This is a genomic window from Pseudomonas sp. EYE_354 (genome assembly GCF_023148575.1).
In the GTDB taxonomy this organism is placed as follows: Bacteria; Pseudomonadota; Gammaproteobacteria; order Pseudomonadales; family Pseudomonadaceae; genus Aquipseudomonas.
On record NZ_JAHXNQ010000004.1, the window covers coordinates 287,796 to 386,867 of the forward strand.

Genomic DNA, 99,072 nt, shown 5'->3' on the forward strand with positions numbered 1-99,072 from the left:
TCAGCCAGGAAGCGCGCCTGAAGACGTGTCTGACGCGCTTGCAGGACACTGCCGAGCACCTCAACGACCAGGCCGCACAGTCCAACACCCTGGCGCACAACAGCTCCAGCGGCCTGGAACGCCAGCGTGTCGAAACCGAGCAGGTGGCCACGGCGGTCAACCAGATGGCGGCGACGACTCAGGAAGTCGCCAGCCATGTGCAACGCACCGCCGATGCAACCCAGGAGGCCAATCGCTTGACCGGTCGCGGCCGCGATATCGCCGGCGAAACCCGCGAGGCGATTCAGCGGCTGTCGGTGGCGGTTGGCGAGACAGGCGTGACCGTCACCCAATTGGCCAAGGACAGCGACGAGATCGGCGGCGTAGTCGACGTAATCAAAGGCATTGCCGACCAGACCAACCTGCTGGCGCTGAACGCCGCCATTGAAGCGGCCCGTGCCGGTGAAATGGGCCGTGGCTTTGCGGTGGTGGCGGACGAGGTTCGCCAGTTGGCGCAGCGCACCGCCGAATCGACCGGGCAGATCCACGCCTTGATCGCCAAGCTGCAGCAAACCGCCGCCGCCGCCGTGCAAACCATGGACGCCGGGCATCGCCAGGCCGAAGAAGGTGTGGCGCGGGTGATGGAAGCGGATCAGGCGCTGGTCGGCATCAGCGAAGCGGTGGCGCACATCACCGACATGACCTCCCAGATCGCCGCCGCGACCGAAGAACAAAGCTCGGTGGCCGAAGAGATCAGCCGCAACATCAGCACCATTGCGCTGTTGGCCGATCAGACATCGGAGCAGGCCCTGAACTCGGCGCAGTTGAGTGAAGAGCTGACGCATACCGCCAATACCCAGTACTCGCTGGTGGAGCGGTTTAACCGCTAAAGCGCTTTGGCGATCAAGCCCGCGCCTGCATTCGACCCCATCCTTAGGGATGTTCACGGTCGAACGCGGGCGCGGGCTTGCTCGCGACGAGGCCTTAACAGGCGCCGAGAAACTTCGCCACTGCCACCGCCGCAGCCTCCAGATGCTGCTCATGCGTGAACCCGGACGCCTTCAACGGCTTCAAGTCATGATCCCCCGCCACCAGCCACATCACCTCGATGCTCGGCGACAATCCATAGCCTTGCACCGCCGCCCGGTTGCCTAGCGCATCGCGCTCGCCCTGTACGATCAACGTCGGCGTCTTCAGCCCGGCCAAATGCTCGACCCGTGGTTTTTCCGGTTTGCCCACCGCATAGAACGGATAGCCCAGGCAAACCAGCCCATCAGCCTCCAGCTCATCCGCTAACAGGCTGGCCATGCGCCCGCCCATGGACTTGCCACCGATGGCCAGTTTTCCAGCGACATGGCGTCGCACCTCGGCATACACCTCACGCCAGGCATCGAGCAGTTTCGGCGCGGGATTTGGCGGACGTTTACCGCCATCCAGCCGGCGCTGGGCCATGTAGGGAAACTCGAAGCGCAACACGTTCACGCCATGCCCGGCAAGGCGTACAGCCATGTCGTTCATGAAAGATGAGTCCATCGGCGCACCGGCGCCGTGGGCCAGGATCAACGTCGGCGCTGCGCTCGCAGGCGTGCCCGAGGCGACCTCCCACAACCAGCCATGTTGCCGTACACACTGCGCCCATTGATCCCCGTCAATACTGGCCTTGTGCTCTTTGCCCATGCTTGCCTCGCTATTTAGTCTGCCTATAACTCCAGCCCAAGTGCCGCACTTGCTTGGGTTGAACCGTGGATGGGGAACCATGAACACAACTTTAAGTACCGCCTATAACTACAAGGTGGTCCGCCAATTCGCCATTATGACGGTGGTGTGGGGCATCGTCGGCATGGGGCTCGGGGTTTTTCTCGCCGCCCAATTGGTTTGGCCCGCGCTCAACTTCGATTTGCCCTGGACCAGCTTCGGCCGCTTGCGCCCGCTGCACACCAACGCGGTGATCTTCGCCTTTGGCGGCTGTGCGTTGTTCGCCAGCTCGTTCTACTCGGTGCAGCGCACCTGCCAGACCCAATTGTTCGCGCCGAAAATCGCCGCGTTCTGCTTCTGGGGCTGGCAGTTGGTGATTCTGCTGGCGGCGATCACCTTGCCGCTGGGCTACACCAGCTCCAAGGAATACGCCGAGCTGGAATGGCCGATCGACATCCTGATCACCATTGTCTGGGTGGCCTACGCCATCGTGTTCTTCGGCACGGTGATGAAGCGCAACACCAAGCACATCTACGTCGGCAACTGGTTCTTCGGTGCGTTCATCATCACCGTGGCCATCCTGCATATCGTCAATAACCTGGAAATCCCGGTCAGCCTGACCAAGTCCTACTCGCTGTACGGCGGTGCGACGGATGCCATGGTGCAATGGTGGTATGGGCACAACGCGGTAGGCTTTTTCCTCACGGCGGGCTTTCTGGGGATGATGTACTACTTCGTACCCAAGCAGGCTGAGCGTCCGGTGTATTCCTATCGCTTGTCCATCGTGCACTTCTGGGCGCTGATCACCCTGTACATCTGGGCCGGTCCCCACCACTTGCACTACACCGCGCTGCCGGATTGGGCACAGTCGCTGGGCATGGTGATGTCGCTGGTCCTGCTGGCGCCAAGCTGGGGCGGCATGATCAACGGCATGATGACCCTGTCGGGCGCCTGGCATAAGTTGCGCAGCGACCCGATCCTGCGCTTTTTGGTGGTGTCCCTGGCGTTCTACGGTATGTCGACCTTTGAAGGTCCGATGATGGCGATCAAGACCGTCAACGCCCTCTCCCACTACACCGACTGGACCATCGGCCACGTACACGCCGGGGCTTTGGGTTGGGTGGCGATGATTTCCATCGGCGCGCTGTACCACATGATCCCGAAAATCTTCGGTCGCGAGCAGATGTACAGCCTCGGCCTGATCAACGCGCACTTCTGGCTGGCCACCATCGGCACCGTGCTCTACATCGCCTCGATGTGGGTCAACGGCATTGCCCAGGGCCTGATGTGGCGCGCGATCAACGAAGACGGCACCTTGACCTACTCCTTCGTCGAAACCCTGGTGGCCAGCCACCCTGGCTTCATCGTGCGGCTGGTGGGCGGTGCGGTGTTCCTCAGCGGCATGTTCCTGATGGCTTACAACACGTGGCGCACCGTGCGTTCGGCACAGCCTGTCGAAGCCGCCACCGCCACGCAGATGGCCTGAGGAGTCAGTGATGAAACACGAAACGATTGAAAAGAACGTCGGCATCCTGATGCTGCTGATGGTACTTGCCGTGAGTATCGGCGGCCTGACCCAGATCGTCCCGCTGTTCTTCCAGGACGTCACCAACAAGCCGGTCGAAGGCATGAAGCCCTACACCGCGCTGCAACTGGAAGGCCGCGACATCTACATCCGCGAAGGGTGCGTGCAGTGCCACTCGCAGATGGTCCGTCCGTTCCGCGCCGAAACCGAGCGTTACGGCCACTACTCGGTCGCCGGTGAAAGCGTGTGGGACCACCCGTTCCTGTGGGGCTCCAAGCGTACCGGTCCGGACCTGGCCCGCGTCGGCGCGCGCTACTCGGACGACTGGCACCGCGCGCACTTGTACAACCCGCGCAACGTGGTGCCGGAGTCGAAAATGCCGGCCTACCCCTGGTTGGTCACCGCCGCCGTCGACAGCAGCCACACCGAGAACAAGCTGAAGGTGATGCGCACCCTGGGTGTGCCCTACACCGACGACGACATCAGTGGCGCCGTTGCCAGCCTCAAAGGCAAGACCGAGATGGACGCGCTGGTCTCGTACCTGCAAGTGCTCGGCACTGCCATCAAGAGCAAGAGGTGAGCCATGGGATTTGAATTCGATGCGGGCACCATCCGCGGCCTTGGCACGCTGGTCGTCGCCATCGCCTTTATCGGCCTGTCGCTGTGGGTGTTCAACAACCGCCGCAATGCGGAATTCGAGCAGGCACGCCTGCTGCCGTTTGCCGATGAACCTTCTCCATCCGACGCTCAAGAAGAGCCTGCAATAAGGAGCACTCGGCCATGACCCTATTTTGGAGTACATGGATCTGCGTACTGACCCTCGGCAGCCTGATCGGCCTGACCTGGCTGTTGATCGGCACCCGCAAGGGCGAGACCAAAGGCAGCGTCGACCAGACCATGGGTCACGCTTTCGACGGTATCGAGGAGTACGACAACCCGCTGCCCCAGTGGTGGTTCATGCTGTTCGCCGGCACCCTGGTGTTTGCCGTCGGCTACCTGATCCTCTACCCGGGCCTGGGCAACTGGAAAGGCGTGTTGCCGGGCTATGAGAACGGCTGGACCTCGGCCAAGGAGTGGGACAAGGAAATGGCCCGCGCCGACACCAAGTTCGGGCCGATCTTCGCCAAATTCTCGGCCATGCCGGTGGAAGAAGTCGCCAAAGACCCACAAGCGCTGAAAATGGGTGGCCGTCTGTTCGCCTCCAACTGCGCGGTGTGCCATGGCTCGGATGCCAAGGGCGCGTACGGCTTCCCCAACCTGGCGGACAACATCTGGCGCTGGGGCGGTTCTGCCGACGCGATCAAAACCACCATCATGAACGGTCGCCACGCGGCAATGCCGGCCTGGGGTGAGATGTTGGGTGACGACGGTGTAAGAAACGTTGCCGCTTATGTGCGTCACGACCTGGCCAAGCTGCCACTGCCGGCCGACAGCACCGCCGACCTGGCCGCTGGCCAAGCCGCTTTCAACACCACTTGCGTGGCGTGCCACGGCCCACAAGGCCAGGGGATGGAAGCCATGGGCGCGCCGAACCTGACGCTGCCCGGCGGTTACATCTACGGCACCAGCCTCGCGCAGTTGCAGCAGACCATCCGCCACGGCCGCCAGGGCCAGATGCCTGCGCAGGATGTGCTGCAAGGCAACGACAAAGTGCACCTGCTGGCGGCTTACGTGTATAGCCTGTCCCATCAATAGCGGCAGGTGAGCTGGAAGTTTTAAGCGTCAAGCTGCAAGAGAAGAGCGCCCAACTTGGATCTTGCAGCCGTTTTTCTTGCGGCTTGCAACGTGCCGCTGATGACTGCCGCCCCGCGGCAGTTCGTCACACCCCTCCAAAGCACAACTTTCCCCCCCTGCCATTCGGGTCTACGCTTGCTGCACAGCGGACCGGTTATGACGCACGCAACGGCTGTCGTTGCGACGCCATAAAATTCCTGTCCACTCGATCAGCTTTCGATTTCGGATTTTGTCCTTACACCAAACATGGAAAGGGCGCAGAATCTGGCGTGGAACGCATTGATCCAGGTCAGCCATTGCGTTGCAATGGCCCCTCGCTTTCTACATACTTGCGGCCGATTTTTACCTATAAAAAAACCTAAACCGTGGAACCTTAGAATGAGCACAGCAATCAGTCCGACTGCTTATAACTATAAGGTAGTCCGCCAGTTCGCCATCATGACGGTGGTCTGGGGGATCCTTGGCATGGGGCTCGGGGTGTTCATCGCCTCGCAACTGGTTTGGCCGGAATTGAATTTCGACCTGCCCTGGACGACCTTCGGCCGTCTGCGCCCGCTGCACACCAACCTTGTGATCTTCGCCTTCGGCGGATGCGCACTGTTTGCCACCTCCTACTATGTCGTGCAACGCACCTGTCAGACGCGACTGATCTCCGACGGCCTCGCCGCCTTTACCTTCTGGGGTTGGCAAGCGGTCATCGTCGGCGCCATCGTCAGCCTGCCGCTGGGCTACACCACCACCAAGGAATACGCCGAACTGGAATGGCCGATCGCCATTTTGCTGGCGATCGTCTGGGTGACCTACGGTGCGGTGTTCTTTGGCACCATCGTCAAGCGCAAGACCAAGCACATCTATGTGGGCAACTGGTTCTACGGGGCTTTTATCGTAGTTACGGCGATGCTGCACATCGTCAACCACGCCTCTCTGCCGGTCAGCCTGTTCAAGTCGTACTCGGCCTACTCCGGCGCGACGGACGCGATGATTCAGTGGTGGTACGGGCATAACGCCGTAGGGTTTTTCCTGACCACCGGTTTCCTGGGGATGATGTACTACTTCGTGCCCAAACAGGCCGAACGTCCTATTTACTCGTATCGCCTGTCCATCGTGCACTTTTGGGCACTGATCACCCTGTACATCTGGGCCGGTCCTCACCACTTGCACTACACCGCATTGCCCGACTGGGCCCAGTCCCTGGGCATGGCGATGTCGATCATCCTGCTGGCGCCGAGTTGGGGGGGCATGATCAACGGCATGATGACCCTGTCGGGCGCCTGGCATAAGTTGCGCACCGACCCGATCCTGCGCTTCCTCGTGGTGTCCCTGGCGTTCTACGGCATGTCGACCTTCGAAGGGCCGATGATGGCGATCAAGACCGTCAACTCGCTGTCCCACTACACCGACTGGACCATCGGCCACGTACACGCCGGTGCGCTGGGTTGGGTGGCGATGATCTCCATCGGCGCCCTGTACCACATGATCCCCAAGCTGTTCGGCCGTGCGCAGATGCACAGCGTCGGGCTGATCAACACGCACTTCTGGCTGGCGACCATCGGTACCGTGCTCTACATCGCGTCGATGTGGGTCAACGGCATCACCCAAGGCCTGATGTGGCGTGCGATCAACAATGACGGCACCCTCACCTACTCCTTCGTAGAAGCGCTGCAGGCCAGCCACCCGGGCTACATCGTTCGCGCCCTGGGCGGTGCGTTCTTTGCCACCGGCATGCTGTTCATGGCCTACAACGTCTGGCGCACCGTGCGTGCCTCGGACCCAGCGCAGGCTGAAGCCGCCGCTCAGATCGCCGTTGTGGGAGCTCACTGATGAAGCATGAAGTAGTCGAGAAGAACATCGGCCTGCTGGCCTTCTTCATGGTCATCGCCGTGAGTATCGGCGGCCTGACCCAGATCGTTCCGCTGTTTTTCCAGGACGTCACCAACAAGCCGGTCGAAGGCATGAAACCGCGCACCGCTCTGGAACTGGAAGGCCGCGACGTCTACATCGCCAACGGTTGTGTCGGCTGCCATTCGCAGATGATCCGTCCGTTCCGCGCCGAAACCGAACGCTACGGCCACTACTCGGTCGCCGGTGAAAGCGTGTGGGACCACCCGTTCCTGTGGGGTTCCAAGCGTACCGGGCCGGACCTGGCCCGTGTGGGCGGTCGTTACTCCGATGACTGGCAGCGTGCGCATTTGTACAACCCGCGCAACGTGGTGCCCGAATCGAAAATGCCGGCGTACCCGTTCCTCGTGGAAAACAAGCTCGACGGCAAGGACACCGCGAAGAAGATGGAAGTCTTGCGCACCCTGGGCGTGCCCTACACCGACGAAGACATCGCCGGTGCAGCCGCAGCCGTGAAGGGCAAGACCGAAATGGACGCATTGGTGGCCTACCTGCAAGGCCTTGGCACCATCATCAAAAGCAAACGGTGATTCTTCATGGATATCGGGATGATTCGTGGCCTGGGCACCGTTGTGGTGATGGTGGCCTTTATCGGTCTGGCGTTGTGGGTGTTCAGCCCCAAGCGCAAGTCGGAGTTTGAAGACGCGACCTTGCTGCCCTTTGCGGATGATCCCGAAGCCATCAAGCACGTCGAGCGAGCTTCTAGGAGTAACAAAGAATGACTACGTTCTGGAGTCTGTACGTCACAGTCCTCAGCCTGGGCACCATCTTCGCCCTGACCTGGCTGCTGCTGTCGACCCGCAAGGGCCAGCGCGCCGAACAAACCGACGAAACCGTCGGCCACTCGTTCGACGGCATCGAGGAGTACGACAACCCACTGCCGAAGTGGTGGTTCATGCTGTTCGTTGGCACCATCGTGTTTGCCCTCGGTTACCTGGTGCTCTACCCCGGCCTGGGCAACTGGAAAGGCCTGCTGCCGGGCTACAACTACCTCGACACTGAAAAACAAACGCCCTTCGCCAATGGCCAGACCGGCTGGACCGGCGTCCACGAGTGGGAAAAGGAAATGGCCAGGTCGGACGCCAAGTTCGGGCCGATCTTCGCCAAATTCGCGTCGATGCCCATTGAAGAGGTGGCCAAGGACCCGCAAGCCTTGAAGATGGGCGGCCGCCTTTTCGCCTCCAACTGCTCGGTGTGCCACGGTTCCGACGCCAAGGGTGCCTACGGTTTCCCCAACCTGACCGACGCCGACTGGCGCTGGGGTGGCGAGGCGAACACCATCAAGGAAACCATCATGAAAGGCCGCCATGCGGTGATGCCGGGCTGGGCCGAAGTGATCGGCGAGCAAGGCGTGGCCGACGTGGCCGGCTTCGTGGTGACCAACCTTGACGGGCGCAAACTGCCGGAGGGCGCCAAGGCTGACGTGGCCAACGGCGCGAAACTCTTCGCCGCCAACTGCGTGGCCTGCCACGGTCCGGCCGGTAAAGGCACCCCAGCCATGGGCGCGCCCGACCTGACCCACCCAGGTGCATTCATCTACGGCTCGAGCTTCGCCCAATTGCAACAGACCATCCGTTATGGCCGCCAGGGCCAGATGCCCGCGCAGGAACAACTGCAAGGCAACGACAAAGTGCACTTGTTGGCGGCGTACGTGTACAGCTTGTCCCATGGGGATAAGAAGGCTGAAGAGCAGTAAAAGCGCTCAGACAACAGAGCCCCGCGCAGCGAAAGCTGGCGGGGCTTTTTGTTCAGTGACTTCAGTTCCAGTGGCGTTCCACTGATAAATCCATGGGACGAATGACCGGCTTACCCGCAAAAACCGTCCATACTTCCCAAGTCAATTGATCCAGATCACGTACACCATCAATTCATTTCCCCCAACGCGACCAAAGGTCGCACCCTTGGCGTACCATCGGGGGCGTATCATTAAGCCACTGCAAGACCCTTAATTTGACCCCGGCCGGCACGTACTGGCCGAGGCAAATCTCCACCGCCGTGGGATGCAATGATGAGAGACCAGATACCGGTACATGACGTTACCCCGCCTGCCAAAACCGACACTAAAACGGTCGATCTCTACGCAGCGCGCGAGAAGATCTACACCCGCGCGTTCACCGGTCTGTTCCGCAACCTGCGCATGCTCGGCGGTGCCGGGCTGTTCCTGCTCTACTTCGGCACGGTGTGGCTGAACTGGGGTGGCCACCAGGCCGTATGGTGGAACCTGCCGGAGCGTAAGTTCTTCATTTTCGGCGCGACCTTCTGGCCCCAGGACTTCATCCTGCTGTCGGGCATCCTGATCGTGGCGGCGTTTGGCCTGTTCTTTATCACGGTCTACGCCGGGCGCGTGTGGTGCGGCTATACCTGCCCGCAAAGCGTGTGGACGTGGATCTTCATGTGGTGCGAAAAAGTCACCGAAGGCGACCGCAACCAGCGCATCAAGCTGGACAAGGCACCGATGGGCGCCAATAAATTCCTGCGTAAATTCAGCAAGCACAGCCTTTGGCTATTGATCGGTTTTGCCACCGGCATGACCTTCGTCGGCTACTTCTCGCCGATCCGCGAACTGGTGTTCGACTTCTTCACCGGCCAGGCCGATGGCTGGTCGTATTTCTGGGTGGGGTTCTTCACCCTCGCCACCTACGGCAACGCCGGCTGGCTGCGTGAACAGGTGTGCATCTACATGTGCCCCTACGCGCGCTTCCAGAGCGTGATGTTCGACAAGGACACGCTGATCGTCTCCTACGACCCGCGCCGCGGCGAACTGCGCGGCCCTCGCAAAAAAGGCGTCGACTACAAGGCCCAGGGCCTGGGGGACTGCATTGATTGCACGATGTGCGTCCAAGTGTGCCCCACCGGGATCGACATCCGCGACGGCCTGCAGATCGAGTGCATCGGTTGCGCCGCGTGCATCGATGCCTGCGACAACATCATGGACAAGATGGACTACCCGCGCGGCCTGATCAGCTACACCACCGAACACAACCTGTCGGGGCAGAAAACCCACAAGTTGCGCCCTCGCCTGATCGGCTACGCCCTGGTGTTGCTGGCGATGATGAGCCTGTTGGCCGCCGCGTTCTTCATGCGCTCGCTGGTGGGTTTCGACGTGAGCAAGGACCGCGTGCTCTACCGCGAAAACGCCGAAGGCCGCATCGAAAACGTCTACAGCCTCAAGATCATGAACAAAGATCAGCGCGACCACACCTACGTGCTCGACGCCGCCGGTCTGCCGGACCTCAAGTTGCAAGGTCGACGCGAGATCAAAGTGGCCGCCGGCGAGATCGTGAGCATGCCGGTAGAGCTGTCGAGTGCGCCGGAACAACTGCCGTCAAGCACCAACGAGGTGACGTTCATCCTCAAGGATGCCGACGACACCAGCGTCCACATTGAAGCCAAGAGCCGATTCATCGGCCCCCAAGTTCGTTAAACAGGGAACACGAGAATGCCCGCAACCACTGCCGCAAGCCCTTGGTACAAGCACCTCTGGCCCTGGATCATCATTGGGATCCTGGCCTGCTCGGTGACCTTGACCTTGTCCATGGTGACCATCGCGGTGAACAACCCGGACAACCTGGTCAACGACAACTACTACGAGGCCGGCAAAGGCATCAACCGCTCCCTGGACCGCGAACGCCTGGCCCAGACCCTGCAACTGCGTGCCAAGCTGCACCTGGATGAGTTGACCGGCGAAGTCGAGCTCAACCTCAGCGGCTACAGCAACCCGAACACCCTGGAGCTGAACCTGATTTCCCCGACCCAGCCAGAGAAGGATCGCAAGATCAACCTGGCGCGCAGCGACAGCGAGCCGGGCCGCTATATTGGCCAGGTCACCGACAAGGTCCAGGGTCGTCGCTTCGTCGAACTGCTGGGCGTGGAAGGCGACAAGACCTGGCGCCTGTTCGAGGAAGAAGAGGTCAGCCACGACAAAGACCTGTTGCTGGGTGACGAGCCGTTGCAGGGCGCCGAAGACCTGAAGAAGTAAACATGCTGCGCTTCGCGCATCACGGGCAAGCCCGCGCCCCCATGGACAGCATGATCCCTGGGGGTGCCGGGCGCGCCCGCGATGAGGCCCTACCAGCCCCTATAGACTCCACGCCATGACCACCCCGCTTCCCTGCTACCACTGCGCCCTGCCCGTGCCGCCCGGCAGCCGGTTCACCGCCGACATCCTCGGCGAACGCCGTGAACTCTGCTGCCCCGGCTGCCAGGCGGTGGCCGAGGCGATTGTCGCCGGCGGCCTGGAAAGCTACTACAAGCATCGCAGCGAAGCCTCGGCCAACCCCGAGGGACTGCCGGTGCAGTTGGTGGACGAGTTGGCGCTGTATGACCGCGCCGACGTGCAAAAACCATTCGTGCGCCACCAGGGCGAACTGGCCGAAGCCACCTTGCTGATGGAAGGCATCAGTTGCGCGGCCTGTGGCTGGCTGATCGAGAAACACCTGCGAGGCCTGCCTGCAGTGGCCGAGGCCCGGTTGAACCTGTCCAACCATCGCTTGCACGTGCGCTGGGCCGACGGGCAATTGCCGTTGAGCCAAGTGCTCGGCGAGCTGCGCCATATCGGTTACGCCGCCCACCCCTATCAAGCCGACCGCGCCGCCGAACAACTGGCCAGTGAAAACCGTCTGGCCCTGCGCCAGCTCGGGGTGGCCGGGCTGCTGTGGTTCCAGGCGATGATGGCAACCATGGCCACCTGGCCCGAATTCAATATCGACCTGAGCCCGGAACTGCACGTGATCCTGCGCTGGGTCGCGATGTTTCTGACAACCCCCATCGTGTTCTACAGCTGCGCGCCATTCTTCAAAGGCGCCATGCGCGACCTGCGCACGCGCCACCTGACCATGGACGTCTCGGTGTCCCTGGCCATCGGCGGGGCGTACCTGGCCGGGATCTGGACGGCGGTTACCGGCGTGGGCGAACTCTATTTCGATGCCGTGGGCATGTTTGCGCTGTTCCTGCTGGCCGGTCGCTACCTGGAGCGACGTGCCCGCGAACGCACCGCCGCCGCCACGGCACAACTGGTCAACCTGCTGCCGGCCTCGTGTCTGCGCTTGCAGGCCGATGGCCAGAGCGAGCGCATCCTGTTGAGCGAACTGGCGCTGGGCGACCGTGTGCTGGTGCATCCGGGCGCGGTGCTGCCGGCCGACGGTGTGATCCTGGACGGCCAGTCCAGCATCGACGAATCGCTGCTCACCGGAGAATATCTGCCGCAACCCCGTCAAGCCGGGGATGCCGTGACCGCCGGCACCCTGAATGTAGAAGGCGCGCTGACCGTCGAAGTGCGCGCCCTGGGCCACGAAACGCGCCTCTCGGCCATCGTGCGCCTGTTGGAACGGGCCCAGGCCGAGAAGCCGCGCCTGGCCCAGATCGCCGACCGCGCGGCGCAGTGGTTCTTGTTGTCCTCGCTGATCGCGGCAGCGCTGATCGGCCTGCTGTGGTGGGAGCTGGATGCATCCCGCGCGTTCTGGATTGTGCTGGCCATGCTGGTCGCGACCTGCCCTTGCGCCTTGTCCCTGGCCACGCCCACCGCCCTCACCGCCGCCACCGGCACCCTGCACAAACTCGGCCTGTTGTTGACCCGTGGGCATGTGCTGGAAGGCCTGAACCAGATCGACACGGTGATTTTCGACAAGACCGGCACCCTCACCGAAGGCCGCCTGGCACTGCGGGCGATTCGGCCCCTGGGCGAGCTGAGCAGCGACAACTGCCTGAGCCTCGCCGCCGCGCTGGAAAACCGCTCCGAACACCCAATTGCACGCGCCTTTGGCCGTGCGCCGCTGGCCGCCGATGAGGTGCTCAGCGCCCCCGGCCTCGGCCTGGAAGGTCGGGTCGGCGAGCGCCTGCTGCGCATCGGCCAGCCGGCGTTTGTGTGTGAGCTCAGCGGCTGCGCGGTTCCCGCCTCGCCGCATGACGCCGGGCAATGGCTGCTGCTGGGCGACCGCGACGGCGCCCTCGCCTGGTTCGTACTGGACGACCGCCTGCGCAGCGACGCCCCCGCCCTGCTCGCCGCGTGCAAGGCGCGCGGTTGGCGCACGCTGCTGCTGTCGGGGGACAGCTCGCCGATGGTCGCCAGCGTCGCCGCTGAACTGGGTATTGATGAGGCCCATGGCGGCCTGCGCCCCGATGACAAGTTGCAAGTGCTGCAACAACTGCACAAGCAAGGCCGCAAGGTGCTGATGCTCGGTGATGGCGTGAACGATGTGCCGGTGCTTGCTGCCGCCGATATCAGCGTGGCCATGGGCTCGGCCACCGACCTGGCCAAGACCAGCGCCGATGCGGTGCTGCTGTCCAACCGCCTGGACGCCCTGGTGCAGGCCTTCAGCCTGGCCCGACGCACCCGACGGGTGATTATTGAAAACCTGCTGTGGGCGGGTCTATACAATGGCCTGATGCTGCCGTTTGCCGCCCTCGGCTGGATCACCCCCATCTGGGCGGCGGTCGGCATGTCCATCAGTTCGTTGACCGTGGTGCTCAACGCCCTGCGCCTGACTCGCCTGCCGAGTGCGCCGGCCGCCAGCGCCCCTTCAATCACCCGTCCGCTGCCGGCGTGAGCCGCCCGGACATGGAGTGCAGATGCCAGCTTTATACGTGATGATTCCGGCGGCGCTGCTGATCGTGGCGATCGCCATTTATGTCTTCTTCTGGGCCGTGGACAGCGGCCAGTACGACGACCTCGACGGTCCGGCTCACAGCGTGCTGTTCGACGATCAGGACCCAAACCACCTGGCTGCGATCGACGAAGCCAACGGCCCCGAGCAACCGCCTAAAGATCCGCCCCATGCTTGAATTGGCGCCGCTGCTGGTCTCTGCGCTGATCCTCGGCCTGCTCGGCGGCGGCCATTGCCTGGGCATGTGCGGCGGGCTGATGGGCGCGCTGACCCTGGCCATTCCCAAAGAACAGCGCAGTCGCAGGTTTCGCCTGCTGCTGGCGTACAACCTGGGGCGCATCCTCAGCTACGCCACGGCCGGGCTGTTGCTCGGCCTGGCCGGTTGGGCGGTGGCCAACAGTCCGGCGGCGATGTTCATGCGGGTGCTCGCGGGTGCACTGCTGATCTGCATGGGCCTGTACCTGGCAGGCTGGTGGAGCGGGCTGACCCGCATCGAAAGCCTCGGGCGCGGCCTGTGGCGGCATATCCAACCGGTTGCCAACCGTTTGCTGCCGGTGTCCAGCCTGCCGCGCGCCTTGCTGCTGGGCGCGCTGTGGGGCTGGTTGCCGTGCGGGTTGGTCTACAGCACGCTGCTGTGGGCCGCGAGCCAGGGCAATGCGCTGGACAGTGCGCTGCTGATGCTGGCGTTCGGCCTGGGCACCTGGCCAGTGCTCCTGGCGACCGGCCTGGCCGCCGAGCGCGTCACCGCGTTACTGCGCAAGCGCAGCGTGCGCATGGCTGGTGGTTTGCTGGTGATTATTTTCGGTATCTGGACCTTGCCCGGCCCGCATCAGCACTGGCTAATGGGCCACTAAACCGCCATGTGGCATAGCGCCGCTCCTCGTTGATGCAAATCAAGGTGCCTGCCCCGCCCAGCCCCTAGACTCGGCCCACTAGCCAATCCGGGGGACGCCCGCATGCTCGACGCCATTCGTTGGGACACCGATCTGATTCATCGCTACGACCTGGCGGGACCGCGCTATACGTCCTACCCCACCGCCGTACAATTCGACAGCCAGGTCGGCACCTTTGACCTGCTTCACGCCCTGCGCGAAAGCCGCAAGGCGGCGCGGCCGCTGTCGCTGTATGTGCACGTGCCATTCTGCGCGAACATTTGCTACTACTGCGCCTGCAACAAGGTCATCACCAAGGACCGTGGCCGCGCCCACGCCTACCTGCAACGCCTGGAGCAGGAGATCCAATTGGTGGCCTGTCACCTGGACCCCAAACAGCCGGTGCAACAGCTGCATTTCGGCGGCGGCACGCCCACCTTTCTCAGCCACGACGAACTGCGCCAAGTCATGGCCTGCCTGCGCCAACACTTCAATTTGCTCGACGATGATTCCGGCGACTACGGCATCGAGATCGACCCGCGCGAAGCCGACTGGGCCACCATGGGTCTGCTGCGCGAACTGGGTTTCAACCGCGTGAGCGTGGGCCTGCAAGACCTCGACCCCGAGGTCCAACGGGCGGTCAACCGCCTGCAAAGCCTGGACGAAACCCGTGCGGTGATCGATGCGGCGCGCACTCTGCAGTTTCGCTCGATCAACATCGACCTGATCTACGGCCTGCCAAAGCAGACACCGATCAACTTCGCGCGCACCGTGGAAGAAGTGATCAAGCTGCAGCCGGATCGCCTGTCGGTGTTCAACTACGCGCACCTGCCGGAACGCTTCATGCCCCAGCGGCGTATCCACACCGACGAACTGCCGGCGCCGGCCGAAAAACTGCTGATGCTGCAAACCACCATCGAGCAACTGACCCAGGCCGGCTATCGCTATATCGGCATGGACCACTTCGCCCTGCCCGATGACGAGTTGGCCATCGCCCAGGAAGAAGGCACCCTGCAACGCAATTTCCAGGGCTACACCACCCATGGCCATTGCGACCTGATCGGCCTCGGCGTGTCGGCGATCAGCCAGATCGGCGACCTGTATTGCCAGAACAGCAGCGACCTCAATGGCTACCAGAACACCTTGGCCGGCGCGCAACTGGCGACCAGCCGTGGCCTGGTCTGCACCACGGATGATCGGTTGCGGCGCGAAGTGATCCAGCAGTTGATCTGCAATTTCAGCCTGACGTTCGAGGCTGTCGAAAGGGTCTACAACATTGATTTTCGCGGATACTTCGACGACATCTGGCCGCAACTTGAGGCGATGGCCACCGACGGCCTGATCGATCTCGACGCCCAGGGCATTCGGGTACTGCCGGCCGGGCGGCTGCTGGTGCGGTCGGTCTGCATGGTGTTCGATGCTTACCTGGAGCACCAGAACCGCCAGCGGTTTTCCCGGGTGATCTAGTTACATCGACAACGAAGCAGCCTTGAGCGCGGCATCGGCGCTCATGGTTTTCATGGCCTTGGCCAGGGAGGTCTGGGCGGTCAATAAACCGGCCTGCAAGGAACTGATGGCCCCTTGCACATTGGCGATCCTGGCCTGGGCCTGCTCCGGGGTCAGGCTCTTGTCCGCCGCGATGGCCTGCAGTTCAGCCATTTTCTCGGCGATCTGCTGCTTCAACTGACGGATCATTTTCAGCACCTGTTTAACGTTATCGTCCAGGCCGCTGTCATCGATATCGGCATTGGCGCTCTTGGGCGCAGCGGCGGCCTTGAATGCCGCAGCGGAGATCGTCACGGTCACCCCTTCAACCACCTTGGTCTCGCTGGAGGGCGTGCTTTTTTCGTCGCTTTCGGCAGCGGGCTTCGCGTCAGGCACTGTGGGTACGCGGACGGCGGGGTTATAGGCAGCGATAACAGACATGATCCGAGCTCCAGCTCATAGGGAGACACAGGTGTATCGGCGCCGATACAAAAAGCTTTATACCGTTGCTGCTTTTTTGTACAGGCTGGCTCACTGCCCTTCAGTGCGGTACCCTTACGTCTTATGTGTGTTTTCCCACAAGGATTTAAGAAATGTCCGAGCCAGTCAAACTGCGCGCTCACAGTCAGGCTCACTGCAAGGATTGCAGCCTGGCCCCCCTCTGCTTACCACTTTCATTGAATCTGGAAGACATGGATGCGCTGGACGAAATCGTAAAACGCGGTCGCCCGCTGAAAAAAGGCGAGTTCCTGTTTCGCCAGGGTGACAAGTTCGATTCCGTCTATGCAGTGCGTTCGGGCGCATTGAAGACTTTCAGCCTGAGCGACGGCGGCGAGGAGCAAATCACCGGTTTCCACCTGCCCAGCGAGCTGGTCGGGCTGTCGGGCATGGACACTGAGATCCACCCGGTGTCGGCCCAGGCGCTGGAGACCACCTCGGTATGCGAAATCCCTTTCGAGCGCCTCGACGAACTGGCTCTGCAACTGCCGCAACTGCGCCGTCAGTTGATGCGCGTGATGAGCCGCGAAATCCGCGATGACCAGCAAATGATGTTGCTGCTGTCGAAGAAGACCGCCGACGAGCGCATCGCCACGTTCCTGGTCAACCTGTCGGCGCGGTTCCGTGCCCGTGGCTTCTCGGCCAACCAGTTCCGATTGAGCATGTCGCGCAATGAAATCGGTAACTACCTGGGCCTGGCGGTGGAAACCGTGTCCCGCGTGTTCACCCGTTTCCAGCAAAACGAACTGCTGGCCGCCGAAGGCAAAGAAGTGCACATCCTCGATCCGATCCAGCTGTGCGCGCTGGCCGGCGGCTCTCTGGAAGGCTGATGCGGGCAGCTGCGGCCGCGCCAATCGGCGAGGCCGCAGGTATACTTCGAGTCCGTTTTCCTCCCAGGACTCTTCGACGATGACTTTCGATTCGTTCGACATCAAATCCCTGATCCGCCCCGTCATCGACTTCCCCAAGCCTGGGGTTATTTTCCGTGACATCACGCCACTGTTCCAATCGCCAAAGGCCCTGCGCCTGGTGGCCGACACCTTTGCCCAGCGCTATGTCGAAGCCGATTTCAGTCACATCGGTGCCATGGATGCGCGCGGCTTTCTGATCGGCTCGATCATCGCCTACCAACTGAACAAACCACTGATCCTGTTCCGCAAGCAGGGCAAGCTGCCCGCTGACGTGTTGGCCGAGGGTTATCAGACCGAATACGGCGAAGCCTTCCTGGAAGTGCACGCCGACAGCCTGTGCGAAGGCGACTCGGTGCTGATGTTCGATGACCTGATCGCCACCGGTGGAACCTTGATCGCGGCGGCGAACCTGGTGAGGCGCATGGGCGCTGAGATCTTCGAAGCGGCGGCGATTATTGACTTGCCGGAACTGGGCGGCTCGCAGCGCTTGGAAGACATGGGGATTCCCACGTTCTGCCTGACACAATTTGCCCTGACTGAAAGGTAGTGGTTACCTGGGCCTGCCCCCTCACAACCCCATCTGCTTGGCGATGATTTCGTTCATCACCTCACGCGTGCCCCCGCCAATCGACAGGATGCGGCTGTCGCGATACAGCCGCTCCACCAGGCTGCCACGCATATAGCCTTGGCCGCCGAGGATCTGCACCGCATCGTAGGTGACGCGGTCGGCGGTGTCGCTGGCGAGGTTCTTGGCCATGGAAATCTCCTTGATCACGCTCTTGCCGGCCGCCATCTTGGCCGCCTGGCGGTAGGTGAACTCTCTGGAGACTTCCACTGCGGTGGCCATTTCGGCCAAGCGGTGCTTGAGCACCTGCAACTTGCCGATGGGTTTGCCGAAGGCTTCGCGCTGGGTGGCCCAGGCGAGGCTCTCCTCCAAGGCCATCTGCGCTGTCATATTGGCCATGAGGGCCAGGGCCAGGCGTTCGCTCTGGAAGTTGCCCATGATGCAGGCAAAGCCCATGTTCTCGGCGCCAATCAGGTTGCCGACGGGCACCTGACAATCATCAAAGAATAATTGGGCCGTGTCCGACGCCCACCAGCCCATTTTTTTAAGAGGCTGGCCCACAGTAAAACCAGGGGTGTCTTTTTCGATGAGCAGCAGGCTGATGCCACCAAAACCGGGGCCTCCAGTGCGCACGGCCACAGTGTAGAAATCGGCACGAATGCCGCTGGTGATAAAGGTTTTGCTGCCGCTGACCCGGTAACAGTCACCGTCCCGCACGGCGCGGGTTTTAAGATTGGCCACATCTGAGCCGCCGCCTGGCTCGGTGATGGCCAGGGCGCTGATTTTCTCACCCGAGAGCACCAGCGGCACCACCCGTTCGCGCACCTCGGGCCGGGCCCACTTGACCACCGGCGGCAGGCCGATATCCAGCGAACCGAGCCCCGCCACCACGCCTCCGGAGCCGCAGCGCATCAACGCTTCGCTGGCCGCTACCTTGGCAAACAGATCCCCTTCATGGCTGCCGCCCAGGGCTTCGGGGTAACCGATCCCCAGGATCCCCGCCGCGCCCGCTTTGCGGTATAGCTCCCGAGGAAAGCACTCGGCCTCCTCCCAGGCGTCGATGCCGGGCAGCATCTCGCGCTCGACAAAACGGCGCACGCTGTCGCGGACCAATTGGTGGCTGGGGTCGAAGTAGTCCAGATAGGCAGACATCGGCAAACTCCACGCAGAGGTGGAGCGAAATTACCAAGCGCTTGCTTGGTTATCAACACAGTTCTCACTTACCACGCAAAACCATGCCGGGAAAGGCATGTGCCCTCCCCCCAATTTACCCAGCAGTGCCTGCTAGAGGGCGATCGGCTTGCGACCGGCGAAGGAGTGCGCCAGCGTGCCCCCGTCCACCAGCTCCAGCTCGCCACCGAGCGGCACGCCATGAGCGATACGCGACGTGACCAGGCCTTTATTGCTCAGCAGTTGGGCGATGTAATGGGCCGTGGCTTCGCCTTCCACCGTCGGGTTGGTGGCCAGGATCACTTCGGTGAAGGTGCCCTGTTCTTCAATGCGCGCCACCAGTTGCGGAATACCGATAGCCTCGGGGCCCAGACCGTCGAGGGGTGACAGGTGGCCCTTGAGCACAAAGTAGCGCCCGCGATAGCCGGTCTGTTCCACGGCGTAGACGTCCATCGGCCCTTCCACCACGCACAGCAACGTGTCATCGCGGCGCGGGTCGGCACATTGCGGGCAGAGTTCTTCTTCGGTGAGGGTGCGGCACTGGCGGCAATGGCCAACACCTTCCATGGCCTGGCTCAGGGCCTGGGCCAACCGGGTGCCGCCGCTGCGATCACGCTCGAGCAGTTGCAGGGCCATGCGCTGGGCGGTTTTCTGGCCAACGCCCGGCAAGGTGCGCAGGGCGTCGATCAGTTGGCGAATCAGTGGGCTGAAGCTCATGGGGCAATGGTCCGACAAAACAACGAGACGCGGTTTATACCCGCGCCCCGGATTAGCGTCAAATCCTCAATCCTGCGCGACGCGCACCACCAACTTGCCGAAGTTGCGCCCTTCGAGCAAACCGATAAAGGCTTCAGGTGCGTGGTCCAGGCCCTCCACCACGTCTTCGCGGAACTTGATCTTGCCGTCGCGCACCAGCGGTGCCATGGCGCTGAGGAACTCGGGCTGACGGTCGCCGTAGTCGTCGAACACAATAAAGCCCTGGATGCGCACACGCTTGGTCAGCAAGGTGCGTTGCAGCGCCGGCAGGCGGTCGGGACCACTGGGTGTCTCATGGGCGTTGTAGCCGGCGATCAGACCGCACAGGGGGACCCGGGCCTTGGGGTTGAGCAGCGGCATCACGGCGTCGAACACCTTGCCACCGACGTTTTCGAAGTAGATGTCCACGCCATTGAAGCAGGCCTGCGCCAGTTCATCGGCGAACTCGGCGATCTTGTGGTCGATACAGGCATCGAAGCCCAGCTCATCCACCACGTAGCGGCACTTGTCGGCGCCGCCAGCGATGCCGACCACCCGCAAGCCTTTGAGCTTGGCCACTTGCCCCACCACCGAGCCCACCGCGCCGGATGCGGCGGCAACCACCAGGGTTTCGCCGGCCTTGGGCTGGCCAATGTCCATCAGACCCATGTAGGCGGTCATGCCAGGCATGCCCAGCACGCCCAGCGCCATGGAGGGACTGGCCAGGCCCTTGGGCACGGGAATCAGGTTGCGTCCGTCGGAAATGCTGTGGCTCTGCCAACCGGTGGCACCGACCACCAGATCACCCACTTGGAATTTGGGATTACGCGATTGCTCGATGCGGCTGACAGCGCCACCGGTCATCACCTCGTCGATTTCAACCGGCGCAGCGTAGGACGGCGCGTCACTCATACGTCCACGCATGTAGGGGTCGAGGGACAGGTAAAGTGTCTTGAGCAGCACCTGGCCGTCCGCCAACTCCGGCAGGCTGACACGTTCGAGGCGGAAGTTTTCCGGGGTGGGCGCGCCGTGGGGGCGCGAGACCAGCACGATACGTTGATTAAGCGTCAGTTCTTGAGGCATCAGGGGGCTCCTTGATCGAATCCATCGGTACAGGGTGCAGACCATAGTAGCTCCCCCAGGGTTCGATCGGATTGGCACAAACAAAAATGCCAGGCGCGATGCCTGGCATGTGTGTACCGCTCAAAAGGGCCGATCAGAACGGCAGCTTCATGCCCGGCGGCAGTTGCATGCCAGCGGTCACGCCGGACATTTTGTCCTGGCTGTTGGCTTCGATCTTGCGCACGGCGTCGTTGACGGCCGCGGCGAACAGCGCCTCAAGCATTTCCAGGTCATCTTCACCCACGCCTGGCAGCACGCTTGGGTCGATGCTCACGCGCTTGATGTCGTGACGACCGGTCATCACCACGCTGACCATATCGCCACCGGCTTTACCGGTGACTTCGGCGTTGGCCAGTTCTTCCTGCATCTTGGCCATTTTTTCCTGCATCTGCTGCGCCTGCTTCATCAGGCCGGCCATGCCACCTTTCATCATGGGAATCACCTCAAAAGTACGTGGATCAATAAGTAGCCCGGTGTCATGACGCTTGGGGCACCGGGGCTTCGACAGGTTCAATAGTATCGTGACGGACGACCGCACCGAACTGTTGCATCAGTTGCTGGATGAGCGGATCGCCATGGATCGACTCTTCTGCCTCGCGCTGACGGTTGAGGCGCCGACGGGTCGCGGCCTGGGCCGGGGTTTCCTGCTCGGGTTTGATCAGTTCGATGGCGATGGTCAGCGTGCGCCCATGGTACTGATTGAGCGCATCGTTGAGACGGCGTTGCTGGGTCGCGTTGAACAAGGCGCTGTGGGCCGGGTCCAGGTGCAACAGCCAGTGATCACCCTCGACGGAGATAAGTGTGCAGTTGGCGGCAATGCTGCCGGTCATGCCGGAAATCGGCAGCTTCGGAAACAACTCCAGCCATTGCAACGCCAGGCCGGTAGCCGGGGCTGCCGCGGGTTCAGGCTCGGGCTCGGGCGCAGGTTCGGCGGTGTGTTCGCTGGCCAAATCGTCCAGGTAGCTGTAGGCCGAATCCATGTCCGGCTCGATGTAGTCTTCGTCCAGCGGCGGCTCGTCGTCGAGGTCGATGCCCGGTGTCGCGGCATCTACCTGGGCCACGGAGGGCTCGGGCACCAGCGCGGAGACCCACTCCGGCGCGGCCGGCACAGCACTGTCCGGGGTCGGCGCAGGCATGGGCGTCAGCTCGGGCTGCTCGCCGATGGTTTCGAGCACGGGCTCAACCGCAGGCTGTTGCTCGATTTCAGGCGCTGGCTCAACCTCGGCCTCTACCGGGTCGTTCCACGGCAGGTCTACGACGGGCGCAGGCGCAGGCGCTGGCTCGGGCTCGATCACCGGCTGCGGCTGCGGCTCGACAGGCTTCACCGCGACCGGCGCAGGCTCAGCCGCAACCGGCACAGCAACCACTGGCGCGACCACTGCCGCGCCAGCCACTGGTTTGGCGGAATCAACTGTGGCCTGGCTGATCCCCACTGGCTTTAGCGGCTGCCTCGGGGCGTCTGCCGAGTCGGCGGGCCGGAAGGCCAGCATCCGCAGCAGGACCATCTCGAAGCCACCCCGCGGGTCCGGCGCCAGGGGCAGGTCACGCCGGCCGATCAGGCCCATCTGGTAATAGAACTGCACATCTTCGGCCGGCAATGCCTGGGCCAACGCGAGCACGCGGTCGCGGTCGCCGTGGCCGTTGTCGACCCCCTCAGGCAGCGCCTGAGCGATGGCGACGCGGTGCAACACGTTGAGGATTTCCGAGAGCACGCCGTTCCAGTCCGGGCCTTGCTCCGACAGGTGGCGCACGGCTTCGAGCAACGCCTTGGCGTCGCCTTCGATCAACGCGTGCAGCACGTCGAACACCTGGCCGTGGTCGAGGGTGCCGAGCATGGCACGCACGTCGGCGGCCATGACCTTGCCTTCACCAAAGGCGATGGCCTGGTCGGTGAGGCTCATGGCATCGCGCATCGAACCATCGGCGGCGCGGCCGAGCAGCCACAGGGCGTCGTCTTCGAACGGTACGTTCTCGACGCCCAGCACATGGGTCAAATGCTCCACCACCCGCTCGGGGGTCATGTTTTTCAAGGAAAACTGCAGGCACCGCGACAGGATCGTTGCAGGAAGTTTCTGCGGGTCGGTGGTTGCCAGGATGAATTTGACGTAGGGCGGCGGCTCTTCGAGGGTTTTCAACAAGGCGTTGAAGGAATGGCTGGAGAGCATGTGCACTTCGTCGATCAGGTAGACCTTGAAGCGGCCGCGGCTGGGCGCGTACTGCACGTTGTCGAGCAGCTCGCGGGTGTCTTCGACCTTGGTGCGGCTCGCGGCGTCGATTTCGATCAGGTCGACAAAACGCCCTTCGTCGATCTCCCGGCACACCGAACAGGTGCCGCAGGGCGTCGACGTGATACCGGTTTCGCAGTTCAGGCATTTGGCGATGATGCGCGCAATGGTGGTCTTGCCCACCCCGCGGGTACCGGTGAACAGGTAGGCGTGGTGCAGCCGTTGGCTGTCCAAGGCATTGATCAGAGCCTTGAGCACATGGGTCTGGCCGACCATTTCGCGGAACGAGCGCGGACGCCATTTACGTGCAAGAACCTGATAACTCATCGAAAACCGTCGCAACTGGGAAGCGGGAGCCGGTAATGCTAGCGGAGCAAGGGGGAAATTGCATCCGGCATGCTCGTCTAATCTGACTAAGCTCTCCTCACTGGCCCCACGAAGGCCTGAACCCGGAGAGAATATGCGCGTAGTCCTGGGCGCTTTATGGATGATGACCACGGCTTGCCAGGCGGCGCCCGCGCCCCTGCGTTTCTCGGTGGCCGACAGTTGGGCGATGCCCATGGTGCAATTGGACAAGGGCCGCCCCACCCAAGGCATTCTGTATGACCTGATGTCGAGCCTCGCCACACAAGTGGGCTACCCCGCCGAATTCCACGTGCTGGCCCGCGCACGTCTGACCGGTGCCATGGCCCATGGCGACATTGACGTGCGCTGCTATGTCGCCCCCTCGTGGGTCGACAACCTCTCCGGGGATTACGCCTGGAGCGTGCCGTTGATGGTGCAGCGCAACGTGCTGGTGAGCACTGATAACAGGCCGGTGCAGGTGCTCAAACTGACACCGCAGTCAATCGGCACGGTGCTCAGCTACCGTTACGCGGTCCTCGACCCGCTCTTCGCCAGCGGCCAGCTCACCCGCGACGACGCGCGCAGCGAAGAACAGGTGCTGCACAAATTAGTGGCGGGGCGTTACACCTACGCGGCGAGCAACGAATGGATCGTCGACCGCTTCAACCAGCACCTCCCCGTCAGGCATCGGCTGCACAAAGTCGCGGTGATCGAAGAACAGGAACTCGGCTGCATCGTACGCAATGACCCGAACGTACCAACGCAACAGATTCTGCGCACGTTAGTGCGCATGAAAATGTCCGGTGAAATCGACGACATCATCAAGCTCTATACCGGTGAAGAGGCGGTGCCGCTGCGCACGCCTGCCAAGAATTGACAGAGGCGCCTGCATGGATGCCATTGCTCATCACTTGCCGGGGTAAATTAGGGCTACACCTTCCTCGCACAGTCCCCTGACGACCAATGCTTGCGCCCCTCCAGGCTGATGGCCGCCACGCTCGCCAACACAATCACGCCACCGAGCACCACCTGCAGGGCGATGTGCTCGCCCAGCAGTGTCGCGGCCAGCAGCATCGCCACCGGCGGGATCAGGTACATCGCCACCGTCGCGCGGCTGACCTCGATATGCTTGAGCACATAGCCCCAGGCCAGGTACGCCAGGGCGCTGGGGAAAATCCCCAACAACAGCACCGCCAGGTTATCGGGCAGCGGCGCCTGTACGACGGCTGCAGGCAGGCCCGGCAGGTTGACGCACAGCATCAAGGTGCCGGCCCACACCATGTAGCACGCCAGGGTCAGCGGGCTGTAGCGATGGGCGTAGTGCTTCTGAACGGCGAAATACACGCTCCACGACAACGCCGCCAGCAGAATCAACAGGCCGCGGGGGTCCATCTCCCCGAAGCCCGCGTCGCCCCAGACCACCACCAGCACGCCAAACAAGCCCAATAGTACACAGCCCCAACGCCAGGCACTGACCCGCTCCTTCAAGCAGAAAAACGCGATCAGCACACTGAACAACGGCGCCGATTGCGCCAGAACGCTGGACGCCGCCGCCGTCACCCATTGCTGCCCGATATTGAGGCTGATGTGGTGCAGGAACACCCCGAAAAAACCCAGCACCAGCAACCAGGGCACCTCCGGCCAGCGCGGTCGCTCAATCCCCACCACCAGCGCCACGCCGCCCATGAACACGGAGGCAATCAGAAACCGCAGCAACGCCAGCTGGCCGGGGCTGTAGCTGTGCAAGCCGATGTGCACGCCAATCGGCGAGTAAGCCCAACAGAGGATGACGCCAGCGAGGACTAGCGTAAGCTTCACGGGGGACGGGGTATTCATTGATGGCATCCAGACACTGAGAAGGAATGCGCTCAGTCTTGGCCCCGGCAAGCAGCAGGACAATTAAGCGTTTCTGACTTCTGAAATCAGCGGAACTGAGCAATGGAACTGGCGCAACTGAAAATGGTGCGAGCCGTGGCGCAAACCGGCAGCGTGGCCCAGGCCGCACTGCAGTTGCACTGCGTGCCGTCCAACATCACCACGCGCATCAAGCAGCTGGAAAGCGAGCTGGGCACGCCGCTGTTCATTCGCGCCGGCCGTGGGCTGGCCATCAGCGCTGCGGGGGAGATCTTCCTGGAGTACTGCGAGCGCATCCTCGCGCTGGTCGACGAATCCAAACGCGCAGTGGACGCCAATGCCATTCCCCGTGGCACCCTGCGCATCGGTGCGGTGGAGTCCAGTGCCAGCGGCCGGTTGCCGCCGTTACTGGCGCAGTACCATCGGCGCTATCCCGATGTCAGCCTGGAGCTGGTCACCGGTGCCTGGAGCGAGTTGCTCGACGACCTGCAACATCATCGCCTGGACGTGGCGCTGGTGGCCGCCGGTAACCGGCGCGCCAAGCTCGAACACAGCGTGGTCTACCGTGAACGCCTGGTGTTGATCGCCAGCGCGTCCAGCGCACCGATACACAGCGCAGCGGACCTGGCGGGCCGCACCTTGCTGGTGTGGCCAACCGGCTGCCCTTACCGGGCGGCGCTGGAAAATTGGCTCAAACCCCACGACTTCAAACCCACCATTGCCAGTTATGCCAGTTGGGGCACCATCATCGGTTGCGTAAGCGCGGGGATTGGCGTGGCCTTGGCGCCGGAGGGCATCCTGGCGCGCTATGAGCAGGCCAATCAGTTGGCGTCATACCGGTTTGACGAACTGCAACCGGTGGACAACCTGCTGTTCTGGCACACCGACACCCAACGCCATCTGGCGCGGGATGCGTTTGCTCAGTTATTGCGTGAGACGTTCGGCTAATGCTTAACAACTGAAGCCGTTCAACCATAAAAAGTCTGACGAGCGCACACAAAAACGCCGCCGCGTGCCTGGCACGCGGCGGCGTTTTTGTGTGCGCGGCTGTGCTCAGTGTTGCGCAGCGGGCGCAGCCAGACGGGCGTATTGATCCTGGCTGATCCAGCCGGTGAACGAACGATCCTCGGCGTTGATGAATTCCACCTGGGCCCAGCCATCCTTGAAGGCCAGCACACCGACCACATCATGCTTGACAATGTAGGGGCGCTTGGCCGCCTTGGCCCCTAGGGTTTTCTGCAGGTAGGCCTTGTCGGCAGACACCGTCACCAGGCCGATCCACGGCTTGCCGGCGGTCTGGGTCAAGTCCAGACCAGTAGCGATCTCCGGCATCAGCACATTCATGCAGCCAGGGTGCTGGCGCCCCTCCTCCACGGTCAGGGTCACACCATCGGACGACGGCGCCACGCTGCCGGGGTAGGCGTCATCCAGCCAGGTGGTGAGCGCCTCAGGCTTGCCTTGCAGGTAGAACGCGCAACTGCGGGTGACGCCCTCGCCCATGGACTCCGAATAGAAGCCTTCAACTTGATGATCCGGCGTCACGGCCAGCATCAACCCTTCGTACTTGCCCGAATGCAACGCAGCCGAACCGGCTAACGCAGGACCCACCGCGCACAACGACAACACGCCCATCACTAGAAAACGGATCATCCTATTTTTTCCCTTCAAGTTTTTCGTAGGCTTTTTGCATCAGGACGTCGTAGTTGCCGTAGTCCTCGCCGTTATAGTTACGCGCCATGCCGGTAAAGTCTTTGGCCTTCATGGCTTTCATCAAGGCCGGGCTTTTACTGCAAAAACCCAGGAACGCCTTGAGTTGGTTGCCGGCGTTAACTTTTAACGCCGCCGAAAACTCAAACACAGTCTTGTAGCCACACGACGCAAAGTTGAAACCCATGATTTGGAACATGCCCCACGACGCCGACATCAGGGCCGCTTCCTGGTCGAGGGCAAACGCCGTGGCCATGGTTTCCCAGGCCTTGGTCTGATCCTTGTTGTTAGCCTGCCACTGCGGACCGGCTTTTTTCTTGTAGGGGTACGACAACAGCGGGTGCGCCTGATCGTAGATGTGTTTGGTGTACTTGCGAAACAAGTGCCCTTCAAACGCGATCACGGGCAGCTTGGCCGGCCCGAAACCGGAGCGACCGCCGGATTCCACGGTGGCGAAGGCCTTGATGATATTCACCGAAATACCGCCGCCCAACTGCGTGGCAGCGTTCTGGAAATCGGTTTCGCTAAGGGTCATGCCACCGTCGCACGTGGCCTGGAGCATCAATTGCCGGTTACGCCGCTCAGCTTCCACCATCGCGCGCATGCGGTCCAGGTAGACATTGACCGTGGCCTGCACCGCATCGCCCTGGTTATTGCCGAAGACGTTGAGAAAGGTCGGGATACGCAGGGTCGGGAAGGCCTTTACCGGCACTTTCACCGCTTCTTCGATCAGGCTGTTGAAGGTCCGACCGGTCGGGTCGATCACCCCGTCAGGGTGCGCGTACTTGAGATGGCGAAACTGGTACTGGCTGATGCACTGCACCAATTGGCCATCACACTTGCCGTTTTCGGCCAGCGGAAAACCCATCTTGGGAATGATCAAATTAAATAAATACTGGATGCACTGCACATCGGCGGGCAAGTTGCGGGCCTTACCCGGCGCGCCTACTGAAGCACTGATAAGACGGGGTAACCCTTGCAGGCTTTTCATCACAGACATCCTTGTTAGTTAAAGAAGTGATGGCACTTCAATATCAACCTGACACACTTGTCATACTCTGAAACAAGTGGCCGGCGGAAACTAACAAGGCGGTTTCAAGTTGTCCAGACGCAGCGTCTAAAGCTGTGAAATAACCCTCACCGGTGGCTCCGCGAAAACAGCTTTTTGATTTAATCGAAGTATTGAGTCACGCGTCGGGCTACTGTCACCGACGCAAAAACCGCCCAACCGCCCACTTTCAAGGATTGAAATGAAAGCCACCCTGCTGATGCTGTCCCTCCTGGCCGCACTCTGCGGCTGCACATCGCCCCCTCTCGACATCGCGACCTACCAGGCGCGGCCGTCCATTGCCGAAACCAAAAGCGTGGTGTTCGACGGCAAGACGTTCATGCTGAAATTCCACAAAGAAGGCCTATGGGAGTTTGTCCCTGCCCAGGAAAGCATTGATGCCTGGAATGAATTGGTGGACTTCACCGTGGTCTCCCGCGACTTGAACCGCTTCACGCCCCTCGACCTCGCCAAGCGCGCGATCGCGTTGCATCAGCAGGAAAACCCGAACATGCCGGCGATCCTGCTGACGGACAATAAAACCGGGATCGATTATTCGATGCATTTTTATCCCGACTCACTGCGCAAAGACGGGCAATTCTCCGAAATCAGCTATTTCAAGTACTACAGGGACAGCGTCACCGGACAGACCATCATCTTTCACTACGCGAGGAATATTCCGAAGCCGAGCAACCCGTCTGAAAGCGCTATCGCCATAGGCCGCGAAATCGTGCCGCAGATAGAGGCATTCCCGCTGTACCGCCCGTAACGCCGTTAAGCGCGCAGCGGCAATCGACTCGCAGGCAGGGGTTGCCGGCAAAGCGTGTATAGAAATTTGGGTTGGGGGGTGTATCAGGAAGAGCGTTATGGAGGCAACCCCACCAGCCACACCCCGGCACACAATGTTCCCGCTGTGGCTGCTGCCTTCCGGCTCTGACCAGGTTCACGGGTAATCGTTGCGGGGGGACCGATGGGGTCACCATAACGACGCCTGCCTCTCGGCAAGCGGGGCCATTGTACCGATCTGATCGGAAGTTACAACCGTTGGTTCCGGATTAAAAAAATCAAGGGGCTCAAGCACTTGTGCCCCTACAGAATCACGGCCTCGTCCGCCCTGCCGCCCTCGTCCTGGATGACCAGGTGAATAAAGTGCAGCTTGGCAATCACCGCCGGTGGCAGCACGAAGGGGTAGAAATCCGGCTGCCCCATGCTGCGCGACAGTTCGTTGAGCATGCCGGCCAGTTCGATCCAGGCGTTGACGAACGACAGGAACGCCGGGCCGCCGGGGTGTTCCGGGTCGTACAGCGTGCTGAGGGGGAACGGCTGGTAATCCAGGTCCATGTCACGGGCGCTCATGCCAAAGCCCAGGGCGGTGTCGACGGCGTCCATCATGTGCAGGTAATGCGCCCATGTCTCGGCCCAGTCTTCCCAGGGGTGCATGGTGGCGTAGGCACTGACGCAGGTCTGCTGCCAGTCCGGGCGCGGTCCGTTCTGGTAGTGCTGGTCGAGGGCCTCGGCGTAACTGGCGCGTTCGTCGCCGAACAGGTCGCGAAACCGCTGCTGCCACTGGGTATTGGCAATCAGGCGGTCCCAGTAGTAGTGACCGACTTCATGGCGGAAGTGGCCAAGCAACGTGCGGTAGGGTTCACGCATCTGCACACGGACTTTTTCGCGGTGTGCATCGTCGGCTTCCTTGATGTCCAGGGTGATCAGGCCATTGGCGTGGCCGGTCATGGGCGCGTTGCCTTCGAGGTCGATACCGACGAAATCGAACGCCAGGCCGTTGTCTTCGTCGACGCTCTTGGGCACCACGCGCAGGCCCAAGCTGATCAACTGCGCCACCAGGCGACGCTTGGCGGTTTCAACCTTGCACCAGCGCTCGTGGTTTTCCGGGACCGACAGGTCGGGAATCGTACGGTTAAGACTACAGGCCACACACAAGGCTGCGGTGCTATGGGCCGGGATCAGCCAGTTGCAGGCGGCCGGGGTATCGAGGTTGGCGCAGCGGCGGAACGCGCCGGCGTCGAGGTTACCGTCTTGCAGCCAGGTGCCTTCGACAGGACCGGGTTGCAGGGATGACAGGCGACTTTGCTGCGGCTGATAGCCAAGCAGCGCCTGGCAGGCCAGGCACTGGCTGTTGCCAAAGAACAATGACTGGCCGCAGCGGCATTGCCAGACCTTGCTGTTGCGCGAAGTGTCAGCCATGAACGGTGCGGCGATGCGCGAACTGAGTTGCTCGAAGTAGCGGAACATGGCGATCTCTCCCTGGGTGACTGAGACTAGATCATTTGGCGCTCGAGATCGTTCCACTTTACTTGTGGAGGGGGGGCTGCTTCGCAGCCCAGCGCAGGCAAGCCTGCTCACCACAACAAGCCTGCTTACCAAAGCAGGCCTGCTCACCACGGGTGCTGCGTCAGACCGAAATATTGTGCCTGGCCAGGAAGGCGACGAAAGCGTCTTCGTCGAGCACCTTGAGTCCTAGTTCGTTGGCCTTGGCCAACTTGGAACCGGCACCCGGGCCTGCCACCACGCAATGGGTTTTCGCCGAGACCGAACCCGCCACCTTGGCGCCAAGGCTTTCGAGTTTGTCCTTGGCCACATCGCGGCTCATCAGCTCAAGGGAGCCGGTCAGCACCCAGGTATGCCCCGCTTCCGGCAGGCCTTCGACCACTTTTTTCTCGCTCTGCCAGTGCATGCCGAAGTCCTTGAGCTGCTGCTCAATGGCCAGGGCGTGTGCGGCATTGTCCGGGTTGTCGAAGAACTCACGCACGGCCTTGGCCTGCTTCTCGGGCAGGGCCTGGCGCATGTCGAGCCAGTCGGCCTTGATCACGCCTTCCAGGCTGCCGAACTTGTCCGCCAGTTTTTGCGCAGCACCCGGTCCAACGCTGGGTACGTGAAGCTTGTCGAGCAGGCCGCCAAGGGTGGTGCTGGCCGCGAATTCCGCGCTCAGATCGCCCTGATCCTGTAATTGCAGGCCGCATTCGTTCGGCGACAACAGCGCGCCAATCACCTGCTGGTTATGGCTGTCTTCGAAGAAGCTGTGGATCTCGTGAGCCACTTCCAGGCCCACGTCGGGCAAATACGTGAGCACTTCCGGCAAGGCCTTCTGCACCCGCTCCAGGGACGCCAGGGAGCGTGCCAGCACCTTGGCGGTCTCCTCGCCCACGTCCGGAATGCCCAGGGCGTAGATAAAGCGCGCGAGGGTCGGAGTCTTGCTGTTTTCGATGGCGGCGATCAGTTTCTTGCTGGAGATGTCGGCGAAACCTTCCAGGTCGATGATCTGCTCGTACTTGAGCTTGTAAAGGTCGGCCGGCGAGCCAATGAGTTTTTCATCCACCAATTGTTCGATGGTCTTGTCGCCCAGGCCGTCGATATCCATGGCCCGGCGCGACACAAAATGAATAATCGCCTGCTTGAGCTGCGCACCACAGGCCAGACGGCCGACGCAGCGGTACACCGCACCTTCGCTGACGGTCTCCTTGCCCTTGCTGCGTTTGACCAGTTGCGTGCGCTCCACATGGGAGCCGCATACCGGGCAGGTCTGCGGAATCTGCACCGCGCGGGCGTCCGCCGGGCGCCGCTCGCTGACCACGGACACAACTTGCGGGATCACATCCCCGGCACGGCGGATGATCACGGTGTCACCGATCATCAGGCCCAGGCGCGCCACTTCGTCCATGTTGTGCAAGGTGGCGTTGGACACGGTCACACCCGCAACCTTCACCGGCTTCAAGCGCGCCACCGGGGTGACCGCGCCGGTGCGGCCGACCTGGAATTCCACGTCGAGCAGTTCGGTGAGTTCTTCCATCGCCGGGAATTTATGCGCGATGGCCCAGCGTGGCTCGCGCGCGCGGAAACCCAGCTCACGTTGGGCGGCGATGCTGTTGACCTTGAACACCACACCGTCGATTTCATAAGGCAGACTGTTACGCCGCTCGCCGATGTCGCGGTAGTAGTCCAGGCACGCTTGAATGCCCTTGGCCAGCTTCAGCTCGTGGCTGATGGGCATGCCCCACTTTTGCAACTGCTGCAGGTTGCCGATATGGGTGTCGCTGATATCAGCGGTCACCTGGCCGATGCCATAGCAGCAGAACTCCAGCGGACGACTGGCGGTAATCTTCGAGTCGAGCTGGCGCAGGCTGCCGGCGGCGGCGTTGCGCGGGTTGGCGAACGTCTTGCCGCCCACTTCCAGTTGCGAGGCGTTCAGACGGTCGAAACCGGCCTTAGACATGAACACTTCACCGCGCACTTCCAGGGTCGCCGGCCAGCCGGTGCCGTGCAGCTTCAACGGGATATTGCGCACGGTGCGCACATTGACGCTGATGTCCTCGCCCGTGGTGCCGTCCCCCCGCGTGGCGCCGCGCACCAGTTCGCCATCGGTGTAGAGCAGGCTGACCGCCAGGCCGTCCAGCTTGGGTTCGCAGCTGTATTCCACCGCCGCGCCGCCGCCAAACAGATCGCCCACGGGCAGGTCGAGGCCCTCGGTGACCCGGCGATCAAACTCGAGCATGGTGGTTTCATCGAAGGCGTTGCCCAGGCTGAGCATCGGGATCTCATGCTTGACCTGAGTGAACGCGGACAACGCCGCACTGCCGACCCGCTGCGTCGGTGAATCACGCGTCACCAGTTCCGGATGCTCGGTTTCCAGGGCCTTGAGCTCGTGGAACAAACGGTCGTACTCGGCGTCCGGAATGCTCGGCTCATCGAGGACGTGATAACGGTAGTTGTGCTGATCCAGTTCAGCGCGCAGTTCGAGGATGCGGGTGTGGGCGGCGGTCATGGGGGTTCTCTCATAAAGCAAAAGAGCAGCCGAAGCTGCTCAAATGATGGTGCGCTTATTCTAATGACAACGCTTGAGGCCAAACCTCAGCGTTTCTGTGTCAGGGCGCGACGCTCGAACTCGACGATGCGCTGACGGTAGTGCTCGATGGTCTGGGCGGTCAGGACGCTGCGTTGGTCATCCTTGAGTTCGCCGTTAAGTTCCTGGGACAGTTTGCGCGCCGCGGCCACCATCACGTCGAACGCTTGTTTCGGGTGGCGCGGGCCTGGCAGGCCAAGGAAGAAACTGACCGCCGGGGTGCTGAACAGGTCGATATCGTCCAGATCGAACGTACCCGGCTTGACCGCATTGGCCATGGAGAACAGCACTTCGCCATTACCCGCCATGCTTTCGTGACGGTGGAAGATGTCCATCTCGCCAAATCGCAGGCCGCTTTCCAGAATGTTCTGCAACAGGGCCGGGCCTTTGAAACCGGCGGCGTCGCGGCAGATCACGCTGATCACCAACACCTCTTCGGCGGCCGGCTGATCGTTGACCGACTGGCGTGCCGCGGTGGACGTCTTGCCGACGTTTTCATCGGGGAAATCATCATCGCGGCTGCTGAAGCTCGGGCCTTCATCGACGTCGAGGTTCAGGTCGCCCTGATGCGGCTCGGCGGCGCCAGTGTTGCCACGCTTGCCACGCTTGGAAGACGGTTCACGCGCTTCCCGCAACGGCGCGCTCATGGACGGCAGGTCGTGCTCATCCAGTTGCGGTTCTTTGTGGGTATCCAGCACACGGGGCGGCCCCAGCAGCTCGGCGCTGCCGTCGTCGTCGGGCAGATTGGACAGGTTGCGGTCCAGACGGAATTTGAGCTTGCCCTTGCCACCGCGCATGCGGCGCCAGCCATCAAAAAGAATACCGGCAATGACAATAATGCCGATGACGATCAGCCACTCGCGCAGACCGATTTCCATGTAATCCCGTGCCTCTATAAAAAATGCTGAAAAATAAGGGGTTTAGCACCGTGCAAACCGCTTTAAAACGTGGCGCCAACTCTATGTTCTGAATGGCGTTTTGCCCACGCATACGAAAAATTGAGATTAAATTAGCACAGTTGGCGGAAAGTGTGTCGGATTGGTCGCTTTCGACACACTGGGCCAGCTGCAAGCTGCAAGCTGCTAGGCGTCCACCATCTTCATCGCCTCTTCGACATCCACCGCCACCAACCGCGAACAGCCCGGCTCATGCATCGTCACCCCCATCAGTTGATCGGCCATTTCCATGGCGATCTTGTTGTGGGTGATATAGATGAACTGCACCGTCTGGGACATCTCTTTGACCAGCCGTGCGTAGCGTCCAACGTTAGCGTCATCCAACGGGGCATCAACTTCGTCGAGCATGCAGAACGGCGCCGGGTTCAACTTGAAGATGGCAAATACCAGGGCCAGTGCGGTCAGGGCTTTTTCGCCGCCGGACAACAAATGGATGGTGCTGTTCTTCTTGCCCGGAGGCCGCGCCATGATCGTTACCCCTGTATCGAGTAGATCTTCGCCTGTCAGTTCCAAGTAAGCGCTGCCGCCGCCGAAAACTTTGGGGAATAAGGCCTGTAAACCGCCATTAATCTGATCAAAGGTATCTTTGAAGCGGTTGCGCGTTTCCTTGTCGATCTTGCGGATCACGTTTTCCAGGGTGTCCAGGGCTTCGACCAGGTCGGCGTCCTGGGCATCCAGATAACGTTTACGCTCCGATTGTTGCTGGTATTCGTCGATGGCGGCGAGGTTGATCGCCCCCAGGCGCTGAATACGCGCCGCAATGCGTTCGAGTTCTTCCTCGGCGTCTTTCTCGTTGGCCTGGGCGGTCAAGGTGTTGAGCACGCCGTGCAGGTCATAGCCGTCTTCGAGCAGTTGATCCTGCAGGGTTTTGCGGCGCACAGTCAGGGCCTGCCATTCCATGCGCTGTTGTTCGAGTTGGCCACGAATCAACTGGGACTGTTGCTCGGCCTGGGTCCGACGTTTTTCTGCATCACGCAGTTCGCGGTCGGCGTCTTCCAGGGCGATCTGCGCGGTCTTGAGTTCTTCGTCGACGGTCATGCGCTTGTCGAGCAGTTCTTCGAGCTTGAGGCGCAACTCTTCCAGCGGCGCTTCGCCCTCCTCCAGGTTCAGGCTCAGTTGCTCACGTTTTTCGGTCAGCCGTTCGGACTGCATCTCCAGGCGCTCAAGGGCCTGGCGCGTGGAGTCGTGCTGGGCGCGCAGGGAGCCCAGGCGCACGGCCAACTGGTGGGCGTGATCCTTGTGCTGACGGGCTTCCTGGCGCACGCGATCGAGACGTTCGCGCAGGCTGTCGCGCTGCGCCAGCAGCAATTCGCGCTGCTCGGTGTCCAGGGCCATGCTGTCGAGGGCTTCCTGCAGGTGCAGGCGCGCTTCGCCAATCTGTTCGTGCTCCAGGGCGCGTTGCTCGCCCATCTCGGCCACCTCTTCGTCGAGGCGGGTGCGGCGCAGGGTCAGTTGCTCGGCCTTGGCCTTGCTCGCCGACAGTTGAGCCTTTAACTCGCCCTGCTGGCGCGCTTCGTCCTGCAGCAGACGGCGCAGGTGTTCGCGGCCGGTCTCTTGCTGGCGCTGGGTGGCGCGCAGGGTTTGCAGTTCGGTTTCCAGGTTTTGCAGGGTGGCTTCGCGCTCTTCGCGTTCGGCGCTCAGGCTGACGATTTCCTGGCCGCGGGCCAATACGCCGCTTTCCGCTTCACTGGCGCGACGCACACGCAGAAAGTGCCGGCCGACCCAATAACCGTCGCGGCTGATCAGGCTTTCGCCGGCGCCCAGTTGACCGCGTTGGGCCAGGGCCTGTTCCAGCGAGTCCACCGGCTTGACCTGGCCCAGCCATGGCGACAGATCAATCGCCGCCTCGACCTTATCCAACAGGCTGCCCGGCACCCGCGTGCCGTCGGCCGCCGGGCTGAGCAAACGCAAATCGCCCTGGGCAAAACCGGCCAGGTCGAAACCGCCAAAATCATCCACAAGCACCGCTTGCAGGTCGGCACCGAGTACGGTTTCCACCGCCAGCTCCCAACCGGCGTCGACCTTCAAACCCTCAGCCAGGCGCGGGCGCTCGGCCAAGTGCTGGTCACGCAGCCATTCGGCGGTGCCGGTGCCAGGGTCCAAAGCGGCTTGCTGCAACGCCTCAAGGGACGCCAGCCGACCGTTAAGCCGCTGCAGATCGCCCTGGGCCTGCTGCTGCGCCTGGGTCGCCTGTTGCAACTGCTGACGCAATTGCTCGAGGCGCTCCACTTGCTGTTCTTCACTGGCTTCGAGTTCTTCCAGGGTCATTTCGCTTTCGGCCAGTTGCTCGCTCAGCGCCATGATCGCGGCGTCTTCCGGGTCGGCGGCGAGCAATACGCGCTCTTCCTGCAAACGACGCTGGCGCTCGGCCAGGCGCTCCATGCTGGTTTCCAGTTGCTGAATGCGCGACTGCTGCACCTCAGCCTGGCGACGCGGTTCGGCCGATTGCAGGTTGAAAGCGTCCCACTGCTCCTGCCAGCCGTGCATGGTGGTTTCGGCTTCTTCCAGGGCGGCGGCGGATTCTTCGGCGGCGGCGCTGGTGATTTCCTGTTCGGGGATGAGCATGTCCAGCTCTTCGCCGAGGGTCAGCAGCAAGGTGCGGTCGTGGCCCAGGTGGGATTCGGTCTCCAGGCGCGCGCGTTCGGCTTCCTTGAGATCGTCCTGCAACTGGCGCAGACGCTGCTGGCCGTGCTGGATGCTTTGCTCCACGCGGGCAATGTCGCCGCCCACCGAATAGAACCGGCCCTGCACCAGATTGAAGCGCTCGGACAGGTCGTGGTGCCCGTCCCGCAGGCGTTCGATGCTGGCGTCGGCGTTGCGTTGTTCGGCCACCAGGGCTTCGAAGCTGATCTCCTGGGTGCCGATGATCGCTTCGCGCTGGCCCACCTGATCGTTCAAGGCCTGCCAGCGCAGGGCCGACAATTGCGCTTTGAGCTGGCGTTCCTCGCCCTTGTATTCCTGGTACTTCTCGGCCGCCTGGGCCTGGCGATGCAGGCGCTCCAACTGGCGCTCCAGCTCTTCGCGCAGATCGGTCAGGCGGGCGAGGTTTTCGTGGGTGCGGCGGATCCGGTTTTCGGTCTCGCGGCGGCGTTCCTTGTACTTGGAGATGCCGGCCGCTTCTTCGATGAAGTTACGCAGGTCTTCGGGCTTGGCTTCGATCAGTTTGGAGATCATGCCCTGCTCGATGATCGAATAGCTGCGCGGCCCCAGGCCGGTGCCGAGGAAGATATCGGTGATGTCGCGGCGACGGCATTTGGTGCCGTTGAGGAAGTAGCTGTTCTGGCTGTCGCGCGTGACTTTACGGCGAATGGAGATTTCCGCGTAGGCCGCGTATTCGCCGATCAGGGTGCCATCGGAGTTATCGAACACCAGCTCGATACTGGCCTGACTCACCGGTTTGCGACTGGTGGAGCCGTTGAAGATGACATCGGTCATCGACTCGCCACGCAGGTTTTTTGCCGAGCTCTCGCCCATCACCCAGCGGACGGCGTCGATGATGTTCGACTTGCCGCAACCATTGGGCCCGACCACCGCCGCCATGTTACTGGGGAAGTTCACCGTGGTCGGGTCGACGAAGGATTTGAACCCCGCCAGTTTGATGCACTTGAGCCGCACGCTTAGGCGTCCCCCAACGCTGCGATGACCAGCGAACTGCTGCGCTGGCAATAGGCCGACAGCACCTTACGGATCTGCACCAGGTCACGGGCCAGCACGGCGGCGAGCAGTTGCTCGAACAACACCAGGTACTCGCTCATGGACGCCTTGCGCTGATCCAGGGCCAGGTAATAGGCGCGGTTCATTGCCGGCTGCAGATTCTCGACGGTTTCCTGCAGGTAGGGATTGTTGGCGAAGGGGTACGCGGCGCGCATCACGTTGAAGCTTTCTTCGACAAAGGCGCGGATGTCGCCGCGCTCGTAGCTGCCTTGAAGACGTTGCTGGATTTGCAGGAACGGCGCCATGTCGGCGTGAGCCTGCCAGCCTTCGGCGACTGCATTGCCGAGCAGGATGTACATCTCGCCCATCAACGTGCACAGGCTCTGCACCTTGTGTGCCGTGAGCTCGGTGACGTGGGCGCCACGGCGCGGCAGGATCGCAATGAGGTGACGGCGCTCGAGGATCAGCAGGGCTTCGCGCACGGAGCCACGGCTGACGTTGAGCGCCAACGTGACTTTCTGTTCCTGGATGCGTTCCCCAGGCTTGAGATCGCCGCGAATGATGCGTTCGGCGAGGTGGTGAGCGATTTGCTCGGCGAGACTGTCCGGCGCCTTGAACGTCATGTTTTCCCTTCAAAATCTGCTATCGGTACAAGCGCGGCAGTGTAGCGCATTGGCCCGCTGATGGCGCTACGCCCACAGCGGCGAATTTGGCATGAAATAAGCAACCGTGAACAGCCAAACGCCGCCAAAAACGCCGGTTTCAGAAGACTGGACCATAATTGAACGTGTTGTGATCGCATTTTCTTGACCCTTAAGTCAAAAAATAATTGACCGAAAAGTCAGAGATGACTAGATTCGGCGCAAAGCGGTTAACAACAATAATGAGTCTGCGAGGCCTTCCGTGATCCAGTTTTTACTTAACCAGGAACTCCGTAGCGAGCACGCCCTGGACCCCAACCTGACTGTGCTCAATTATTTGCGCGAGCATCTGGGCAAATCCGGTACCAAGGAAGGCTGCGCCAGCGGCGATTGCGGTGCGTGCACCGTGGTGGTCGGCGAGCTGCATACTGACGATCAAGGCGCCGAGCAGATCCGTTATCGCAGCCTCAACTCGTGCCTGACCTTTGTGTCATCCCTGCACGGCAAGCAACTGATCAGCGTCGAAGACCTCAAGCACCAGGGCCAATTGCACAGCGTGCAGCAAGCCATGGTGGAGTGCCATGGTTCACAATGCGGCTTCTGCACCCCAGGCTTCGTGATGTCGTTGTTCGCCCTGCAAAAGAACAGCACCGCCCCCGACAACGGGAAAGCCCATGAAGCCCTGGCCGGTAACCTGTGCCGCTGCACCGGTTACCGCCCGATCCTCGCCGCCGCCGAACAGGCCTGCTGCAATAAACCGGTGGATCAGTTCGACAGCCAACAGGCGCAAACCATCGCCCGCCTCAAAGCCATCGCTCCCACGCAAACCGGCGAACTCAACAGTGGCGACAAGCGTTGCCTGGTGCCGCTCACCGTAGCCGACCTGGCCGACCTCTATGACGCCTACCCGCAAGCCCGACTGCTGGCCGGCGGCACCGACCTGGCGCTGGAAGTCACGCAGTTCCATCGCACCCTGCCGGTGATGATCTACGTCGGCAATATTGCCGAGATGAAACGTATCGAACGCTTCGACGACCGCCTGGAGATCGGCGCCGCCACGGCCCTCTCCGACTGCTACGAAGCACTGCATCACGAATACCCGGACTTCGGTGAATTGCTGCACCGGTTTGCCTCGCTGCAGATCCGCAACCAGGGCACCCTGGGCGGCAATATCGGCAACGCCTCGCCCATCGGTGATTCGCCGCCGCTGCTGATCGCCCTGGGCGCGCAGATCGTGCTATGCAAGGGCCAGACCCGCCGCACATTGGCGCTGGAGGACTACTTCATCGACTACCGCGTGACCGCGCGCCAGGACAGTGAATTCATCGAGAAAATCATCGTCCCAAGAGGCCATGCGCTGTTCCGCGCCTACAAGGTGTCCAAGCGCCTGGACGATGATATTTCGGCGGTATGCGCAGCCTTCAACCTCACGCTCGACAATGGCGTGATCAGCCAGGCACGGGTGGCATTCGGCGGCATGGCCGCCACCCCTAAACGCGCACAACACTGCGAAAGCGTGCTGGTGGGCGCAACCTGGAACGCCGCTACCGTAGAGAAAGCCTGCGCCGCACTCGCCCAGGATTTCACCCCGCTGTCGGACTTTCGCGCCAGCAAGGAATACCGCCTGCTCAGCGCCCAAAACCTGCTGCGCAAATACTTCATCGAACTGCAGACTCCGCACATCGAGACTCGGGTGACCGCTTATGTCTAACCATCACGCCGTCGTTAAAACCCAGGCCGAACTTGTCGAGTTGTTCACCCAGGACCTGACCTGCGGAGTCGGTCGCAGCGTCAAGCATGACAGCGCCACCAAGCACGTCAGCGGTGAAGCGCAGTACATCGATGACCGCCTGGAATTCCCCAACCAGTTGCACCTGTATGCGCGCATGTCCGACCGCGCCCATGCACGAATCATCAGCATCGACACCGCGCCGTGCTATGCCTTTGAGGGCGTGCGCATCGCCATCACCCACAAAGACGTGCCGGGGCTCAAGGACATCGGCCCACTGCTGCCCGGCGACCCGTTGCTGGCCATCGACACCGTGCAGTTTGTCGGCCAGGTGGTGCTCGCCGTCGCCGCCCGCGATCTGGACACCGCGCGCAAAGCCGCGATGGCCGCAGTGATCGAATACGAAGACCTGGAACCGGTGCTGGACGTCGTCCAGGCCTACCGGAATAAACACTTTGTGCTCGACAGCCATACCCATCAACGCGGGGATTCGGCCGGCGCCCTGGCGACGGCGCAGAATCGCCTGCAGGGCACCCTGCATATCGGCGGCCAGGAACACTTCTACCTGGAAACCCAGATATCTTCGGTGATGCCCACCGAAGACGGCGGCATGATCGTCTACTGCTCCACCCAGAACCCCACCGAAGTGCAAAAGCTGGTGGCCGAAGTGCTCGACGTGTCGATGAACAAAATCGTCGTCGATATGCGCCGTATGGGCGGCGGCTTTGGCGGCAAGGAAACCCAGGCCGCCAGCCCCGCGTGCCTGTGCGCGGTGGTCGCGCACCTCACCGGCCAGCCGACCAAGATGCGCCTGCCGCGCGTCGAGGACATGCTGATGACCGGCAAGCGCCACCCCTTCTATATCGAATACGACGTGGGCTTTGACGACAACGGCCGCCTGCACGGTATCAACCTGGACCTGGCGGGTAACTGCGGCTGCTCGCCGGACCTGTCCAACTCGATTGTCGACCGCGCGATGTTCCACGCCGATAACGCGTACTACCTGGGCGACGCCACGGTCAACGGCCACCGCTGCAAGACCAACACCGCGTCCAACACCGCCTACCGTGGCTTCGGCGGCCCCCAGGGCATGGTCGCCATCGAGGAAGTCATGGACGCCATCGCCCGCCACCTGGGCCTGGACCCGCTGGCCGTGCGCAAGGCCAACTACTACGGCAAGACCGAACGCAACGTCACCCACTACTACCAGACCGTCGAGCACAACATGCTCGAAGAGATGACCGCCGAACTCGAGGCCAGCAGCCAATACGCCGAGCGCCGCGAAGCGATTCGCCTGTACAACGCCCACAGCCCGATCCTGAAAAAAGGCCTGGCGCTGACCCCGGTGAAGTTCGGTATCTCGTTCACCGCCAGCTTCCTCAACCAGGCCGGCGCGCTGATCCACATCTACACCGACGGCAGCATCCACCTGAACCACGGCGGCACCGAGATGGGCCAGGGCCTGAACACCAAAGTTGCCCAGGTGGTGGCCGAAGTGTTCCAGGTGCACATAGACCGCGTACAGATCACCGCCACCAACACCGACAAAGTGCCCAACACCTCGCCGACCGCCGCCTCCAGCGGTGCGGACCTGAACGGCAAGGCGGCGCAGAACGCTGCCGAAACCATCAAGCAGCGCCTGGTGGAGTTTGCGGCGCGCAAGTACGACGTCAGCGAAGCGGACGTCGAGTTCCACAACGGTCACGTGCGTGTGCGCGAGCAGATCCTGACGTTCGAGGCGCTGATCCAACAGGCGTATTTCGCCCAGGTGTCGCTGTCGAGCACCGGGTTCTACAAGACCCCGAAAATCTTCTACGACCGCAGCCAGTCCCGTGGCCGGCCTTTCTATTACTACGCCTTTGGCGCGGCGTGCTGCGAAGTGATCGTCGACACCCTGACCGGCGAATACAAGATGCTGCGCACCGACATCCTGCACGATGTAGGTGCCTCGCTGAACCCGGCCATCGACATCGGCCAGGTGGAGGGCGGGTTTATCCAGGGCATGGGCTGGCTGACCATGGAAGAGCTGGTGTGGAACGACAAGGGCAAACTGATGACGAACGGCCCGGCCAGCTACAAGATCCCGGCGGTAGCGGACATGCCGCTGGACCTGCGCGTGAAGCTGGTGGAGAACCGCAAGAACCCGGAAGACACGGTGTTCCACTCCAAGGCCGTGGGCGAGCCGCCGTTCATGCTCGGCATCGCGTCGTGGTGTGCGATCAAGGATGCCGTCGCGAGCGTAGGCGACTATCGCCATCAACCGAAAATCGATGCACCGGCGACGCCGGAGCGGGTGCTGTGGGGCTGTGAGCAGATGCGGCAGTTGCAGGCGGCGAAAGCCGTTGAGGCTGAAACCGAGATGGCTTCGCTTTAGACCGAGACGCTGCCATTGGGGGCAAGCCCCCGATAGTGGCCTCACAGACACCACAAGAGGTGACTATGAATAACTGGATCAGCGCCTTGGCCGACCTGCAAAACCGTGGCGAGCCCTGCGTACTCGTGACCATCATCGAAGAACTCGGCTCCACCCCACGCAACGCCGGCTCGAAGATGGTCATCAGCGCGGCGCAGACCTTCGACACCATCGGCGGCGGGCACCTGGAATACAAGGCCATGCAGATCGCCCGGGACATGCTCGTGCGTGGCCAGCAGAACACCCATCTGGAGCGCTTCAGCCTGGGCGCCAGCCTGGGACAGTGCTGCGGCGGGGTGACGGTGCTGCTGTTCGAACCCATGGGTCAGGTGCAGGCGCAGATTGCGGTATTTGGCGCCGGCCACATCGGCCGTGCGCTGGTGCCGTTGCTGGCAAGCCTGCCGTGCCGGGTGCGCTGGATTGATTCACGCGAGCAGGAGTTCCCGGAACATATCCCACAGGGCGTGCGTAAAATCATCAGCGAAGAGCCGGTCGACGAAATTGCCGCCCTGCCGGCGGGCAGTTACTGCATCGTCATGACCCACAATCACGCATTGGACCTGGAACTCAGCGCCGCCCTGCTCAAGCGCAATGACTTCGCCTACTTCGGCCTGATCGGCTCGAAGACCAAACGCGTGAAGTTCGACCACCGCCTGCGCGAGCGTGGTTTCGACGCCGCACAGTTGCAACGCATGCGCTGCCCCATGGGCCTCACCGAGGTGAAGGGCAAATTGCCCGTGGAGATCGCCATCTCCATCGCCGGCGAAATCATCGCCACCTACAACGCCAATTTCGGCCAGCACACCGCGAGCGCCGAACCCATTGCCAAACTGCTGCCGGCGTCGCGTCGCAGCCAAGCTATCAATTGAGAAAACCATGCCTTTGACTCGCAAAGCCTACCGTGCGGCCATCCTGCACAGCCTCGCCGACCCCGCTGAAGTGGGCATCGAAGCGTCCTACGAATATTTCGAAGACGGCCTGCTGGTGGTCGATAACGGCCGGATCAGCGCCCTGGGTCACGCCAGCGACCTGCTGCCGACCCTGCCGGCCGATATCGACATCACCCATTATCAGGACGCGTTGATCACCCCCGGCCTGATCGACACCCATATCCACCTGCCGCAAACCGGCATGGTCGGCGCCTACGGCGAGCAGTTGCTGGACTGGCTCAACACCTACACCTTCCCTTGCGAAAGCCAGTTCGCCGACAAGGCCCACGCCGATGAAGTGGCGGACATTTTTATCAAGGAACTGCTGCGCAACGGCACCACCACCGCCCTGGTGTTCGGCAGCGTGCACCCGCAGTCGGTCAATTCGTTTTTTGAAGCGGCCGAGAAACTCGACCTGCGCATGATCGCCGGCAAGGTGATGATGGACCGCAACGCGCCGGACTATCTGACCGACACCGCCGACTCCGGCTATCAGGAAAGCAAGGCGCTGATCGAGCGCTGGCACGGCAAGGGCCGCCTGCACTATGCGGTCACGCCTCGCTTTGCGCCGACCAGCACGCCAGAGCAACTGGCGTTGGCCGGGCAGTTACTCGGGGAATACCCGGACCTGTATATGCAGACGCACATCAGCGAGAACAAGCAGGAAGTCGAATGGGTCAAGGCGCTGTTTCCAGAGCGCAGCGGCTACCTGGATGTGTACGACCATTACAAGCTTCTCGGCGAACGCTCGGTGTTCGCCCATGGCGTGCATCTGTGTGATGAGGAGTGCGCGCGCCTGGCGGAGACCGGCTCGGCGGTGGCGTTCTGTCCAACGTCGAACTTCTTCCTCGGCAGTGGCCTGTTCAATCTGCCGATGGCCGAAAAGCACAAATTGAACGTGGGCCTGGGTACCGATGTGGGCGGTGGCACCAGCTTTTCGCTGCTGCAAACCCTGAACGAAGCCTACAAGGTCATGCAGTTGCAGGGCGCGCGGTTGAGCCCGTTCAAATCGTTGTACCTGGCCACCCTGGGCGGCGCGCGGGCGCTGCGTTTGGAAGACAGGATCGGTACGTTGCAGCCGGGTACCGATGCAGACTTTTTGGTGCTGGACTACAACGCCACGCCGCTGCTGAGCTATCGCTTGAAGCAGGCCAATCACATTGCCGAGACGTTGTTCGTGCTGATGACGCTGGGGGACGACCGGACGGTGTTACAAACCTATGCGGCCGGGCAGTTGGTGCACCAACGCTGATCCGCCACACCAATGTGGGCGCGGGCAAGCTGCTCCCACATTTCTGATCGGGTTTACAACTTTACCGACGAGCGCCCTGGCTTCTTGGTCTGCAGCAGGTGCGAGAACACCGCGTGCAGATCATCCGACGCGCTCTCTTCATCAAGGTTGAGCTTGCTGTCGATGTGATCCATGTGATGCATCATCAGGTTCACCGCCAATGCCGCGTCCCGCGCTTCGATCGCGTCGATCAACTGGGTGTGTTCATCGTAGGAACAGTGCGAGCGGTTGCCGCTTTCGTACTGGGCGATGATCAATGAGGTCTGGGACACCAGGCTGCGCTGGAAGCTGATCAGCGGTGCGTTTTTCGCCGCTTCAGCCAGCTTGAGGTGGAATTCGCCGGAGAGGCGGATGCCGGCACCGCGATCACCACGGGAGAAGCTGTCACGCTCGTCGTTGACCATCTGGCGTAATTCGGCCAGTTGCTCGGCGGTGGCATGCTGCACCGCCAACTCGGTGATTGCGCGCTCCACCAGACGTCGGGCCAGGAACACCTGGCGCGCTTCTTCGACGCTGGGGCTGGCCACTACCGCGCCGCGATTGGGCCGCAGCAACACCACGCCCTCATGCGCCAGGCGCGACAGGGCGCGACGAATGATGGTGCGGCTCACGCCGAAAATTTCGCCCAGTGCCTCTTCGCTCAATTTGGTTCCGGGCGCCAGGCGTTGTTCGAGGATCGCCTCGAAGATATGTGCATAGACGATATCGTCCTGGGTTCCACTGCGACCGGCCTTGCCGGCACGCGGTTGTTTCTTGAGAGGTTGCAACTGTTCGTTCATGGGCACTCGGGTCGGGAGAACGGCGGCGAATTAACGGTAATACGGCAACGCGGGGTCGCTGGCAAGTATCACCTAAAAGCGTGGCACATTGTACACAACCGAATGCGCCAACACACTGTACGGCTGTTTGCGGCCTCCGCTGTATTGCAATGAGTGGTTACGTTTGAGTTTAGGCTTGAATCCGCGCCTTCACCGGTAAAAAGCCTCAGGTAAAAGGAACACCGCCCATGACCCACGCTACACAAGCGCGTCTGCGCCCGCTGGCAGACACGTCGCCCTCTGCCATCGTCGCCGGTTTTATCGCGATGATGACCGGCTACACCAGCTCGCTGGTGCTGATGTTCCAGGCCGGCCAGGCCGCCGGTTTGACCACCGCGCAAATTTCGTCGTGGATCTGGGCGATTTCCATCGGCATGGCGGTATGCAGCATCGGCCTGTCGCTGCGCTACCGCACACCGGTCACCATCGCCTGGTCCACGCCGGGCGCGGCGCTGTTGATCACCAGCCTGGGCGGTGTGAGTTATGGCGAGGCCATCGGCGCCTACATTACCTGCGCGGTGCTGGTGACGATCTGCGGGCTGACCGGCAGCTTTGAAAAACTGGTCAAGCGTATTCCCGCGTCGCTGGCGGCGGCGTTGCTGGCGGGGATTCTATTCAAGATCGGCAGCGAGATCTTCGTTGCCGCGCAACATCGTACGGGCCTGGTGCTGGGGATGTTTTTCACCTACCTGATCATCAAACGCTTGTCACCGCGCTATGCGGTGCTCGCCGCACTGGTGATCGGCACGCTGCTGTCGGGGCTGATGGGTTTGCTGAACTTCAGCGGCTTTCACCTGGAAGTGGCGACGCCGGTATGGACCACGCCGCACTTTTCATTGGCGGCAACCATCAGCATCGGCATTCCACTGTTTGTGGTGGCGATGACCTCACAAAACATGCCCGGCGTCGCGGTGTTGCGGGCAGACGGCTATAACGTGCCCGCCTCGCCGCTGATCACCGCCACCGGCCTGGCCTCCCTGGTGCTGGCACCGTTCGGCTCCCACGGCATCAACCTGGCCGCGATCAGCGCCGCCATCTGCACCGGGCCCCATGCCCATGAAGATCGTAACAAGCGCTACACGGCAGCGGTATGGTGCGGGGTGTTCTACGGGATTGCCGGGGTGTTCGGCGCCACGTTGGCGGCACTGTTTGCCGCGCTGCCCAAAGAGTTGGTGCTGTCGATTGCGGCGTTGGCGTTGTTTGGCTCGATCATCAATGGCTTGAGCATCGCCATGAATGAGCCGAAGGAACGGGAAGCGGCGCTGATCACCTTTATGGTCACCGCGTCAGGCTTGACGTTGTTTTCCATCGGGTCGGCGTTCTGGGGGATTGTGGCGGGGGTGTTGACGCTGCTGATTCTGAACTGGCGCAAGGCATAAAAAAACGGCGACCCAAAGGTCGCCGCTTTTTTTGTATCACTTAGCCGCGTTGATCGGCTTTTCCGGATACCACACGTCCAGCAGCGGGCTGACTTCAGCCTTGGTCAGCTCGGAACGGGTTTTCAGCCAGGCTTCAACAGCAGCACGCTGCTCTTCGGAAACCGAGCCGCGCTTCTGCAGGCAAACCAGACCGTAGTCATCGCCGCCGACATAGCCCAGACCGTTGGCTTCCATGGCTTCTTTAATGAATGCTTCGAGGAAAGCGTCGATAGCTTCTTCACTCAGGCCTTCGTTGAAGTCCAGGTTCAGTTCGAAACCCAGCTCTTGAAATTCATCAACGCACAGTTTTTTGCGCAGACGCTGGGAACGGTTAGTCGCCATTGGAACAATCCTCTTAAGTAATAACGGGCGGCACTTTAGCAGTTTAAGCCGGCGATTGCCCGACTCTCTGGGACAGGCGGCGCACTGCCTGCAAAAAAACGCCTATTTCCAGCGATGGTTCAGCCACAAGTACGTCAACCTTGGGGCATAATGCCGACACTTTCATGACCAATGAGGGATTTTCTTACATAGCCCTCGCCTTTTTTCACCCTCCTAGAAGTAGGGTTTTATTTCTTATGATCAAATCTTTACGTCCATTGTTACTTGCCGGTCTTCTTCTGCCATTGGCCCTCTGCGCCAATGCCGCCCCAGTCAATAACACCCTTCCACCAAACGTTCAGCAAGCCCTTGCCAAAGCCAAGCTGCAAAACACCGCGCTGTCGCTGGTGATGATCCCGCTCAACGGCCCCGGCACCCCCACCGTCTTCAACGCCGATGTCTCGGTTAACCCCGCGTCCACCATGAAGCTGGTCACCACGTATGCGGCCCTGGAAATGCTGGGCCCCAACCACCAGTGGAAAACCGAGTTCTACACCGACGGCACCCTCAGCGGCGGCGTGTTGCACGGCAACCTGTACCTCAAGGGCGGCGGCGACCCCAAGCTGAACATGGAAAAACTCTGGCTGCTGATGCGCGACCTGCGCGCCAACGGCGTGCAGCAAGTCACGGGCGATCTGGTGTTGGACCGTGGCTTCTTTATCCCGCCGCAATTGCCGGAGTTCAACGACGACGGCAACGACGAGAACAAGCCGTTCCTGGTCAAGCCCGACGCGCTGCTGGTCAACCTCAAGGCCCTGCGGTTTGTCACCCGCAATGATTCCGGACGTGTGATCGTGTCGGTCGAACCGCCGATTGCCAGTATTCGCATCGACAATCAGGTCAAGGCGTCCAACGCCAAGCAATGCACGGGTGACGTGCGCTACAACCCGGTCACCGCCGCCGATGGCAGCGTGACGGTCACCGTCAGCGGCCAGTTGGGCGATGGCTGCAGCTCGCAGACGTATCTGTCGCTGCTGGACCATGCCACCTACACTGCCGGCGCCGTACGGGCGATCTGGAAGGAGTTGGGCGGCAGCATCCAGGGGCGTGATATTCAGGCCCCCGTCCCCAAGGATGCCAAGGTACTGGCCCGCGCATTTTCGCCGGACCTGGCGGAAATCATCCGCGACATCAACAAATACAGTAACAACACCATGGCCCAGCAACTGTTCCTGAGCCTCGGCGCGCAGTTTCGCAACGATGCCGATGGTGACGACGCCAAAGCAGCACAACGTGTGGTGCGCCAGTGGCTGGCGAAAAAAGGCATTACCGCACCCCACCTGGTGATGGAAAACGGCTCAGGCCTGTCACGGGCCGAGCGCGTCAGCGCCCGCGAGATGGCCGCCATGCTGCAAGCTGCCTGGAAGAGCCCGTACGCTGCCGAATACATCAGCTCAATGCCGATTGCCGGCACCGACGGCACCATGCGCAAACGCCTGAAGACCACCGCCATGCGCGGCGAAGCCCACGTCAAGACCGGGACCTTGAACACCGTGCGCGCCATCGCCGGGTTCAGCCGTGATAACAATGGCAACACCTGGGCGGTGGTGGCGATCCTAAACGATCCGAAGCCCTGGGGTGCTTCGTCGGTGCTGGATCAGGTGCTGCTGGACCTGTATCGCCAACCGAAGCTGGCAGCCGCAGCGCCTGTGCTCTAACGGACCGGGGATCAGACAGGCAGGCCGGGCGCTTCAACCCGATCCCTGCCCGCCTGCTTGGCCGCGTACACCGCAGAATCGGCGCGTAGCAACAAACTATCAATGCCCTCGTCGACCCGCCAACTGGCCACGCCAAAGCTGGCGGTAACGATGCCCACCGGGCTCATCGGCTCACCGCGCAGCGACTGCCATAACTCCATCGCCAAACAGTAGGCCTGCTCGCTGTCGGTGTTAGGGCACAGCACCATGAACTCCTCGCCGCCCAAGCGGCAAAACACATCCGTGCGACGCAAGCGTTGGCTGATGCGTTTACATAACTCCTGCAACACCCCGTCGCCGACCGCATGCCCATGCTTGTCGTTGATCCGTTTGAAATGGTCGACATCCAACATGATCACCGACAAGGCCCCGCGGGTGCGGCCGACCCGCACCATCTCGGTTTTGAGACGGTCCTGGAAATAGCGGCGGTTATGAATCCCCGTCAGCGAATCAGTGATCGACAGTGCGCGCAGCTCTTCTTCCACTCGTTTGAGATCGGAAATGTCCGACACATAACCGTGCCACAGCGTACCGCCGCCAGGTAACTCCTCCGGGGTGGCCTCGCCGCGGATCCAGCGCAGACCTCGTTGGGGCAGCAGCACCCGATACTCTTCGCGCCAATGACTCAACTGCAACGCCGACAGGCGAATCGAAGCCCGCACCCGCTCCACATCCAGCGGATGGATACGATCGAGGGCCCGTGTCGCATCCTGCTGCAATATCCCCGTTTCCACTTCATAGATGTCGCGCATGCCGTCACTGGCATAGATAAAGCGCCAGTTCTCCTGGGGTTCCAGCGTGAACTGGAAGATCCCGCCCGGCACATGGGCACTGAGTTTCTTCAGCAAGCGGTCGCGCGCCGCCAAGGCCTCGTAGGCACGTTTTTGTTCAGTAATGTCCAGGTAGATCGCCAGGTATCCTATCCATAAGCCGTGATCATCCAGCAACACGGTGGCCAGCATGTTCACCGTCAACTGGCTGCCATCCTGGCGCACGAGCGTCCATTCGTGGGCTTCGTGCAGGCTGTCGGGGCTTTCGCCGAGCATCGCCTGACTGGCAGGGATGCGCTTGCCCATGGCCACACTCAGGCTGGCAGCGCGCGTCTCCAGTTCCTGCGCCAGGTGCAGGCTCTCCAGGGTCAATTTGCCCACCACCTGCTCAGCCTTGAATCCGAGCATCTGTTCGGCGCCGGCGTTGAATGTATTGATGGTGCCGCGCAGGTCGGTGGCAATGATGGCCACTTGGGTGGCGGCATTGAGCACGCTGCGCAACTGGCCATGGGCGTCACGCACCTCCTGCTCGCGCTGGCGCAGCTCTAAGGTGCGCTCTTCCACCAGTTTCAAGGCGCGTTGACGCTGGCTGACCAGCACATAAAGCAGGGCGCTGAGCAACAGGCTGAGCAACCCGCCCATGGTGAGGATGGTGGTCAGGGATGAATGGTTGGCCTGGTCAAATACCTGGCTTGGGCGCAGGGTCAGCGCATACACATGGTCGCCCAAGGTCAGTCGGCGCGCGCCGACCAGATCGCTGTCGCCCACAGTATTACTGGACGCGTAAAGCATGCGTTTTTGCAGGTCGGAGGTATCGACAATCTGCATCACGAGGTTGTCCCGCTCTGGATTTGGCAGCCCGTCGGCCACCAGCTGACGCATGCTGATCACCGCCATCACATAGCCTCGAAACTGATCCTGGGACTGTTGCGAAGCAACCGGTGCCACCAGCAGCACGCCCGTGGCGTAAGCGGGCTCTATCCCCACTAATTGCATTGGCTGGGACACCGCCAGCATGCCGCTCTTTTGCGCCCGCTCCAGCGTCGAGCGCCGCAGGGGCTGGGCCAGCAGGTCAAAGCCCAGCGGCGAACCCAACAGGCTTTGCGTCTGGCTATAGAGCACCGGCACGTATTCATCGCGCTCAGGCGACGGGGCCAGCTCACCAGCCGCATTCAATTCACGGATAACAAAGGGCGTACCGCTGAGCCGGGACTGCTCTTGCTCGAACCTGCTGCGCTGCTCGCGAAACACCCGGGGCGCCCAGGCGTAGGCACGGGCCCGCGACAACAGGGGCTGGGCGAAACCATCGAATTCTTCGCGGGAAACATCGTCGGAGTTAATGAAGAACCGGCGCAGGCTGTTCAAGCGTTGTTCCTGGTCTTCGAAGCGCTCCTGCAGGCGGGTATAGCGTTCATTGGCCAGCAACTGAAAGCGCTGGCGTACCTGCTGCCGGTAAAGGTCAGACGCCGCCCAAGTGAGGACGAGCGTCAGAGCGCACCCCACCAGAAACACCACCAATGCCACCAGCCAAGCCGACGCCTGTTCACTGATAAAGCCAAGGATCTTCGGGCGGACGGCTTGCAACGGCATAGGCAACACTCACAACGCCAGCGTGCGGGGGTGTCACTTTGGCTAGGCCTTAAGTTATAGCTACCGCCCCACGGTTTGACCAGCGCAAAAAAGCCGCAAGCGCGGAATAAACCAGGCTTGCGGCTTTTAGGTACATCGATCAGCGCGCGGTGATTTTCCAGGCCCGGTGGATCTTCGCATTGCGCGCAAAATCCGGGTCGATGGTTTTATCGCTGATCTCCTCGACCGCATAGCGTTCGCTGAGGTTGTCCTCGAGCTGGAACTTGCGGAAGTTATTCGAGAAGTACAGCACGCCACCTGGTGCCAGGCGGGCCATGGCCAGGTCGAGCAATTGCACGTGGTCACGCTGCACGTCGAAGATGCCTTCCATACGCTTGGAGTTGGAGAAGGTCGGCGGGTCGATGAAGATCATGTCGAACTCATCGCGACTGGCTTCCAGCCACGCCATCACATCGCCCTGCTCCAGGCGGTTCTTGTCGGAGAAACCATTGAGCGAGAAGTTGCGACGGGCCCAGTCCAGGTAGGTCTTGGACAGGTCGACACTGGTGGTGCTGCGCGCGCCGCCCTTGGCCGCGTGCACACTGGCGGTGGCGGTGTAGCAGTACAGGTTGAGGAAACGCTTGCCGGCCGCCTCTTTTTGAATACGCATGCGCATCGGGCGGTGGTCGAGGAACAGGCCGGTATCCAAGTAGTCGGTGAGGTTGACCAGCAACTTCACGCCGCCTTCGCTGACCTCGGTGAACTTGCCCTGGGCGCTCTGGCGCTCGTACTGCTTGGTGCCGCTCTGACGCTCACGACGCTTGACCACCACACGGCTCTTGTCGATGTTCAGCGCCTGAGGGATGGCGGCAAGCGCATCGAACATGCGTGCGGAGGCTTTTTCCGGGTCGATGGACTTGGGCGCAGCGTATTCCTGCACGTGCACCCAGTCGTGGTACAGGTCGATGGCCATGGAGTATTCCGGCATGTCGGCATCGTAGACACGGTAGCAATCGACGCCTTCACGCTTGGCCCACTTGCCCAGCAACTTGAGGTTCTTTTGCAGACGGTTGGCGAACATCTGCCCGCCTTCGCTCAGGCGCGCTTGCTCGACCACCGGCGCCGGAGCGGGCTTGATCGGATTACCGTTCTTGTTGTACTGACGCTCTTGCGGCTCGGCCGGGGCCTGATCGTAAGCCGCCTGTTCACGTTCGGCCTGGCGTTGCTCCGGGGTGCGGCGCTCGCCGGTGACGAACTGGTCCGGGTTGACTTTGATCAGCAGCAATTTGCACGGCAAGGCGCCGTTCCAGAACGAATACTGCTTGTGGCTGCGGATACCCATGCGCTTGCCCAGGTCCGGCGCGCCGGTGAACACCGCCGCTTCCCAGCCCATGCATGCCTGGCGCAGACGCTCACCCAGGTTCTGATAGAGGTACAGCAGGCTGGCTTCGTCACCCAGGCGCTCGCCGTACGGTGGGTTGCAGATCACCAGGCCTTTCTGGTTCTGGTCCGGGCGCGGTTCAAAGGTACCGACTTCGCCCTGATACACCTTGATCCAGTGGCTCAGGCCTGCGCGCTCGATGTTGTTGCGCGCGGGTTGGATCAGGCGTGGATCCGCTTCGTAGCCACGCACCCACAGTGGGGCTTTGTTCATGCCGATGGCCGCGCGCTCAGTGGCCTCGGCGTGCAGCTTCTTCCACAACGCCGGGACGTGACCCAGCCACGTGGTGAAGCCCCACAGCTCGCGGTTGAGGTTGGGCGCCATGTCGGCGGCGATCATTGCGCCTTCAACCAGGAAGGTACCCACGCCACACATCGGGTCGGTCAACGCGCCGCCTTCGGCCGCAATGCGCGGCCAGCCGGCACGGATCAGAATGGCTGCCGCCAGGTTCTCCTTCAACGGCGCCGCACCTTGCTGCAGGCGATAGCCGCGCTGGTGCAGGCTGTGGCCGGAGAGGTCGAGCGACAAAATGGCTTCGCCGCGGTCCAGGCGCAGGTGAATACGCAGGTCCGGGTTGATCTTGTCGATGGACGGACGTTCGCCGGTCGGGGTGCGCAGCTTGTCGACGATCGCATCCTTGACCTTCAGCGCGCCGAAGTGGGTGTTGTCGATGCCCGAGCCGTGACCGCTGAATTCCACCGCCAAGGTACCGTCACTGACCATGTGGTCGGCCCATTCGATATCCAGCACGCCGTGATAGAGGTCCTCAGCGTCCTTCATCGGGAAGCGCTTGAGCACCAGCAGCACGCGGTTGGCCAGGCGCGACCAGAGACACAGGCGGTAGGCGGTTTCCATGTCGGCCATGCCGCGCACGGCCGAAGTGTGCTCGCGGGCGTCCTCAAGGCCAAGCCCGACGGCTTCCTCGATCAGCAGGCCTTCGAGGCCTTTGGGGCAGGTGAGGAAGAGTTCAAAACGGTCCGACATGGGGCATTCCAGGCTTTTCAGCAATAAATGAACGAGCGACGCATCGCCGGTTCGGTTTTCAATCAAGCACTTTTCTTGAAGAGTGCTCGCGTGGCACGAATGTGCCGTTCCACCCCGTCTGACGAACCCTTGGGCCTTTATTGACGGGGCAGAGTGAATTTTTAAAGCAACAAAAAGAAATATTCCGACCCTTCGTCGAATAGTAACCGACTGCAACGGGCGGACATTCTCACTAAAGGATTAAACCCATCCTCTTTGCAGGGTGCATCATAGCTGGCTTTGCCAGACAAATGGGGCGAAAAGCCATCCCAGCTTATGGCTATAGCATCGTTATCGTTACGTGCTTATGACAAAACGATCATTGAATCCATGTGACCTATTGGTTAGAACTCAACACAGGTTGGCGCCGTAACGACGCCGACACCTTGGCTCGCCACGCCGGCAGCGAGCCCACCAACGGCAGAAAAACTCTGCCCGGCCCCAGACGAGGCCGAAGGATATCAAGACAGTCAACAAGTGAGGGAAACACCCTATGAGAAGACTTAAGCGTGATCCGTTGGAAAGAGCATTTTTACGCGGATATCAATATGGCGTTCATGGCAAATCCCGTGAGCTTTGCCCCTTTACTCTACCGTCGGTACGTCAAGCCTGGATCAACGGCTGGCGCGAAGGACGCGGCGACAACTGGGACGGTATGACAGGCACTGCGGGAATCCACAGACTCAACGAACTTCACGCCGTCGGCTAATCAGGGCACTTAACTCCGACACACCACCTTTGAATATGTAACGACTTAACCACGCACGTCCTATCCGGGCGGCGGGCTTCGGCCCAGGGGGCTCCTTTATGGAGCCCTTTTTAATGGGTGGCGATCAAGGGTTTCTTGGCAAAGCGGCAATGGCATCCACCGATTGGCGAATCAGTGCCGGCCCTTTGTAGATAAAGCCGGAATACAACTGCACCAGACTTGCACCGGCGGCGATTTTCTCGGCCGCGTGCTTGCCCTCGGTGATACCGCCTACCGCAATGATAGGCAAGCGGCCAGCCAGCTCGGCGGCCAGAACCTTGACGATATGCGTGCTCTTGTCCCGAACTGGCGCACCCGACAGGCCACCCGCCTCATCGCCATGGGCCAGACCTTCGACGCCGACACGGCTTAACGTGGTGTTGGTCGCGATGACCGCGTCCATACCGGACTCCACCAGGGCCTGGGCCACCAGCACGGTTTCTTCATCGCTCATGTCAGGGGCAATCTTGATGGCCAGGGGCACGCGCTTGCCATAGCGCACGGCCAGATCTTCCTGGCGCTGGCGCAAGGCTTCGAGCAATTGCTTGAGGGAGTCACCGAACTGCAGGCTGCGCAGGCCCGGCGTGTTCGGCGAGCTGACGTTGACGGTGACATAACTGGCGTGGGCGTAGACCTTGTCCAGGCAGATCAGATAATCATCCACGGCGCGCTCTACCGGCGTGTCGAAGTTCTTGCCGATGTTGATGCCAAGAATGCCCTTGAATTTCGCAGCCTGAACCCGCGATAGCAGGTGATCGACGCCCAGGTTGTTGAAGCCCATGCGGTTGATGATCGCCTCCGCATCCGGCAAACGGAAAATACGCGGCTTGGGGTTGCCCGGCTGCGGTCGCGGGGTCACGGTGCCGATCTCGACAAAACCGAAGCCCAGTTGTGCAAAGCCATCGATGGCCGCGCCGTTCTTGTCCAGGCCGGCGGCCAGACCCACCGGGTTGGGGAACTCCAGCCCCATCACCGACACCGGCATTTTTGCCGGCGCCTTGCATACCAGCCCATTGAGCCCCAGCCGGCCACCGGCGCCGATCAGGTCCAGGGACAGATCGTGGGAAGTTTCCGGGGAGAGTTTGAACAACAGCTGGCGGGCCAGGGTATACATGGGGGGGCTAGACTCGAATGGCGGCGGAAGGTGGCTGCGATTATAGCCAGGGTGGCGGTGCGCACGCGAGGCGCGCCGCCGAAACCGTCAATAGCGCTGCTGTACCAGTGCCTCGTAACGCGCCCAGATTTTTTCTGCGTAGCGCATTCGCAACGCGTCGCGCTGCGGCCCCGAGCCCGGGCCTGCGTTGTAGGCCCCCACCGCCGTCCAGTTGTAGCCAAAGCGCTGGATAAACTCGGCCAGTATCGAAGCACCCACCTCCACCGAGAGGCAGGGCTCGGCTAATAGCCGCTCCTCGGTAATGCCCAGCTTGAGCAAACGTGGCAGGTGAATGCTGTTGATCTGCATAAGCCCCACATCGCGGGTGCCGTTGCGGTTCGCGTCGCTAATTACCTCGGGGCTATAACCTGACTCGACGGCGGCGATAGCCTGCAGCAATTCCGGCTCGATGTCGTAACGCCGGGCAGTTTCTTCCCAGCAATAGGCCTGCGCCTGAGCGCTACTCATCAATAGCCCAAGCAACAACACGTTGCGCCATCCCTTACCCATGACTGACCTGGCCACACGCCGAACAGACATGCTCCACACTCCCCACACGCGCCGCCCCATCGCCTTCAGCCCTCACCGGACAGGTAAAGCGGTACCCGCGACCATAGATCGTCTTGATAAATCCTTTATCGGCACCCAGATGCTTGCGAAGTGAGTAAATACAGCGCGTCAGCGACTCCTCGGCGACCTCTCCCTGGGGCCATACCAGCTCCAACAGCCGATCCTTGGTCATCAGCAGACCGCCTGAGCGCAGCAGCAGCCTCAATACATGCCACTCCTTGGGGGGTAACTGAACATCCACACCGTCACCGGTCAGGCGACCATCATCCAGCAGGGTCCAACGGTCAAAGATCAGGGAAGTCGTCGTCAACCCATCATTCACGACGGCCATAGCTACCTCGGTATGACATTGAAGTCCTTGTTTGCAGTACTGGCTCTTTCGCCCAGGCCCCGACTATAAAAATCTACATGACGTCGCACCCTAGGAAAGAGCCCATATGTCGAGCGCTTTTTAGAATCACCCTGTAAGAGTTTTCTCTACACCCTCCCACTTGATACCCACTCTTGGTAGACCTCGTGCAGCTCAACCCCTAACCGATCCTCCAATTGCACCAATTCGCCCAAGGCGAGCAACTGGCCGTTCACCCGTACCTCTACGCAATGAGTAACCTGCGGCGCCAATGGCAGCACCTTTCCCGGCGCGAAAGCCGCAAGCCGCCTGCGACTGATCAATTGTTCCTGTAACAAAATTTCCAGATGCATTGGATGAGCGCCTTTTATGGAGAGATGTCGCGACCCGGTCGCACGAACGCACGTTGCACACGCTCGTATTGCGCCGACGTCAAAGGCGGTGGGCCACTGCCTGCGGCCTGGGCGGCAGGCTCATCAGCCACGGCCCTGGCCTGAATCACGAACAGACGAACCTTGGACGAGCTGCCCGAACCAGCACTGCGTCCTTGCGCTCGTTCCTCCCGACTAAATGCACCCAGCCAAAGACGTTTACCCTGCGGTGCCCGAACCACGCTGCTGACCCCTACCTGACCCACCGCTGTCGGCTTACCCCGCCGCCCCACTTCACTCACCTGGCGTCCATCCACAATATCAAGCAGCATCTCGATCTGATTCGCCCCGACAAAACGCGGCAAAACGCTGACCTGCGAGCCATAACTCACAGGCTTCCAATCGGTGTCGTCTTCTCCGGGAGCTGGCAGGTAGAACGTGTGGTTATCCCGAAACACGGCCGGCACATTCTCCTGGGTGAGAATCACCGGCAATGTCAACACCCTGGCCCGACGTCGACGCTCCAGCGTGGCGATTTGCGCCATCAACCGCTCGTCGTCCAGTGGTTCGAAAACCCGTGAAACCTGGGTCTTGACCTCCTTACCCCAGGCCGGATCCAGCTTTTCCAGCGCTTCACGCTCTACATCAACCAGCCACAACGAAACCTCAATAGCCCGCTTGGGCGTGTCCAGTTCGGCCACCAGTTGCTCAATGAAACCGAGTTGGGCGGGTTTGCCCTTGACCAGCAAGCTGTTGGTGTCTGGATAGGCGATCACCGCAAGCCCCTTGTCGGCCAATGGGCCCTTCTGTTCGCCTGCCAGCAGGGTCTTGATCATCGACGCCATCCCTGGCACCACGACCTTGTCCTCGCCCATCGCGTACTCACGGTCCGCCACATGCGTATTGAGGATTTGCACCACGGCAAACGCCTGGTTCCCCACACGCAATGCGGCGCGCTGGCGATCCATCAACTGAGCCAGGTTCAGTACTTGATCAACATAGCGTGGCGGGCCGGACACATAGAATGTCCGCTGCCCGTTTACGCGCAAGGGATGGCGATTTTCATCAAACCCGGAACGGCGCATCAGGCTGCGAAACCTGTCGACGGAAATATGCCGCAACGTCACCGCCGAGCTTTTTGCCTCGCTGGCGTCATAGAGGTAAAGCACTTGCCCGTCGCTGTGCCAGATCAAGCCGTGTTGTAACGCCAACGCCTCAAGTGCCTGCTGGGGTTCCTCGAGATCGACAGTTCCACTGAAGCGTTTACGCGCGACCTCACGGCTCGCCACGACAGGCACGCCAAGGGGCAACGACAGGACGGTAAAAACGGTATGCAGGCTTTCGTCCTGCGCCTGATAGCTTTTGCCCCAGGCCGACCCGTTTACCAGCACCAAGGCAGTACACAGCAACCAGCGGCACAGCCAGTGGCAGGATAATGTTGCGGAGAAGTCAGCGTACGCCATGGGTTTGCTGGGCAGCCAGGTCATAAGAAGCGGCCATACTGAGAGGGCGCTCACTTTCAATCTTGATGAAAAGCTGATGGTCAGGCGTGCCGCTCGGCCCGTGGCATGTGCCTTGCTAAGCACTCTGTATCAAAGCGCGCACCAACGGCGGAGCGGGCTTACGGACAAAGGCGTCGTTACCCGCAATGGCTTGCATCGCCATTTGAGGGAACGACGCTTTTTTTTGAAAGAAAAGGTAGATAGTGATGAATGATTCGGTTGGCAACAGCCCGATAAAAGACCCGCTGGCATGGGTCAACGGCAGCGATGCACCGGAAAAAAGCAGCCTTGACCTGGGCTTCATGGCCCTTAGCGATTGCGCGACCCTGGTGGTGGCCGCCACCCAGGGCTTTGCGCAACCCTACGGCCTGACCTTGAACCTCAAGCGTCAATCCTCATGGGCCAACCTGCGGGACAAACTGGTCAGCGGCGAACTGGATGCCGCCCACAGCCTGTACGGGCTGATCTATGCCGTGCACTTGGGTATCGGCGGTGTAGCGCCTACCGACATGGCGGTGTTGATGGGGCTCAACCAGAACGGTCAGAGCATCAACCTGTCCCGCGGCCTGCAACACCAGGGGGTGGTCACTCCTGAGGCGCTGGACCGCCACGTGCACCAAAGCCGAACAAAACTCACCTTCGCCCAGACCTTTCCCACTGGCACCCATGCGATGTGGCTGTATTACTGGCTCGCCAGCCAGGGCATTCATCCGTTGCAAGACGTGAACAGTGTAGTGGTCCCGCCGCCGCAAATGGTGGCGCACTTACAGGCTGGGCGTATCGACGGCTTTTGCGTCGGCGAACCCTGGAGTGCCAGCGCGGTAGCGCAACACCAGGGGTTTACCCTGGCAACGACCCAGGCGATCTGGCCGAATCATCCGGAAAAGGTACTCGGCTGCACACAAGCCTTCGTCGACCAATACCCCAATACCGCCCGCGTGCTGGTCATGGCCCTTCTCGAAGCCAGCCGGTTCATTGAGCAAAGCACCGAAAACCGCCGCTCCACTGCGCAGTTACTCAGCGGTCGCGACTACCTTGACGCGCCTGTCGAGTGCATCGAACCGCGCCTGCTGGGGGTTTATGACGATGGCCTGGGTAACCGCTGGCAGGACCCCCATGCCCTGCGATTTTTCGCCGACGGCGAGGTGAACCTGCCGTACCTCTGCGATGGCATGTGGTTCATGACCCAGTTTCGACGCTGGGGTCTGCTGCGCGAAGACCCTGACTACCAAGGCGTTGCCCGTCGCGTACAGCAACTGACGCTTTATCGCCAAGCGGCCGATGCCTTGGGTATCAACACCCCGCAGCACGACACGCGCAGCAGCCAACTGATCGACGGCAAGGTCTGGGACGGCTCGGACCCTGCCGCGTACGCCCGCAGCTTCCGTCTGCACGCCCTGGCCGAACACGCCAGCCGCCAAGCCTTACGCTGACGGGAGCACCTCTATGCTGCGAATCCTGTTGATCAATGACACCCCACGCAAGGTCGGGCGCCTCAGAGCCGCGCTGATCGAGGCCGGTTTTGAGGTCATCGACGAGTCCGGCCTGACCATCGACCTGCCGGCGCGCGTCGAAACGGTGCGCCCGGACGTGATCCTGATCGATACCGAGTCACCGGGCCGCGATGTGATGGAGCAAGTGGTGCTGGTCAGTCGCGACCAACCACGGCCGATCGTAATGTTTACCGACGAGAATGATCCGGACGTGATGCGCCAGGCCATCAAGTCAGGCGTCAGTGCGTACATCGTCGAAGGCATCCAGGCCCAGCGCCTGCAGCCGATTCTCGACGTGGCCATGGCTCGTTTCGAAAGCGATCAGGCGTTGCGCGCGCAGCTTCAGGCCCGTGACCAGCAGTTGGCCGAGCGCAAGCGCATTGAATTGGCCAAAGGCATGCTGATGAAAATGAAGGACTGCAACGAGGAAGAGGCCTACACCCTGATGCGCCGGCAGGCCATGAGCCGCCAGCAGAAATTGATCCAGGTCGCCGAGCAGATTATCGCCATGAGCGAGTTGCTCGGCTGATATGGCGCGGGACTTGCTAAAGAATTACTACAGGTAACCAACGGCGGTTGCCCCTCCACGACAAAGACGTCGCACATCCGGTTTGCCTTAGCGAACCCGGTGGCGGCGTTTTTTTGTTTTGGCCCCTTTAACACGGGGCCGGTGGGGTGGCCTCAGCCGGCTGCTCCATCACCAGGCCTTCTATAAGACTCCCAACCGTTGAGGTGCGTGATGAAATCAAGCTTCTGGAAATCCGGGCACACCCCGACCCTGTTTGCCGCGTTCCTGTATTTCGACCTGAGCTTCATGGTCTGGTATTTGTTGGGGCCTCTGGCCGTGCAAATCTCCGCCGACCTGCACCTGACCACCCAACAACGCGGCCTGATGGTGGCCACGCCGATCCTGGCGGGCGCGGTGCTGCGCTTTCTGATGGGCATGCTGGCGGACAAGCTGTCGCCCAAGACCGCGGGTCTGATTGGCCAAGTGATCGTGATCGTCGCGTTATTCGGCGCCTGGAAACTGGGGATTCACAGTTACGAGCAAGCGTTGCTGTTGGGCCTGTTCCTCGGCATGGCCGGCGCGTCGTTCGCCGTGGCGCTGCCCCTGGCCTCCCAATGGTACCCGGCAGAACATCAGGGCAAGGCCATGGGCATCGCCGGTGCCGGGAACTCCGGCACCGTATTCGCCGCCTTGCTCGCACCAGTGCTGGCAGCGGCGTTTGGCTGGAGCAATGTGTTCGGCTTCGCGCTGATTCCGCTGATCCTGACCCTGATTGTGTTCGCCTGGCTCGCGCAAAATGCCCCCGAACGCCCTAAAGCCAAATCCATGGCTGACTACTTCAAGGCTTTGGGCGACCGCGACAGTTGGTGGTTCATGTTTTTCTACAGCGTGACCTTTGGCGGCTTTATCGGCCTGGCCAGCGCCCTGCCCGGCTATTTCAACGACCAGTACGGCCTGAGCCCCGTCACCGCCGGCTACTACACCGCCGCCTGCGTGTTCGGTGGCAGCCTGATGCGCCCACTGGGTGGCGCCCTGGCCGACCGTTTCGGCGGGATCCGTACCCTGCTCGGCATGTACAGCGTGGCGGCGATCTGCATTGCAGCGGTGGGCTTCAACCTGCCCAGCTCCTACGCGGCGCTGGCACTTTTTGTCTGCACCATGCTCGGTCTGGGCGCGGGCAATGGCGCTGTATTCCAGTTGGTGCCGCAGCGTTTTCGCCGTGAAATCGGGGTAATGACCGGCCTGATCGGTATGGCTGGCGGCATCGGTGGTTTCGCCCTGGCGGCCGGCATGGGCGCCATCAAGCAAAGCACCGGCAGCTATCAGTTGGCCTTGTGGTTGTTCGCCAGCCTCGGCGTGCTGGCGTGGTTCGGCCTGCATGGCGTCAAGCGTCGCTGGAGAACCACTTGGGGCTCGGCTGCCGTGACCGCTGCGCGCGTCTGATGAGCCTGCAACTGAGCGTCGCCCAAGCCAGCGCCATCGGCCCACGGGCAGAAAACCAGGACGCGCTGCGGGTGGTCACCCCCGTGGCAGAGCTGGCGGCGAGCAAAGGCTACCTCTGTGCCATGGCCGACGGTGTCAGCCAATGCGCCGATGGTGGTCTGGCCGCCCGCTCGACCTTGCAGGCCCTGGCCCTGGATTACTACGCCACGCCGCAAACCTGGAGCGTGGCGCAGGCCCTGGAACGCTTGCTGCTGGCGCAGAATCGCTGGCTGCAGGCCAATGGAGGTGGCCAACCGTTGCTCACCACCCTCAGTGCCCTGGTGTTTCGCGGACAGCGCTTTACCCTGGCGCATGTCGGTGACTGTCGGGCCTATCGCTGGCTGGACGGTGAACTGCAGCGCATCAGCGAAGACCACGTATGGGACCAGCCAGGGATGCAGCACGTGCTCAAGCGCGCGCTGGGCCTGGATCAGCATTTGGTGCTGGACTTCCTCGACGGTCAATTGCGCGAGGGCGAATGCTTCCTGCTGCTCAGCGATGGGGTTTGGGCCACGCTGGGTGATCACAGTATCCGAGGGATCCTGCGCGAGCAGACCGACCTGGACCTGGCGGTCAACACCCTGGTCAACGCGGCGCATCTGGCCGGCAGCCAGGACAATGCCAGCGCCTTGCTGGTGCGTATCGACACCCTTGGAGAAGCCACCCTGGGCGACGCGCTGGTGCAATTGCAGCAATGGCCCCTGCCACCAGCTTTAAAACCCGGCCAACGCTTTGAAGGCTGGCACGTGGACGCAGTGCTTGCACAGAGCCGACAGTCAGTGCTGTATCGGGTGCACGATGCCCAACAGCAACCCTGGCTGCTGAAGACTCTGCCCCTGAACCGCGACGACGACAGCGACGCCGGCCAGGCGCTGCTTTCGGAAGAATGGTTTTTGCGACGGGTGGCCGGTCGGGCGTTCCCTGAAGTGCATGCCGCCAGTGCACGTCAGCATTTGTACTACGTGATGCGTGAATATCCGGGGCTGACCCTGGCCGAAACATTCAAGCGCCAAGGCCCATTACCCTTGGCGCAATGGCAGTCGGTGGCCGAGCGCTTGCTGCGGGCGGTGGGCATGCTGCATCGACGGCAGATCCTGCACCGCGACATCAAGCCGGAAAACCTGCTGCTGGGCGACGACGGTGAATTACGCATGCTGGATTTTGGCTTGGCGTACTGCCCCGGTCTTTCAGAAGACCGTGCCCATGCGCTACCCGGCACCCCCAGTTTTATTGCACCCGAGGCCTTCAATGGCGAACGTCCTACGGCCCAACAGGATTTATACAGCGTCGGCGTCACCCTGTATTACCTGCTGACCGGGCACTATCCCTACGGGGAAATCGAAGCGTTCCAACGGCCCAGGTTCAGCCAGCCGGTCAGCGCCAGCCGCTATCGGCCCGACCTGCCGGATTGGCTACCACTGAGCCTGGAGCGGGCCGTGGCGTCACAACCAGAACAACGTTACGAAACCGCCGAAGAATGGTTGGTGGTGCTTGAGCAAGCCGATCGGCGGGAGCTGAGCGTTCGCCCACGCCCGCTGCTGGAGCGCGAGCCATTGATGGTCTGGCGCACCCTGGCGTTGCTGTCGCTCCTGATCAACCTGGTGCTGCTGTATTCCGTTTTTCACAGTTAACGTCATCTCTACACGAGGCAAACCCCCATGAATGCAAAAGTCTGGCTGGTGGGCGCAGGCCCCGGTGATCCGGAACTGTTGACCCTCAAAGCGGTACGGGCAATGCACGAAGCCGATGTGGTATTGATCGACGATCTGGTCAACCCAGCGGTGTTGGAACACTGTGCCCAGGCGCGGGTTATTACCGTGGGCAAACGCGGTGGCTGCCGCTCAACGCCGCAGGATTTTATCCACCGCCTGATGCTGCGCTACGCACGCCAGGGCAAGTGCGTGGTACGGCTCAAGGGCGGCGATCCGTGCATTTTCGGACGCGGCGGCGAAGAAGCGATATGGCTGCGCGAGCGCGGCATCGAGGTAGAGCTGGTCAACGGGATTACCGCTGGATTGGCCGGAGCAACGAACTGCGCGATTCCACTGACGTTGCGCGGAGTCAGCCGTGGCGTGACTTTGGTCACGGCACACACTCAGGACGATAGCCAACTCAACTGGCGCGCCTTGGCCGAAGGCGGCACGACCCTGGTGATTTATATGGGGGTGGCCAAGCTGGAGGAGATTCGTCGGCAATTGCTGGAAGGCGGGATGGCCGCGCACATGCCCGTGGCGATGATCGAAAATGCATCGCTGCCCCAGCAGCGCGAATGCCGCAGTGAGTTGTCGAGGATGCATGAGGATGCACACACATTCGCTTTGAAGAGCCCGGCGATCCTGGTGATCGGCAGTGTTGCCGCCGCTGAACAAGCCGCCTTCCTGGCATCGGCAGCCAGCGCTTGAGGTAAATTCAAGGCGAAAAAAAACCCGGCCGGAGCCGGGTTTTTTCTACAACTCAGTAATTACTGAGCGGTAGCTTCAACCGACGCTTCTACACGACGGTTAACAGCACGACCAGCTTCAGTTGCGTTGTCAGCAACTGGGCGGGATTCGCCGTAACCTACAGCAGTTACACGGCTAGGAGCCACGCCGTCTTTAACCAGGACTTGCTTAACAGCGTCAGCACGACGCTGGGACAGCTTCTGGTTGTAGGCGTCTGGACCTACGGAGTCAGTGTGACCAGCAACTTCTACGTTGGTAGCTGGGTACTGAGCCATGAAGTCGGCCAGGTTTTTCACGTCGCCGTAGCTGTTAGGCTTAACAACGGCCTTGTCGAAGTCGAACTTAACGTCCAGCTCAACACGAACAACCTGAGCAACTGGAGCTTCTGGCTCTGGAGTTGGCTCTGGAGCTGGTGCTGGGGTAGGAGCTGGAGCAGCTGCGCCAGCGTTACCGCCGAAGTTCACGCCCAGACCGACCAGTGCGGAGTAGTCCCACTTGCCGTTGTCCAGACCGTAGTCAGCTTCAACACCGGCACGAGCGTACAGGTTGTTGGTGAAGTAGTACTTAACACCGGTACCCACGATAGCCTGAGTGGTCTGATCGCGACCGCTGTGGCCGTCAGCCAGCACGTTGGTGCGGCTCTGGTGACCGAAACCGCCTTCTACGTATGGACGCAGGCTGTCAACGCCAGCCTGACCGAAGTGGTACTGAGCAGTCAGGCTGCCGGTATCACCTTTGATCTTCTGGTTGCCAGTACCGTCGTTCGAACGGGTGTGGTTGGTTTTGTCGTAGGACAGGTTCAAGGACAGGTCGTCGGTCAGGAAGTAACCGATGCGAGCGCCAGGATTGAAGCCGTCTTCGATGTGCTTGACGCTATCGTTGTACTGCTTCTTGTAGAACAGCTCGCCTTCAACTGCGCCTTGGCCTTGTGCCAGAACGCCGAAAGAAGTAGCGGCAATAAGAGAACCAATGGCCAAGCCCAAGGTGTTTTTCAGTTTCATCCGTTAAATCCCCATCTGGTGATTGTAAAGCAGTCCCACAAACCGGGGGACAACTCGGCGACAAGTCTAACAGAACTTGCCTACACGTAAGAGATATTTGCCACGCACTAAGTTTCAGTCTCGCCCGCAAATTTCTCACGTAATTTATCTAGAGCACGCTTGTAACGCATTTTTGTAGCACTCAAACCCATGTGCATGATGTCAGCGATTTCCTGAAACTCCAGCTCTGCGACAAATCGAAGCACCAGAATTTCCCGGTCAATCGGGTTCACATACACCAGCCAGCGATCAAGTCCGCCCTTCTCCTCGGGTGCCGGCGCCTTTTCTTCAGACGCCTCCTCAAGGGGGTCAAGACTCAAAGCGTCCATCAAGCGACGCTTTCGCCGTTCCTTCCGATACTGCGTGATGCACTCGTTGTACGTGATGCTGTAGAGCCATGTCTTGAACTTCGATTTGCCCTCGAAGTTCTTCAGGCCGTACAGCACCTTGAGCATCACCTCCTGACAGACATCATCCGCATCTCTATCGTTCCCTAAATACCTTGAACAAACGTTGAACAGAGTGCGTTGATATCTGCGCATCAATTCTTCATACGCGCGAGTTACGTGAAACAGCTCCGTGTGCGCACGCGCGACCAACTCCTCATCAGAGAGCTCACGGGGGTCATAGCGCGTGGACAGCGTTTGGGCTTTATTCAAAACAAGTCGTGCCGACAGTCAGGTCAATGTCCGCTACAGCCCGGTCAGCCGGGTTTGCGGCGGCGTACATTAGCAGGGTTTGCCGGATTAGCGGCTACTGACCTGCTGCTCCAGGAGAATCCGATTGGACAACGACACCAGGTCGCCGTCATCGGTCAGCACCGTCGTCTTGACTGTGCCGATCTCCTCGATTTGCCCTTCGACCTCGCCCACACGCACCTGTTGCCCCACCTGATACAACTCACGCACATAGATTCCCGCAAGAATCTGACCGGCAATTTCCCGACTTCCCAAGCCCATGGCCAGCGCAACGGCCAGACCAACGGTAATCAAAACGATCACAATCACGTGGTTGAGCAGGTCAGTTTTGACCTCCAACTGGCTGATCGCGACTGAAATACTGATGATAATCACCAGACCCTGGGCAATTCGCCCCAGGCCAGCTGCATAATCCAGCCCCACGCCTTCGGCAGCGCCGCGCACCAGCCCATTGGCCAGTTGCGCCAGCAGCACACCTACCAGCAATACCAGCGCGCCACCGAAAACCTTCGGCAAATACAGCGCCAGCATGTCGAGCGTAGCTGAAACTCGCTCAAGTCCAAGAGACTGAGCCGCCGATACCAGAAAAATCAGCAAAACAAACCAATAAACGATCTTGCCGATCAATGTGGAGATCGGCACCTGCAACCCGGCACGCCCCAGCAGCTTGGTCAGGCCAGTACCCGCCATCAAGCGGTCCAGGCCCAGCTTTGCGAGCAATTTGGACAGCAGGGTGTCGAGCAGTTTGGCCACGACAAAACCCAGCAATACCAGGACCAGCGCACCAAACAGGTTCGGAATGAAGTTCGCCACCTTGGTCCACAATGCGGTCATTGCGGTGACCAGGCTTTGGGTCCAGAGATCAAGTTCCATATTCAATCAGCCTTATCAGCAGTGCACGCAAGAGGTTTACGACGGGAGACCGGTGATACGTGGGCCGAACCATTGTTCAGGGCCATCATCAACGCCGGCAGCCAACGACCGAGCAGCCCGAACAGATCACCCGCCCCCACTTGACGGTTGGCGGTTTTCAAAACGCGGCCCAGGCAGGCATCGTCGTCGCGGTTGGACGGCGAGGCATTGAGCATGTCACGCAAAGACTGTTCGAACGGATCGTGCATAAAAGACCTCTCGCAAGTGATTTAAAAGACGAGGGTAAAATTCCTGGGGTCACATGCCCCCTTTCCTACGTTCAGCTCATATTCAGCTCAAACCCAGCGTAATCGTCGAAAAAGCCACCATTGTCCCAGGGCCACCGACACCATCAACAGGCACGCCAACATGAATCCGTAAGGGCTCTGCGAGAACGGTATGCCCCCCACGTTGATGCCCAGCAGGCCGGTCAAAAAGCTCATCGGCAGAAAGATCCCGGTGATGATCCCAAAGCGGTACATGGTGCGATTCATACGCACGCTCAAACGGCGGTCTTCAGCCTCAAGCACAAGCCCCACGCGCTCCCGAGTCAGTTCGAGCTCTTCCAGGTAGCGGGTCAGACTGTTGTTCAATTCGTTCCAGTAATCGGCATCGTCGTCACAGAACCACGCTAATTTGATTCGGGTCAGTTGGGCGAAAATATCCCGTTGCGGCGCCAGGAATCGCTTGAGCCCGGCCGCTCGCCGACGGATCTGCAAAATGCTGCCGTGTTCGGGAGTGTACCGTTCGTCGGTATCGAGTTTTTCTTCTTCGGTATCGACGATTTCTGACAAGTCCGTGACCAGATCCTGCACTTTATTGGTCAGGTACTGCGCCATATAGAGGATGAGTTCCGACGCGGTTCTTGGGCCTTTGCCGTCCGCCAACTGCACCAGCAGTTCATCGGTGGCACGCAGCGGGCGCAGGCGCAGCGAGATCACACGGCTTGCGGCCGCGAAAATGCGTACCGAGACCATGTCTTCGGGCTCAGCGCCGGGGTTGAGGTTAACCCCACGCAGAAACAGCAGCAGTTCGGCCTCGGGCAACGGTAGCAGCCTTGGCCGCGTGTTCTCCTCCAGCAGCAGATCACAGGCAAACTCACTCAAACCACTGGCTTTGCGCAGCCAGGTCTGCGTTTGAGGATGGCTGCGATCCCAGTGCAGCCACAGGCTTTCCTGGGGCTGCAGCTGCAAATCATCGAGCTCAGTCCGGGCAATCGAACGCGCACCGCCTTTACCGTCCAGCACCAGGGCATGCACCAACCCCCATTGCGCGTTTTCTTCCTCGAACATCCTCACCCCTGTCGGCTATTGCGATTTATTCAGGCATTTTCAGCGGGCTGGGCGAAACGATCACACCATTGTTATCGGCATAAATGTATTCGCCGGGCCGGAAGGTCACGCCGGCAAACGTGACCACCACGTTCAGGTCGCCGATACCACGCTTGTCGGTCTTCATCGGGTGACTGGCCAGGGCCTGCACCCCCAGGTCGGTCTGGGCGATGACATCGACGTCACGGATGCAACCGTAGATCACCAGGCCTTCCCAGCCATTCTTCGCGGCTTTCTCGGCAATCATGTCGCCCAGCAAAGCGCGACGCAGTGACCCCCCACCGTCGACCACCAGCACCTTGCCGGCGCCCGGCTGATCGGCTTGCTCCTTGACCAGCGAGTTATCTTCGAAGCACTTGATGGTGACAATCTCGCCACCGAAGGAATCTCGGCCACCGAAATTGCTGAACATCGGCTCGACCACCTGCACCAGTTCCGGGTAGGCGTCGCACAGGTCGGGGGTCACGTAATGGTTCATTGAAAAATTCCTTTCTGCCAAAGAAGTGTCTTTCGAAAGAAGCGCCAGCGAGGCCGGTGCGCAACATCCCATTCGCTTCGCCGTAACGCAATAGCGACCAAGCGACTGAATATGACCAGAAGCGTTTAACGCGTCATATCTTAGCCGCAACCTTGCAGGAGCGAAACGCCCTTGGCAGAGCCCTGCATCAAACCGTCGCAGGGATCTCGGCAGGGGCACCGAACAAAGGAGCGAGCGGGTCCTTCAGCCATTGCTCCACCAGCGGCCACACTTCGACCTGAGCCGCTTTGCTGACCAACATCTCCACATGCCCGAAATCTCCAGTGAAACCCTGCCGGCGTCCAAGGAGCAGGTACTGGCGATGTTCAGAGCCGACCTGGTCGAAAAGTTTACGACAGGCCCAGTCCGGGTCCTGTTGATCGCCAGCGGCGCTGACTGCCAGTAATGGCACCTCGACTTGGGCGAGACCTTTCCACCAATCCTGCTTTGCATCGCCAAAACGGCCGAACAAACCATTCCAGCGCATGGCCTCGATCATCACGCCCGCAGGCTCATCCTCCGGGCCGCGCTTGAACCGCGAGCCAGATACCCGGCCGAAGCGTTTCATGAGCAATCGGCCGGTCCATTCCACCGGCGGGATTTTCAACGGCCAGTGGGTGCGGCTGATCTGGCAGCCAAACAATGCCACCGAAGCCACCGCCGGTGCCCCCAGGTACTGACCGCCAAGGGCCGCCACCAGGGTGGTAGCTCCCAGGGAATGGCCGATCCAATGTGGAATCTGAGCGCTTTGCTCCCTCACAAACGCGCCGATGGCCGGCAAATCGTAACGCGCGTAGTCGGCAACCCGGTTTTTGGCGTAGTCGTGATTGCGCTTGGACAGACCATGACCGCGCATTTCCGGGATCCACACGTCAAACCCCTGCCGCGCCAAGTAGGCGCCCAGGCCGATACCTTTGGGCGAGTACCAGAAGCGTCGATTGGAAAAGCTGCCATGCAACAAAATAACGGGGATGCCCCGGTTTTCCGCGACATCAGCCAGGCCTAATCGGGTAACCGCCAGCTCGACGGTGCCGTCGGGGCTGTTACCGGGCTTGAGGCGGTATACATCTTCACTCAGGTCGCCACGACGTTCAGCACTGATCAAGGCGACGGGAAACAGATTGCTGCTGCTTTGCATAATGCTCTTGCACAAAAAAGGGCGGCGTCCGCAAGGATGCCCGCCCTGTACAGATAAGAATGCCGGTCACCCTCAACAGGTGACCGGCACTTTTGACCAAGCGACCTTAAGCGGACGCTTGACCTTCAGCCAGGAAGAACCAGGTTTCCAGCACGGAATCCGGGTTCAGCGAGACGCTTTCGATGCCCTGTTCCATCAGCCATTTGGCCAGGTCAGGGTGGTCGGAAGGGCCTTGGCCACAGATGCCGATGTACTTGCCGGCCTTGTTGCACGCCTGGATGGCGTTCGCCAGCAGCTTCTTGACCGCAGGATTACGCTCGTCAAACAAGTGCGCGATGATCCCCGAATCACGGTCCAGGCCCAGGGTCAGCTGGGTCAGATCGTTGGAGCCGATGGAGAAACCGTCGAAGAACTCCAGGAACTCTTCGGCCAGAATCGCGTTGGACGGCAGTTCGCACATCATGATGACGCGCAGGCCATTCTCACCACGGGACAGGCCATTTTCGGCCAACAGGTCCACTACTTGGCTGGCTTCGCCCAGGGTGCGCACGAACGGCACCATGATTTCGACGTTGGTCAGACCCATCTCATTGCGTACACGCTTGAGCGCGCGGCATTCAAGCTCGAAGCAGTCGCGGAACGCTTCGCTGATGTAACGCGACGCGCCACGGAAGCCCAGCATCGGGTTCTCTTCTTCCGGCTCGTACAACTTGCCGCCGATCAGGTTGGCGTATTCGTTGGACTTGAAGTCCGACAGGCGCACGATGACCTTTTTCGGGTAGAACGCCGCAGCCAGGGTGCTGATGCCTTCCACCAGCTTCTCGACGTAGAAGCCCACCGGGTCGTTGTAGCCGGCAATGCGCTTGTCGACGCTGTCCTTGATCTCCGGCGGCAGGCCGTCGTAATTCAGCAGGGCCTTGGGGTGCACGCCGATCATGCGGTTGATGATGAATTCGAGACGGGCCAGGCCCACACCGGCGTTCGGCAACTGCGCGAAATCGAAGGCGCGGTCCGGGTTGCCGACGTTCATCATGATCTTGAACGGCAGGTCCGGCATGGCGTCGATGGAGTTTTGCTTGATGTCGAAGCCCAGCTCACCCTCGAAGATGAACCCGGTGTCGCCTTCAGCGCAGGACACCGTGACACCCTGGCCATCCTTGAGCAGTTGGGTGGCGTTGCCGCAACCGACGACCGCTGGAATCCCCAGTTCACGAGCGATGATCGCCGCGTGGCAGGTACGCCCGCCACGGTTGGTGACGATGGCGCTGGCGCGCTTCATGACCGGTTCCCAGTCCGGGTCGGTCATGTCGGAAACCAAGACGTCGCCTGGCTGGACCTTGTCCATCTCGGAGACGTCCTTGATGATCCGCACCTTGCCGGCGCCGATGCGCTGGCCGATGGCGCGGCCTTCCACCAGCACGGTGCCGGTTTCTTTGAGCAGGTAGCGTTCCATAACGTTGGCCGAGATGCGGCTTTTCACGGTTTCCGGGCGAGCCTGCACGATGTACAGCTTGCCGTCGTCACCGTCTTTGGCCCACTCGATGTCCATCGGGCACTTGTAGTGCTTTTCGATGATCATTGCTTGTTTGGCCAGTTCGCTGACCTCGGCGTCGGTCAGGCAGAAACGCGCGCGGTCAGCCTTGTCGACTTCGACGGTTTTCACCGAACGACCGGCCTTGGCCTCGTCGCCGTAGATCATCTTGATCGCCTTGCTGCCCAGGTTACGGCGCAGGATGGCCGGGCGGCCCGCTTCGAGGGTGCCCTTGTGTACGTAGAATTCGTCCGGGTTGACCGCGCCTTGTACGACGGTTTCGCCCAGGCCGTAGGCGCCGGTGATGAACACCACGTCACGGAAGCCGGACTCGGTATCGAGGGTGAACATCACGCCGGCGGTGCCGGTTTCCGAACGCACCATGCGCTGCACACCGGCAGACAGGGCCACCAGCTTGTGGTCGAAACCCTGGTGTACACGGTAGGAAATGGCGCGGTCGTTGAACAGCGAGGCGAACACTTCCTTGGCCGCGCGGATCACGTTTTCGACGCCGCGGATGTTGAGGAAGGTCTCCTGCTGACCCGCAAAGGAGGCATCGGGCAGGTCTTCAGCGGTGGCCGAGGAGCGCACCGCAACGGCGACGTCCGGATTGCCGGCCGACAGTGCCGCGAAGGCGGTGCGGATTTCTTCGTTGAGCTTCTCGGGGAACTCGGCTTCCATGATCCATTGACGGATCTGGGCACCGGTCTTGGCCAGGGCGTTGACGTCATCGACGTCCAGAGCATCCAGCGCGGCGTGGATCTGAGCATTGAGGCCGCTCAGTTCGAGAAAATCACGGTAAGCCTGGGCCGTGGTGGCGAAACCACCCGGCACCGAAACACCAGCGCCTGCAAGATTACTGATCATCTCGCCGAGGGATGCGTTCTTGCCCCCCACGTGCTCTACATCATGGACGCCGAGCTTATCGAGGGAAACTACGTACTCTACCAAGGTGATCTCTCCACTAACTGTGTTGGAAAAGCTCAGGACGCCGGCTGCTCAGTAGGAGCGAATACCTGCGTTTGTGGCCTGGACCTGGAAAATAAGTGAGAATGCGGCCCACTGTGGGACAGCAAAATCGCGCCTATCATATCCAAGATTCGTCATCAGCTTAAGGCCCAGGGCTCAAATGAAACGATCTGCTTTCTTTATCTCCGACGGCACCGGCATTACAGCTGAGACATTGGGTCAAAGCCTGCTCGCGCAGTTCGAAAACGTCACGTTCGCCAAATTCACGCGGCCCTATATCGACAGCGTGGATAAAGCGCGGGCCATGGTACAACAAATCAATCTGGCGGCAGAAAAAGACGGCTTTCGGCCGATCATTTTCGACACCATCGTCAATCAAGACATTCGTGAGATCCTCGCCACTTCGAATGGTTTCATGATCGACATCTTCTCGACGTTCCTCGCGCCACTGGAGCAAGAGTTGAGTGAACACTCCTCCTATTCGGTCGGAAAGTCCCATTCCATTGGGCATAACTCCAACTATATGGAGCGTATCGAGGCGGTGAACTTTGCCCTCGATAACGACGATGGCGCGCGCACCCACTACTATGACAAGGCCGATTTGATCCTGGTAGGCGTGTCGCGCTGCGGCAAAACGCCCACCTGCCTGTACATGGCCATGCAGTTCGGCATCCGCGCGGCCAACTACCCGTTGACCGAAGACGATATGGAGCACCTGACGCTGCCGGCCGCGCTGCGCGCCCATTCGCACAAGCTGTTCGGCCTGACCATCGACCCGGACCGCCTCACCGCCATCCGTAACGAGCGCAAACCCAACAGTCGCTACTCCAGTTATGCCCAGTGCGAGTTTGAAGTGCGCGAAGTAGAAAATCTGTTCCGTCGCGAGAATATTGCGCACATCAATTCCACGCATTTTTCGGTGGAAGAGATTTCAGCGAAGATTCTGGTGGAAAAGGGTGTAGAGCGACGGTTCAAGTAACCAGCATCCCTTCCCCCAGCGGGCCTGTCAGGCCAGCAGGCCCGCTCGCCACAGGAGTCCCGCTCGCCACAACAGGCGCGAGCGCTACGAAAGTGATGGGGCTTTACAGGTGAAACCGCCCGCCGCCCTGCCCCAGCGCTGTCGCCAGCGCATCGAAACCGGCCAGCAACAACTGATCATCCCCGGACGTATTACAAATGCTCGCGCGAATAAACTGCGGCACAGCCGTCTGCCCGACGGCGAACGCTTCGGCGGTGGCGATCAGGTAGTTGTTCTGCTTGAGCTCCGCCTCGATTTCCGACGCACGCCACGGCTCCGGTACTTCAATCCAAAAGTGCGGGCTGTTGAGGTGCGTGCGGTACTCCAAGCCCGCCAGCAGGTCACGCACCAGGGCCTTGCGTCGGCTGATCTCGTTGATCTGCTGACGCAACAGGTATTCGGCCGTGCCGTTCTCGATCCATTGCGTGGCCAGTTCCAGAGTGACCGGGGTCGCCATCCAGCAGGTTGACCGCAGGGCCGCCGAAATCCGGCTGACCAACGCCGGAGGTGCATGCACGTAACCCACGCGAAGCCCGGCGGACACCGCCTTGCTCAGGCTGCTGATTAAAATCGTACGTTCGGGGGCGAAATGGCTCAGGGGCGGCGGACGGTCCTCCACCAGTACCCCGTGGGCTTCATCCTCAAGAATCAGCAGGTTGTGTTCGCGGCACACCCTGACCAGCGCTTCGCGGCGCGTCACCGAAAGCACCGCCGTGGTGGGGTTCTGGATCGTCGGCGTGCAATACAACGCCGAAATCCGGTGGTTACGACAGACTTCATCCAGCGCGCTCGGCAGCACGCCCTCTTCATCCATCTCCAGGCCGATCAAACGAATGCCGAGCATGCGCGCGGCGGTTATCAGGCCTGGGTAAGTGAGTTGCTCGGTGACCACGGTATCCCCGGCGCGCAACAGCGCCATCATCGCGCACAACAGCCCGTGCTGGCCGCCGTTGACGCAAATCACCTGCTCGGGGATCGGATGAAAATCACGCTGCACCAGCCACTGCGCGCCGGCCTCGCGGTAGCGCGGCAGGCCGGCATCCGGCGTGTAGGCGCTGATGTCCTGGAGGAACTTGGCGTTGGTCGCCAGGGTTTGGAAGCTCTGGGCCAGGAAGGTCGTTTCCTGCCCTGGGATATGCATGTTACGGCTCATATCGAAGTACTGGCGCGGCTCCTCGCTGACGTTGCGAAAACCTTCGTCGCGCTGGCGCTCCATCCCACGCTTGCGCACGAATGTACCGTCACCGACCCGGGCGACTACCAACCCCAGGCGTTCCAGTTCGCCGTAGGCCCGGCTTATGGTGCCGATGGTCACACCCAGGTTGTCGGAAAGCACCCGATGGGGCGGCAATTTTCGTCCCGGTTCAATCAAGCCTTCGAGGATGCCGCGTTCCATGACATCGGACAGGCGCTTGTACTTGACGCCCTGCCCGTTGGACAACCCCTCACGCATAATTGACACCATGTCAATATTTGTTTTGACAGCCATCTTTTGCCCTAATAGTGTGCTTTTACGGGTTCAATCGCCGAATTACATAACTCATTACAAGTTCAATATAGAGTTCAATTCAGGCTCAGGGAAGCAATAAACGATGCCAATGTCCGCCGTTGTCGAAAACACCGCCAAAATCAAAACTCAAAAACAGTGGTTGGCCGGGCTGGTCACCAGTGTGATGTTCCTGATCGTTTGCCTGAGCTGGGGGACTACGTGGCTGGGGATCAAAATTGCCGTAGAGAGCGTCCCACCGCTCACCTCCGCCGGCCTGCGCTTTCTGATCGCCTTCCCGCTGTTCCTGTGTTTTGCCATGGTGCGCCGCGAGCCCATCCTGTTTCCCCGCGAAAGTCGCTGGTTCTTCGTGTTCGTCACCCTGTCGTATTTCAGCGTGCCGTACTACCTGCTCAACTACGGTGAGATGCACGTCTCATCCGGCCTCACCGCCCTGCTGTTCAGCTGCATGCCGGTGTTTATCCTGATCTTCTCCGCGTTATTCCTGCGCGAGCGCATTTACTTCTCACAGGTGGTCGGTATCGGCATCGGCTTCGGCAGCCTCTACATGATCATCAAGAGCCAGGGCCTGCACCTGGATCACGCGGAGTTCTTCGGCGTCCTGGCAATCCTGACCGCCGCCATCATGCACGCCTTGTGCTACGTCATCACCAAACAGAAAGGCAGCGCCATCAGCGTCATCACCTACAACACCCTGCCCATCGGCATTGCCGGGTTGATGCTGTTCGTGGCTGGCCTGTGGTTCGAGACGCCGGCCTTTGAAAACATCACCCTGCGCTCCTGGAGTGCGCTGGTCTACCTGGGGCTGGTGGCCTCGGTGGGCGGGTTCATCGTGTACTTCATGCTGCTCAAGCGCTTGAGCCCGATCATCCTGTCATTCGTGTTCATCATCTTCCCAGTGTTCGCGGTGATCATCGGCGCCTGGTACGAAGGCGTAGAGATTTCCCGCGACCTGATGCTGTACTCGGCCGTCCTGCTGGCCGGTTTTGCAATCACCAAGTTGCCCATCGAAAAACTCATGGCCAAGAAAAATTGACCCTCCGGCCCCCTAACCACCAGAAACGCGAGAGAAACATGGACGTGCTCCGCCCCGAAGCCCTGGAACAGATTTACGCCCACGCCAGCCGCAGCTATCCCGAGGAATGCTGTGGCTTCGTCTTCGCCGACGGCAGCGTGTACCTGGGCCGCAATATCCAGAATGAACTGCACCGCAAGAACCCCGAGATGTACCCGCGCAGCGCGGCCAATGGCTACACCTTTTCCGTGGCCGACACCCTGCTGCTGAACAAGGCGTTTCGCAGCGACAACCCGGTGGTGGTGATCTACCACTCCCACCCGGACGTCGGCGCCTATTTCAGCGATGAAGACCAGGACAAGGCCCTGTTCATGGGCGAACCGATCTACCCGGTGAGCTACCTGGTGGTCGATGTTCGCCAGGGCCAGGCCCTGGGATCCAAGCTGTTTGCCTGGGATGGCAAGCAATTCGCCCTCACCCCTTTCAACGACCTGCACACGGAGTTGTCCATGAACGCTGTTTCTTTCCCCGATATCCTGGTTCGCGTGGCCAAGCTGCCGGAATCGACCCTTGAGGGCACCGGATCGACACTGCGCGAAGTCATGGAAAACCTCTGCAGCAGCCACCCGCAGCTGCGTCAGCATCTGTTTCACGAGAACAACAACCAGCTCAAGGAGCACTTCCTGTTTACCGCCGAGCAAGCGCTGATCGACGCGGATGAACCCTTGCCGGAAAAAACCAGGATCGAAGTGCTGCTCGCAACATCAGGCGGCATCGACGTCGACAGTTTGAGCAATGAAGAAGTCCAGCGCTATGTGCGCCACATCACCCTGCCCGGGGTCGGCCGCGAAGGCCAGTTGAACCTCAAAAAAGCCAAGGTGCTGATCATCGGCACCGGCGGTCTGGGATCGCCCATCAGCCTGTATCTGGCGGCAGCCGGCATCGGCACCCTGGGCCTGGTGGATTTCGACGTGGTGGAAAGCAGCAACCTGCAGCGCCAGATCGTCCACGGCAATAGCACGCTGGGCATGCCCAAGGTCGAGTCCGCCAAGCAGCGTTTGCAGGACCTCAACCGTCACATCCAGATCAACGCCCACGACACCGCCTTGAATGCCGACAATGCCCTGGAACTGGTGGGCGCCTATGACCTGGTGATCGATGGCACGGACAATTTCGACACCCGCTACCTGGTCAACGACGCCTGCGTACAGCTGGACAAGCCCTTGGTGTACGGCGCCATCTACCGTTTCGACGGGCAGATCAGTGTGCTCAACTACAAAGGCGGGCCGTGCTACCGCTGCCTGTTCCCCCAGGCACCGCCGGCGGAACTGGCGCCCAATTGCAGCGCCGGTGGCGTGATCGGCGTGCTGCCGGGGGTGGTGGGGATGATCCAGGCCACTGAAGCGATCAAATTGCTGATCGGCATCGGCGAGCCGCTGTCGGGGCGCCTGATGCGGTTTGATGCGTTGGCGATGAAGTTCAGCGAGATCCGCTTCAAGCGCCGCGCCGATTGCCCGTGCTGTTCAGAGTTGCGGCACAGTGAAACCGTCGCGCCGGCGGTCTGCGCCGACAAGATGCCGAGTGTTCCGTCATTGGCAGAAGAGCGCTACATCAAGCCACGGGCACTCAAGCAATTGCTCGAACACCCGCGCAGTGCCGACGTGTTGCTGGACGTGCGCGACGCCAGCGAACTGGAGGTGTGCAAGTTACCAGGCGTGGTGCATATCCCCCTGGATGAGCTGGACGGGCAACTCGACCGCCTCAGCCGCGACAGCACTCACTACCTGATCTGCTATGCCGGCACCCGCGCCGAACGGGCCGCCAGCACGCTGCTGGCCGCCGGGTTCGCCAACACCAAAGTGCTGCAAGGCGGCATGAAGCACTGGGTGCGCGACGTCGAACCCGACATGCCGTTGTACTGATCCGGGGGCTGACTGATGCTGCATAACTCAATCCTCGATGTCATCGGCGACACACCCATCGTGCGCCTGACGCAGTTCTCCGAAGACCTCGGCATCGAGGTCTACGCCAAGCTCGAATCACTCAACCCAGGCGGCAGCCACAAGGCGCGCATCGCCTTGGCCATGATCCTCGACGCCGAGCGCCGGGGCGTGCTGATCCGCGATTCCGGGCAAACCATCATCGAACCCAGCGGCGGCAACACCGGCATAGGCCTGGTCATGGCCGGCAATGTGCTGGGCTACAAGGTGGTGCTGGTGATTCCCGACAACTACAGCCCCGAGAAGCAAAAGCTGCTGCGGTTGTACGGGGCCAAGGTGGTGCTGTCCGACAGCCGTCTCGGCAACAACTCCCATGGCGAAAAATGCATGGATCTGCAACTGGAAAACCCGAGCTACGTGATGCTCAACCAGCAACGCAACGGCGCCAACCCACAGACCCATCGCGACACCACCGCGCCGGAAATCATCCGCGCCTTTGGCGAGCGCCGCGTGGACTACTTCGTGTCCGGCATCGGCACCGGTGGCCATATCACCGGTATCGGCGAAACACTCAAGACCCACTGGCCGGCCATCCGCGTGATGGGCGTGGAGCCCGAAGAGTGTGACCTGCTGAAAAACCAGCATGCGCCGCACCATATCCAGGGCCTGTCGATTGGCGTGATTCCAAGCATCCTCAACCTGGATGTGATCGACGGCATGCTCAAGGTCTCGCGCCAGGACTGCATCGACATGATCAAACGCATCATGCGCACCGACGCCATCAGCCTGGGCCTGTCCTCCGCCGCCAATATGGTGGCCATCGCCAGGCTCGCCCCCGAACTACCGCCCGAAACGGTGGTGTTGACCATGGTCTATGACAATGCCGACAGCTACCTGCCCAGCTTCGAATAACCGGTTTTCCAACGATCCAGAATGCGGGGGTGCCTCAATGGGCGGCTTTATCGACATGCAACAGCTGCACGATGAGTTGCTCACCCATCTCATCAAGACACTCACGCCCGCGCAGATGAAGCAACTGGAACCGCACCTGGCACCGTTGATCCAGAACGCGGCGCAGGCAGTGGCCGAGGACCTGATTGCCTATGCCTACCGCGACCCGGCGTCCCGAGGGCGCGGCGAGCTGATCCTGGAATCCTACGCCTCGTTCAAGGCGGTGTTGTATTACCGGCTCGCGCACCTGGTGTGGAATTTTCCCGAACAGACCAACGCCATGTTCTCGCGCATTGCCCTCAAGCTCAGCAACCAAGGCAAGGTGCTGTCCGGTGCAGAAATTCACCCCGCGGCGCGAATCGGCCGGCGCTTTGTGCTGGACCACGGTTACGGCACGGTGATCGGTGAAACCTGTGAGATCGGCAACGACTGCTACATCCTTTGCGGCGTGACCCTGGGCGCCCGTGGCATTGCCAACAACCCGGACGGCAAGCGCCACCCGCGTTTGGGCAATAACGTCGAAGTCGGCTCCGGTGCCCGGGTGCTGGGCTATGTGCAGATCGGCGATAACGTTTTTATCAGCCCTTCGTGCGTGATTACCCAGGACGTGCCCGCGGGGACCAAGGTCAAGGTGGTCAACCAGATCCAACTGCAAAAAAACGACGAGTCCGACCACAGCAACTACCTCGGTGCCTTTGCTCTGGATGAGCGCCTGCATGTGGTCGGCGAGATCAATGCCAGTCACAAGGTCACGGTGCTCGATGCCGACTTTCACCCTTTGCCGGGGGTGATGCTCGAACCGACGGTGAAAGAGCGCCACCACCTGCAGTTTCGCCTGCATCGTGTTGAGTCAGCCAACCACCTGCCGCGCCTGCCGCTGAACCTGAAAGTCTGCGGCCCCGAATTTGAAATCACTCTGCTCTCGCCACCTGGCTTGAGTGCAATGGTGCGTCACCTGCTGCAAGCCAGCCCACTGATCGTCGGAGGTTGAATATGTCCGTGCACACCATGGAAACCCTGGCGCTGTTCGACAGCGCGCCCTACCAGAACGCGTTCAGCGCCCGGGTGATTGCCATCAGCGAACAAGGCATTGCTCTGGAGCACACGCTGTTCTACCCCACCGGCGGCGGGCAGCCAGGGGACACTGGCCACTTGACCTTGCCTGATGGCACGCGGGTGGAAGTGACCGGCACCGTGCGCGACCCGGTGCTGCGTTCGATCATCTGGCACCAGGTGGAACATTGCCCGGAGCAATTGACCAGCGGCGTGCAGGTAGACGCAGGCCTGAACTGGGAACGTCGCTACCAGCACATGAAAATGCATACCTGCCTGCACCTGCTGTGCTCAATCATCGACGCGCCGGTGACCGGTTGCAGCATCAGTGCCGACAAAGGTCGCCTGGATTTCGACCTGCCGGAAATGACCCTCGATAAAGAAACGATCACCCGCGACCTCAACGCGCTGATCGAGCAGGCCCATCAGGTCGATACCCTGTCGATGCCTGCCTCGGAATACGCCACCCTGCTGCAGATCACCCGCACCCAGGCGGTTGCACCGCCGGTGATCCAGGGCTCGGTAAGGGTGATTGAAATTGCCGGGATCGATATCCAGCCATGCGGCGGCACCCATGTGCTCAATACCGAAGAAATCGGCCGGGTGTTCTGCGAGAAAATCGAGAAGAAGAGCAAGCACAACCGCCGTGTAATCCTGCGGTTTGAGGGGTAACTTGATGCTGAAGCGCGCCAGTGTGGCGGCTGCCCACCACACTGTTTGAATCGGTACAGCCCTACTTCTTTCTCTCGTTGGCTTGCCTGGTCAAGGTTTCGAATTGCTGCTCAAGCGCTGCCATCGTTTGCTCAAAATAAGCAGTCATTTGATCAATGTGACTCTCAAGTTTTTGGTTTTCCTGCTTGAGGTATTCAACAGTGCCGGGGGCGGGCGCTACTGGATTACTGGCAGGGGCCGACTTCTCGTCTTTCGCTGGGGCCGTCGTTTCAGGGCTCACGTCGTTTGAGGTGATGGTTTCGGTGATACCCGGCTGCTCTGGTGTGACCTGGCTTTGGGGGGCGCCCTTGCTGAGCAGTTGAGTCAACGTATCAAGTTTCTCGGTCAGTATTTTCATTGCAGCATTGAAGTTCTCAAGCAACTGATTGAACGCATATTGAAGCCGGGTGATTTGCTCAGACACGGTTTTGAAACCCTGAGGCTCAACGTGCTCAGTCCCCTCATTGCCTTGTACCTCGGGGGTTGGCGGTGTTTCAGGCGGCGCAGCCTGCCCACCGGCGATACGGCTTTGAGGTTTAGGCTCAGGCGCTGCAGGCTTTTCTTCAGTCTGTTCGCCTGGAGTGCTGAGTTGCTGAATCAGAGTTTCTATCTTCGTACTTAGCTCAGTAATCTTCTGTGAAAACCTTTCTGCCAAGGCTTTGTATTTAGCGGCAAGCGTCTGATTTTTTTGCGTCAACTCAGCCAGCTCGCCCGCGGTGTCGGTGCCCTGAGGTTGCCGCGGGTTAACGATAGCGTTGTGGCTCGAAAACTGACCGCGCTGCTCGGGCGTTACCGGCGGGCGGGGCGGCGCAACATTGGCATGTGGGACGGGATGTCCGGAGGCCTCGGCGCTGCTTTCTTGACGGACGGGTTCTGGGCTTTGAGGCTGTACGTAGCCTGCCGTGTAAGGGTTTTGTGGATGAGTATTTACGGAAGTCATAGAGCACGCTCTCAAATTCAAACATCACGTTCGCAATACGCGAACAACCAGAAGAACCGGCGTCAACCGGTTATCTGGCTACCTGAGTGGCCTTGCTCTGAAATGGGTTCCAGGGACCTGGCAGGCGTGAGCCGGGGTACCGTGAACGACGAAAAAATCGAACTCAGCAACCCGGAGTACACCCGTTCATCCACAGGCTGTGTAGCGCGTCAGATCACGAATAAGTCCATAAAGCGGTGCACGGCGGTCGCCTCGAGCTTCGACTGATCCTTGCACAGCGCAAAAATCTCGGCGCTGCGCTGGGCAGTAAAGCGAGTGGCCAGGTTCGCCTTGAATTTGGCCTCCAGCAGCGGAACACCCTCCTCCCGGCGGCGGCGATGGCCAATTGGGTATTCCACGGCCACCTGTTCGGTGCTCGAGCCATCGGTGAAGAACACCTGCACCGCGTTGGCGATGGAGCGTTTGTCGGCTTCCAAGTATTCACGACTGTAACGCGGGTCTTCGACGATGATCATTTTGTCGCGCAGCACATCGATGATCGGGTGCGCGGCATGGAATTGATCCTCGTAGTGCTCGGCCACCAGCGCGCCGAGCGCCAGCGGCACGGCCGTCATGTATTGCAGGCAGTGGTCGCGGTCAGCGGCGTTGGCCAGTTGGCCGATCTTGGAGATGATGCGAATCGCCGACTCGTGGGTGGTGATCACAATGCGCTCGATCTCATGCAGGCGATGCTTGACCTGAGGGTGCAGGATCACCGCCGCTTCGCAGGCCGTTTGCGCATGGAATTCGGCGGGGAAGCTAATCTTGAACAGCACGTTTTCCATCACGTACGTGCCATAGGGTTGGGACAGACTGAATCTGCGCTGGTCTTCGGGTTTGAGGGCCAAATCCTTGTTGGTGTGGCTGAACAGCACATCGTAGAAGCCCCACTGCGGTGCGCTCAGCACACCGGGGATACCCATTTCGCCACGCAACGCGATATCCGCCAGGCGCACACCGCGACTCGACGCATCCCCCGCGGCCCAGGACTTGCGCGACCCGGCGTTCGGCGCATGTCGGTAGGTGCGCAGCGCTTGCCCATCGACGAACGCGTGGGACAAGGCCGCGAGCAGCTGTTCACGGTTGGCGCCCATCAGCTTGGCTGTGACGGCGGTGGAGGCGACTTTCACCAGCAGCACATGGTCGAGGCCGACACGATTGAAGGCATTCTCCAGCGCAATCACGCCCTGAATTTCGTGAGCCATGATCATGGCTTCCAGCACCGCCCGCACGCTCAGCGGTGCCTCGCCATTGGCCACGCGCTTTTGCGACAGGTGATCGGCCACGGCGAGGATGCCGCCGAGGTTGTCCGAGGGATGGCCCCACTCAGCGGCGAGCCAGGTGTCGTTGTAGTCGAGCCAGCGCACGATGCAGCCGATATCCCAGGCGGCCTTGACCGGGTCCAGCCGGAACGAAGTGCCAGGCACCCGCGCGCCAAACGGTACCACCGTGCCTTCGACCATCGGCCCCAGGTGCTTGGTGCACTCGGGGAAACGCAGGGCCAGCAGCCCGCAGCCGAGGGTGTCCATCAGGCAGTGGCGCGCGGTGTCCAATGCCGCCGGTGAGTCGATCCGGTACGTCAGGACGTAATCGGCAATGTCCTGCAGGACCTGGTCATAATCGGGGCGATTGTTCTGGTCGACGTTGGCGCTCATGGCAGTACTCCAAAGTTAGGGGTGGTTCAATCCTCAGGGTCAGGGTTGTTGTGGCGTGGCCGGCCGGATACCGACTCTTATAGTGTTGTGTCGCGGGCTTGTCGTGGTGAGCGGGCTTGTCGTGGTGAGCGGGCTTGTCTTGCTCACCACATTTATCGTCATTTCAGGGGTTAGAACGCATCGCCAGGCACGCGCACAAACCCTTCCATCAACACCCGCGCACTGCGGCTCATGATGGCCTTCTTGACCACCCATTCGCCGTTGACTTGGGTCGCTTCAGCGCCCACACGCAAAGTGCCCGACGGATGCCCGAAGCGCACGGCATTACGCGCCACGCCCCCAGCGGCCAGGTTGACCAAGGTGCCGGAAATCGCCGCCGCCGTACCAATCGCCACCGCAGCCGTGCCCATCATCGCGTGGTGCAACTTACCCATGGACAACGCCCGCACCAGCAAATCCACATCGCCAGCCTTGATGGCCTTGCCGCTGGACGCGACGTAGTCGGCAGGCTTGGCGACAAAGGCCACCTTCGGTGTGTGCTGGCGCTGGGCCGCTTCGTCCAGGTGTTTGATCAGGCCCATACGCAGCGCGCCATAGGCCCGCACGGTCTCGAACATAGCCAGCGCCTTGGGGTCGCTGTTGATGGCGCCTTGCAATTCGGTACCGGTGTAACCCAGGTCTTCGGCGTTGATAAAAATCGTCGGGATCCCGGCATTGATCAGCGTGGCCTTGAAGGTGCCGACGCCGGGCACTTCCAGCTCGTCGATCAGGTTGCCGGTGGGGAACATCGAGCCTCCACCGCCCTCTTCTTCCGCCGCCGGGTCCATGAACTCCAGTTGCACTTCGGCGGCCGGGAAGGTCACGCCGTCGAGTTCGAAGTCACCGGTTTCCTGCACCGCGCCGTCGGTGATCGGCACGTGGGCGATGATGGTCTTGCCGATATTGGCCTGCCAGATGCGCACCACGGCTACGCCGTTATGGGGCACGCGGGCGGGGTCGACCAGGCCGGCACTGATGGCGAACGAACCCACCGCCGCCGACAGGTTGCCGCAATTGCCGCTCCAGTCGACGAAGGGTTTGTCGATGGCGACCTGGCCGAACAGGTAGTCCACGTCGTGATCCGCGCGGGTGCTCGTGGCCAGGATCACCGTCTTGCTGGTGCTGGATGTCGCGCCGCCCATGCCGTCAATTTGCTTGTCGTACGGGTCGGGGCTGCCGATCACCCGCAGCAGCAAGGCGTCGCGCGCGGCGCCCGGGACCTGCGCCGATGCGGGCAGGTCCTGAAGGCGGAAAAATACACCCTTGCTGGTGCCGCCACGCATATAGGTGGCGGGGATCTTGATTTGCGCTACGTGTGCCATATGCATCCTCTCAGGCGGTCGCCGCCGATTCCAGGAAGTCCTGGGCAAAGCGCTGCAACACGCCGCCCGCCTCGTAGATCGACACTTCTTCGGCGGTGTCCAGACGGCAGGTCACCGGCACTTCGACACGTTCGCCATTCTTGCGGTTGATCACCAGGGTCAACTGCGCGCGCGGCGTACGTTCACCGACCACGTCATAGGTTTCACTGCCGTCGATGTGCAGGGTGTGACGGTCGGTGCCCGGCAAAAACTCCAGCGGCAACACGCCCATGCCCACCAGGTTGGTGCGGTGGATGCGCTCGAAGCCTTCGGCGGCAATCGCTTCCACACCGGCCAGACGCACGCCCTTGGCCGCCCAGTCGCGGGACGAGCCCTGGCCGTAGTCGGCGCCGGCGATGATGATCAACGGCTGTTTGCGTTCCATGTAGGTTTCGATGGCTTCCCACATGCGCGTGACCCGGCCTTCGGGCTCAATGCGCGCCAGGGAGCCCTGTTTGACCTTGCCGTTTTCCACCACCATTTCGTTGAACAGTTTCGGATTGGCAAACGTCGCGCGCTGGGCGGTCAGGTGGTCGCCACGGTGGGTTGCATATGAGTTGAAGTCGACTTCCGGCAGGCCCATTTTTGCCAGGTATTCGCCGGCGGCGCTGTCGAGCATGATCGCGTTGGACGGCGACAGGTGGTCGGTGGTGATGTTGTCCGGCAGCACCGCCAGCGGGCGCATGCCCTTGAGCGGGCGCGCACCGGCCAGTGCCCCTTCCCAGTACGGCGGGCGGCGGATATAGGTGCTTTGCGGGCGCCAGTCATACAGCGGCGTGACCTTGGGGCCGGTGTCTTCGTGGATCGCGAACATCGGGATGTAGACCTTGCGGAACTGCTCCGGCTTGACCGAAGCCTTCACCACGGCGTCGATCTCTTCGTCGCTCGGCCAGATGTCCTGCAGACGGATGTCGTTGCCGTTGGCGTCGACGCCGAGCACGTCCTTTTCGATGTCGAAACGGATGGTGCCGGCGATCGCGTAGGCCACGACCAACGGCGGCGAGGCCAGGAACGCTTGCTTGGCGTAGGGGTGAATCCGCCCGTCGAAGTTACGGTTGCCCGAGAGCACGGCGGTGGCGTACAGGTCGCGGTCGATGATCTCTTGCTGGATCGCCGGGTCGAGTGCGCCGGACATGCCATTGCACGTGGTGCAGGCAAACGCCACCACGCCAAAGCCGAGCTTCTCCAGCTCATGGCCAAGGCCGGCTTCTTCCAGGTACATGGCCACGGTTTTCGAACCGGGCGCCAGGGACGATTTGACCCACGGTTTGCGCGTCAGCCCCAGCTTGTTGGCATTGCGCGCCAGCAGGCCGGCGGCAATCACGTTGCGCGGGTTGCTGGTATTGGTGCAACTGGTGATGGCGGCGATGATCACCGCACCGTCAGGCATTTGCCCCGGCACGTCATCCCATTGGCCGCTGATGCCGCTGGCGGCCAGGTCGCGGGTGGCGACGCGGGCGTGCGGGTTGCTCGGGCCTGCCATGTTGCGCACGACGCTGGACAGGTCGAACGTCAGGCCACGCTCGTATTGCGCGCCCTTGAGGTCGTCGGCCCACAGCCCGGTGTGACGGGCGTATTGCTCGACCAGGGCGACCTGTTCATCTTCACGACCGGTGAGTTTCAGGTACGCGATGGTCTGCTGATCGATGTAAAACATGGCCGCCGTGGCGCCGTATTCCGGGGCCATGTTCGAGATGGTGGCGCGGTCGCCCAAGGTGAGTGCCGACGCGCCTTCGCCAAAGAACTCCAGCCACGCGCCCACGACTTTCTGTTTACGCAGGAACTCGGTCAGCGCCAGCACCATGTCGGTGGCGGTAATGCCCGGTTGCAGTTTGCCCGTCAGCTCCACGCCGACGCTTTCCGGCAAGCGCATCCACGAGGCGCGGCCGAGCATGACGCTCTCGGCTTCAAGGCCGCCGACACCGATGGCGATCACGCCCAGCGCATCCACATGCGGGGTGTGGCTGTCGGTGCCGACGCAGGTATCGGGGAAGGCCACGCCGTCACGCACCTGGATCACCGGAGACATTTTCTCCAGGTTGATCTGGTGCATGATGCCGTTGCCCGGAGGGATCACATCGACGTTCTTGAAGGCCTTTTTGGTCCACTCGATAAAGTGGAAACGGTCTTCGTTGCGTCGGTCCTCGATGGCGCGGTTCTTCTCGAACGCCTCAGGGTCAAAGCCACCGGCTTCGACGGCCAGGGAGTGGTCGACGATCAACTGGGTGGGCACCACCGGGTTGACCTGCGCCGGGTCCCCACCTTGCAGGGCAATGGCATCGCGCAGGCCGGCGAGGTCGACCAGGGCGGTCTGGCCGAGAATGTCGTGGCACACCACGCGCGCGGGGAACCAAGGGAAGTCGAGGTCGCGTTTGCGCTCGATCAGTTGGCTCAGCGACGCGTTGAGGGTGGCCGGATCGCAACGGCGCACCAGGTTTTCGGCGAGCACGCGAGAGGTATAGGGCAGCGTGGCGTAGGCACCGGGCGTGATAGCTTCGACTGCCGCGCGGGCGTCGAAGTAATCCAGGCGGCTGCCGGGCAGCGGTTTGCGAAATTCAGTGTTCATCGTCAGGACTCGGTCACGGTGATTGCAAACGAAGCCGGGTCCAGGGTTGGAATACGATGCAAATGTGGCAGGGCTTGCCCCCTCCCACAGGTTGCGCTCATTCCAATCCCGGGAGCGCCGGTCTCCTCATTCAGCGACGTTCGATTGGCACGAACTTGCGCTGCTCGACGCCGATGTACTCGGCGCTCGGACGGATGATGCGGTTGTTGGCTCGTTGTTCGAACACGTGCGCGGCCCAGCCGGTCAGGCGCGAGCACACGAAAATCGGCGTGAACAGCTCGGTCGGGATGCCCATGAAGTGGTACGCCGAGGCATGGTAGAAGTCGGCGTTGGGGAAGAGCTTCTTCTGCTCCCACATGGTCTTGTCGATGGCTTCGGAGACCGGGAACAACACGGTATCGCCCACCTCGTCGGCGAGTTTTTTCGACCAGCCCTTGATCACTTCATTGCGCGGGTCGTTGTCTTTGTAGATCGCATGGCCAAAGCCCATGATCTTGTCTTTGCGCGCCAGCATGCCGAGGGTGCCTTCGACGGCGTCTTGCGCCGAAGAAAAACGCTCGATCATCTCCATCGCCGCTTCGTTGGCGCCGCCGTGCAACGGGCCGCGCAGGGAGCCGATGGCGGCGGTGACGCAGGAGTACAGGTCGGACAAGGTCGAGGCACACACACGGGCGGTGAAGGTCGACGCGTTGAATTCGTGCTCTGCGTAGAGAATCAGCGAGACGTTCATGACCTTTTCATGCAGTTCGCTCGGCTGCTTGCCGTGCAGCAGATGCAGGAAGTGGCCGCCGATGCTCGGCTCGTCGGTCACGCAGTCGATGCGTTTGCCGTCGTGGCTGAAGCGATACCAGTAGCACATGATCGCCGGGAAGGCGGCGAGCAGGCGGTCGGTGACATCGCGCTGCACGCTGAAGTCTTTCTCGGGTTCGATATTGCCCAGGAACGAGCAACCGGTGCGCATCACGTCCATCGGATGGGCGTCGGCCGGGATGCGTTCGAGCACTTCTTTAAGAGCCTGGGGCAGGTCGCGCAGTGTGCTCAGTTTGGCGCTGTAGGCGGCCAGTTCGGCTTTACTCGGCAGTTCGCCGTACAGCAGCAGGTAGGCGACTTCTTCGAACTGCGCATCGGCGGCCAGTTCGCGCACGTCGTAGCCGCGATAGGTGAGGCCGGCACCGGCCTGGCCCACGGTGGACAGTGCGGTTTGCCCGGCGACCTGGCCACGCAGGCCGGCGCCACTCAGTACTTTTGCTTCAGCCATGTTCGTTCTCCAATTTTGTAGTTATTCAGGGAGGCGCGTTCGTTACTTTTTCGCGGCGAACAGCGCGTCGAGCTTCTGCTCGAAGGTGTGGTAGTCGATGCGATCGTAGAGCTCCATGCGGGTTTGCATGGTATCGATCACGTTCTGTTGGGTACCGTCACGACGGATCGCGGTGTAGACGTTCTCGGCGGCCTTGTTCATGGCGCGGAAAGCCGAGAGCGGGTACAGCACCAGGGAAACATCGGCAGATTTCAACTGTTCGGTGGTGTACAGGGGGGTTGCACCGAACTCGGTGATATTGGCCAGAATCGGCGCTTTCACCCGGGCGGCGAACAGCTTGTACATCTCAAGTTCGGTGATGGCTTCCGGGAACACCATGTCAGCGCCAGCTTCGATGCAGGCGGCGGCGCGTTCCAGGGCAGACTCCAGGCCTTCAACGGCCAGGGCATCGGTACGAGCCATGATCACAAAGCTGTCATCGGTGCGTGCATCCACCGCAGCCTTGATGCGGTCGACCATTTCCTGCTGGGACACGATTTCTTTGTTCGGGCGATGACCGCAACGCTTGGCGCCCACCTGGTCTTCGATATGAATAGCCGCGGCGCCGAACTTGATCATCGACTTGACGGTGCGCGCCACGTTGAACGCCGAGGAGCCAAAGCCGGTGTCGACGTCTACCAGCAGCGGCAGGTCGCACACATCGGTGATGCGGCGTACGTCGGTGAGCACGTCATCCAGGCCGGTGATGCCCAGGTCCGGCACGCCCAGGGAGCCGGCAGCCACGCCGCCGCCTGACAGATAGATCGCCTTGAAACCGGCGCGCTTGGCCAGCAGTGCGTGGTTGGCATTAATGGTGCCGACCACTTGCAAGGGCTGTTCACTGGCGACGGCGTCACGGAAACGCTGGCCGGGTGTGCGTGTAGTGTTCGAACTCATGACTCACCTCTATCAGGAGCACCGTCCGGGAAGTGACGGGCAATGTTGCGCTTGGACGCACCGATGTGCCGGCGCATCAACAATTCGGCCAGTTCACCGTCGCGATCGGCAATCGCGTCAAGAATGCGGTGATGCTCGGCAAAGGCCTGGCGTGGACGATTGGGGGTGGCGGAGAACTGGATGCGGTACATGCGCACCAACTGATAGAGCTCACCGCACAGCATTTGAGTCAGGGTGCGGTTGCCCGCGCCTTGAATTATCCGGTAATGAAAATCGAAGTCGCCTTCCTGCTGGTAGTAGCCGACACCGGCCTGGAACGCCGCATCCCGTTCATGGGTGTGCAGCACCTGGCGCAGTTCTTCGATTTCGGCGTCGGTCATGCGCTCGGCGGCCAGGCGGCACGCCATGCCTTCCAGGGATTCGCGGATTTCGTACAGCTCGACCAGCTCGGCATGGCTCAACGAGACGACGCGAGCGCCCACATGGGGCACGCGCACCAGCAGGCGCTGGCCTTCCAGACGGTGGATCGCCTCGCGCAGCGGGCCGCGGCTGATGCCATAGGTGCGCGCCAGTTCCGGCTCGGAGATCTTGCTGCCGGGGGCGATCTCGCCCTTGACGATGGCGGCCTGGATACGGCGGAAGACGTTCTCGGACATGGTCTGGGAGTCGTCTTGCGCAACCACCGGGGTTTGCAGCTGATCCAGCATATTGTCGACACCTTTAAAAGCAATGTGGCAAAAACTAGCCAATCAAGCCTGATTAGTCAAAGAATAAATCAACATTGTCGACAATCGTCTAATAACCCTGCCTGCACTCTGTAGGGGCATGGCCGCCTGCCAGCGCTGGCGCCGGAAAAGCATCATGTTAGAATGCCCGCCGCTTTTGCCTGACATCACTGGATGAAACGGCGCACGAGGGAGTTTGCGCAGCAATGCCAGTCGCCTTGAATTGAACATCGCACGGCACCGCCCCAGGATCTATGAGACTCAAGCCCTTCCCCCTGTTTTGCCTACTGTGTCTACCCAGCCTCGGCGTTGCGGCCGAGAAGACCGTGTATGGCCTCAATGAATACGCGCAATTGGCCGGCATCGACCTGGAAGTCGCCGCCAAACTGGACACCGGCGCCAAGACCGCCTCCCTCAGTGCCCGCGATATCAAGCGCTTCAAGCGCAACGGTGAATCCTGGGTGCGCTTCTACCTGGCGATCGACACCGCCCACTCGCACCCCATCGAACGCCCACTGGCCCGCGTCAGCAAGATCAAGCGCCGCGCCGGTGACTACGACCCCGATGAGGACAAGAACTACACCGCCCGCCCGGTGATTTCCCTGGATATCTGCATGGGCACCTCTTTACGCAGCATCGAAGTGAACTTGACTGACCGCAGCGCTTTCCAATATCCGCTGCTGATCGGCTCCGAAGCGTTGAAACGCTTTGATGCGCTGGTCGACCCCAGTCTTAAATACGCCGCAGGCAAACCCGCCTGTGCCGCCGACGCTCATACCGCCGAGTAAACCGAATGCGCGCTCTAACCCTGCACCTGAGAATCCTGATCGCCATCCTGGTGGTGCTGGGTATTTCGGTCACCGCCTATCAGATTTTTGTGCTGGGCATCCCCGTCACCGAGGACGCCACCGACGACTTGTGGAACATCGACGCCAAGGTCGAGTTCGTCGCCAACCCGAAAGACCCGGTGAAAATCCAGATGTTCGTGCCGCCATTGAGCCGCGACTTCGTGAGCCTCAACGAGAGCTTTATCTCGAACAACTATGGGGTCAGCGTCAACCGCATCGACGGCAACCGCAAAGTGACCTGGTCGGCACGCCGGGCCAAGGGCAACCAGACCCTGTATTACCGCCTGGTGTTGACCAAGCGCTACAGCGGCGAAAAAACCAAGATCAAGGGCCCGACCTTCCGCGACAGCATCGCCGTCGAAGGCCCGGAAAAAATCGCCGCCGAAGCCCTGCTTGCGCCGATTCGCCAGCATTCGGCCGATGTCGAAACCTTCATCACCGAAGCCATCAAGCGTACCAACAACCTCAACGACGACAATGTGAAGCTGTTGCTGGCGGGCGACCCCTCCACACCGCACAAGGCCAAGATCGTCGAATTGCTGCTGTCCATCGCCCATGTGCCGGTAGAAAAAGTCCACACCATCCGTCTGGTCGCCGACCAGCCGCAAACCCCGGAACTGTGGCTGCGCAGCTTCAATGGGAGTGACTGGCTGTACTTCAACCCGGAAACCGGCGAACAAGGCCTGCCCGCCGACCGCCTGCTGTGGTGGACCGGCGATGAAAACCTGATCACCGTCGATGGCGGCAAGAAAGCCATGGTCACCTTCAGCCTGAACAACAGCGAGATGAACGCGATTCGCCTGGCCAAGCTGACCGACGAAAACACCGACGCCAATTTCCTCGAATATTCGCTCTACGGCCTGCCGCTGCAAACCCAGCAGACCTTCATGATCATGGTGATGATCCCGATCGGCGTGCTGGTGATCCTGATCCTGCGCAACCTGATCGGTTTGCAGACACTGGGCACGTTCACGCCGGTGCTGATTGCCCTGGCGTTCCGCGAAACGCAGTTGGGCTTCGGGATCGTGCTGTTTACCATTATTACCGCGCTGGGCCTGTCCCTCAGGTCGTACCTTGAACACTTGAAGTTGCAGATGCTGCCGAGGCTGTCGGTGGTACTGACGTTTGTCGTGGTGCTGATCGCGGCCATCAGTTTGTTCAGCCACAAGCTGGGGCTCGAACGCGGCCTCTCGGTGGCGTTGTTCCCGATGGTGATCCTGACCATGACCATCGAACGCCTGTCCATCACCTGGGAAGAACGTGGCGGCGGCCACGCCATGAAAGTGGCGATCGGCACGCTGTTCGCCGCCTCCCTGGCGCACATCATCATGAGCGTGCCGGAGTTGATCTACTTCGTGTTCACCTTCCCCGCGGTCCTGCTGATCCTGGTGGGCTTCATGCTGGCCATGGGGCGTTATCGCGGCTACCGCCTGACCGAACTGGTACGTTTCAAGGCCTTCCTCAAGGCTGACTCGTAATGTTCGGCTTCTGGAAGACCTGGAAAGCCCTCGAAGCGCGGGGGATCATGGGCATCAACCGGCGTAACGCCGACTACGTGCTCAAGTACAACAAGCGCAGCCTGTACCCGATCGTGGACGACAAGATCATCACCAAGGAACGGGCGATCGCCGCAGGCATCCACGTGCCGGAAATGTACGGGGTGATTTCCACCGAAAAGGAAATCGACAAGCTCGACGAGATCATCGGCGGGCGCAGCGACTTTGTAATCAAGCCGGCCCAGGGCGCCGGCGGTGACGGCATCCTCGTGGTGGCCGACCGTTTTGAAGGACGCTACCGCACGGTGTCCGGCAAGATCATCAGCCACGAGGAGATCGAACATCAGATCTCCAGCATCCTCACCGGCCTGTATTCACTGGGCGGCCACCGTGACCGCGCGCTGATCGAATACCGCGTGGTGCCCGACCAGATCTTCAAGAGCATCAGCTACGAAGGCGTGCCGGATATCCGCATCATCGTGCTGATGGGCTACCCGGTGATGGCCATGCTGCGCTTGCCGACCCGCCAGTCCGGCGGCAAGGCCAACCTGCACCAGGGCGCGATCGGCGTGGGCGTAGACCTGGCCACCGGCCTGACCCTGCGCGGCACCTGGCTGAACAACATCATCACCAAACACCCCGACACCACCAACGCGGTGGATGGCGTGCAACTGCCCAACTGGGACGGTTTCATGAAACTCGCAGCTGGCTGCTATGAGCTGTGCGGGCTCGGCTATATCGGTGTGGACATGGTGCTGGACCAGGAAAAAGGTCCGTTGATCCTGGAACTGAATGCGCGACCGGGGCTGAATATCCAGATCGCCAACGACTGCGGCCTGACCCTGCGTACTCACGCGGTAGAGGCTCGCCTGGAAGCGCTGAAAGCCGCCGGTGTGAAGGAAACCGTGGAAGAGCGGGTCAAGTTCGTGCAGGAAATGTTCGGGCATATTCCGCCCGTAGAAGGCTGACGCGGCCTTCAATCTGTCTATCTCCGACATCCCCCCTAGGAGCAAATCCTGGGGGAGACTACAATTCCCTCCCCCGCGCCTTGGCTGATCCGCCCCGCATGTCGACCTGCTCCGTACACCCGCTGCCCTACCGGGCCAACCCCGCCGAGTATTTTGCGGCGATTCGCCATGCGCCTGGCGCCGTACTGCTCGACAGCGGCCGTCCGGTTGCCGAACGCGGGCGCTATGATCTTCTCAGCGCCTGGCCTGAAGCGACCCTGACGGTTGGGCCTGACGAAAGCGGCGGTGATTTCCTGCAGCGCTTAAGGGGTAATCTTACCCAACTGGGTGAAGCGGCCCTGCCCGCAGGTCTGGAGCTGCCGTTTGCCGGCGGCTTGATCGGCTACCTGAGTTACGACTTTGGCCGACATCTGGAGCAGATGCCCCACTTGGCGGTGGATGACCTGCATCTGCCGGATGCGCGTTTCGGTCTGTATGCCTGGGCGCTGATCAGCGATCACCAGGCGCGCACCAGCCAACTGGTGTTCCACCCGGCCCTGGCTGACGGCGAGCGGCAACGCTTGATCGCGGTGTTCAACCAACCGCCGGCTGATACCACTGCGTCCTTCAAATTGAAGGGCACCATGGCACCGGACCTCGCTGCCGAGGCCTATCGCCAGGCCATCGCGCGGATCCAGGACTACATCCAGGCCGGCGACTGCTACCAGGTCAACTTCGCGCAGCGTTTTCGCGCGCCGTGCGTCGGTGATCCCTGGGTCGCCTATTGTGCGTTGCGCGAAGCCTGCCCGACGCCGTTCTCCGGGTTCCAGAGCCTGCCGGATGACGGCGCGATAGTGAGCCTGTCGCCAGAGCGCTTCGTGCGCATCAGCGAACGCCAGGTGGAAACCCGCCCGATCAAAGGCACCCGCCCCCGCGGACTCAACCCCGCAGAAGACGCCGCCCACGCCGCCGAACTGCTGGCCAGCCCCAAGGATCGCGCCGAGAACCTGATGATTGTCGACCTGCTGCGCAACGACCTGGGCCGCACCTGCCGCATCGGCTCGGTCAGCGTGCCGGAGCTGTTCAGCCTGGAAAGCTACCCCAATGTGCACCACCTGGTCAGCAGCGTGACCGGCGAGTTGGCCAACGGCAAAGACGCCCTCGACCTGATCGCCGGCAGCTTCCCCGGCGGCTCCATCACCGGCGCGCCAAAGATCCGCGCAATGCAGATCATCGACGAGCTGGAACCGACGCGACGCGGCTTGTACTGCGGCTCACTGCTTTACCTGGACGTTCGCGGTGAAATGGACAGCTCCATCGCCATCCGCAGTTTGCTGGTCAAAGACGGACAGGTGTGCTGCTGGGGCGGCGGCGGGATCGTGGCGGACTCGCAGTGGGAGGCGGAGTATCAGGAGTCGCTGACCAAGGTGCGGGTATTGTTACAAACGCTGGAAAGCTTGTAACGCAAGGCGCCCTGCGGGTGCTCGGGCGCCTTGCCCAGCAGCGGAAAAAGCCTGAATCAGAAGGGCTGTGGACGAGGGGGCGAGCGCAAAGTTAGCGTCCAGCACAGACTGTCCACTGCCCTCTGTGAAGGACCACCTGAAGCGACTGCCGACGCCCCGGCAATTATTTCCGGGATTGCACATCCAAACCGCCGCGCCTATCATCTCCCAAAATGGGAGGGCGCCAGCATGCGAATAATCGCGCTCTCTACCTTGCGAACATTCTGGGACAGGTACCCGGCCTATATCGATGCAAAAACGCCGCTGGTCGAGCTGTACCGGCATATGGAGAAGGCAACTTACCCGACGCCACAAGCGCTCAAGGCCGAGCTCAGAACCGCGAGCATTCTCAAAAGCGGCCGGGTTGTTTTCAACGTAGGCGGCAACAAATATCGAGTGATCATGGCGATCGATTACCAACGACAGCTTGGGTTCATACGTTTTGTGGGGACCCACGCGCAGTACGATCAGATCAACGCGGAGACCGTGTGATGAACATCAAACCTATTCATTCCCAAGACGATCTGACCGCCGCCCTCGCGCGCGTCGAGCAGCTCTGGGGAGCGGACGTCGGCTCGCCCGAGGGTGACGAGCTGGAAATTCTCGCCGTGCTTATTGAAAAGTACGAGGCGGACCATTACCCGATGCCGTCTTCGGATCCGGTGGAAGCGATAAAATTTCGCATGGAGCAACTGGGCATGACCGCCCGCGACCTGGAACCGTTCATCGGCCCAAGTGGGCGGGTGTCAGAAGTGCTGAACCACAAGCGCAAGCTCAGCCTGTCGATGATCAAACGCCTGCATGAAGGCTTGAGCATTCCTTATGAGCGTTTGTTGGCGGGGGGTTAAGCAGCCACGGAGGCGGCCCCATCATTCCTAACGCTCAACACCCTCCCTGTGCTGAGCGGGCTTGCCGCTCAGCACAGACAGTATTCGCAGATGTCACTTACAGGCTCAACGGCCGATTCGACGCCTTGATGAACTCTTTTTTCAAATCCTCGAACGTATGCACGGCCGAAAACTGCGGGAACTCGCGGATCACGTTCTCCGGCGCATGGAACAGAATCCCACGGTCGGCTTCGCCCAGCATGCTGGTGTCGTTGTAGGAATCGCCGGCGGCAATCACGCGGTAGTACAGGGTCTTGAGCGCCAACACTGACTGACGCTTGGGGTCTTTCTGGCGCAGTTGGTAGCTCACCACGCGGTCGGTGTCGTCGGTGATCAAACGGTGGCACAACAGGGTCGGGAAGCCCAATTGACGCATCAAGGGCTGGGAGAACTCATAAAAGGTGTCGGACAGGATCACCACCTGGAAGCGCTCGCGCAGCCAGTTGACGAACTCGACGGCGCCGTCCAGCGGCTTGAGCGTCGCGATCACCGCCTGGATGTCGGCGAGCTTGAGCCCGTGCTCGTCAAGGATACGCAGACGTTGTTGCATCAGCACGTCGTAGTCGGGAATGTCGCGGGTGGTGGCCCGAAGGGATTCGATACCGGTTTTTTCGGCAAAAGCGATCCAGATTTCCGGGACCAGCACCCCTTCCAGGTCAAGACAGGCAATTTCCACAAGACACTCCCATTGGATGTTGTTAGTTGAGCGAGCAAAAGGACTGCCGAACTCTAGCGATTCAAGCTCGCCGCCGCAACGCAGAGCGGATTTTGATACCATCGCTCCCCTATAGAGCGCTCAGCGCCACTGACCTGTAGGAACCGTCCTGATGAACCAAGCCTTCGACGTCGTTGAACTCGCCGCGACCTATGCCAACAAATCCGCCCAGGACATTCTCAAGCTGGCGTTCAGCCAGTTCGGTGATGACCTGTGGATCTCCTTCAGCGGCGCCGAGGACGTGGTGCTGGTGGACATGGCCTGGAAGCTGAACAAGAACGTCAAGGTGTTCAGCCTCGACACCGGCCGCCTGCACCCGGAGACCTACCGGTTCATCGAGCAGGTGCGTGACTTTTACAAGATCGACATCGAACTGATCTCACCCGACCAGAGCAAACTGGAACCCTTCGTCAAGGAAAAGGGCCTGTTCAGCTTTTACAAGGACGGCCATGGCGAATGCTGCAGTGTGCGCAAGATCGAGCCACTGCGCCGCAAACTTTCCGGCGTGAGTGCCTGGGCCACCGGCCAACGCCGCGATCAGAGCCCCGGCACCCGTAGCCAGGTGGCGGCCTTGGAAATCGACACCGCGTTCTCAACCCCGGAGCGCACCCTTTACAAGTTCAACCCGCTGGCGCAGATGACCAGCGAAGAGGTCTGGGGCTACATCCGCATGCTGGAGCTGCCGTACAACAGCCTGCATGAGCGCGGTTTTATCAGTATCGGCTGCGAACCGTGCACCCGCCCGGTGCTGCCGAACCAGCACGAGCGCGAAGGCCGCTGGTGGTGGGAAGAAGCCACGCAGAAGGAATGCGGGCTGCATGCGGGAAATATCATCAGCAAGGCCTGATCAAACCTGTACACAAGAATGTCACCATTAGTGCCATTCTTGTGTGCACTTACCTAAATACCGCACCAAAACGTTACATTTCCCCTCGCAGCAAAATCCCCGCTACGCCACCTGAAACTCGCCACGCAAAATAAATACCTGTTCGAACGGTCAATTTATAGCGCTTTAAATTCAGTGAGTTACTTTTACAACCTATAAAAACGAAATTACCTCCGGTTTTCATAGATCGAAAACTGGCACGCATGTGGCTTAAGGCATAAGGCGTCTTGTATACAATAAATACAAAACATACATACACTTTGCCATCCGCCGCCTTGCTGCAGATGCGCTGGAGCCTGCCGGAATGCGTACAAGCCTCTCGAATGACCTCGCACTGGATCTGCCCTCCTCAGCCCTGACCCCCGACGCCACCCAACCCGGCCCGTTGGTGCTCAGCCCGCGGCTGCACAACAAAGACCTGGCGCCCACCAAGGTGGAAGGTCGACGTTGGGGGCGCTACAGCATCTTTGCGTTGTGGACCAATGACGTGCACAACATCGCCAACTATTCGTTCGCCATCGGTCTGTATGCGCTGGGCCTGGGCGGTTGGCAGATCCTGTTGTCACTGGGCATCGGCGCGGCGCTGGTGTACTTCTTCATGAACCTGTCGGGCTATATGGGGCAGAAGACCGGCGTGCCGTTTCCGGTGATCAGCCGAATCAGCTTTGGTATCCATGGCGCGCAGATTCCGGCCTTGATCCGCGCGGTGATCGCGATTGCCTGGTTTGGCATCCAGACCTACCTGGCCTCGGTGGTTTTCCGCGTGTTGCTGACGGCGATTCATCCTGGATTCGCCGACTATGACCACAACTCAATCCTGGGCTTATCCACCCTGGGCTGGGCCTGTTTTGTGGCGATCTGGTTCGTGCAACTGGTAATCCTGGCCTACGGCATGGAGATGGTGCGGCGCTATGAGGGCTTCGCCGGTCCAGTGATTCTGGCTACGGTGGCCGCATTGGCCGGTTGGATGTACTTTCAGGCGGGCGGCCAGATTGCGTGGTCGATCCGTGAGCCGCTGAGCGGCGGCGAGATGTGGCGCAATATCTTCGCCGGCGGCGCGCTGTGGCTGGCGATCTACGGCACGCTGATCCTCAACTTCTGCGATTTCGCGCGTTCCTCACCGTGCCGCAAGACCATTCAGGTCGGCAACTTCTGGGGCCTTCCGGTGAATATCCTGATATTTGCCGCCATCACCGTGCTGCTGTGCGGCGGGCAATTCCAACTTAACGGCCGAGTGATCGAAAGCCCCACCGAGATCATCGCCGCCATCCCCAATACCTTCTTCCTCGTGCTCGGTTGCCTGGCCTTTCTGATCGTCACCGTGGCGGTGAACATCATGGCCAACTTCGTCGCCCCTGCCTTTGTGCTGAGCAACCTGGCGCCCAAGTACCTCAACTTCCGCCGCGCCGGGTTGATCAGCGCCACCGTCGCCGTGCTGATCCTGCCGTGGAACCTCTACAACAGCCCGCTGGTGATCGTGTACTTCCTTTCCGGCCTGGGCGCACTGCTGGGGCCGTTGTACGGCGTGATCATGGTCGATTACTGGCTGATCCGTAAAAGCCAGGTGGACGTGCCGCAGTTGTACAGCGAAGACCCAAATGGCGTTTATTACTACAGCCGGGGGGTCAATTTGCGCGCGGTGGCGGCGTTTATTCCTGCGGCGGTGATCGCCATCCTGCTGGCGCTGCTGCCTGGGTTCGCCAGTGTCTCGCCGTTTTCCTGGCTGTTTGGCGCCGGTATTGCAGGGCTGCTGTACGGGCTCATC

Annotated in this window: 87 protein-coding genes and 1 other RNA gene (1 of these 88 cut by a window edge); 46 read left to right on the forward strand and 42 right to left on the reverse strand. The window is 61.1% G+C overall.

The features are described from left to right. A protein-coding gene (locus tag KZX66_RS07745) for a PAS domain-containing methyl-accepting chemotaxis protein (protein WP_248078057.1) crosses the window boundary here: on the forward strand, positions 1-869 show its 3' portion. Its footprint begins 697 nt before the window's first position; the window shows 869 of its 1,566 coding nt (coding positions 698-1,566); its start codon lies beyond the left edge, outside the window; the stop codon is at positions 867-869. A gap of 94 nt (positions 870-963) precedes the next feature. Here the strand turns inward: KZX66_RS07745 and KZX66_RS07750 are convergent, their stop codons facing one another. After that, a complete protein-coding gene (locus tag KZX66_RS07750) occupies positions 964-1,656 on the reverse strand; it encodes an alpha/beta family hydrolase (protein ID WP_248078059.1) in 693 nt (230 codons plus the stop codon). A 79-nt stretch (positions 1,657-1,735) separates the two neighbouring features. Between KZX66_RS07750 and ccoN (KZX66_RS07755) the strand changes: the two genes are divergently transcribed. The 14 genes from ccoN (KZX66_RS07755) (at position 1,736) to hemN (ending at position 15,773) form a co-directional block, all read left to right on the forward strand. After that, positions 1,736-3,160 carry a cytochrome-c oxidase, cbb3-type subunit I gene (gene ccoN, locus KZX66_RS07755; RefSeq protein ID WP_248078061.1) on the forward strand — a complete coding sequence of 475 codons (1,425 nt, stop codon included), beginning with the start codon at positions 1,736-1,738 and terminating at the stop codon, positions 3,158-3,160. A gap of 10 nt (positions 3,161-3,170) precedes the next feature. Next, complete coding sequence (gene ccoO, locus KZX66_RS07760; protein ID WP_248078064.1) at positions 3,171-3,779, forward strand: cytochrome-c oxidase, cbb3-type subunit II; 609 nt, start codon at positions 3,171-3,173, stop codon at positions 3,777-3,779. Between the two features lie 3 nt (positions 3,780-3,782). After that, positions 3,783-3,983 carry a cbb3-type cytochrome c oxidase subunit 3 gene (locus KZX66_RS07765; protein ID WP_010208563.1) on the forward strand — a complete coding sequence of 67 codons (201 nt, stop codon included), beginning with the start codon at positions 3,783-3,785 and terminating at the stop codon, positions 3,981-3,983. Beyond that, positions 3,980-4,894, forward strand: a complete 915-nt coding sequence (ccoP, locus tag KZX66_RS07770; RefSeq protein ID WP_248078066.1) for a cytochrome-c oxidase, cbb3-type subunit III — start codon at positions 3,980-3,982, stop codon at positions 4,892-4,894. The genes KZX66_RS07765 and ccoP (KZX66_RS07770) overlap by 4 nt, the downstream gene beginning before the upstream one ends. 417 nt (positions 4,895-5,311) lie before the next feature. After that, on the forward strand, positions 5,312-6,754 hold the full coding sequence (gene ccoN, locus KZX66_RS07775) for a cytochrome-c oxidase, cbb3-type subunit I (protein WP_248078068.1): 1,443 nt from the start codon (positions 5,312-5,314) through the stop codon (positions 6,752-6,754). Then, positions 6,754-7,362, forward strand: a complete 609-nt coding sequence (gene ccoO / locus KZX66_RS07780) for a cytochrome-c oxidase, cbb3-type subunit II (RefSeq protein WP_003193167.1) — start codon at positions 6,754-6,756, stop codon at positions 7,360-7,362. Before ccoN (KZX66_RS07775) ends, ccoO (KZX66_RS07780) begins: the two co-directional genes overlap by 1 nt. A gap of 6 nt (positions 7,363-7,368) precedes the next feature. Continuing rightward, positions 7,369-7,554, forward strand: coding sequence for a cbb3-type cytochrome c oxidase subunit 3 (locus KZX66_RS07785; RefSeq protein WP_248078070.1), 186 nt, complete (start codon positions 7,369-7,371; stop codon positions 7,552-7,554). After that, complete coding sequence (ccoP, locus tag KZX66_RS07790; protein ID WP_248078072.1) at positions 7,551-8,528, forward strand: cytochrome-c oxidase, cbb3-type subunit III; 978 nt, start codon at positions 7,551-7,553, stop codon at positions 8,526-8,528. The genes KZX66_RS07785 and ccoP (KZX66_RS07790) overlap by 4 nt, the downstream gene beginning before the upstream one ends. A 312-nt stretch (positions 8,529-8,840) precedes the next feature. Continuing rightward, positions 8,841-10,256 (forward strand): cytochrome c oxidase accessory protein CcoG, encoded by a 1,416-nt coding sequence (gene ccoG, locus KZX66_RS07795; protein WP_248078074.1) that lies wholly within the window; start codon positions 8,841-8,843, stop codon positions 10,254-10,256. A 15-nt stretch (positions 10,257-10,271) separates the two neighbouring features. Further along, positions 10,272-10,811 (forward strand): FixH family protein, encoded by a 540-nt coding sequence (locus tag KZX66_RS07800; protein ID WP_248078076.1) that lies wholly within the window; start codon positions 10,272-10,274, stop codon positions 10,809-10,811. Positions 10,812-10,926: 115 nt separating this feature from the next. Then, positions 10,927-13,377 (forward strand): heavy metal translocating P-type ATPase, encoded by a 2,451-nt coding sequence (locus KZX66_RS07805; RefSeq protein WP_248078078.1) that lies wholly within the window; start codon positions 10,927-10,929, stop codon positions 13,375-13,377. 22 nt (positions 13,378-13,399) lie between these two features. Next, a complete protein-coding gene (gene ccoS / locus KZX66_RS07810) occupies positions 13,400-13,612 on the forward strand; it encodes a cbb3-type cytochrome oxidase assembly protein CcoS (RefSeq protein WP_248078080.1) in 213 nt (70 codons plus the stop codon). After that, the gene (locus tag KZX66_RS07815; protein WP_248078082.1) at positions 13,605-14,288 is read left to right on the forward strand and encodes a sulfite exporter TauE/SafE family protein; all 684 of its coding nucleotides are present in this window, start codon (positions 13,605-13,607) and stop codon (positions 14,286-14,288) included. The genes ccoS and KZX66_RS07815 overlap by 8 nt, the downstream gene beginning before the upstream one ends. Before the next feature lie 102 nt (positions 14,289-14,390). After that, a complete protein-coding gene (gene hemN, locus KZX66_RS07820; RefSeq protein WP_248078083.1) occupies positions 14,391-15,773 on the forward strand; it encodes an oxygen-independent coproporphyrinogen III oxidase in 1,383 nt (460 codons plus the stop codon). Here the strand turns inward: hemN and KZX66_RS07825 are convergent, their stop codons facing one another. Continuing rightward, positions 15,774-16,232: a hypothetical protein gene (locus tag KZX66_RS07825; RefSeq protein ID WP_248078085.1), complete on the reverse strand. Its 459-nt coding sequence runs from the start codon at positions 16,230-16,232 to the stop codon at positions 15,774-15,776. Between the two features lie 152 nt (positions 16,233-16,384). Between KZX66_RS07825 and fnr the strand changes: the two genes are divergently transcribed. Both fnr and KZX66_RS07835 read left to right on the forward strand, forming a co-directional pair. Then, on the forward strand, positions 16,385-17,119 hold the full coding sequence (gene fnr, locus KZX66_RS07830) for a fumarate/nitrate reduction transcriptional regulator Fnr (RefSeq protein WP_248078087.1): 735 nt from the start codon (positions 16,385-16,387) through the stop codon (positions 17,117-17,119). Between the two features lie 79 nt (positions 17,120-17,198). Further along, positions 17,199-17,747 carry an adenine phosphoribosyltransferase gene (locus KZX66_RS07835; RefSeq protein WP_248078089.1) on the forward strand — a complete coding sequence of 183 codons (549 nt, stop codon included), beginning with the start codon at positions 17,199-17,201 and terminating at the stop codon, positions 17,745-17,747. Positions 17,748-17,768: 21 nt separating this feature from the next. Here KZX66_RS07835 and KZX66_RS07840 read toward each other — a convergent pair whose 3' ends face one another. From KZX66_RS07840 to dnaX, 5 genes are all read right to left on the reverse strand, one after another. Continuing rightward, positions 17,769-18,917, reverse strand: coding sequence for an acyl-CoA dehydrogenase family protein (locus KZX66_RS07840; RefSeq protein ID WP_248078091.1), 1,149 nt, complete (start codon positions 18,915-18,917; stop codon positions 17,769-17,771). Positions 18,918-19,049: 132 nt separating this feature from the next. Beyond that, the gene (gene recR, locus KZX66_RS07845; protein ID WP_248078092.1) at positions 19,050-19,652 is read right to left on the reverse strand and encodes a recombination mediator RecR; all 603 of its coding nucleotides are present in this window, start codon (positions 19,650-19,652) and stop codon (positions 19,050-19,052) included. Between the two features lie 66 nt (positions 19,653-19,718). After that, positions 19,719-20,753: an NADP-dependent oxidoreductase gene (locus KZX66_RS07850; protein WP_248078093.1), complete on the reverse strand. Its 1,035-nt coding sequence runs from the start codon at positions 20,751-20,753 to the stop codon at positions 19,719-19,721. A gap of 133 nt (positions 20,754-20,886) precedes the next feature. Next, entirely contained in the window at positions 20,887-21,225 is a 339-nt protein-coding gene (locus KZX66_RS07855) for a YbaB/EbfC family nucleoid-associated protein (RefSeq protein ID WP_003193199.1), read from the reverse strand. A gap of 43 nt (positions 21,226-21,268) precedes the next feature. Next, positions 21,269-23,344, reverse strand: a complete 2,076-nt coding sequence (dnaX, locus tag KZX66_RS07860; protein ID WP_248078094.1) for a DNA polymerase III subunit gamma/tau — start codon at positions 23,342-23,344, stop codon at positions 21,269-21,271. Positions 23,345-23,477: 133 nt separating this feature from the next. On the opposite strand from dnaX, the gene KZX66_RS07865 reads away from it, so the two are divergent. Then, the gene (locus KZX66_RS07865) at positions 23,478-24,239 is read left to right on the forward strand and encodes a transporter substrate-binding domain-containing protein (protein ID WP_248078095.1); all 762 of its coding nucleotides are present in this window, start codon (positions 23,478-23,480) and stop codon (positions 24,237-24,239) included. 53 nt (positions 24,240-24,292) lie between these two features. Here the strand turns inward: KZX66_RS07865 and KZX66_RS07870 are convergent, their stop codons facing one another. After that, a complete protein-coding gene (locus KZX66_RS07870) occupies positions 24,293-25,198 on the reverse strand; it encodes a DMT family transporter (protein WP_248078096.1) in 906 nt (301 codons plus the stop codon). 102 nt (positions 25,199-25,300) lie between these two features. Here KZX66_RS07870 and KZX66_RS07875 point away from each other — a divergent pair, with 102 nt between their 5' ends. Continuing rightward, positions 25,301-26,164: a LysR family transcriptional regulator gene (locus KZX66_RS07875; protein ID WP_248078097.1), complete on the forward strand. Its 864-nt coding sequence runs from the start codon at positions 25,301-25,303 to the stop codon at positions 26,162-26,164. Between the two features lie 105 nt (positions 26,165-26,269). On the opposite strand, the gene KZX66_RS07880 is transcribed toward KZX66_RS07875, so the two are convergent. Together KZX66_RS07880 and KZX66_RS07885 are read right to left on the reverse strand one after the other, a co-directional pair. Further along, a complete protein-coding gene (locus tag KZX66_RS07880; protein ID WP_248078098.1) occupies positions 26,270-26,866 on the reverse strand; it encodes a hypothetical protein in 597 nt (198 codons plus the stop codon). Between the two features lies 1 nt (position 26,867). Beyond that, positions 26,868-27,914, reverse strand: a complete 1,047-nt coding sequence (locus tag KZX66_RS07885; protein ID WP_248078099.1) for an N-acetylmuramidase family protein — start codon at positions 27,912-27,914, stop codon at positions 26,868-26,870. Between the two features lie 259 nt (positions 27,915-28,173). Here KZX66_RS07885 and KZX66_RS07890 point away from each other — a divergent pair, with 259 nt between their 5' ends. Next, positions 28,174-28,740 carry a hypothetical protein gene (locus tag KZX66_RS07890; protein ID WP_248078101.1) on the forward strand — a complete coding sequence of 189 codons (567 nt, stop codon included), beginning with the start codon at positions 28,174-28,176 and terminating at the stop codon, positions 28,738-28,740. A 107-nt stretch (positions 28,741-28,847) separates the two neighbouring features. Here the strand turns inward: KZX66_RS07890 and ffs are convergent. From ffs to KZX66_RS07920, 6 genes are all read right to left on the reverse strand, one after another. After that, an RNA gene (ffs, locus tag KZX66_RS07895) (signal recognition particle sRNA small type) lies at positions 28,848-28,944 on the reverse strand. Positions 28,945-29,060: 116 nt separating this feature from the next. Further along, positions 29,061-30,224, reverse strand: a complete 1,164-nt coding sequence (locus tag KZX66_RS07900) for a putative zinc-binding metallopeptidase (protein WP_248078103.1) — start codon at positions 30,222-30,224, stop codon at positions 29,061-29,063. Between the two features lie 160 nt (positions 30,225-30,384). After that, positions 30,385-32,751, reverse strand: a complete 2,367-nt coding sequence (gene ligA / locus KZX66_RS07905) for an NAD-dependent DNA ligase LigA (protein ID WP_248078105.1) — start codon at positions 32,749-32,751, stop codon at positions 30,385-30,387. A gap of 86 nt (positions 32,752-32,837) precedes the next feature. Continuing rightward, the gene (gene zipA / locus KZX66_RS07910) at positions 32,838-33,707 is read right to left on the reverse strand and encodes a cell division protein ZipA (protein WP_248078107.1); all 870 of its coding nucleotides are present in this window, start codon (positions 33,705-33,707) and stop codon (positions 32,838-32,840) included. A gap of 204 nt (positions 33,708-33,911) precedes the next feature. Further along, a complete protein-coding gene (gene smc, locus KZX66_RS07915) occupies positions 33,912-37,400 on the reverse strand; it encodes a chromosome segregation protein SMC (protein WP_248078109.1) in 3,489 nt (1,162 codons plus the stop codon). Positions 37,401-37,402: 2 nt separating this feature from the next. Beyond that, positions 37,403-38,062 (reverse strand): GntR family transcriptional regulator, encoded by a 660-nt coding sequence (locus tag KZX66_RS07920; RefSeq protein WP_248078110.1) that lies wholly within the window; start codon positions 38,060-38,062, stop codon positions 37,403-37,405. A gap of 280 nt (positions 38,063-38,342) precedes the next feature. Between KZX66_RS07920 and xdhA the strand changes: the two genes are divergently transcribed. The 4 genes from xdhA to guaD all read left to right on the forward strand — a co-directional run bounded on the left by xdhA (position 38,343) and on the right by guaD (position 44,403). Further along, positions 38,343-39,791 (forward strand): xanthine dehydrogenase small subunit, encoded by a 1,449-nt coding sequence (gene xdhA / locus KZX66_RS07925; protein WP_248078111.1) that lies wholly within the window; start codon positions 38,343-38,345, stop codon positions 39,789-39,791. After that, positions 39,784-42,183 (forward strand): xanthine dehydrogenase molybdopterin binding subunit, encoded by a 2,400-nt coding sequence (gene xdhB / locus KZX66_RS07930; protein WP_248078112.1) that lies wholly within the window; start codon positions 39,784-39,786, stop codon positions 42,181-42,183. The genes xdhA and xdhB overlap by 8 nt, the downstream gene beginning before the upstream one ends. A 65-nt stretch (positions 42,184-42,248) precedes the next feature. After that, positions 42,249-43,091, forward strand: a complete 843-nt coding sequence (gene xdhC / locus KZX66_RS07935) for a xanthine dehydrogenase accessory protein XdhC (protein WP_248078113.1) — start codon at positions 42,249-42,251, stop codon at positions 43,089-43,091. A gap of 7 nt (positions 43,092-43,098) precedes the next feature. Continuing rightward, positions 43,099-44,403: a guanine deaminase gene (guaD, locus tag KZX66_RS07940; protein WP_248078114.1), complete on the forward strand. Its 1,305-nt coding sequence runs from the start codon at positions 43,099-43,101 to the stop codon at positions 44,401-44,403. Between the two features lie 53 nt (positions 44,404-44,456). Here the strand turns inward: guaD and KZX66_RS07945 are convergent, their stop codons facing one another. Beyond that, the gene (locus tag KZX66_RS07945) at positions 44,457-45,221 is read right to left on the reverse strand and encodes a GntR family transcriptional regulator (RefSeq protein ID WP_003175499.1); all 765 of its coding nucleotides are present in this window, start codon (positions 45,219-45,221) and stop codon (positions 44,457-44,459) included. 227 nt (positions 45,222-45,448) lie between these two features. Between KZX66_RS07945 and KZX66_RS07950 the strand changes: the two genes are divergently transcribed. Next, positions 45,449-46,639 carry a benzoate/H(+) symporter BenE family transporter gene (locus tag KZX66_RS07950; protein WP_248078115.1) on the forward strand — a complete coding sequence of 397 codons (1,191 nt, stop codon included), beginning with the start codon at positions 45,449-45,451 and terminating at the stop codon, positions 46,637-46,639. A gap of 36 nt (positions 46,640-46,675) precedes the next feature. On the opposite strand, the gene KZX66_RS07955 is transcribed toward KZX66_RS07950, so the two are convergent. Further along, entirely contained in the window at positions 46,676-47,020 is a 345-nt protein-coding gene (locus KZX66_RS07955; RefSeq protein ID WP_003193255.1) for a YggL family protein, read from the reverse strand. A 236-nt stretch (positions 47,021-47,256) separates the two neighbouring features. Between KZX66_RS07955 and dacB the strand changes: the two genes are divergently transcribed. Further along, positions 47,257-48,717, forward strand: a complete 1,461-nt coding sequence (gene dacB, locus KZX66_RS07960; RefSeq protein ID WP_248078117.1) for a D-alanyl-D-alanine carboxypeptidase/D-alanyl-D-alanine-endopeptidase — start codon at positions 47,257-47,259, stop codon at positions 48,715-48,717. An 11-nt stretch (positions 48,718-48,728) separates the two neighbouring features. Here the strand turns inward: dacB and KZX66_RS07965 are convergent, their stop codons facing one another. Then, entirely contained in the window at positions 48,729-51,116 is a 2,388-nt protein-coding gene (locus KZX66_RS07965) for a diguanylate cyclase (protein ID WP_248078119.1), read from the reverse strand. 139 nt (positions 51,117-51,255) lie between these two features. Then, on the reverse strand, positions 51,256-53,520 hold the full coding sequence (rlmKL, locus tag KZX66_RS07970; RefSeq protein ID WP_248078121.1) for a bifunctional 23S rRNA (guanine(2069)-N(7))-methyltransferase RlmK/23S rRNA (guanine(2445)-N(2))-methyltransferase RlmL: 2,265 nt from the start codon (positions 53,518-53,520) through the stop codon (positions 51,256-51,258). Positions 53,521-54,052: 532 nt separating this feature from the next. Between rlmKL and KZX66_RS07975 the strand changes: the two genes are divergently transcribed. Then, positions 54,053-54,268 (forward strand): ribosome modulation factor, encoded by a 216-nt coding sequence (locus KZX66_RS07975; protein ID WP_002553055.1) that lies wholly within the window; start codon positions 54,053-54,055, stop codon positions 54,266-54,268. A gap of 124 nt (positions 54,269-54,392) precedes the next feature. On the opposite strand, the gene KZX66_RS07980 is transcribed toward KZX66_RS07975, so the two are convergent. The 5 genes from KZX66_RS07980 to sctC all read right to left on the reverse strand — a co-directional run bounded on the left by KZX66_RS07980 (position 54,393) and on the right by sctC (position 58,237). Further along, positions 54,393-55,421: a quinone-dependent dihydroorotate dehydrogenase gene (locus KZX66_RS07980; RefSeq protein WP_248078123.1), complete on the reverse strand. Its 1,029-nt coding sequence runs from the start codon at positions 55,419-55,421 to the stop codon at positions 54,393-54,395. A gap of 87 nt (positions 55,422-55,508) precedes the next feature. Next, complete coding sequence (locus KZX66_RS07985) at positions 55,509-55,970, reverse strand: transglycosylase SLT domain-containing protein (protein ID WP_248078200.1); 462 nt, start codon at positions 55,968-55,970, stop codon at positions 55,509-55,511. Next, the gene (locus tag KZX66_RS07990) at positions 55,963-56,361 is read right to left on the reverse strand and encodes a winged helix-turn-helix domain-containing protein (protein ID WP_248078124.1); all 399 of its coding nucleotides are present in this window, start codon (positions 56,359-56,361) and stop codon (positions 55,963-55,965) included. The genes KZX66_RS07985 and KZX66_RS07990 overlap by 8 nt, the downstream gene beginning before the upstream one ends. Before the next feature lie 146 nt (positions 56,362-56,507). Continuing rightward, a complete protein-coding gene (locus KZX66_RS07995; protein ID WP_248078125.1) occupies positions 56,508-56,732 on the reverse strand; it encodes a FliM/FliN family flagellar motor switch protein in 225 nt (74 codons plus the stop codon). A 14-nt stretch (positions 56,733-56,746) separates the two neighbouring features. Further along, positions 56,747-58,237, reverse strand: a complete 1,491-nt coding sequence (sctC, locus tag KZX66_RS08000; protein ID WP_248078126.1) for a type III secretion system outer membrane ring subunit SctC — start codon at positions 58,235-58,237, stop codon at positions 56,747-56,749. Positions 58,238-58,458: 221 nt separating this feature from the next. Here sctC and KZX66_RS08005 point away from each other — a divergent pair, with 221 nt between their 5' ends. The 5 genes from KZX66_RS08005 (at position 58,459) to cobA (ending at position 64,137) form a co-directional block, all read left to right on the forward strand. Next, positions 58,459-59,685 (forward strand): CmpA/NrtA family ABC transporter substrate-binding protein, encoded by a 1,227-nt coding sequence (locus KZX66_RS08005; RefSeq protein WP_248078127.1) that lies wholly within the window; start codon positions 58,459-58,461, stop codon positions 59,683-59,685. Positions 59,686-59,698: 13 nt separating this feature from the next. Further along, on the forward strand, positions 59,699-60,274 hold the full coding sequence (locus tag KZX66_RS08010) for an ANTAR domain-containing protein (RefSeq protein WP_248078128.1): 576 nt from the start codon (positions 59,699-59,701) through the stop codon (positions 60,272-60,274). Positions 60,275-60,484: 210 nt separating this feature from the next. Then, positions 60,485-61,696, forward strand: coding sequence for a nitrate/nitrite transporter (locus tag KZX66_RS08015; RefSeq protein WP_248078129.1), 1,212 nt, complete (start codon positions 60,485-60,487; stop codon positions 61,694-61,696). Next, positions 61,696-63,366, forward strand: coding sequence for a bifunctional protein-serine/threonine kinase/phosphatase (locus KZX66_RS08020; RefSeq protein ID WP_248078131.1), 1,671 nt, complete (start codon positions 61,696-61,698; stop codon positions 63,364-63,366). Before KZX66_RS08015 ends, KZX66_RS08020 begins: the two co-directional genes overlap by 1 nt. A 27-nt stretch (positions 63,367-63,393) precedes the next feature. Continuing rightward, the gene (gene cobA / locus KZX66_RS08025) at positions 63,394-64,137 is read left to right on the forward strand and encodes a uroporphyrinogen-III C-methyltransferase (RefSeq protein ID WP_248078132.1); all 744 of its coding nucleotides are present in this window, start codon (positions 63,394-63,396) and stop codon (positions 64,135-64,137) included. Positions 64,138-64,196: 59 nt separating this feature from the next. Here cobA and KZX66_RS08030 read toward each other — a convergent pair whose 3' ends face one another. From KZX66_RS08030 to ppsA, 8 genes are all read right to left on the reverse strand, one after another. Further along, positions 64,197-65,177, reverse strand: coding sequence for an OmpA family protein (locus KZX66_RS08030; protein WP_248078134.1), 981 nt, complete (start codon positions 65,175-65,177; stop codon positions 64,197-64,199). A gap of 107 nt (positions 65,178-65,284) precedes the next feature. Further along, complete coding sequence (gene sigX, locus KZX66_RS08035; protein ID WP_003175518.1) at positions 65,285-65,875, reverse strand: RNA polymerase sigma factor SigX; 591 nt, start codon at positions 65,873-65,875, stop codon at positions 65,285-65,287. Between the two features lie 87 nt (positions 65,876-65,962). Beyond that, positions 65,963-66,787, reverse strand: a complete 825-nt coding sequence (locus KZX66_RS08040) for a mechanosensitive ion channel domain-containing protein (protein ID WP_003175519.1) — start codon at positions 66,785-66,787, stop codon at positions 65,963-65,965. Positions 66,788-66,789: 2 nt separating this feature from the next. Then, on the reverse strand, positions 66,790-67,035 hold the full coding sequence (locus tag KZX66_RS08045; RefSeq protein WP_248078135.1) for a CrfX protein: 246 nt from the start codon (positions 67,033-67,035) through the stop codon (positions 66,790-66,792). Between the two features lie 87 nt (positions 67,036-67,122). After that, on the reverse strand, positions 67,123-68,118 hold the full coding sequence (locus KZX66_RS08050; RefSeq protein WP_248078136.1) for a zinc transporter ZntB: 996 nt from the start codon (positions 68,116-68,118) through the stop codon (positions 67,123-67,125). A gap of 25 nt (positions 68,119-68,143) precedes the next feature. Next, positions 68,144-68,635, reverse strand: coding sequence for a ribonuclease E activity regulator RraA (rraA, locus tag KZX66_RS08055; RefSeq protein WP_017527456.1), 492 nt, complete (start codon positions 68,633-68,635; stop codon positions 68,144-68,146). A gap of 187 nt (positions 68,636-68,822) precedes the next feature. Then, the gene (locus KZX66_RS08060; RefSeq protein WP_248078137.1) at positions 68,823-69,812 is read right to left on the reverse strand and encodes an alpha/beta fold hydrolase; all 990 of its coding nucleotides are present in this window, start codon (positions 69,810-69,812) and stop codon (positions 68,823-68,825) included. Positions 69,813-69,918: 106 nt separating this feature from the next. Then, positions 69,919-72,294 (reverse strand): phosphoenolpyruvate synthase, encoded by a 2,376-nt coding sequence (ppsA, locus tag KZX66_RS08065; RefSeq protein ID WP_248078138.1) that lies wholly within the window; start codon positions 72,292-72,294, stop codon positions 69,919-69,921. Between the two features lie 178 nt (positions 72,295-72,472). On the opposite strand from ppsA, the gene KZX66_RS08070 reads away from it, so the two are divergent. Beyond that, positions 72,473-73,291: a pyruvate, water dikinase regulatory protein gene (locus KZX66_RS08070; protein ID WP_003175525.1), complete on the forward strand. Its 819-nt coding sequence runs from the start codon at positions 72,473-72,475 to the stop codon at positions 73,289-73,291. Positions 73,292-73,394: 103 nt separating this feature from the next. Here the strand turns inward: KZX66_RS08070 and KZX66_RS08075 are convergent, their stop codons facing one another. After that, positions 73,395-74,819 carry a PLP-dependent aminotransferase family protein gene (locus tag KZX66_RS08075; RefSeq protein WP_248078139.1) on the reverse strand — a complete coding sequence of 475 codons (1,425 nt, stop codon included), beginning with the start codon at positions 74,817-74,819 and terminating at the stop codon, positions 73,395-73,397. Between the two features lie 160 nt (positions 74,820-74,979). Here KZX66_RS08075 and KZX66_RS08080 point away from each other — a divergent pair, with 160 nt between their 5' ends. From KZX66_RS08080 to KZX66_RS08100, 5 genes are read left to right on the forward strand one after another with little or no spacing between them, the layout of a single operon-like run. Further along, positions 74,980-75,873 carry an EamA family transporter gene (locus KZX66_RS08080; protein WP_248078202.1) on the forward strand — a complete coding sequence of 298 codons (894 nt, stop codon included), beginning with the start codon at positions 74,980-74,982 and terminating at the stop codon, positions 75,871-75,873. A gap of 38 nt (positions 75,874-75,911) precedes the next feature. Further along, positions 75,912-77,774 carry a molybdopterin-synthase adenylyltransferase MoeB gene (gene moeB / locus KZX66_RS08085; protein ID WP_248078141.1) on the forward strand — a complete coding sequence of 621 codons (1,863 nt, stop codon included), beginning with the start codon at positions 75,912-75,914 and terminating at the stop codon, positions 77,772-77,774. Positions 77,775-77,789: 15 nt separating this feature from the next. Then, on the forward strand, positions 77,790-78,704 hold the full coding sequence (locus tag KZX66_RS08090) for a PLP-dependent cysteine synthase family protein (protein ID WP_248078143.1): 915 nt from the start codon (positions 77,790-77,792) through the stop codon (positions 78,702-78,704). A 37-nt stretch (positions 78,705-78,741) separates the two neighbouring features. Then, on the forward strand, positions 78,742-79,734 hold the full coding sequence (locus tag KZX66_RS08095; protein ID WP_248078145.1) for a serine O-acetyltransferase: 993 nt from the start codon (positions 78,742-78,744) through the stop codon (positions 79,732-79,734). Positions 79,735-79,736: 2 nt separating this feature from the next. Beyond that, positions 79,737-80,468 carry an alanyl-tRNA editing protein gene (locus tag KZX66_RS08100; protein WP_248078147.1) on the forward strand — a complete coding sequence of 244 codons (732 nt, stop codon included), beginning with the start codon at positions 79,737-79,739 and terminating at the stop codon, positions 80,466-80,468. Between the two features lie 61 nt (positions 80,469-80,529). Here the strand turns inward: KZX66_RS08100 and KZX66_RS08105 are convergent, their stop codons facing one another. The 7 genes from KZX66_RS08105 to KZX66_RS08135 all read right to left on the reverse strand — a co-directional run bounded on the left by KZX66_RS08105 (position 80,530) and on the right by KZX66_RS08135 (position 90,008). Continuing rightward, a complete protein-coding gene (locus KZX66_RS08105) occupies positions 80,530-81,447 on the reverse strand; it encodes a hypothetical protein (RefSeq protein WP_248078149.1) in 918 nt (305 codons plus the stop codon). 209 nt (positions 81,448-81,656) lie between these two features. Continuing rightward, positions 81,657-83,141: a 2-methylcitrate dehydratase gene (prpD, locus tag KZX66_RS08110; RefSeq protein WP_248078151.1), complete on the reverse strand. Its 1,485-nt coding sequence runs from the start codon at positions 83,139-83,141 to the stop codon at positions 81,657-81,659. Between the two features lie 170 nt (positions 83,142-83,311). Continuing rightward, positions 83,312-84,502, reverse strand: coding sequence for a 2-methylaconitate cis-trans isomerase PrpF (gene prpF / locus KZX66_RS08115; protein ID WP_248078153.1), 1,191 nt, complete (start codon positions 84,500-84,502; stop codon positions 83,312-83,314). Positions 84,503-84,512: 10 nt separating this feature from the next. After that, positions 84,513-87,107 carry a Fe/S-dependent 2-methylisocitrate dehydratase AcnD gene (gene acnD / locus KZX66_RS08120; protein ID WP_248078155.1) on the reverse strand — a complete coding sequence of 865 codons (2,595 nt, stop codon included), beginning with the start codon at positions 87,105-87,107 and terminating at the stop codon, positions 84,513-84,515. A gap of 130 nt (positions 87,108-87,237) precedes the next feature. After that, positions 87,238-88,365: a 2-methylcitrate synthase gene (gene prpC, locus KZX66_RS08125; protein ID WP_248078157.1), complete on the reverse strand. Its 1,128-nt coding sequence runs from the start codon at positions 88,363-88,365 to the stop codon at positions 87,238-87,240. Positions 88,366-88,407: 42 nt separating this feature from the next. After that, entirely contained in the window at positions 88,408-89,301 is an 894-nt protein-coding gene (gene prpB / locus KZX66_RS08130; protein ID WP_248078159.1) for a methylisocitrate lyase, read from the reverse strand. Then, entirely contained in the window at positions 89,298-90,008 is a 711-nt protein-coding gene (locus tag KZX66_RS08135; protein ID WP_099582717.1) for a GntR family transcriptional regulator, read from the reverse strand. Before KZX66_RS08135 ends, prpB begins: the two co-directional genes overlap by 4 nt. Positions 90,009-90,280: 272 nt before the next feature. Here KZX66_RS08135 and KZX66_RS08140 point away from each other — a divergent pair, with 272 nt between their 5' ends. The 6 genes from KZX66_RS08140 to KZX66_RS08165 all read left to right on the forward strand — a co-directional run bounded on the left by KZX66_RS08140 (position 90,281) and on the right by KZX66_RS08165 (position 95,667). Next, entirely contained in the window at positions 90,281-90,814 is a 534-nt protein-coding gene (locus tag KZX66_RS08140; RefSeq protein WP_248078161.1) for an ATP-dependent zinc protease, read from the forward strand. Positions 90,815-90,819: 5 nt separating this feature from the next. Further along, positions 90,820-92,352: an inactive transglutaminase family protein gene (locus KZX66_RS08145; protein ID WP_248078163.1), complete on the forward strand. Its 1,533-nt coding sequence runs from the start codon at positions 90,820-90,822 to the stop codon at positions 92,350-92,352. Next, positions 92,352-93,338: an alpha-L-glutamate ligase-like protein gene (locus tag KZX66_RS08150; protein WP_248078165.1), complete on the forward strand. Its 987-nt coding sequence runs from the start codon at positions 92,352-92,354 to the stop codon at positions 93,336-93,338. The genes KZX66_RS08145 and KZX66_RS08150 overlap by 1 nt, the downstream gene beginning before the upstream one ends. 98 nt (positions 93,339-93,436) lie before the next feature. Further along, positions 93,437-94,780 carry an aminodeoxychorismate synthase component I gene (pabB, locus tag KZX66_RS08155; RefSeq protein WP_248078167.1) on the forward strand — a complete coding sequence of 448 codons (1,344 nt, stop codon included), beginning with the start codon at positions 93,437-93,439 and terminating at the stop codon, positions 94,778-94,780. A gap of 228 nt (positions 94,781-95,008) precedes the next feature. Beyond that, positions 95,009-95,311 (forward strand): type II toxin-antitoxin system HigB family toxin, encoded by a 303-nt coding sequence (locus KZX66_RS08160; RefSeq protein WP_248078169.1) that lies wholly within the window; start codon positions 95,009-95,011, stop codon positions 95,309-95,311. Then, the gene (locus KZX66_RS08165) at positions 95,311-95,667 is read left to right on the forward strand and encodes a transcriptional regulator (protein ID WP_248078171.1); all 357 of its coding nucleotides are present in this window, start codon (positions 95,311-95,313) and stop codon (positions 95,665-95,667) included. The genes KZX66_RS08160 and KZX66_RS08165 overlap by 1 nt, the downstream gene beginning before the upstream one ends. Positions 95,668-95,764: 97 nt before the next feature. Here the strand turns inward: KZX66_RS08165 and thrH are convergent, their stop codons facing one another. After that, positions 95,765-96,382 carry a bifunctional phosphoserine phosphatase/homoserine phosphotransferase ThrH gene (thrH, locus tag KZX66_RS08170; protein WP_248078173.1) on the reverse strand — a complete coding sequence of 206 codons (618 nt, stop codon included), beginning with the start codon at positions 96,380-96,382 and terminating at the stop codon, positions 95,765-95,767. Positions 96,383-96,533: 151 nt separating this feature from the next. On the opposite strand from thrH, the gene KZX66_RS08175 reads away from it, so the two are divergent. Together KZX66_RS08175 and KZX66_RS08180 are read left to right on the forward strand one after the other, a co-directional pair. Continuing rightward, positions 96,534-97,268, forward strand: coding sequence for a phosphoadenylyl-sulfate reductase (locus KZX66_RS08175; RefSeq protein ID WP_248078176.1), 735 nt, complete (start codon positions 96,534-96,536; stop codon positions 97,266-97,268). 343 nt (positions 97,269-97,611) lie between these two features. Beyond that, the coding region (locus KZX66_RS08180; protein ID WP_248078178.1) for an NCS1 family nucleobase:cation symporter-1 at positions 97,612-99,072 on the forward strand (1,461 nt) is incomplete at its 3' end.

Bases quoted from the DNA above. Each gene is read 5' to 3' on its own strand.
- KZX66_RS08145 (WP_248078163.1), top strand. From the start codon at position 90,820: ATGCGCGCTCTAACCCTGCACCTGAGAATCCTGATCGCCATCCTGGTG.
- rraA (WP_017527456.1), bottom strand. From the start codon at position 68,635: ATGAACCATTACGTGACCCCCGACCTGTGCGACGCCTACCCGGAACTG.
- ccoN (WP_248078061.1), top strand. From the start codon at position 1,736: ATGAACACAACTTTAAGTACCGCCTATAACTACAAGGTGGTCCGCCAA.
- KZX66_RS07920 (WP_248078110.1), bottom strand. From the start codon at position 38,062: ATGACGTTCAAGGCGCCGGACAGTCTCGCCGAGCAAATCGCTCACCAC.
- prpF (WP_248078153.1), bottom strand. From the start codon at position 84,502: ATGGCACACGTAGCGCAAATCAAGATCCCCGCCACCTATATGCGTGGC.
- ligA (WP_248078105.1), bottom strand. From the start codon at position 32,751: ATGACCGCCGCCCACACCCGCATCCTCGAACTGCGCGCTGAACTGGAT.
- ccoN (WP_248078068.1), top strand. From the start codon at position 5,312: ATGAGCACAGCAATCAGTCCGACTGCTTATAACTATAAGGTAGTCCGC.
- KZX66_RS07805 (WP_248078078.1), top strand. From the start codon at position 10,927: ATGACCACCCCGCTTCCCTGCTACCACTGCGCCCTGCCCGTGCCGCCC.
- moeB (WP_248078141.1), top strand. From the start codon at position 75,912: ATGGACGTGCTCCGCCCCGAAGCCCTGGAACAGATTTACGCCCACGCC.
- KZX66_RS07965 (WP_248078119.1), bottom strand. From the start codon at position 51,116: ATGCCGTTGCAAGCCGTCCGCCCGAAGATCCTTGGCTTTATCAGTGAA.
- ccoS (WP_248078080.1), top strand. From the start codon at position 13,400: ATGCCAGCTTTATACGTGATGATTCCGGCGGCGCTGCTGATCGTGGCG.
- KZX66_RS07800 (WP_248078076.1), top strand. From the start codon at position 10,272: ATGCCCGCAACCACTGCCGCAAGCCCTTGGTACAAGCACCTCTGGCCC.
- KZX66_RS08020 (WP_248078131.1), top strand. From the start codon at position 61,696: ATGAGCCTGCAACTGAGCGTCGCCCAAGCCAGCGCCATCGGCCCACGG.
- KZX66_RS08040 (WP_003175519.1), bottom strand. From the start codon at position 66,787: ATGGAACTTGATCTCTGGACCCAAAGCCTGGTCACCGCAATGACCGCA.
- xdhB (WP_248078112.1), top strand. From the start codon at position 39,784: ATGTCTAACCATCACGCCGTCGTTAAAACCCAGGCCGAACTTGTCGAG.
- acnD (WP_248078155.1), bottom strand. From the start codon at position 87,107: ATGAACACTGAATTTCGCAAACCGCTGCCCGGCAGCCGCCTGGATTAC.
- KZX66_RS07840 (WP_248078091.1), bottom strand. From the start codon at position 18,917: ATGTCTGCCTATCTGGACTACTTCGACCCCAGCCACCAATTGGTCCGC.
- KZX66_RS08135 (WP_099582717.1), bottom strand. From the start codon at position 90,008: ATGCTGGATCAGCTGCAAACCCCGGTGGTTGCGCAAGACGACTCCCAG.
- ccoO (WP_248078064.1), top strand. From the start codon at position 3,171: ATGAAACACGAAACGATTGAAAAGAACGTCGGCATCCTGATGCTGCTG.
- KZX66_RS07835 (WP_248078089.1), top strand. From the start codon at position 17,199: ATGACTTTCGATTCGTTCGACATCAAATCCCTGATCCGCCCCGTCATC.
- KZX66_RS08070 (WP_003175525.1), top strand. From the start codon at position 72,473: ATGAAACGATCTGCTTTCTTTATCTCCGACGGCACCGGCATTACAGCT.
- sctC (WP_248078126.1), bottom strand. From the start codon at position 58,237: ATGACCTGGCTGCCCAGCAAACCCATGGCGTACGCTGACTTCTCCGCA.
- KZX66_RS08005 (WP_248078127.1), top strand. From the start codon at position 58,459: ATGAATGATTCGGTTGGCAACAGCCCGATAAAAGACCCGCTGGCATGG.
- KZX66_RS07950 (WP_248078115.1), top strand. From the start codon at position 45,449: ATGACCCACGCTACACAAGCGCGTCTGCGCCCGCTGGCAGACACGTCG.
- ccoP (WP_248078066.1), top strand. From the start codon at position 3,980: ATGACCCTATTTTGGAGTACATGGATCTGCGTACTGACCCTCGGCAGC.
- KZX66_RS07985 (WP_248078200.1), bottom strand. From the start codon at position 55,970: ATGGGTAAGGGATGGCGCAACGTGTTGTTGCTTGGGCTATTGATGAGT.
- KZX66_RS07865 (WP_248078095.1), top strand. From the start codon at position 23,478: ATGCGCGTAGTCCTGGGCGCTTTATGGATGATGACCACGGCTTGCCAG.
- KZX66_RS07990 (WP_248078124.1), bottom strand. From the start codon at position 56,361: ATGGCCGTCGTGAATGATGGGTTGACGACGACTTCCCTGATCTTTGAC.
- guaD (WP_248078114.1), top strand. From the start codon at position 43,099: ATGCCTTTGACTCGCAAAGCCTACCGTGCGGCCATCCTGCACAGCCTC.
- dnaX (WP_248078094.1), bottom strand. From the start codon at position 23,344: ATGAGTTATCAGGTTCTTGCACGTAAATGGCGTCCGCGCTCGTTCCGC.
- KZX66_RS07815 (WP_248078082.1), top strand. From the start codon at position 13,605: ATGCTTGAATTGGCGCCGCTGCTGGTCTCTGCGCTGATCCTCGGCCTG.
- xdhC (WP_248078113.1), top strand. From the start codon at position 42,249: ATGAATAACTGGATCAGCGCCTTGGCCGACCTGCAAAACCGTGGCGAG.
- ccoG (WP_248078074.1), top strand. From the start codon at position 8,841: ATGAGAGACCAGATACCGGTACATGACGTTACCCCGCCTGCCAAAACC.
- KZX66_RS07750 (WP_248078059.1), bottom strand. From the start codon at position 1,656: ATGGGCAAAGAGCACAAGGCCAGTATTGACGGGGATCAATGGGCGCAG.
- ccoO (WP_003193167.1), top strand. From the start codon at position 6,754: ATGAAGCATGAAGTAGTCGAGAAGAACATCGGCCTGCTGGCCTTCTTC.
- KZX66_RS08095 (WP_248078145.1), top strand. From the start codon at position 78,742: ATGGGCGGCTTTATCGACATGCAACAGCTGCACGATGAGTTGCTCACC.
- KZX66_RS07900 (WP_248078103.1), bottom strand. From the start codon at position 30,224: ATGTTCCGCTACTTCGAGCAACTCAGTTCGCGCATCGCCGCACCGTTC.
- prpD (WP_248078151.1), bottom strand. From the start codon at position 83,141: ATGAGCGCCAACGTCGACCAGAACAATCGCCCCGATTATGACCAGGTC.
- KZX66_RS08160 (WP_248078169.1), top strand. From the start codon at position 95,009: ATGCGAATAATCGCGCTCTCTACCTTGCGAACATTCTGGGACAGGTAC.
- KZX66_RS08060 (WP_248078137.1), bottom strand. From the start codon at position 69,812: ATGCAAAGCAGCAGCAATCTGTTTCCCGTCGCCTTGATCAGTGCTGAA.
- KZX66_RS07825 (WP_248078085.1), bottom strand. From the start codon at position 16,232: ATGTCTGTTATCGCTGCCTATAACCCCGCCGTCCGCGTACCCACAGTG.
- KZX66_RS08100 (WP_248078147.1), top strand. From the start codon at position 79,737: ATGTCCGTGCACACCATGGAAACCCTGGCGCTGTTCGACAGCGCGCCC.
- KZX66_RS08030 (WP_248078134.1), bottom strand. From the start codon at position 65,177: ATGAAACTGAAAAACACCTTGGGCTTGGCCATTGGTTCTCTTATTGCC.
- KZX66_RS07855 (WP_003193199.1), bottom strand. From the start codon at position 21,225: ATGATGAAAGGTGGCATGGCCGGCCTGATGAAGCAGGCGCAGCAGATG.
- prpB (WP_248078159.1), bottom strand. From the start codon at position 89,301: ATGAGTTCGAACACTACACGCACACCCGGCCAGCGTTTCCGTGACGCC.
- KZX66_RS08165 (WP_248078171.1), top strand. From the start codon at position 95,311: ATGAACATCAAACCTATTCATTCCCAAGACGATCTGACCGCCGCCCTC.
- KZX66_RS08045 (WP_248078135.1), bottom strand. From the start codon at position 67,035: ATGCACGATCCGTTCGAACAGTCTTTGCGTGACATGCTCAATGCCTCG.
- zipA (WP_248078107.1), bottom strand. From the start codon at position 33,707: ATGGAAATCGGTCTGCGCGAGTGGCTGATCGTCATCGGCATTATTGTC.
- KZX66_RS08150 (WP_248078165.1), top strand. From the start codon at position 92,352: ATGTTCGGCTTCTGGAAGACCTGGAAAGCCCTCGAAGCGCGGGGGATC.
- rlmKL (WP_248078121.1), bottom strand. From the start codon at position 53,520: ATGTCGGACCGTTTTGAACTCTTCCTCACCTGCCCCAAAGGCCTCGAA.
- ccoP (WP_248078072.1), top strand. From the start codon at position 7,551: ATGACTACGTTCTGGAGTCTGTACGTCACAGTCCTCAGCCTGGGCACC.
- KZX66_RS08090 (WP_248078143.1), top strand. From the start codon at position 77,790: ATGCTGCATAACTCAATCCTCGATGTCATCGGCGACACACCCATCGTG.
- KZX66_RS07850 (WP_248078093.1), bottom strand. From the start codon at position 20,753: ATGCCTCAAGAACTGACGCTTAATCAACGTATCGTGCTGGTCTCGCGC.
- KZX66_RS08010 (WP_248078128.1), top strand. From the start codon at position 59,699: ATGCTGCGAATCCTGTTGATCAATGACACCCCACGCAAGGTCGGGCGC.
- KZX66_RS07765 (WP_010208563.1), top strand. From the start codon at position 3,783: ATGGGATTTGAATTCGATGCGGGCACCATCCGCGGCCTTGGCACGCTG.
- KZX66_RS08140 (WP_248078161.1), top strand. From the start codon at position 90,281: ATGAGACTCAAGCCCTTCCCCCTGTTTTGCCTACTGTGTCTACCCAGC.
- KZX66_RS08075 (WP_248078139.1), bottom strand. From the start codon at position 74,819: ATGGCTGTCAAAACAAATATTGACATGGTGTCAATTATGCGTGAGGGG.
- fnr (WP_248078087.1), top strand. From the start codon at position 16,385: ATGTCCGAGCCAGTCAAACTGCGCGCTCACAGTCAGGCTCACTGCAAG.
- pabB (WP_248078167.1), top strand. From the start codon at position 93,437: ATGTCGACCTGCTCCGTACACCCGCTGCCCTACCGGGCCAACCCCGCC.
- KZX66_RS07975 (WP_002553055.1), top strand. From the start codon at position 54,053: ATGAGAAGACTTAAGCGTGATCCGTTGGAAAGAGCATTTTTACGCGGA.
- KZX66_RS07880 (WP_248078098.1), bottom strand. From the start codon at position 26,866: ATGATCCGTTTTCTAGTGATGGGCGTGTTGTCGTTGTGCGCGGTGGGT.
- KZX66_RS08105 (WP_248078149.1), bottom strand. From the start codon at position 81,447: ATGACTTCCGTAAATACTCATCCACAAAACCCTTACACGGCAGGCTAC.
- KZX66_RS07955 (WP_003193255.1), bottom strand. From the start codon at position 47,020: ATGGCGACTAACCGTTCCCAGCGTCTGCGCAAAAAACTGTGCGTTGAT.
- KZX66_RS08015 (WP_248078129.1), top strand. From the start codon at position 60,485: ATGAAATCAAGCTTCTGGAAATCCGGGCACACCCCGACCCTGTTTGCC.
- KZX66_RS07785 (WP_248078070.1), top strand. From the start codon at position 7,369: ATGGATATCGGGATGATTCGTGGCCTGGGCACCGTTGTGGTGATGGTG.
- cobA (WP_248078132.1), top strand. From the start codon at position 63,394: ATGAATGCAAAAGTCTGGCTGGTGGGCGCAGGCCCCGGTGATCCGGAA.
- KZX66_RS08175 (WP_248078176.1), top strand. From the start codon at position 96,534: ATGAACCAAGCCTTCGACGTCGTTGAACTCGCCGCGACCTATGCCAAC.
- hemN (WP_248078083.1), top strand. From the start codon at position 14,391: ATGCTCGACGCCATTCGTTGGGACACCGATCTGATTCATCGCTACGAC.
- KZX66_RS07980 (WP_248078123.1), bottom strand. From the start codon at position 55,421: ATGTATACCCTGGCCCGCCAGCTGTTGTTCAAACTCTCCCCGGAAACT.
- KZX66_RS07890 (WP_248078101.1), top strand. From the start codon at position 28,174: ATGAAAGCCACCCTGCTGATGCTGTCCCTCCTGGCCGCACTCTGCGGC.
- KZX66_RS07995 (WP_248078125.1), bottom strand. From the start codon at position 56,732: ATGCATCTGGAAATTTTGTTACAGGAACAATTGATCAGTCGCAGGCGG.
- prpC (WP_248078157.1), bottom strand. From the start codon at position 88,365: ATGGCTGAAGCAAAAGTACTGAGTGGCGCCGGCCTGCGTGGCCAGGTC.
- KZX66_RS08050 (WP_248078136.1), bottom strand. From the start codon at position 68,118: ATGTTCGAGGAAGAAAACGCGCAATGGGGGTTGGTGCATGCCCTGGTG.
- KZX66_RS07875 (WP_248078097.1), top strand. From the start codon at position 25,301: ATGGAACTGGCGCAACTGAAAATGGTGCGAGCCGTGGCGCAAACCGGC.
- KZX66_RS07945 (WP_003175499.1), bottom strand. From the start codon at position 45,221: ATGAACGAACAGTTGCAACCTCTCAAGAAACAACCGCGTGCCGGCAAG.
- KZX66_RS07885 (WP_248078099.1), bottom strand. From the start codon at position 27,914: ATGAAAAGCCTGCAAGGGTTACCCCGTCTTATCAGTGCTTCAGTAGGC.
- dacB (WP_248078117.1), top strand. From the start codon at position 47,257: ATGATCAAATCTTTACGTCCATTGTTACTTGCCGGTCTTCTTCTGCCA.
- recR (WP_248078092.1), bottom strand. From the start codon at position 19,652: ATGAGCTTCAGCCCACTGATTCGCCAACTGATCGACGCCCTGCGCACC.
- KZX66_RS07870 (WP_248078096.1), bottom strand. From the start codon at position 25,198: ATGAATACCCCGTCCCCCGTGAAGCTTACGCTAGTCCTCGCTGGCGTC.